Source organism: Pedobacter nutrimenti (assembly GCF_003208655.1).
Taxonomy (GTDB): domain Bacteria; phylum Bacteroidota; class Bacteroidia; order Sphingobacteriales; family Sphingobacteriaceae; genus Pedobacter; species Pedobacter nutrimenti.
In genome coordinates, this window is record NZ_QKLU01000003.1 from 674102 (window position 1) to 759966 (window position 85865).

Annotated in this window: 62 protein-coding genes and 1 riboswitch (1 of these 63 cut by a window edge); of the genes, 45 read left to right on the forward strand and 17 right to left on the reverse strand. The window is 43.8% G+C overall.

What is annotated here, in order from left to right:
• A protein-coding gene (locus B0O44_RS11080; protein ID WP_110830235.1) for a hypothetical protein crosses the window boundary here: on the forward strand, window positions 1-500 show its 3' portion. Its footprint begins 7 nt before the window's first position; only the last 500 of its 507 coding nucleotides appear in the window; the start codon falls outside the window, past its left edge; the stop codon is at window positions 498-500.
• An 11-nt stretch (window positions 501-511) separates the two neighbouring features.
• On the opposite strand, the gene B0O44_RS11085 is transcribed toward B0O44_RS11080, so the two are convergent.
• Window positions 512-1150 carry an IPT/TIG domain-containing protein gene (locus tag B0O44_RS11085; RefSeq protein ID WP_110830237.1) on the reverse strand — a complete coding sequence of 213 codons (639 nt, stop codon included), beginning with the start codon at window positions 1148-1150 and terminating at the stop codon, window positions 512-514.
• Between the two features lie 156 nt (window positions 1151-1306).
• Here B0O44_RS11085 and B0O44_RS11090 point away from each other — a divergent pair, with 156 nt between their 5' ends.
• Window positions 1307-1639 (forward strand): hypothetical protein, encoded by a 333-nt coding sequence (locus tag B0O44_RS11090; protein WP_110830240.1) that lies wholly within the window; start codon window positions 1307-1309, stop codon window positions 1637-1639.
• A 66-nt stretch (window positions 1640-1705) separates the two neighbouring features.
• On the opposite strand, the gene B0O44_RS11095 is transcribed toward B0O44_RS11090, so the two are convergent.
• Together B0O44_RS11095 and B0O44_RS11100 are read right to left on the reverse strand one after the other, a co-directional pair.
• The gene (locus tag B0O44_RS11095; protein WP_110830242.1) at window positions 1706-2341 is read right to left on the reverse strand and encodes an IPT/TIG domain-containing protein; all 636 of its coding nucleotides are present in this window, start codon (window positions 2339-2341) and stop codon (window positions 1706-1708) included.
• Window positions 2342-2427: 86 nt separating this feature from the next.
• Entirely contained in the window at window positions 2428-3267 is an 840-nt protein-coding gene (locus B0O44_RS11100) for a helix-turn-helix domain-containing protein (RefSeq protein ID WP_110830245.1), read from the reverse strand.
• Window positions 3268-3360: 93 nt separating this feature from the next.
• Here B0O44_RS11100 and B0O44_RS11105 point away from each other — a divergent pair, with 93 nt between their 5' ends.
• Window positions 3361-4296, forward strand: a complete 936-nt coding sequence (locus B0O44_RS11105; protein ID WP_110830248.1) for an NADP-dependent oxidoreductase — start codon at window positions 3361-3363, stop codon at window positions 4294-4296.
• Window positions 4297-4498: 202 nt separating this feature from the next.
• Here the strand turns inward: B0O44_RS11105 and B0O44_RS11110 are convergent, their stop codons facing one another.
• The gene (locus B0O44_RS11110; protein WP_146229811.1) at window positions 4499-8524 is read right to left on the reverse strand and encodes a hybrid sensor histidine kinase/response regulator transcription factor; all 4026 of its coding nucleotides are present in this window, start codon (window positions 8522-8524) and stop codon (window positions 4499-4501) included.
• A gap of 268 nt (window positions 8525-8792) precedes the next feature.
• Between B0O44_RS11110 and B0O44_RS11115 the strand changes: the two genes are divergently transcribed.
• The 11 genes from B0O44_RS11115 to B0O44_RS11160 are packed head-to-tail and all read left to right on the forward strand — an operon-like array spanning window position 8793 to window position 27994.
• Window positions 8793-11777 (forward strand): SusC/RagA family TonB-linked outer membrane protein, encoded by a 2985-nt coding sequence (locus tag B0O44_RS11115; protein ID WP_394340868.1) that lies wholly within the window; start codon window positions 8793-8795, stop codon window positions 11775-11777.
• Between the two features lie 4 nt (window positions 11778-11781).
• Window positions 11782-13443, forward strand: coding sequence for a RagB/SusD family nutrient uptake outer membrane protein (locus B0O44_RS11120; RefSeq protein ID WP_110830255.1), 1662 nt, complete (start codon window positions 11782-11784; stop codon window positions 13441-13443).
• A gap of 40 nt (window positions 13444-13483) precedes the next feature.
• Complete coding sequence (locus B0O44_RS11125; protein ID WP_110830258.1) at window positions 13484-16570, forward strand: SusC/RagA family TonB-linked outer membrane protein; 3087 nt, start codon at window positions 13484-13486, stop codon at window positions 16568-16570.
• 19 nt (window positions 16571-16589) lie between these two features.
• Window positions 16590-18332, forward strand: a complete 1743-nt coding sequence (locus B0O44_RS11130; protein WP_110830260.1) for a RagB/SusD family nutrient uptake outer membrane protein — start codon at window positions 16590-16592, stop codon at window positions 18330-18332.
• A 30-nt stretch (window positions 18333-18362) separates the two neighbouring features.
• A complete protein-coding gene (locus B0O44_RS11135; RefSeq protein WP_170123315.1) occupies window positions 18363-19784 on the forward strand; it encodes a right-handed parallel beta-helix repeat-containing protein in 1422 nt (473 codons plus the stop codon).
• A 31-nt stretch (window positions 19785-19815) separates the two neighbouring features.
• The gene (locus tag B0O44_RS11140; protein WP_110830265.1) at window positions 19816-21414 is read left to right on the forward strand and encodes a discoidin domain-containing protein; all 1599 of its coding nucleotides are present in this window, start codon (window positions 19816-19818) and stop codon (window positions 21412-21414) included.
• A gap of 3 nt (window positions 21415-21417) precedes the next feature.
• Window positions 21418-23466 carry a glycoside hydrolase family 2 protein gene (locus tag B0O44_RS11145; RefSeq protein ID WP_110830268.1) on the forward strand — a complete coding sequence of 683 codons (2049 nt, stop codon included), beginning with the start codon at window positions 21418-21420 and terminating at the stop codon, window positions 23464-23466.
• A 15-nt stretch (window positions 23467-23481) separates the two neighbouring features.
• Entirely contained in the window at window positions 23482-23619 is a 138-nt protein-coding gene (locus B0O44_RS24985) for a hypothetical protein (RefSeq protein WP_170123316.1), read from the forward strand.
• A 13-nt stretch (window positions 23620-23632) separates the two neighbouring features.
• Entirely contained in the window at window positions 23633-25513 is a 1881-nt protein-coding gene (locus tag B0O44_RS11150) for a heparinase II/III domain-containing protein (RefSeq protein WP_110830271.1), read from the forward strand.
• A 23-nt stretch (window positions 25514-25536) separates the two neighbouring features.
• Window positions 25537-26772 (forward strand): glycoside hydrolase family 88 protein, encoded by a 1236-nt coding sequence (locus tag B0O44_RS11155; RefSeq protein WP_110830274.1) that lies wholly within the window; start codon window positions 25537-25539, stop codon window positions 26770-26772.
• A gap of 40 nt (window positions 26773-26812) precedes the next feature.
• Window positions 26813-27994: a DUF2264 domain-containing protein gene (locus tag B0O44_RS11160; protein ID WP_245943641.1), complete on the forward strand. Its 1182-nt coding sequence runs from the start codon at window positions 26813-26815 to the stop codon at window positions 27992-27994.
• A gap of 63 nt (window positions 27995-28057) precedes the next feature.
• Here the strand turns inward: B0O44_RS11160 and B0O44_RS11165 are convergent, their stop codons facing one another.
• The gene (locus B0O44_RS11165; protein WP_110830278.1) at window positions 28058-28993 is read right to left on the reverse strand and encodes a DUF6268 family outer membrane beta-barrel protein; all 936 of its coding nucleotides are present in this window, start codon (window positions 28991-28993) and stop codon (window positions 28058-28060) included.
• A gap of 179 nt (window positions 28994-29172) precedes the next feature.
• Here B0O44_RS11165 and B0O44_RS11170 point away from each other — a divergent pair, with 179 nt between their 5' ends.
• From B0O44_RS11170 to B0O44_RS11180, 3 genes are all read left to right on the forward strand, one after another.
• Window positions 29173-30321, forward strand: coding sequence for a helix-turn-helix domain-containing protein (locus B0O44_RS11170; RefSeq protein ID WP_110830281.1), 1149 nt, complete (start codon window positions 29173-29175; stop codon window positions 30319-30321).
• A 135-nt stretch (window positions 30322-30456) separates the two neighbouring features.
• Entirely contained in the window at window positions 30457-32847 is a 2391-nt protein-coding gene (locus tag B0O44_RS11175) for an outer membrane beta-barrel family protein (RefSeq protein WP_110830283.1), read from the forward strand.
• A gap of 50 nt (window positions 32848-32897) precedes the next feature.
• Window positions 32898-34910 carry a M3 family metallopeptidase gene (locus tag B0O44_RS11180; protein WP_110830285.1) on the forward strand — a complete coding sequence of 671 codons (2013 nt, stop codon included), beginning with the start codon at window positions 32898-32900 and terminating at the stop codon, window positions 34908-34910.
• 62 nt (window positions 34911-34972) lie between these two features.
• On the opposite strand, the gene metQ is transcribed toward B0O44_RS11180, so the two are convergent.
• The 3 genes from metQ to metN are packed head-to-tail and all read right to left on the reverse strand — an operon-like array spanning window position 34973 to window position 37499.
• Window positions 34973-35794 (reverse strand): methionine ABC transporter substrate-binding lipoprotein MetQ, encoded by an 822-nt coding sequence (gene metQ / locus B0O44_RS11185; RefSeq protein ID WP_110830287.1) that lies wholly within the window; start codon window positions 35792-35794, stop codon window positions 34973-34975.
• A gap of 24 nt (window positions 35795-35818) precedes the next feature.
• Window positions 35819-36475 (reverse strand): methionine ABC transporter permease MetI, encoded by a 657-nt coding sequence (gene metI / locus B0O44_RS11190; protein ID WP_110830289.1) that lies wholly within the window; start codon window positions 36473-36475, stop codon window positions 35819-35821.
• Window positions 36468-37499: a methionine ABC transporter ATP-binding protein MetN gene (gene metN, locus B0O44_RS11195; protein WP_110830291.1), complete on the reverse strand. Its 1032-nt coding sequence runs from the start codon at window positions 37497-37499 to the stop codon at window positions 36468-36470. The genes metI and metN overlap by 8 nt, the downstream gene beginning before the upstream one ends.
• Before the next feature lie 194 nt (window positions 37500-37693).
• A riboswitch (SAM riboswitch) is annotated at window positions 37694-37793 on the reverse strand.
• A 201-nt stretch (window positions 37794-37994) separates the two neighbouring features.
• Here metN and B0O44_RS11200 point away from each other — a divergent pair.
• The 4 genes from B0O44_RS11200 (at window position 37995) to B0O44_RS11220 (ending at window position 40676) form a co-directional block, all read left to right on the forward strand.
• Entirely contained in the window at window positions 37995-38840 is an 846-nt protein-coding gene (locus B0O44_RS11200; RefSeq protein WP_317047144.1) for an endonuclease/exonuclease/phosphatase family protein, read from the forward strand.
• A gap of 216 nt (window positions 38841-39056) precedes the next feature.
• Window positions 39057-39626 carry a hypothetical protein gene (locus B0O44_RS11210; protein WP_146229812.1) on the forward strand — a complete coding sequence of 190 codons (570 nt, stop codon included), beginning with the start codon at window positions 39057-39059 and terminating at the stop codon, window positions 39624-39626.
• Between the two features lie 124 nt (window positions 39627-39750).
• Window positions 39751-40224, forward strand: coding sequence for a hypothetical protein (locus B0O44_RS11215; protein WP_110830298.1), 474 nt, complete (start codon window positions 39751-39753; stop codon window positions 40222-40224).
• A gap of 185 nt (window positions 40225-40409) precedes the next feature.
• A complete protein-coding gene (locus B0O44_RS11220) occupies window positions 40410-40676 on the forward strand; it encodes a hypothetical protein (protein WP_211321363.1) in 267 nt (88 codons plus the stop codon).
• A gap of 1 nt (window position 40677) precedes the next feature.
• Here the strand turns inward: B0O44_RS11220 and B0O44_RS11225 are convergent, their stop codons facing one another.
• Complete coding sequence (locus B0O44_RS11225; RefSeq protein WP_110830301.1) at window positions 40678-41130, reverse strand: RNA polymerase sigma factor; 453 nt, start codon at window positions 41128-41130, stop codon at window positions 40678-40680.
• A gap of 431 nt (window positions 41131-41561) precedes the next feature.
• Between B0O44_RS11225 and B0O44_RS11230 the strand changes: the two genes are divergently transcribed.
• From B0O44_RS11230 to B0O44_RS11265, 8 genes are all read left to right on the forward strand, one after another.
• Window positions 41562-43919 carry a TonB-dependent receptor gene (locus tag B0O44_RS11230; RefSeq protein WP_110830303.1) on the forward strand — a complete coding sequence of 786 codons (2358 nt, stop codon included), beginning with the start codon at window positions 41562-41564 and terminating at the stop codon, window positions 43917-43919.
• 152 nt (window positions 43920-44071) lie between these two features.
• On the forward strand, window positions 44072-45460 hold the full coding sequence (locus B0O44_RS11235) for a S41 family peptidase (protein WP_110830306.1): 1389 nt from the start codon (window positions 44072-44074) through the stop codon (window positions 45458-45460).
• Window positions 45461-45527: 67 nt separating this feature from the next.
• Window positions 45528-46085, forward strand: coding sequence for an RNA polymerase sigma factor (locus B0O44_RS11240; protein WP_110830309.1), 558 nt, complete (start codon window positions 45528-45530; stop codon window positions 46083-46085).
• 125 nt (window positions 46086-46210) lie between these two features.
• Complete coding sequence (locus B0O44_RS11245; RefSeq protein ID WP_110830312.1) at window positions 46211-47194, forward strand: FecR family protein; 984 nt, start codon at window positions 46211-46213, stop codon at window positions 47192-47194.
• Between the two features lie 214 nt (window positions 47195-47408).
• Entirely contained in the window at window positions 47409-50636 is a 3228-nt protein-coding gene (locus B0O44_RS11250; RefSeq protein WP_170123317.1) for a TonB-dependent receptor, read from the forward strand.
• 291 nt (window positions 50637-50927) lie between these two features.
• The gene (locus B0O44_RS11255; protein WP_110830317.1) at window positions 50928-52340 is read left to right on the forward strand and encodes a hypothetical protein; all 1413 of its coding nucleotides are present in this window, start codon (window positions 50928-50930) and stop codon (window positions 52338-52340) included.
• Window positions 52341-52500: 160 nt separating this feature from the next.
• Window positions 52501-53166, forward strand: coding sequence for a hypothetical protein (locus tag B0O44_RS11260; RefSeq protein ID WP_146229813.1), 666 nt, complete (start codon window positions 52501-52503; stop codon window positions 53164-53166).
• 79 nt (window positions 53167-53245) lie between these two features.
• Window positions 53246-54397, forward strand: coding sequence for an alpha/beta hydrolase-fold protein (locus B0O44_RS11265; protein WP_110830322.1), 1152 nt, complete (start codon window positions 53246-53248; stop codon window positions 54395-54397).
• On the opposite strand, the gene B0O44_RS11270 is transcribed toward B0O44_RS11265, so the two are convergent.
• The 4 genes from B0O44_RS11270 to B0O44_RS11285 are packed head-to-tail and all read right to left on the reverse strand — an operon-like array spanning window position 54381 to window position 57172.
• Window positions 54381-55373, reverse strand: coding sequence for a DUF5777 family beta-barrel protein (locus tag B0O44_RS11270; RefSeq protein ID WP_146229814.1), 993 nt, complete (start codon window positions 55371-55373; stop codon window positions 54381-54383). The two genes, B0O44_RS11265 and B0O44_RS11270, sit on opposite strands and share 17 nt — an antisense overlap.
• Window positions 55370-55915 carry a YceI family protein gene (locus B0O44_RS11275; protein ID WP_110830326.1) on the reverse strand — a complete coding sequence of 182 codons (546 nt, stop codon included), beginning with the start codon at window positions 55913-55915 and terminating at the stop codon, window positions 55370-55372. The genes B0O44_RS11270 and B0O44_RS11275 overlap by 4 nt, the downstream gene beginning before the upstream one ends.
• Before the next feature lie 5 nt (window positions 55916-55920).
• Window positions 55921-56286 (reverse strand): cytochrome c, encoded by a 366-nt coding sequence (locus tag B0O44_RS11280; protein ID WP_110830329.1) that lies wholly within the window; start codon window positions 56284-56286, stop codon window positions 55921-55923.
• 7 nt (window positions 56287-56293) lie between these two features.
• Entirely contained in the window at window positions 56294-57172 is an 879-nt protein-coding gene (locus tag B0O44_RS11285) for a hypothetical protein (protein ID WP_110830331.1), read from the reverse strand.
• A gap of 228 nt (window positions 57173-57400) precedes the next feature.
• Between B0O44_RS11285 and B0O44_RS11290 the strand changes: the two genes are divergently transcribed.
• Window positions 57401-57970, forward strand: a complete 570-nt coding sequence (locus B0O44_RS11290) for an RNA polymerase sigma factor (RefSeq protein ID WP_245943642.1) — start codon at window positions 57401-57403, stop codon at window positions 57968-57970.
• On the forward strand, window positions 57957-59198 hold the full coding sequence (locus tag B0O44_RS11295; protein ID WP_110830335.1) for a porin family protein: 1242 nt from the start codon (window positions 57957-57959) through the stop codon (window positions 59196-59198). Before B0O44_RS11290 ends, B0O44_RS11295 begins: the two co-directional genes overlap by 14 nt.
• Window positions 59199-59297: 99 nt before the next feature.
• On the opposite strand, the gene B0O44_RS11300 is transcribed toward B0O44_RS11295, so the two are convergent.
• The gene (locus B0O44_RS11300) at window positions 59298-62198 is read right to left on the reverse strand and encodes an alpha/beta hydrolase family protein (protein ID WP_110830337.1); all 2901 of its coding nucleotides are present in this window, start codon (window positions 62196-62198) and stop codon (window positions 59298-59300) included.
• A gap of 202 nt (window positions 62199-62400) precedes the next feature.
• Here B0O44_RS11300 and B0O44_RS11305 point away from each other — a divergent pair, with 202 nt between their 5' ends.
• From B0O44_RS11305 to B0O44_RS11315, 3 genes are read left to right on the forward strand one after another with little or no spacing between them, the layout of a single operon-like run.
• Window positions 62401-63060 carry a FadR/GntR family transcriptional regulator gene (locus B0O44_RS11305; protein WP_110830339.1) on the forward strand — a complete coding sequence of 220 codons (660 nt, stop codon included), beginning with the start codon at window positions 62401-62403 and terminating at the stop codon, window positions 63058-63060.
• Window positions 63061-63062: 2 nt separating this feature from the next.
• Window positions 63063-63896, forward strand: coding sequence for a sulfite exporter TauE/SafE family protein (locus B0O44_RS11310; RefSeq protein WP_110830341.1), 834 nt, complete (start codon window positions 63063-63065; stop codon window positions 63894-63896).
• Between the two features lie 10 nt (window positions 63897-63906).
• Window positions 63907-64308: a DUF1634 domain-containing protein gene (locus tag B0O44_RS11315; protein WP_110830478.1), complete on the forward strand. Its 402-nt coding sequence runs from the start codon at window positions 63907-63909 to the stop codon at window positions 64306-64308.
• Here the strand turns inward: B0O44_RS11315 and B0O44_RS11320 are convergent.
• The 3 genes from B0O44_RS11320 to B0O44_RS11330 form a co-directional block, all read right to left on the reverse strand.
• Window positions 64298-65212, reverse strand: coding sequence for a cation diffusion facilitator family transporter (locus tag B0O44_RS11320; protein ID WP_110830343.1), 915 nt, complete (start codon window positions 65210-65212; stop codon window positions 64298-64300). The two genes, B0O44_RS11315 and B0O44_RS11320, sit on opposite strands and share 11 nt — an antisense overlap.
• Window positions 65213-65300: 88 nt before the next feature.
• Window positions 65301-66704: a sugar MFS transporter gene (locus B0O44_RS11325; protein ID WP_110830345.1), complete on the reverse strand. Its 1404-nt coding sequence runs from the start codon at window positions 66702-66704 to the stop codon at window positions 65301-65303.
• A 105-nt stretch (window positions 66705-66809) separates the two neighbouring features.
• Window positions 66810-67685 (reverse strand): NAD(P)-dependent oxidoreductase, encoded by an 876-nt coding sequence (locus tag B0O44_RS11330; protein ID WP_262512045.1) that lies wholly within the window; start codon window positions 67683-67685, stop codon window positions 66810-66812.
• 144 nt (window positions 67686-67829) lie between these two features.
• On the opposite strand from B0O44_RS11330, the gene B0O44_RS11335 reads away from it, so the two are divergent.
• From B0O44_RS11335 to B0O44_RS11385, 11 genes are all read left to right on the forward strand, one after another.
• The gene (locus tag B0O44_RS11335; RefSeq protein ID WP_245943643.1) at window positions 67830-70562 is read left to right on the forward strand and encodes a M14 family metallopeptidase; all 2733 of its coding nucleotides are present in this window, start codon (window positions 67830-67832) and stop codon (window positions 70560-70562) included.
• 83 nt (window positions 70563-70645) lie between these two features.
• Complete coding sequence (locus B0O44_RS11340; protein ID WP_110830349.1) at window positions 70646-71560, forward strand: alpha/beta hydrolase; 915 nt, start codon at window positions 70646-70648, stop codon at window positions 71558-71560.
• Between the two features lie 107 nt (window positions 71561-71667).
• Window positions 71668-72264 carry an RNA polymerase sigma-70 factor gene (locus B0O44_RS11345; RefSeq protein ID WP_110830351.1) on the forward strand — a complete coding sequence of 199 codons (597 nt, stop codon included), beginning with the start codon at window positions 71668-71670 and terminating at the stop codon, window positions 72262-72264.
• A gap of 79 nt (window positions 72265-72343) precedes the next feature.
• Window positions 72344-73369: a FecR family protein gene (locus B0O44_RS11350; RefSeq protein ID WP_110830353.1), complete on the forward strand. Its 1026-nt coding sequence runs from the start codon at window positions 72344-72346 to the stop codon at window positions 73367-73369.
• A gap of 223 nt (window positions 73370-73592) precedes the next feature.
• Entirely contained in the window at window positions 73593-77018 is a 3426-nt protein-coding gene (locus B0O44_RS11355) for a TonB-dependent receptor (protein ID WP_245943644.1), read from the forward strand.
• Window positions 77019-77020: 2 nt separating this feature from the next.
• Window positions 77021-78742 carry a DUF4397 domain-containing protein gene (locus B0O44_RS11360; RefSeq protein ID WP_110830357.1) on the forward strand — a complete coding sequence of 574 codons (1722 nt, stop codon included), beginning with the start codon at window positions 77021-77023 and terminating at the stop codon, window positions 78740-78742.
• Window positions 78743-78747: 5 nt separating this feature from the next.
• Window positions 78748-79956: a hypothetical protein gene (locus B0O44_RS11365; RefSeq protein ID WP_245943645.1), complete on the forward strand. Its 1209-nt coding sequence runs from the start codon at window positions 78748-78750 to the stop codon at window positions 79954-79956.
• A 24-nt stretch (window positions 79957-79980) separates the two neighbouring features.
• Window positions 79981-81054: a fasciclin domain-containing protein gene (locus B0O44_RS11370; RefSeq protein WP_110830361.1), complete on the forward strand. Its 1074-nt coding sequence runs from the start codon at window positions 79981-79983 to the stop codon at window positions 81052-81054.
• Between the two features lie 23 nt (window positions 81055-81077).
• Complete coding sequence (locus B0O44_RS11375) at window positions 81078-82343, forward strand: fasciclin domain-containing protein (protein ID WP_110830363.1); 1266 nt, start codon at window positions 81078-81080, stop codon at window positions 82341-82343.
• Between the two features lie 20 nt (window positions 82344-82363).
• Window positions 82364-83347 (forward strand): fasciclin domain-containing protein, encoded by a 984-nt coding sequence (locus B0O44_RS11380; protein ID WP_245943646.1) that lies wholly within the window; start codon window positions 82364-82366, stop codon window positions 83345-83347.
• Window positions 83348-83361: 14 nt separating this feature from the next.
• Window positions 83362-85865: TonB-dependent receptor (locus B0O44_RS11385; RefSeq protein WP_110830482.1), on the forward strand; the 2504-nt coding region annotated here is incomplete at its 3' end.

Consider the following 85865-nt stretch of genomic DNA (forward strand, 5'->3'; position numbering starts at 1 on the left):
CGAGCATTTATCTGGATAAATTTGAAGCACTGGCCGGGCAATTGACAAGGGAATTGCCCGGCCAGGGGCAGCTGCAATGTAAAGCAGGAATGTGGTTAAACTCGGCAGTTTTAAAAATCCAGCGTACTTCCTGGCTTAACCCTTCTGCGGGGGTAAAACCTTTTGAGGAATCCATTTTTTTCTCACTTTGGATAAGTGAAGCATCCTTAAAAGAAAACAGATTGTATTACAATATTCATGCACTCAAACTCAGGGAACTATCGGCCTATGTGATTAAAAGCCGGGAGTTTGCGGAAGCATTTCGCAAAGCCTTTAAAGCTTTTGAAAAAAGATGGCCAAATGTGCGAACCGATTTTGGTCCTCTGACCTTAATGGAAGGCTGGATAAAAATACCGGAAAAAACTTTTGAAAAAGACGTGCTGGCCTTGGCCCGTCAGTTTTTGGATATAGAGTTTATCATAAACGGTTTGTTGGAAGAGAGAAGAAAGGTTAAGGGTTAACTGAAGGAGGCTTACATAATAGTAATCTTTTTTGGTGCATCTATTAAAATGTGTTTATAGCTGCGATTGGGACGGGGAACCAGGATCATAAAATATTCTGAAATTGATTTTTCGGGCACAATAGCCTTAATGGTCTGCGTATCAATGTAAGTGATGTTCGCGCGTAATCCTGCACCACCTGCTGCCATAAAATATACAATCGTTTTGTCTGGGTCCGGGATGAAATTTAGCCCTTTAATGGTCAATATTTCACCTATGTGTATTTTTTCAGGGCTAAAGGATAAAATTCTGGGGTAAGCAGGTGCATAAATTACACTCAAATCCTCACGCCCATGGCTTGCAATTTTTACCTCTGCGCTTAAATAATTGGTGTCAAATGTTTTTGGTGGAATACGTACTTTTATTATGTCTTCTGTTATTAAAGTACCAGGAGATTCTACGTCCCGGATTGTAATTCTGTTTTCGGTGGCAATCTTATTAAAATTTTTTCCGTACAAAAGGATATCTGATCCATTATCTGCATAACCAGGCAGAATAGAATCAATAAGCGGCTGGCCAATATACACCGACGTTTTTTTTGTGCAGGCTGTTGTTAAAAAGAGCATGCACAAAACCATAAAAAAGTCGCACCAGCTTTTGATAATTTTCATTTATATTATTGAATATTAATCGATTAATCTATTTTATATACAATTGACGGCGGTTCAAGGACTAGTCCGGTTGTTCTTTTTATCCATTAGGATTCCCCGATTAATTATCTGATATTTAATTAAATAATTCTTTTTATTAACGCTTAAACCTTTTTTATGAAAAAAGTACTTTTCATGCTTACGGCCGTTCTGGCTTGTAGCTCTTTTACACTTGTATCGGCGACCAGTGAAAACCGCACTGAAATCTCTAAATCTTTTATTGATCCTATTGGCGTTTTCAGGGGCAGTGCATATGTGAGTTATAACGGTGTACAGACCCGCGTTCGTTTTTATGCCTGGGACGACAGCACCACAGAAATACTGGGTACTGCAATTGGTGAAGATTTTTGGGTAACAGATGGCTATTTTTATACCGTTAATGGTGTTCAATACATTAACGCAACCATTTATACCACTGGCCAGACATTAACCTATAATGGGCCAATTTAGGTTTTAAACGAATTAAAAAGCCCGTATTTTTTAATAACGGGCTTTTTGATTCGTTTATTCTAAAAATTAAAGGACCGTAATTTTCTTATCGGGAAGCAGGACCAGAACCGAACTCGGGCCATCGGCAAGTTTTATCAGCATATAAAGGGTTCCTGAAGCTGCATTTTCGGGGACCTTAACCTGCACCTTTTCAGCATCTATGTAAATGATTTCGGCGGTTATACTCGAACCTGCCAGCCTTTCAAAAAAAACCTCTGTCTTGTTTTTGTCGGCAACAAAATTGAGTCCCTTGATCGTCAGAATTTGTCCGGGAGATACTTTTTCCGGGCTAAAGGATAAAATTCTTGGACATAAAACGGAGTACACAAAAGCAGTTGCTGTTTGACCACTGCTGTTCAGCTTTACTTCAGCACTTAAACGGTCCAGGGTAAAAGTACCAGGTGGAACAGTTGTTTTTAATATGCCTGCACCCATTTGGCTGACATTCACCTCAACACCTCCTACACTTACTTTATTTTCTGAGCCCGGACTGTTGAGATTTTTTACATACAGATAGATATCCTTACCATTTTCGGTGTATTTTGGTTGTATGGAATCTATCACCGGAGTACCAACCGGGGTTCCGTTGTCTTTACTGCAAGCGCTATATAAAAGGAGTAGGGAAAGTACAACCAGGCCATATTTTGTTTGAATACCTTTCATTGTTGAATTTACTATATAGTATAGTACAACTGTGAATCTGAAATGGACTAGTCGTTTAAAGAAAAAATAAATAATTTTATAGAAAATTAGTCCTGTTGCAGCTTCCTATAAGCTTTAGGGCTATGGCCTCTTTGTTTGCGAAAATATTTGTTCAAATGGCTTTCATCGGTGAAGCCAAATTCATTTGCAATCTCATTCATCCGCTTATCGCTAAACTGTAAACGGTGTTCAATTAATCTGGTTTTGTAGTTTGCGATATACTGCTGCATGGTTTCATTGGTATGTCTTTTAAAATACCTGCCCAGGTAACTGTTTGATATGCCAAAATTTTGACTAAGGTGCTCTGCCTTTAATTTTTCAGGATAATAGATATTTGTCTGGATATATTCCAGAATGTTCATTGCTTTTTCTTCATTTCCCATATTTACCTGTCCGGGAAGGTATTTGGCAATGTTTCTTGCCACCAGAATAACAAGGGTATTGATCAGCTGTTCTGTAAGCTCTCTGTTGTACAGGTCCTTGTCTTCACTTTCTCTTATAATGGCTTCGATGATCGACTTGACAAGGGCTTTGTCTGTGGGATTTTTAAGGATGCAACCTGGCTGGTGATTGGCATTTTGTAAAATGTATTCCAGTCTATGGATGTTTTCTGCCAGTAATCCACTGTTTTTGATGTAAATGTTGTTGAATTTCAAAAAAAAGAAAGAGGTGCGGTCTTCAATTTCAAAAGAATGGCAATCATCGGGGGTAATCAAAAATATATGCCCCGCATGATAATCGAATTTGCTTTTGTTGATGCACTGTTTACCGGAACCCGAAATAATATAAATCAGTTCAAAAAAACTATGCTGGTGCGCCAGTTTAGGACAATGGTCCAGTGTTTTATAAGCAATACAATAAGGCTGGTGCAGATTTTCGCTTAGCATGCGACAAAGATACCAAATTATAGAAAAATTGTACCTTTTTTTTAGTTAAATTATGGTATAATTTTGTCTTATTCAAAAATAAAGAAAATTAAAATGAAAGCAATAGTCATTACAGCAACAGGAGACAAAGATCAGTTGAAGTTTGTGGAAATACCCCTTCCCGAAATTAAGGACGGTGAGGTTTTGATACAGGTTAAAGCCTTTAGCATTAATCCTGTCGACATTAAAACCAGAAAAGGGAATGCGATATACGAAAAAATAGCTGCCGATGGCCCTGTTATTTTGGGCTGGGACGTTTCGGGGGTGGTGACCCGTTCGGCATCTGATCTGTTTAAAACCGGAGATGAAGTGTTTGGTATGGTCAATTTTCCAGGGCATGGAAAAGCTTATGCCGAGTATGTAGCTGCCCCTGCAGATCAGCTGGCCCTAAAACCGGCAAACATAAGCCATAAGGAAGCAGCCGCGGCAACTCTGGCTGCCCTTACGGCCTGGCAGGCCCTGGTGAGTAATGCAGGGGTTAAAACAGGCGATCGTGTACTTATTCAAGCCGCAGCCGGTGGGGTAGGTCATTATGCTGTTCAGATTGCCAAACATTTAGGTGCGTTTGTAATTGGAACATCTTCTGCCCAGAACAAAGAATTTGTATTGTCGCTGGGTACAGACCAGCACCTGGACTATAAAGCGCAGGCTTTTGAAACTGTACTTAAAGACCTTGATTTGGTATTGGATGCGATGGGAGGCGATTACATTGACCGTTCCCTGGAAGTGATCAGGCCAGGTGGTACATTAATTACCCTGCCTTCAGGCTTAAGTGAAGGTATTGCTAAAAAATCAGAAGCCAAAAAAATAAATGGCTATCACATTATGGTTAAATCTAATGGTAAAGACATGCAGTCCCTGGCGGATTTGCTGGAAAAAGGCATTATAAAATCACATGTCTCCCAAAGCTTTTCTTTTGAGGAAATCAAACAAGCCCATGAGCAAATCGAAAGTGGCAGGACGATAGGAAAAATTGTAGTGGAGTTTTAAGGAGGAACACCATTTCATTTGTAAATATGGCACAGCGGTCCTGCTGTGCCATTTACATTACTAACCAAGTAATTCAAACCTTCTGGAAGCATACCCAAAAAGGATCTTCCTGTCCAAAGCGGTGGAATAAGGAAGACCATCAAATATAAACAGGAACCCGCCAGGCCGGGGGTGAAAATCTAATCTGAATGGGGTTGAAATCTTACTGAATATAATCGGTCGGGGTTTTTCCAAACTGTTTTTTAAATTCCTTGCTAAAGTATTTCCGGTCAGAAAACCCCACCATATAACCCACTTCATACACCGTATATTTTTTTTGCAACAGCAGTTGCGCCGCCTTTTTTAAACGAATGGTCTTTGAAAAATCATTAACAGATAAACCTGTCAGAGCTTTGAGCTTTTTATACAGTACCGGTAAACTCATACCGGTTTTTTCGGCCAGCATTTCTACCCCGAAATCTTCATCTTCCATATGTTGTTCAATAAGAAGTACCATTCTGGAAAGAAATTGTTCCCCGGCCTGGTCTGGTTCCAGCGGATTAGGCTCTGGTATAAAGCCCTTACTGTATTTACGGCGTAGCTTTTCCCGGGCTTGCATTAAGTTATGCACCTGCAATTGCAATACTTTAACGCTAAATGGCTTGGTCAGATAAACATCTGCACCCCGGCTCAGGCCTGTGATCTGGTCATTTTGCTCAGTCTTTGCGGTCAAAAGCAGTACAGGGATATGATCAGTCCTTTCATCCTTTTTTAGCTGGTCACATAATGTAAAACCATCCATTTCCGGCATCATCACATCACTGATAATCAAATCCGGAATTTCATTCACCGCCATGTCCCAACCCTGCTTTCCATTTGAAGACAGCAAAATATGGTAATCCTGCTCCAGTGATTCCCGGATCAACTGCTGCAGTCCGGTATGGTCTTCTACAATCTGAATGGTGTAGTTTTTTGGGGTTTTAGGAGCAATTTCTGGATCAGATGCCGGCTCACTTTCTATTAAGGGAATTATATATGGCTTTAGCGGATGGGGCTGTGTGCGTAACTGGTCTTCGCTAAAATGTTGTTTTCCAGATCTTAGGCAAATATTAAAACAGGTATGACCATGCTGCTGGCCCCTGGCAGTTTCGCTTTTCACTTCAATTTTTCCTTTATGCAATTCGATAATGTGCCTGGAAAGGGCCAGTCCAATCCCATAACCGGTATTCTGGATGCTGTGGTCATCAACCTGGAAATAATTCACAAACAACTGGTCCAGGTATTCTGGCGAAATGCCCCTGCCGGTATCGACAATATGGATCTGTACTTCTTCGGCCTGTTGATAAACAACAATCGTTATTTTCCCATGGTCGGGTGTAAACTTAAAGGCATTGGACAACAGGTTAAAGAATACCTTTTCAAGTTGCTCGCTGTCAAAGTAAAGCAAAACTGGCTGCCCGGGGTGTTCAAAAGTAAAGCCAATCTGTTTTTTAACCGACAATTCTTTAAAGGAGTTGTAAATATCCTGTATAAATGGGACCAGGTCATACCGGGCAACTTTTAGTTTTAAATTTTTAGTATCCGCCTTTCTAAAGTCCATCAGTTCACTGACCAGCTTTAAAAGTCTGTCTGCGTTGTTTTTGATGCCTTTTAGCTGCTCTATGGCTTTCGGGTCTTTTTGGTTGTCCATTAATTTCTCCACGGGGGCCATAATCAAGGTCAGGTGTGTCCGGATCTCATGTGAAATGTTGGTGAAAAAATTGAGTTTGATCTGGTGCAGTTCCTCATCCTTTCGAAGCAGGCCCCGGAGGTAAAAAAAACGGGTAATAAAAAAGATCACCACCGCCAATAAAACAGCGTAAAGGCCGTAAGCCCACCAGGTTTTCCATAAAGGGGGTGAAATTTCTATTTGCATTTGTATAGGGCTGCTCCAGACCCCGTCGTTATTGGCCCCTTTAACCAAAAAAGTATAAGAACCCGCCGGCAAATTGGTATAGGTAGCAGCCGGGGTATGACTTTCTATCCATTCTTCATTAATGCCTTCCAGTTTATAGGCATACTTGTTTTTACCCGCTTTAATATAGTTCAGCAAGGCAAATTCAATACTAAAAATATTCTGATCATGTTTAAAAACCAGTTTTTTGGTAAAACCAATATCACGGTCCAGCAACTGTTCCCGGGACCGGATTCCAATGGGTTCATTAAAAAGCCTCAGGCCGGTGAAAACCATTGGGGCTTTGAAACTGTTTTTTCCAATTTCTTCGGGCTGGAAATAGGTAAGCCCGTTAAAGCCACCAAAATACATGGTCCCGTCTGTGGCTTTAAAAAAAGAGTTATAATTGAATTCATCGCTGGACAATCCGTCACTGGTAGTGTAGGTCTGGAAAACATGGCGTTGAGGATCGAATTTGGAAAGGCCATTTGAAGTGCTGATCCACAATTGCTGTTGGCCATCTTCCAGAATACCCAGTACATTATTATTAGCGAGTCCGTCTTTTACGGTATAGGGTTTACGAAAGGTTTTAAATTGCAACTCATATTTACTCAGGCCGCCATAGTATAAGCCCACCCATATATTGCCTTTGGAATCTTCCTGAATGCAATTAATGTAGTTTGCATTGTTGTTGACGCTGTTACTGCCCTGGGACAATTTAAAATACAACAGGGAAGCAGCGCCTGGTATATATTGGTACAATCCTGCAGTAGTGGCAATCCATATGTTTTTCCTGCTGTCTTCAAAGAGTACTTTTATGTTTTTCGAAGACAGGTTTTTTACTGCAGGAATTTGGGGGGAAGGGCTCAGTTCAGCACCCGATTTTTTAAATATTTTTAAACCGGTCTGGCTGCCTACCCATAAAGCACCTTTATGATCTTCCAATAGGGCAACAATCTCTGACCGGGTGGAACTGCCTTTTTCTCCTTGCGTACGGTAATGTACAAAATGCTGGTTGGCAGGGTTAAAAAGGTTCAGGTCACCGCCATGGGTACCAATCCATAAATGATTTTCCTTGTCCCTGTACAGGATTTTAACCAGATTGGAGCCCAGGCTGCCTGCATCGCCGTGACTATAATTATAGGCCCTGAAAGCTTTTGTGTTTTTGTTAAAATGGCTTAAGCCACCACCTTCGGTACCTATCCATAAATTATCATCCTGATCGCTGACAATAGAGCTGATTACATTGTGATTTAACCCGGGTTGCTTTTCATCATACTGCCAGGTCTTAAAATTGGTGGCAAAGGCATAGCGGACATTCACCCCACCATAATAAGTCCCAATCCATACAGAACCGTTCCGGTCTTCATATAAACTATAAATGGAATTTTGATTGAGGCTTTGATTGTTGGCTTTTCTATGCTGGAAAGAACGGAAAGTACGGCTTTGGGGTTGTAAAATACTCAGGCCTTCCTGGGTGCCGATCCAGAGTTCTCCGTGTCGATCTATAATCATTTTCCGGATGGCGTTATGGACAATTCCACCACCTGTTCCTTCGGTATGCTGGAAGCGGGTAAACGACTGGTCCTTTTTTTGGAATAGGTTTAAGCCACCTGTTTCGGTTCCAAACCAGAGGTTTTGCTGTTTGTCCTGAACAATGGCCGTAACAGCGTTATCACTGATGCTGTTGTTGTTGTTATTGCTGGTAAACAGTTTTACAGCACCACGGTTTTTAGCGATACAAGCCAGGCCTTTATTGGTGCCTATCCACAACTGACCCTGGTCATCTTCAAAAAGGCTTAGAATTTCTGTAGCAGTGATGTTTCCGGGAATGCCTGTTTTCCAGGCCGGAACAAATACATTATGGTCTCGGTCCCTGAGCTGGTAAAGTCCTTTGGAACTTCCTGCCCAGAGTTTTCCGCTTTTGTCCTGGTAAATACAGGTGATGGCATGAACACCACCCGGCAAATAAATCCTTTCAAAGGAATTTAAAATGGGATTAAATTTATTAAGGCCGTTAGAGGTGCCCACCCATAAAGTCTTTTGTGCATCACAATAAATAGAAAGGATATAATCATCCGAAAGGGTGGTGCTGTCCGAGGCAATGCTTTTATACAAACGGAAACCATGCCCGTCATAGCGGTTCAGGCCAAAGCGCGAACCATACCACATAAAACCCCGGCTGTCCTGTGCAATTGCAAAAATTGAATTTTGCGAAAGCCCGTTCCTGGTCATCAGTTGATTGAAGCGCAATTCCTGGGCCCTGCTTGTCCAATGCAGAAACAGGAACGCGATAAAAAAAACAATTCTTTTCATCTTGCCTGAAGAGGTAATATTTGGTTGTCTGGTTTTAAGGTTTGTCGGGGAGCGTTGATCTAAAATACAATTTGTATTCGGTTTAAAAGGCCTAAATAAGATTTTCACCCCATTTAGTCCTGATTTTCACCCTTCTATTTTTTCAAATCCCTTCAACTTTACCCTTAGCCAAATAACACCTAAACCAAACCACATGAATAAACTTTACTTCAATGTAAAGGGAAAGCATTTGTATTTAAAATCCCTGTCCAGGGGATTATGCATGGTCATGCTTGTTCCTTTTTTTGCCACCGCCCAGAAAAAGCCGGGCAGTAAGAAAACCAAAGACCAGGTCGAAATTGCCGGAATAACCAGGGGGCAGCTGAGCAACATTTACGGCGAACCGCTTTTTGGGGTGAGTATTCTGAACAAGGCCACCAACCTTACTGCACTATCGGATAAAAAAGGAAATTATTCCCTGATGGCCGACTCGGGGACAGTACTGATGTTTTCTTTAAAAGGATACCTGACCCAGGAAACCAAAGCCACAGGCCGGGCGCTCAACCTGGTGTTTACGGAAACTGAAAAACCGCAGGCCAGTGTTTACCGACTGTACGATGATCAGAAAAAAACAACGAGCATCCTGTCTTCAGAAAGTATTTACACCAGGGACCTGACCAGCTCACCGGTAACAGCCATTAACAATGCGTTGAGTGGCCGGATTTCGGGGCTCAATACACTTCAAACCACAGGTATACCGGGTCTGGACGGGGCGGGGATATCTTTAAGGGGACAAAATCCGACTGTTTTAATCAACGGCGTGCCAAGGGATCTGTCTTCCATAGACCCCGAAGAAATTGAATCGGTTACCGTGCTGAAAGATGCACTGGCCACAGCTATGCTCGGGCAGCGGGGATCGGGTGGCGCCATTCTGATCCGCACCAGGAAAGGAGAGGTCGGGAAGCAGAAAATTTCTTTTACAGCACAGACCGGTCTGCAAACACCCATCCGCCTGCCAAAACCACTCGATGCTTTTAATTATGCCACTTTATACAATGAGGCTTTGGCCAATGACGGGAAGCCCCCCGTATATACTGCGGCAGACCTGGAGGCCTACCGGACCGGATCAGATCCGGTAGGGCACCCCAATGTGGACTGGTACAAAGAAATCCTTAAAAGTAATGCACCATTTACACGTTACAACCTGAATACTTCAGGAGGTGGCAATAATGCCCGCTACTTTGTGGCTGTCGATTACCTGGACCAGGGCGGCCTTTTAAAAACGGCAGATAAAAATGTGTATAACACCAATGCTGATTTTAAACGTTATATCGTCCGGACCAATATAGATGTCGACCTGACAAAAAATTTACTCCTGAACTTAAACCTTTTCGGAAGGATTGAGAACGGAAATTCGCCCGGAGGGAGTTTGATCAGCGGTTCTGCAAATTTAGGCGTCAACCGCATCCTGAATGCCCTGGCAGCCACAGCAAACAATGCCTATCCCATGCTTAATCCCGATGGTTCCCTTGGTGGAAACAAAGATTTTCAAAACAACATCTACGGATTAAGTACCCAGAGTGGTTACACCCTTAGTTATACCCGGGATATGTCTGCCGATATTTCCCTGAAAAGAACGCTCGACGATGTACTTAAAGGACTTTGGCTAAAAGCAATGGCCAGTTTTAACACCAATCTTTCAGAGGTGACCCCAAGAGGAAAAACCTTTGCGGTTTACCAGGCCCAGAACGGACCGTCGGGATTGACCTATCAGCGTTTTGGTACTGATGGTACCATAGCAGCAGGGAGCAGCACCAATACTGCCCAGTATAAAAATTTCTATTCGGAGCTCTCTGCAGGTTTCGACCGGACTTTTAAGGACCATCATATTAACATTCTGGCCAATGCCAGCAGCCAGAACATTTCCATTTATAGTGACCTTCCTTTAAGTTACAATACCCTTGCCGGTACGGTATCCTACGATTATAAAGGAAAATACCTGGCCGAAGCTGCAATGAGTTACAGTGGCTTAAACCGTTACCGGGATGATAAGCGCTATGGCTTTTTCCCTGCGGCAGGCCTGGGCTGGAACATCGCCAAAGAAGACTTTATGAAAGGTACATCGGCCTGGCTGAACACCCTGAAATTAAGAGCTTCTTATGGCCGGACAGGGAATGCCAATATCGGTTACTTTGTTTACAACCAGTATTTTGCCGATGGACCAGGTTACTATTTTGGGGCGGGCTCCGGTACTTTTGTGTATTCGGCGGCAGAACAGCAACTGGCCAATCCAAATGCAACCTGGGAAAAGGCCGACAAGCTGAACCTGGGACTAGATGGAGGGTTGTTTAACAATAAGCTGAGTTTTTCTGTAGAATATTACAACAATAAATATTTCGACCTCATGCAAACCCGGGGCAGGAACACGGCCATTATTGGTAATTCCTATCCTTTGGAAAACATTGGGATCAGCAGGTATAAAGGCATAGATGCAACTGCAAGTTACCGCAATAACCTCAATAATTTCAATTACTTCGTTTCGGGTAACATTACTTCCAACAATAAGATCGTGGAGTACCAGGATGAGGTTTTCAGGCCATACGACTGGATGAAAAGAACCGGACAGCGTACCGATCAGATTTTCGGTTACATCGCCGATGGTTTTTATAAAGACGCTGCGGATATTGCGGCCAGCCCTAAAACAGAAGGCTATAACCCTGTTCCGGGAGACATTAAGTACAAGGATCTGAACAATGACGGGGTAATCAACCAGTTCGATCAGAAGGCGCTGAAAAACAACCGTCCGATGATCTATTATGGTTTATCCTTCGGTTTTGAATATAAAGGTTTTGATTTTAGTGCTTTACTGCAGGGTGCAGCAAACCGGAGCATTTATGTCAGCGGCTCAACCCAATGGGAGTTCCAGGATGATGGAAAAGGACAGGCCTATGCACAGCACCTGGACAGATGGACCCCGGCAACGGCCGCAACGGCTACCTATCCGCGTCTTTCTATAGGCAGTAACCCGAATAACCAGGCAAGTTCTTCGTTCTGGCTGCAGTCGGGCAATTACATGAGGCTAAAGAACATGGAAGTTGGCTACACCCTGCCACAAAGGCTGGTGTCGAAAATTAAACTGGCTTCGGTAAGGGTATTTGCAAATGGAATGAACCTTTTTACCCTTTCAGCAAATAAGCAAATCGACCCGGAAACCTTCGGAAATGGTTATCCGGCGCAAAGGATTGTAAACGCTGGTGTCAACATTAAACTTTAATCGTATGAAAAGTATACTATATACCTTACTTGGTGTGCTGCTGTGCCTGAGCGCCTGTAAGAAAAACAATATTGAACAGGTCCCGCTGGAAAAATGGACAGATGGGATCATTTTTGATCCTTCTGATTCCCTGGGTAATTATGCCAAAAACTTCCTGAATGATATTTATACAGGACTGCCAACTGGTTATAACCGCATTGGAAACCTTTTTGGGACCACCACTACCTACGATGTGCTGGATGCGGCAAGTGACGATGCCATTGCTTCCAAAACCTCCAGTACCATTGAGGCTTTTACCAATGGAAGAATCAGTAGTTCCAATGTGGTGGACGACGCCTGGGCCAAAAACTATTCGGGCATCCGGAAAGTAAATATTTTTTTGGCCAACGTAGGAAAAGTGCCCTTTAAGCAATCTATGATCACGGAAAAAAATTACTGGATCGCTGAAAGCAGGTTTTTAAGGGCCATGTTTTATTTTGAACTGATCAAACGCTACAGGGGCGTACCCTTGCTGGGCGACCGGATCCTGACCATAGATGATGACCTTTCCCTAAAAAGAAATACGCTGGAAGAATGCGTACAATATGTTCTGTCGGAAATTGAAGCGGTGAAGGACCAGCTGAGGCCAAATCCGCTACAGGATGCCGATATAGGCAGGGCATCCAAAGCCGCTGCTCTGGCCTTAAAATCCCGTTTGCTTTTGTATATGGCCAGTCCATTGTACAACATGGGCAATGACCCAGGCAAATGGCTGCTGGCAGCGAATGCAGCAAAAGACCTGATGAACCTCAGCAGCAGCATAGGCCTGGAAAGTGTGTACCTCAACGTGTTTACCACCCGCAAAAACAAAGAGGTGATCCTGGCTTTTCAGAAGACGGTAAACCAGGGGGTGGAAAAAGACAATGCACCGGTAGGTTATACCGATGCAGTGGCCAGTAATGGCTTAACCAGTCCGACCCAGGAACTGGTGGATGCTTTTGAAATGAAAAACGGAAAAGCCATTACAGATCCTTCTTCGGGTTATAGTGCAGGCAATCCTTATGTGAACCGTGATCCCCGTTTTTACAATACCATATTTCATAACGGGATGATGTGGGTCAAACGGGCCGTCCAGACTTTTGAGGGCGGTTTGGATAAGCCGGGCGGCATTGTAACCCAAACGCGTACTGGCTATTACATGCGTAAATTTATGGCCGATTTTTCTACCGCCACCACCTATAGCAACCAGACCCATAACCCCGTCATTTTTCGCTATGCAGAAACCTTGCTAAATTTTGCGGAAGCACAAAATGAATACGCCGGGCCAACAGCAGAAGTTAAAAAAGCAATAGAAGACATCCGTCAGCGGGCCGGGCTGGTCCCTTTTGCCCTGTCGGCAGCTTTAAGCAAAGAGCAGATGAGGGATGTGATCCGGCATGAAAGAAGGGTGGAAATGGCTTTTGAAGAACAGCGTTTCTGGGACATCAGAAGATGGAAAATTGCAGAAAATGTATTGAACGGAAAATTGCATGGGATGCGCATTACGCAAACCAGCCCGGGCGTATTCAGTTATGCACCTTATGAGGCCAATACGGTTTCTTTTGATGCGGCTAAAATGTACAGTTATCCCATCCCTTATTCCGAGATCACAAAAAACACAAACTTAACCCAAAATCAGGGCTGGTAAATACTGCCGCTCCATTTTTGAAACAAACAAAACTCAGGTTATGCAAAGAATACGATATATAATAGCTGTACTGTTTTTTCTGGCACCAGGATATCTTCTGGCCCAGCAAAATAAAGTGATCAGGGGACTGGTCCGTGAAAGTGGCGGGGTATTGCCCGGAGCTACGGTCACCGAAAAGGACCTGCCCAGTAACGGTACCCTGACTGCAGCCGACGGTACATTTAAACTCAGCTTAAAAGGAAACTCTAAAATAATTGTGGTCCGCAGCATTGGTTTTATTTCCCAGGAAGTGAATGTGGGCAATAAGCAAGACATTACCATAAGCCTGGCTGTAGATGCAAAAGGTTTGGAAGAAGTACTGGTGGTTGGTTTTGGTAAACAGAAAAAGATTACCAATACCGGGGCCGTAAGTTCCATTAATGCCTCAGAGATCAGGCAAAATCCAACTGCCAGTGTGCAAAATACCCTGGCCGGCCGTTTGCCAGGTTTCTTTTCCCAGCAAAGGAGCGGACAGCCTGGTAAAGATGGTGCTGACTTTTTTATCCGTGGGGTAAGCAGTTATACGTCCGGACAAAGGCCTTTGATTATTGTAGATGATATTGAATACAGCTATTCGGATGTAGCCCAGCTGGACCCGAACGAGATCGAAAATATTTCAATTTTAAAAGATGCCTCTACCACTGCCATTTATGGGGTAAAAGGGGCCAATGGCGTAATGGTCATTACCACCAGACGGGGGCAATCCGGTACCCCGGTTATTAATTTTAAAACAGAATTGGGTTTACAGCAGAAAACCTTTACGCCAAAATTCCTGGGTGCATACGATGCGGCTGTGCTCACCAACCAGGCATTGGTAAACAGCGATCAGACCAAGCGTTTTACCGATCGTGACCTGGAATTGTTTAAAAACGGGACTGATCCTTACGGTCATCCCGATGTCGATTGGTACAATACCCTGATGAACCGGACGGCTTTAATTTCCAGGACCAATCTGGACATTTCAGGCGGGACCGAAAGCGTAAAATATTTTGTTTCTCTGGGCTATTTATGGCAAAATGGTGCGTTAAAAGATTTTAGTGCCAAAAATGAGGTCAACAATACCCATTATTATAAACGTTATAATTTTCGTTCTAATTTAGACATACAGGCCACCAAAACCCTGAACCTCCGTTTGGACATGACCGGCCGTTTTGGTGAAACCAACGAACCCATTACCAACAGTCCAAACAGCAACGGCCTGATCGGGGAAATTTACAGTTATAATTTTCTGCCGCCGTTTGCTTATCCGATATACAATCCCGACGGTACGTATGGAACCAATGCGGCTTTAAGTTCAACCAATGTGGTGGGCCGGTTGGCCACACAAGGGTACAACAGAAGTTTTGACAACGACCTGAACATTACTTTTGGCGGAACCCAGAAACTGGATATGCTGACAGAAGGTTTGTCGGCAAAAGCGCTGATCTCCTATGCCAGTTCCCAGACCAATACCAGGGGCCTGAGCAGGACAAGTACTTATTTTCCGCAGTACTATTACAATCCGGATAACAATACCTATACCCCTAAAGATGCCACTGTTTACCGTTTGCCCGCTTATGTCTTAACCCGTACTGCGGGCGGGGTTTCCAGAACGACCAATATCCAGGCTTCCTTAAATTACGACCATACTTTTGGTGCACACCGGGCTTACGGCTTGGCTTTGTATAACCAGAACAGTTACATCCAGAACGACAATGGGGTAGCAGGATCCAGTATTCCTGCAAATTTCAGGGGCATTACCCTAAGGACAGGTTATGATTTTAAACAGAAATACCTCTTCGAATTTAATGCCGCCTATAACGGGACCGATAAATTTGTTGGACAGAAACGTTATGGCTGGTTCCCGGCCCTGTCTGCGGGATGGAACATTGCCGAAGAATCCTTTTTCAAAAAGAACATCCCGGTGGTCAACTTATTTAAAATCCGGGGATCTTACGGGCTTGTTGGATCGGATAATATTGGCGACTCTAAATTTGTGTACGATCAGGTGTATACCAATGACGGCAGTTATTCTTTTGGACAACAGCACAACAACTACAATGGAATAAAAGAAGGCGCACTGGGAAATGACAACATTACCTGGGAAAAAGAAAAGAAAGCCGATGTAGGATTGGACGTATCCATGTTTGGAGGTAAGCTCTCTTTTACCGTCGATTATTTTAACAATAACCGTTACGACATCTTAACCGCAAGGGCAAGTGTACCTCTAATTGTAGGTATTGGTTTGCCTCCGGTGAACCTTGGAAAAGTAAACAACAGGGGATGGGACGGGGAAATCAATTACCGCAGCAACATTAAGGATTTCCAGTATTTTTTAAGGGGGACTTTTTCTTATGCAAAAAACAAAATTATATTCAGGGATGAGGCCAATCCGCGTTATCCATGGCTGGCCCGTACCGGACAATCTATTGGTCAGGGCTTTGGATACATTTTTGACGGTTTTTATCAGGATGCGGCAGATATTGCAAACAGTGCCAAACCCACCACAAGCATTAAACCCGGTGACATTAAATACAAAGACCTGAACGGCGACGGGATTATAGATGCCCTTGACCAAAGGGCCATTGGGCACCCGAACCTGCCCAGCACCACCCTTGGACTAACACTTGGTTTCAGTTATAAAGGATTTAGTTTCAGCATGCTGATGCAGGGGTCATTTGGATACAGCATGTATTTTGCTTCGGAAGCGATAGAGGCTTTGAGTGCTAATTTTCAACCCATTCACCTGCAGGCCTGGACACCTGAACTGGGCAATAACGCGAAATTTCCGTTACTGGGCACCAACAGCACCATCAGCAGGGCCAATGTTTCTCCTTCGGATTTCTGGTTGATAGATGCCAAATACCTGCGCCTGAAAACCATGGAGGTGGGCTACCAGTTGCCTTCCCGATGGATCAAAAAAATCGGTCTGAAGGGGGTCAGGGTATATGCCAATGGTTATAACCTGCTCACCTGGACCAATGTCGATAAATTTTACCAGGCGGATCCCGAATCTGTAAATGCTTCAGGAGGTATTATCAATACCGGGGCCATTACTGCCTATCCGAACCAGCGCATTTACAATTTTGGAGCATCATTTTCATTATAACATTTAAAATTTTCAGCTCATGAAGATAAAAACGATATACCTGCTTATGGCCGTCCTGCTGATCTCTGCAGGGGCCTGCAAAAAAGGAGGTTTCCTGGATGCAAAGCAACCCAGTGACCTGAATGAACAAACTACTTTTACAGATAGTGTAAGGACCATTGCTTTCCTGACCAGGATCTATACAGAGGTGGGTTTTAATTTTGATGCCAACAGGTGGGAAGGTGGTGGTCATCCGGTCCTGGCCGATGAGGCCATTCCAGTGCGTTACACTGGTCCACAGAACGATGCCATTTTAATGGCCAGCGGGGCCCTTTCGGCCTCCAGTACCAATGTGAGCAAACAAGTGCAAGTCCTCAACAACTGGAAAACACCCTGGGAAAACATCCGCAGGGCCAATGTCTTTTTAAAAGATGTAGACAAAAGTCCTTTAAGTGCGGGTTTGAAAAGACAGTTTAAAGCAGAGGCCCGTTTTTTAAGGGCCTGGTATTACTTTCAGCTGGTTAAGGTGTATGGTGGGGTTCCCCTGATTGGAGACGTCACCTATGTCGCTACCGATAACATCGACCTGCCGCGTTCCAGCTATGGCGATTGTGTAAATTATATCGTTAGTGAATGCGATGCGGCGGCAAATGACCTGCCCACTTTTGCCGGTCAGCTGCAGCAGGATTATGGCAGGGTAACCAAGGGCGCCTGCATGGGACTAAAATCAAGAATGTTGCTGTATGCGGCCAGCCCCTTGTTTAATGGTGGCGGAATTGCGACAGATGGAAACCTGAAAAATATCACCGGCTACCCCAGTGCCGATCCTGAGCGATGGAACAAAGCTGCGCAGGCTGCAAAAGACATCATCAGTTCGGGCAGCTACAGTTTGCTGGAAGACAATTCCACCCGTATGGGCTATGGTTTTTACAGTGTTTTCCTAAAGCGTTACAACAATGAATATTTGTTTGCGGCCATGAAAGCGCCCAACCGGGAATATGAAAACAACCTGTTGCCAACTTCCAGGACCAGTGCCGGAAAATCCAGCGTACCTACCCAGGGTATGGTAGATGCTTTTGGAATGGAAAATGGTTTGCCGATTACCGACCCTGCTTCAGGTTATAACCCGAATGATCCTTATGTAAAAAGGGACCCGCGATTTGGCAATAGTGTCATTTACAATGGCTCTAAATTCTTTTTATCCAGCAGTAATGCCATGGTTGCGGTCAACACCTATGTAGGGGCAAGTCCGGACGGTCCGGCAGCTACAGGCCCGATTGCCATTTCGGGCTATTACTGGAGAAAAATGATGATTGAAGATGGGGGCGGCAATACAGACCGCTGTTATCCTTTAATCCGCTACGCTGAAATTCTGCTGAATTATGCAGAGGCACTCAACGAATACCAGGGACCGGTCAGTGAAGTGTACAATGCACTGGTGCAAATCAGAAGAAGGGCAGGTATTTTAGCAGGAACTTCCGGTAATTATGGTTTAAAGCCCGGAATGAGTAAGGAAGACATGCGTTTGCTGATTCAAAACGAACGCCGTGTGGAACTTGCCCTGGAAGAGCACCGTTTATGGGACGTAAGAAGATGGAAAATTGCAGAAGTTACAGATAATGCCATGTCAAGGGGAATGAAAATCACTAAAAATGGGAATAACTTCAGTTATGAAGTGATTGACCTGAAACCTCATGCTTTCCGGCCAGCGTTTTATCTTTTCCCGATACCAGAATCGGAAATTGCCAAATCACCTAAACTGATGCAGAACCCGGGCTGGTAAATGACTATGTTTAAATAAATAAAAATGAACATGAATAAATCTATAAGTGCCGGGCTGTTGGTTTTGGGAATGCTTTGCCTGTCTGCAAACCAACTTCGGGCGCAAAACAAATATTATGTGGATAACGGACTGGGCAATGATGCCTGGTCCGGAACATCCGAAAAACAAGCCTGGAAATCATTGGACAAGGTCAATTCGGTCGTTTTTAAAGCCGGTGACCAGATCTACTTTAAAAGAGGCGGCCAGTGGACAGGGCAGCTTTTGCCCAGCGGTTCGGGGACAAAGGAAAATCCCATTCTGTTTAGTGCCTATGGTAAAGGCAATCTGCCTGCCATTTCAGCTCAGGGAAAATTTAAGGATGTGGTGCTGATTAAAAACAGCAGTAATATTGCCCTGGAATATTTTGATTTATCGAACAAAGACAGTCTGGTCAATGAGCAGAAAACAGGCCCTGTGGGGGTACGCATTCTTTCAGAAAATATTGGGACCATTTCCAACATCCGTTTATCGAACCTTTACATTCACGATATTAACGGCGACAATAAAAAAGGCAGCAACGAAGGAAACGGAATTTTCTGGGATTGTCAGGGCCCCAAACCAAGTAATATTGAAAACCTGCTGATTGAAAACTGCAGGCTGCTGCGGGTAGACCGCAACGGCATCAGGGGCAACGGGACTTTCGGTTTCAGGACCAATTGGTTTCCCAATAAAAACCTGGTGATTCGCGGTTGTACCCTGGAAGATATAGGAGGGGACGGGATTGTCATCAAAGCCTTTGATGGCTCGCTTGTGGAACACAACAAACTATTCTACACACGGACCAGGGCAAAGGACAATGCAGTGGGCATCTGGCCGCACAGCAGTGACAATACGCTGATCCAGTTTAATGAAGTCGCCTTCACCAAAAACATAAATTTTGCCAATGACGGGCAGTCTTTTGACATAGATGGCAATTGCAGCAATACCATTATCCAGAACAATTACAGTCACGACAATGAAGGTGGTTTTATGCTGGTAATTTCCGATGCGATCAATGAGAAAAGTAAAATGACCACCAATAGCATTATTCGCAATAACCTGAGTATCAATGACGGAAACAACCGCCGCCGGCTATTCAATTTTGCACTGGTCACCGACAGCACACAGGTATATGGTAATGTGTTTTACAACAATTCAAAAGATCCAAAAAAAATAGAACTGTTGGATATTGAGCATGGTATTGCCAAAAACATTGTTTTTGAAAACAACGAGTTTGACTATAGAAACGGCACCCGGGGTGTTTTCACTAAGTCAGCAAAACAGTACGAGGCAGTCCGCTGGATTGGAAATTCCTTTAAAGGAAATATTGAGGGGCGCGAAAGACTGCTAGGCAAGAGCGAAGGAAAAAATGAAGGGCTAAAGAAAAACCGCAAAGAATTTCCCTGGAAATTCCTGAAAGAAAACGGGCTATAAAACAACATCATCACCCTATAAAAAGAACCCTATGATCACTAAATTTTTAACCATCACTTTGCTGGCGGGAGCCAGTTTAATGTCTTGTAAAAAAGCCGATCTGCAAAGCAACGCCAAACTGGAGGCCCTTGCCCTGGCAGATGCAGCAAGCGATACGGTATACACCAGCCCCCAGGCCCGCAACCTGAACCTCATTTATTTTGTACCCAATGACCTGGATACCCTTACCGGCTATCAGAAACGTTTAAGTGAGCTGATGCTCTGGACAAGGGATTTCTTTAAGTCCGAAATGAACCGGAACGGATATGGCGACAAAACCTTTGGTTTGTACACCAACGGAACCGGGAGCCGGGTAAAAATTATAACCATCAGGGGCACCAAAGCAAAAACGGAATATTCTTATTCCAGTGGTGCGGGCAATGTACAGGCCGAAGTGAACGCTTATTTTGCAGCCCATCCCGGAGAAAAAACCAGCGAGCATACGCTGGTCATTTTGCCTCGCTATTCTTTTAAAGCTGATGGTACCCCAAGTGGCGGGCCTTTTTTTGGTTTGGGCAAATGGTGTTTTGCGCTGGACTACGAAGGGATGGACATCAAAAACCTGGGCAAAAGTGATACCGAGGGCAATCGTTTCAGTGTATGGTTCGGAGGCATGGTGCATGAACTTGGCCATGGTTTAAACCTGCCGCACAATTGTCAGAAAGTCTCTGAAAATGTGACCTTGGGCATGGCTTTAATGTGGGCCGGAAACGGAACGCTCGGAAAATCAAAAACTTTTCTGACCGCTACCGATTGCGCCATTTTGAACGTAAACCAGATTTTTAACAATGACAGTAAAACTTATTACGGAACCGTTAATGCCCGGTTGACCAAAATTCATGCAGATTACGATGCAAATAAGGCGGCAATAGTCCTCTCGGGAAGGTTCAGCACAGATACCAAAGTAACCAGTGTGGTTTACTACAATGATCCGAACGTAAATAACGAAGGTACCGGGGTCAACCACGACTATAATGCCACCACCTGGGAGTCCAAGGCCATTGGCCTGGACAGTTTTTATGTAGAAATGCCCATTTCCGAGTTTAAGTATAAAGACGCAAGCCCTTACGAACTTCGGCTAAAGCTGGTCCATGAAAATGGCAATGTAACCCAGGCCACTTATAATTATAAATTTGTCAATGCTTTACCGGTGCTGGAGTTCAGTTCTAAAAACGAAATCAGTAAAAGTACCTGGAGCATTGCCGCATACAGTTCTCAGCAAACGACCTCGCCGGCCATGAATGTGATTGACAACAACCTGTCTACCGGATGGCACAGCCAATGGTCGGTGGCACCAGCGGCAAGTTATCCCCATTTCATTACCATTGATATTGGCCTGCAGCAAAGCCTGGATGGATTTACGATTCTGAATGCCGACCGAAGGGCCATTAAAGATGCAGATATCCTGTACAGCAATGATGGAATCAATTTCAGTCTTGCAGCCAGTTATCAGATCCCTAAACTGGGTTCGGTTCAGAATTTTGCTTTTCCTTCTACGCTGACCTTCCGCTACATTAAACTACTGGCCAAATCGAGCTGGGACGGAGAGCAGTTCGCCCAATTTGCAGAAATAGGCCTTTACAAAAACTAATTTATGTATCCTCAGAAAAATATTTTTATCCTTCTTCTTTTCTTTTTTTTTCAGTTCGGCAGCAAGGCGGCAAAGCCTGCTGCATTTGCTCCTGATGGAAGACAAAACATTTCGTTGAACCAGGACTGGCAGTTTTACTTCAGTTATAATTTTGAACAGGGTATAAAAAAACAACCCGTGAACCTGCCCCATACCTGGAATGCTGCAGAAGTTTTGGAAGGCGTTGCCGATTACAAAAGAACTTCGGCTGTTTATGAAAAAAACATTGAGGTTAAAAAGGAATGGGCTGGTAAGCGCCTGTTCCTTTATTTTGAAGGCGTGAACAATGTGGCCGCTATTTTTGTCAACCGGAAAATGCTGGCCGAGCATAAAGGGGGCTATACCGGCTTTGCAGTAGAAATTACCGATGCGGTCAAAGCTGGTCAGAACTCCATTATGGTACAGGTCAGTAATGCCTACCGTTTAGATGTGATCCCCCTGCATGGTGATTTTAACAGTTATGGTGGCATCCATCGTCCGGTTTCTCTGCTGGTTACAGCACAAAACTGCATCACTCCGCTGGATTATGGTTCACCAGGAGTTTACCTCCGGCAAAAAGAAGTATCCGGGCAAATGGCAAAAATTGAAGTTTTCAGTAAACTGTCGTTAAAAACGACTGCAGGTTTACAGCTGAAAACCACCATTTATGATGCCGCAAAACAGGAAATCATCAGCAGCCTCAGCCCGGTAAAGGAAGCAGAAGTACTGCAAAACCTGCAGGTTGAAAAACCGCACCTATGGAACGCAAAGGCCGACCCTTACCTGTACCAGGTGCAGGTCCAGTTGCTGCAGGATCAAAAAGTCATCGATGAAGTCTGGCAACCCCTTGGCCTGCGTTATTTTAGCGTAGACCCCAATAAAGGGTTTTTTCTGAACGGAAAATACCTGGACCTTTATGGGGTCGGGCGGCATGAAGATGTTTCAGGAAAGGGTTCTGCGTTAAGCGATCAGGACCAGGAACTCGACATGACACTGATCCGGGAATTGGGGGCAACGGCGGTAAGGTTAACCCACTATCCGCACAGCAAACGTTTTTATGAGCTTTGCGACCAGAACGGTCTGATTTTATGGTCCGAAATTCCTTTTGTAGGTCCGGGTGGTTATACCGGGGCAGGTTATGTGAGGGATGCGGAGCTGGAAAACAACATCCGCCAGTCCTTAACTGAATTGATCCGGCAAAACTACAACCACCCTTCGGTTTGTTTCTGGGGATTATTCAATGAGTTGAATTTCAAATACGACGATCCTGTTCCATTTATTGCCAGCTTAAATGAACTGGCCAAAAAGGAAGATCCTGGACGTCTGACCACCCTGGCCTCTAATCTTGGAACCCATGAGTTTACCACCTTGACCGACCTGATGGCCTGGAATAAATATATGGGCTGGTATGGCGGGGATTTTCAGCAAATTGGAAGTTGGGCCGACCAGGTCCATCAGGCCTTGCCATTAAAACCCATTGCCATTAGTGAATACGGGGCAGGGGCCAGTCCTTTTAAACATACCGAAGAATTGACAGCCCCAGTGGCCAAAGGACCATTCCACCCCGAAGAATGGCAAACGGCTTTCCACGAAAAGCACTGGTCCGAACTAAAAAAACGCCCTTTTATATGGGGTAAATTTATCTGGGTCCTGGCCGATTTCGGCTCTTCCATCCGCACTGAAGGCGATGAGAAAGGAATGAACGATAAAGGGCTGGTTACTTATGACAGGAAGATTAAAAAAGATGCTTTTTATTTTTACAAAGCCAACTGGAACCCTCAGCCTATGCTGTACATCGCAGAGCGAAGGAATACCGAACGCAAAAAAAACTTATGCAATATAAAAGTATTCAGCAACCTGAAAAATGTAATGTTATGGGTCAATGGGAAGCCCATTGGAAAACAAAATCCAGATGAAATGAACACCCTGCACTGGAACAATATTTTGCTGGGCAAAGGCCACAACAAGATCCTGGTCAAAGGAACTGTCGATGGAAAAACCCTCACCGATTCCTGTACCTGGGCCCTTAAATAAATCAATGACCAGGCCATGAAACATCAAAAAAAAGATCAGCTAAAAGTTCTGTATATTGCTTTACCGGCAGCAGCCGGTACAAAGTATGGCAGCACGGTTGGGTATCCCTTGTATTGCGGGGCGCCCGGTGGCAGAAAATTGGAACAAATCTGAAAATAGATAGACGATGAAAACGATCAGTTTTTTTAAAACCCTCAGTTTGCTGATGCTTCTGAGCATAGGCTGGGTCAGTGCACAGGTGGTTTTGCCTAAGGGCACAGAAAAATTACCTGCACACCCCAGATTGCTATGCCTTGCAGGCCAGGAAAAAGAAATCCTAGCCAATATTGATACGGACCCTTCCTGGAAAAAAATCCATGAGTCTATTTTAAAAGATTGTCAGGCGATGCTGGACCGTCCGCCAATGCAAAAGGTAAAAATTGGAAGAAGGTTGCTGAGCGTTTCCAGGGAATGTCTCCGCCGTATATTTTATCTTTCTTATGCGTACAGGACAACAAAAGATGAAAAATACCTGCAAAGGGCGGGGCAGGAAATGTTGGCTGTGGCTGCTTTTGACGACTGGAACCCAAGTCATTTTTTGGATGTTGCGGAAATGACCCTGGCCATGTCCATCGGCTACGATTGGCTTTACAACGGCTTGCCAGAAAGTTCTCGGAAGGTCATCAGGGAAGCCATTTTAAAAAAAGGAATGGAACCTTCCCTGGAAAAAAACTACAGCAGCTGGCTTAGAAATACCAATAACTGGAACCAGGTTTGTAATGCAGGGATGCTTTACGGGGCTCTTGCTACTTATGAAGATCACCCGGATTTATCCCAGAATATAATTAACCGCGCTATACAGAGCGTGGACCTGCCCATGAAACAATATGCCCCCGATGGGGCTTACCCCGAAGGCTATAGCTACTGGGAGTACGGAACAACTTTTAATGTAATGCTCATCAGTGCTCTGGAAAGCAATTATGGTAAAGATTTTGGTTTAACCGAAAAACCTGGTTTTCTGAAAACGGCAGCTTACCTGGAAAATATGACCGGACCCAGTGGCAAACCCTATAATTATTCAGACAGCGGTACCAACCCTGAATTTAATCCGGCCATGTTCTGGTTTACCGGAAAAACAAAACAGTCTTCGCTGCTTTGGGCATCCATGCAGCAGCTGGCCGCCGACATGCCTTTAAAAAACCGGCTTCTGCCGGCAGTGATGGTTTGGGGCAGGGCGGAAAAGCTATCCAAAATCCCTCCGCCACAACAAAAGGTTTGGTTGGGAACAGGCCCCAATCCGGTGGCTTTAATGCGCAGTTCCTGGACAGACCCTCAGGCCATATTTGTAGGTTTCAAAGGCGGATCACCATCATTAAGCCATGCCCATATGGATGCAGGTTCCTTTGTAATGGAAGCAGATGGGGTACGCTGGGCGGCAGATCTGGGCATGCAGGATTATGAATCCCTGGAATCCAAGGGTGTTGATTTGTGGAACTATGCCCAGAACTCCCAGCGCTGGCAGATTTTCAGGTACACCAATTATGCCCACAATACCCTGATTGTTAATGATGGTTTGCAAAATGCAAAAGGTTCAGCGGTGCTGGTGAGCCACAGCGCAAAAACAGATTTTAAAAATGCAGTGGCAGAACTGGGCAGTCTTTATAGTCCGGCCTTGTCCGGCCTGAAAAGGGGTATTGCCATTGTTGATGACAGTTATGTTGTGGTTAGGGACGAACTGGCAACGGCTACCGATAGTGTTACGGTGCGCTGGTCTATGATGACTGCAGCCCAGGTGCAAATTACGGGAAAAAATACGGCCGAGCTGAGCAAAGACGGCAAAACCTTAACCTTGCAGGTTGCAGAGCCTTTTCATCCCTTAATGAAAACCTGGTCGGCAGACGCGAAAAAAGACTTTGATGCCCCAAACCCCGGAATGCGCATGGTCGGTTTTGAACTGAAACTGCCCCCAGGCTCCAGGCAGGCATTAACGGTTTTACTTATCCCGGGAAAAACCGACAGAAAAAAAATTAAATTACCTATACCAGCGCTTTCAAAATGGCCTGAATAGGCCTAAGATCAGAAAAATTTCACATGAAGATATCCTTAAAATTAAAGTCTTTTTTTATACTGGCAGCTTTGCTGCTGCCATTGAAACCGGTGTTTGGCCAGCCCCTGACCCATAAAGGTTATGCACTGGCCCAGCTGCAGTATACGCAGCTGCTGGAGCAGGCCCGTGACCTGAGTAAATATCCGCGTACCACTGCAAAAGACGGGCGCTTAAAATATGTAAGTATTCTGGATTGGACCGGTGGTTTCTGGCCGGGAAACCTATGGTACCTCTATGAATACACCAAAAAGCCGTTATGGAAAAAAAAGGCGATGGAATGGACGGCCTCACTGGAAAAAAACCAGTTTAATACCAGCAACCACGACCTGGGTTTTATGATGTACTGCAGCTATGGTAATGGCCTGCGTTTAACAGGAAAGCCGGAATACAAAGATGTACTGATAGAATCGGCCCGTTCCCTTTCCAAACGCTACAATCCGATAGTAGGCAGCATCAGGTCCTGGAACCAGCGATTATCCTGGGACGGGAAAACCATGTGGCATTATCCGGTCATTATTGACAATATGATGAACCTGGAACTGCTTTTTGCAGCAACAAAATTAAGCGGTGACAGCAGTTACCGGAAAATTGCCATTAAACATGCAGAAAACACCATGAGGGACCACATCAGGCCCGATTACAGTACTTACCATGTGATCAACTACGATGAACATACCGGAAAGGTGCTGAACCGCCAGACCTGTCAGGGTTATGCCGACAATTCCACCTGGGCCAGGGGACAGGCCTGGGCCATTTATGGTTTTACCATGGTGTACAGGGAAACCAAAGACGAGCGTTTTTTGAAAACCGCCATGAAACTGGCCGATTTTTTTCTGGGACATCCAAATCTTCCTGCAGATAAAATTCCTTACTGGGATTTTAACGTCAATGAGAAGGGCTATCAGCCCGACTGGGCCTATCGTCCGGCAGATGATGCGGTGCCGCCCAGAGATGCCTCGGCAGCGGCTATTGTCAGTTCTGCCTTGCTGGAGCTCAGTACCTATGCAGGTAAAAAGAAGGAATTCTATAAACAAAACGCCATACAAATGCTTCAGGCGCTCAGCAGTCCGGTATACCTGGCAAAAGCAGGCAGCAACAACCATTTCCTGATCCGTCATTGTACAGGGAGTTTCCCCCACGGAGAAGAAATAGATGTTCCCCTGATTTATGCCGATTACTATTACCTGGAGGCTTTGTTAAGGCTGAAAAATTATAAATAACATGAATGTTAAAAGAGCAATAGGGTGTTTTGCGTTGGCGATGTTAACATGCCAAGGTTTAAAAGCCCAGTCTGATGGAGAAAAAGAACGGGCTTATATGGTACAAGCCATGTTGCGCATTGCAGATCCTGTGTTGAATTCCTTAAGCCGCAACGAGCTGAAAAAGCAAATGCCGGTGGAAGCAAAAGACCCTGAAGAACGAAAAAAAAGTACACACCTGGAAGCTTTTGGACGATTGATTGCAGGTATGGCACCCTGGCTGGAGCTTGGACCGGATGACAGTGACGAAGGCCGGCTCCGGGAAAAATATATTCTCCTGGTTTTAAAAGGTATAGACCATGCCACCAATCCTGCAGCTGCGGATTATATGAATTTTAATCAGGGGAGCCAGCCTTTGGTAGACGCTGCTTTTTTTGCACAGGCTTTGCTCCGTGCCCCGGTACAGCTGTGGGGCCGGCTCGATGCAGGCACCAGGGCCAATGTCCTGACAGCACTGAAATCCTCAAGGGTCATTAAAGCACATCAGAACAACTGGCTGCTTTTTAGTGCCGAGGTCGAGGCCGCCATTATGCATTTTGAAGGGACCGCTGATACCAAACCGATTGACGTTGCCCTCAAACAGCACTTGGGTCCGTGGTATAAAGGAGATGGCGCTTACGGAGACGGCGCGGATTTTCATTGGGACTATTACAATAGTTTTGTGATCCAGCCCATGTTACTGGAGGTCACAAAGGTTTTGTCCCAGGGGGATACACTGCAAAAGAAAAGTCATCAACTTGTTTTAAAGCGGGCCAAACGTTATGCGGCGGTCCAGGAAAGAATGATTTCACCCGAAGGCACTTATCCGCCACTGGGACGTTCGCTGGCCTACCGTTTCGGGGCTTTTCAGCTCCTGGCCCAGGTGAGCCTGATGCGGCAGTTGCCCAAGGGAATTGCCCCGGCCCAGGTTCGCAGTGCCTTGTATACGGTGGTGAAAAAACAGCTAGAAATGCCCGGGACTTTTGACCGGCAGGGCTGGCTGCAAATTGGAATGGCCGGGCACCAGCCCGGACTGGGCGAAAGCTATATTTCGACCGGAAGCCTTTATCTGTGTTCAGAAGTGTTTTTGGTGCTGGGATTACCGGCTTCGGACCCTTTCTGGCAGGGCAGGGACGAAGATTGGACGGCTAAAAAGTTATGGAAAGGAATGGCTGTGGATATTGACCATTCCATTTCAGATTAGATATACAAACCCCTCCAGGGACCGGCCTGCACCCCCGATAGTGCGGCCAGTCTCCTTTTAGGGTTATTTTTTGGGCAACTGCAGTTTATACCGGATACCGGCATTGAAAAATACATTGCCGCCTAAGCTGTTGTTTGGTGCTGATTTAAAGGCATTTTTTAAACCGTTTTCTTTAAGCTGGAAACTTCTGAGGAACATATAACCACCACCAAGCATCAGGTCAAAATGTTTGCCCTTTAACTTGGTTTCCAGGCCAAGTGGCAACTCCCAGTAGGTGAGTGAGCGTCTTTTGGGTTCATTTAGGTTTTCAATATCGTAATTCAGATTTCTTGGACGAAAGGCTAGCTTTAATTCGACCTTTTTACTCATGTCATAGGCGGCACTGACTTCAAAAGGTGGGTTGATGTAAAACTTAAGCTTGTCTTCTGTTTGCCATTGCATAATGATTCCTGGCATAATGAGCGGACTGTTGAGCGCATTGGATACGAACACCCCAAATCCCCAGGAAAATTGAGGGCTTTTGGTCTTGACAAAGAAAACCCCGCCATTGACAAAAAGATCATGAACATCTACTTTCTCCAGATCAGAATTGATCCCTGCCGAAAGGATACTCAGCATACCCCATTTGCCTTTCATGGAGCGGTAATAACTAATGCCAAATTCCGAATTGAGCAAACGATTGGGCATCAGGTCTTTTTCGTCAGTTTTACTGCTCATTTTGGTATACCCGGCATTGATCATACCCGTCCAGCGGCTCATTTTTTTTGTAGCTGTATCTAGTTTCTGGGAAATCAAAAAAGTATAACCCAGGTTTATCCGCTGCTGTGTTTTCCTGGTGTTCTGGACTGCTCCGTCCGCCTGTTTGTATTTGCTGTCTGGAATGTAAATGGCATTTACATCGATAGTATTGAGCGGTGTGATCTGGGAAAAAGCAAAATTCCCTGAAAGAAGGAACAGAAAAAACAACGATTTCTGTAAGGTTGAAATGGTTTTTGACATATTTTTATCCTATTGGGGTGAGCAGGTGCAGAACATTTTTTTTGATGTTCTAGGTGGAGACAACCTGAAAGGCATCTACCCCTATGCCATTTGATTTTTTTTATTTTAAAGAGAAAGGGCGCTCTGCCCTGCAAAAAGCCCGGAAATATTTACATTAGCGGTTTAAGCAGTTATATCATATGGATAAAAGTAATTTGGTCAGTATTATAGGTTTTGTAACTTGTTTTGTATCTCTGCTGCTGGCTTCTTTTTTACTCACTGTGAAAACAAAAAATAAGTTGAGCAACATGCTTTTTGCTTCTTTTTTGATTTTTAGTGCGGTTGACATCAGTGGTTTTTTTATTTTTTACTTTATTTCCGATTATCCGGCACTGGAGGTTTTCAGGGAACAGACTGCTTTGTTGATTATGCCGCTTTTTTACCTCTACGCCTTATCGGCCTGTTATTCTGATTTTAAATTGAGGCCGGTTCACTTGCTGCACCTGCTGCCATTTTTGGTTGCAAACCTGGTAGTTACGCCCGGTTTTTATCTGGCCGATGATGCAGCAAGGACTTTTTTCTTCGAGAATTTTAGCATGATGCCCGAAAACATCTTTATCCGGGTTTTTACAGACCTGCAATTTGCGTTTTATATTGTGGCTGTGCTGCTGGTGTTAAAAAAGTTCAAAAGGATCTATCTGGAAAATTATACCAACTCCAGCACTGTAACCTATAAGTGGTTGTTCAGGTTAACGATGCTCTCTGTTGCGGCACATCTGATTGCAACTGTTAAAAATCTTTTAAAATATACAGACGATGCAGGCCTTAGTCTCTGGGCACATTTGCTGGTTGCATTAATTGCCCTTTTTGTGTTGTGCTGGTTTGTTTTAAATGCCCTGCACCATCCCGAACTTTTCAGGGGAGTAGATTCCAAACTCAAACTGGTACGGGATATTTTACCAGAGGAACAAAAAAATCAAAACCAGGTCCCTGTAGAACAAAATGAAGAGGTTCAGGGCCGCATCCTGAACTTGAAAGACTATATGACGGCAGAAGAACCTTTTCTGGAGCCTTCTTTAACTGTACAGGACCTGGCCAATCAGATGAACATGCAGGTGCGGGAGCTTTCTATTCTCATCAACCATCATCTGGATCAGCACTTTTTCGATTTTATCAACGAATATCGCATCAGCAAAGCGATGAAACTTTTAAAAGATACCCGAAAAGCCGAGCTGACCGTTTTGGAAATCCTGTACCAGGTCGGTTTTAATTCCAAATCTTCTTTTAATACAGCCTTTAAAAAACACACGGGTTTAACCCCTTCGGTTTATAGAAATAACTCATTATAAGGGTTTTGTAAAAAGTCATACTAGAGCCCAATAAAGTCGAACCAATTTCATCAAAGAAAAAGGGTTCGACTTTTTTATGTCGGACGTTTATGCTGCTCCGGGGAGGCAACTTTGTCTCCACAAACCAAAGGAATCATGAACAGAATAATCTTATTTGCCTTTTTAACAATCGCATTACCACTATGGGCAAAGGCACAGTTACAATTAAAAGGAAACGTAAAAAACAACAATGAGCCGGTCGTTTGGGCCAACGTAATTTTAAGCGGGCCCGATGGCAAAACGGTCACAGGTGCATTAACAAAAGACGACGGCTCTTTTGAACTGAAAGTAAAAAGCGGAAGCTATAAACTTAAAATCAGCTTTGTCGGGTTTACAGAATGGGCAAAAGAAATATTGCTGGATAAAGACACGGACCTGGGTACGGTCTTGTTGAAAGAAGAAGGTGGTAACCTGAAAGAAGTATCTATTGTTTATAAAAAGAAAATGGTTGAATACAAGGCCGACCGCCTGGTGTTTAATGTAGAAAACAGTGTAGTCGCTACAGGAGGAACAGCGGTCAACGCCATTAGTGCCGCCCCAGGTGTTATGGTACAAAACAATTCCATCAGTATGCTGGGTAAAGGTGCTTCCAGGGTAATGATTGATGGCCGCATGATTGAACTGACTGGACAGGAATTGATCAATTATCTGGCCTCTATTCCGGCAGAGGATATTAAAAGTATAGAAGTGATGACCAATCCACCGGCAAAATATGAAGCCAGGGGAGAAGGCGGACTGATTAACATTATTCTGAAGAAAGGACAAATGGATTCCTGGAGAAATTCCACCAGTTTAACTTATGATCAGGCTACCTATGGTTTTGCAACTTTAAGGAACAGCTTTTTGTACAATAAAAATAAGCTGAAGTTTTCTGCATCAGCCGGCGGCCGGCTGGGCAACCAGTGGGTAAGTGAAGGACTGGATACCTATTATCCAAAAGGTCTCTGGGAATTGCGCACAGCAGGAAAACAAAAGCAAAACAATGCTTCAGGGGCTTTGAACTTCGACTATGACCTCTCGGCCCGTACTACTGTTGGTGTTCAGTACCTGGGCAATTACAACAGACCAGACCGCAACGATTTTACCCATACCAATATCCGCAATACTACAAACGGAATAGACTCTATCCTAAAAAATACAGGGGTAAATGCCCTGCATGCCAATAGCAATTCTTACAATGCACATAGTATCTTCAAGCTGGATACCCTTGGCCGCAAACTTTCTTTTGACATGGATTTTTTTACCTATGGTTCAGGAGTTGATAATAACTTTGCCGCAAAAACTTATTTGCCAGGCGGAAAATACCTCAACACGGTCCAGTCTGCCCGTAATATTTCCAGTCAGGATGTCCGCAATACGAGTATAAAAGTAGATATGGAGCATCCTTTAAAAGCCATAAACTTATCTTACGGTGCCAAAATAAGCTTTATCAACAGCACGGCAGCTATTCAATACCTGAATACCATTAATGGAAACCAGGTGCCGGATCCTTCTCGCTCTAATGCTTTTGATTACAAGGAACGCAATCAGGCAGTTTATCTAAACGGCACAAAAAACATCAATGAACAACTTAGCCTTCAATTTGGCCTGAGACTGGAAAACACTCAAACCGAAGGGATGTCCCAAACTTTAAATCAAAAAAACACCAACAATTACCTTAAACTCTTCCCTACATTTTACCTTTCCTGGAAACAAAATGAAAACAACAGTTTCCTTTTTAATTACGGAAGAAGGATCAACAGGCCCAGCTTCGAAAATTTAAACCCTTTTCGCTCTTACATCAACAGCAGCAGTTATTCAGAAGGAAACCCATTTTTAAAGCCTTCGTTTAATGATAATTTTGATTTTACTTATGCCTGGAAAGGGAACCTGAGGACCAATGTGTTCTTCAATGTTACCACAGATGGTTTTGGGGTCGTATTTACTTCCGATCCGGCGGCCAACCAACAGATCATCAGCAGGCAAAACTACTTCAGGGAATATTTTTATGGCATCGGAGAAAATTATACGCTAAACATCGGCTCCTGGCTGCAAAGTCAGAATCTGGTCTATCTGCTGGGCTCAAAAAGTAAATTCACCAATGGCATCGATGCCACACCACACAACAATGTGCAATTGTACATGACCAGCAATAATACCTTCTCTTTAAGCGCATCTACCAAATTACAGGCCGATTTTTTCTATACCTCTGCAGTAAAAAGAGGGTTGTTTGAATTAGGGGCCAGGAGTGGCCTGAACCTTGGGATCAAACAAAGTCTGATGAACAACAAACTGCAGTTGTCGGCCCTGGTGAATGATGTATTTAACAGCGCTTATCTGAAAGATTATGCCTCAGTGGTCAATGGGATCAAACAGGTTTACAGTCAAAACAACAGCAGCAGGTATTTCAGAATTTCACTGACTTTTAATTTTGGAAACGACAAGATCAGCGTAAAAGACCGTGCTTTCGGAAATGAAGAAGAAAGGAAAAGGACAAGTGGCAAATAGCAGATGCCAATTATTTGTTATATTTAACCATAACTAACTTAATCCCAACTATGAATAAAATATCCTGTCTGCCGCTGCTTGTTTTACTTGCAGTGACCAGCTCCTGTAACAACAACAATCAGCAAAGTTCAGTGCTTTCTGCTTCAAACCCATTTTTAAGTGCAAGCAAGCTTCCTTTTGAAGCACCTGCTTTTGATAAAATCAAAGACGCAGATTTTAAACCCGCGATAGAAGAAGGAATGAAACAGCAGCTTGCCGAAATTCAGAAGATCACTGGCAGCACTGAAGCTCCGACATTTGAAAATACCATTTTGGCTATGGAAAAAAGCGGACAGCTTTTAGGTCGTGTGAGCCGTGTATTTGCTTTGTTTACCGGCGCCAATACCAATCCGGACCTTCAAAAGGTACAGGAAGAAGAGGCCCCAAAGCTGACCGCAAATACAGATGCGATTTATCTGGATGCTAAGCTGTTCAAAAGGGTCGAAACTTTATACAACCAGCGTGCCCAGCTGAAACTCGATGCAGAATCCCAGCGTCTGCTGGCCTATTACTACCAGAAATTTGAACTGGCCGGGGCAAAATTATCTGATGCAGATAAAGCAAAACTGAAAGAACTGAATAAGGAAGAGGCTTCCCTAAGTACAAAATTCAGTAACCAGTTGCTTGCTGCGGGCAAAGACCTGATGAACACCACCCAACAACCGGCGTTGCAAACCATGACCGACCGGGCAGCACGTCAGAAATTGTTTGAAGCTTCCTGGAACCGCGCTGAAAAGGGCGATGCCAATGATACCCGCAAGGTGATATCCAGAATTGCACAGATCCGTGCTGCCCAGGCGCAGCTTTTAGGTTTTAAAAACTATGCAGCCTGGAAGCTGCAGGACCAGATGGCCAAAACACCGGAGGCAGTGGAGAATTTCCTTTCTCAGGTGGTCCCGGCTTCGACAGCAAGGGCCAAAGCAGAGGCCAAAGATATTCAGGCGGTGATAGACCAGCAAAAAGGTGGTTTTAAATTACAGCCATGGGACTGGAATTTTTATGCAGAACAGGTTCGTAAAGCAAAATACAATTTGGATGACAATGAAATAAAACCCTATTTTGAACTGAATAAAGTACTGGAAAAAGGGGTTTTTTATGCAGCCGGTCAATTGTATGGCATTACTTTTAAAGAACGTAAAGACCTGCCGGTTTACCAGGAAGATGTCCGCGTATTTGATGTGATGGATAAAGATGGTTCACAAATTGGTTTGTTCTATTGTGACTATTTTAAAAGGGACAACAAAAATGGTGGTGCCTGGATGGACAACCTGGTGCCCCAGTCTAAATTGTTTGGCATGAAACCGGTGGTATACAATGTCTGTAATTTTGCCAAACCTAAAAAAGGGGAGCCGGCACTGATCAGTTTTGATGATGTGACCACCATGTTCCATGAATTTGGACATGCCCTGCATGGACTGTTCGGAAACCAGCAATATGCCAGTCTTTCCGGTGCCAGTGTGGCCAGGGATTATGTGGAATTCCCATCTCAGTTTAACGAGCACTGGGCTTCTGATCCTAAAGTGCTCAAAAATTATGCACTTCATTATAAAACAGGAGCGGCGATGCCACAGGCTTTGCTGGATAAAATCAAAAAAGCCAGTTCGTTTAACCAGGGATATGCTTTTACCGAAGCTTTAGCTGCTGCGGCCCTGGACATGCAATGGCATACCCTGGCACCAAATGCGCCTTTGCAGGACGTAGATAAATTTGAAGCTGATGCATTGAAAAAAACGCACCTGGATTTATCGGAGGTTCCCCCACGTTACCGGTCCAGTTATTTCCTGCACATCTGGAGCAATGGTTATGCTGCCGGTTATTATGCTTATAGCTGGACTTCTATGCTGGAAAACGATGCTTTCTCCTGGTTCCAGGAGCATGGTGGCCTTTCCAGGGAGAACGGTCAGCGTTTCAGGGACATGATCCTATCTAAAGGCAATACAGAAGACTACAATAAAATGTTCCAGGATTTCCGCGGACATCAGCCAGACATTAAGCCCATGCTAAAGAAAAGGGGCTTGTTGTAAAGCAAATAAAAGGGCCGGTTGTCAAAAACAACCGGCCCTTTTATTGTAAAGCACTACGGTTTTTACCAGCCTTTAATGGCACTGCCTTTAAATTCTTTTTCCGCCGCCTGGGCAACTTCTTTCGACTGATAGGCTTTGACGAATTTTTTTACTTTTTCGGTATCCTTATTGTCTTCACGGGTAACAATCAGGTTTACATAAGGTGATTCTTTTTCCTCGATAAAAAGACCATCACGTGGTCCAATTAAACCTATAGGCGTAGCAAAAGTATTGTTGATGATGGCAATGGTTACGTTTTTATCATCCAGCGCACGTGGCAATTGCGGGGCTTCGAGTTCCAGGATTTTAAGCTGTTTTGGGTTTCCAGCAATATCATTTGCGGTTGGCAACAGGCCTACACCATCTTTTAATTTCAGCAGGCCGGCTTTTTGCAGCAGGAGCAGGGACCTTCCCAGGTTGGTTGGGTCATTCGGAATAATAACTGTACTGCCATCTTTCAGCTCCGAAATGCTTTTGATCTTTTTAGAATAACCGGCAAGGGGATAAACAAAGGTATTGCCCACAATGGCAAATTTGTATCCGCGTTGCTTGGCCTGCACATCCAGGTAAGGTTTGTTCTGGAAAACATTGGCATCAATATCGCCCTGGTTTAAAGCCTCATTGGGCATTACATAGTCATTAAATTTAACCAGTTCTACGTCCAGGCCATATTGTTCCTTAGCCACTTTTTGTGCAGCTTCTGCCACTACATATTCAGGGCCCGATTCTACCCCAACCTTAATGGCATTGGGATTGTCATTTTTTTTACCACGGTTCCCGCAACCCAGCAGCAAGGCTGATGCGATCAGTGCAAAGGCGAATTGTATTTTAAAATTTTTGTTCATGCGAATTGGGAATATATAAATGAGTTATTTTCTATGATCTACACGGCGGGCAATAAAATCGCCCAAAAATTGTATAATAAACACCAGGGCAACCAGGGAAAGCAATACGGTGTTCATCACGACTACATCATAACCAACATAGCCATACTGATAGCCGATTTGTCCCAATCCTCCAGCACCCACTGCACCACCCATGGCCGAATAGCCCACCAGGGTAATCAGGGTAATCGAAGCGGTATTGACCAGGGAAGGCAAAGCTTCTGGGAGCAATACTTTACGCACAATTTGCATAGGTGTGGCACCCATAGCCCTTGCGGCCTCAATGAGCCCGTGCGGGACTTCGAGTAAACTGTTTTCTACCATTCTGGCAATAAAGGGTGCTGCTCCTATGCTTAAAGGAACCAGTGCGGCCTCCACGCCGATGGAGGTACCCACCAGCAACCGGGTAAAAGGGATCATCCAGACAATCAGGATAATGAAAGGAATGGAACGGAAAATATTCACCAGAACGGCCAGTACCCGGTTAAAAGTGGGATGTTCCAACACCTGGCCTTTGCGGGTCAGAAAAAGGAGTATTCCACCAGGAAGCCCAAGAACAAAGCCAAAAAAACCTGCGGCAAAAGTCATAAAAACAGTTTCTGCTGCACCTTTAAGCAGCATCACAATCATCTGATCAGACATAACCAAGCACCTCCACACCTATATTTTTACTTTGATAATAGGCAATGGCCTGCTCATGTGCTTCCGGACTTCCGGAAACCTCTATGACCATTGCTCCGAATTTAACCTGCCCGGCATGTTCAATCTGGGCAAAAATAATGTTGTTGTCCAGTTTAAACAGGCGGCTGACCTCAGACAAAACCGGATCATCTACCGATTGCCCGGTAAACTCAAGTTTAACCAGGGGATTTTTGCCGGTTTGGGCTGTTGCAGTTAACCTGTCCTGGTAACTGGCCGGAATATTTACTTTCAGGGAAGAGGCAATAAATTCCCGGGTAATCGCTGTTTTGGGATGGGCGAAAATTTCACTGACACTGCCTTGCTCAATCAGCTTTCCTTCACTGATCACCGCCACCTGGTCACAAATGCTTTTAACGACATCCATTTCGTGGGTAATGAGCAGAATGGTGATGTCCAGGCGCTGGTTAATGTCTTTTAACAAAGCCAGTATAGAACCCGTTGTCGCCGGATCAAGGGCACTGGTGGCCTCATCACAAAGCAATACCTTAGGGTTGCTGGCCAGGGTGCGCGCTATGGCTACCCTTTGTTTCTGCCCCCCGGATAAACTGGCCGGATAGTCAGCAGCTTTATCTTCCAGTCCAACAAGCTGAAGCAGGTCTTTAACCCTTTTGCTGATTTCTGCCGTAGGGGTATTGTCCAGTTGTAAAGGAAAAGCGATGTTCTGAAAAACAGTTTTAGATGAAAGGAGGTTAAAATGCTGGAAAATCATTCCGATTTGTCTTCTTTGAAGGGCCAGTGCCCTGGAAGAAAGATCCATCAGGTTTAACCCGTCTACGATCACTTCACCGGAATCTGGTCTTTCGAGCAGGTTGACGCAACGGATCAGCGTACTTTTTCCAGCTCCTGAGGAGCCGATTACCCCAAATATTTTGCCTTTGGGCACCTGGAGCGAAACCCCCGATAAAGCGGTAATGCGCTTGTTTTTCTGAAGAAATTCTTTAGTTATATTTTTTAATTCGATCATTAATCTGGTGTGGAATAACCAGGGCTTTGTTTCCTGGTCCTATTGGTTTAAACAAATGTAATAAGGAAAGATAAGAATATTATCTGGCCGGACAGCAGCAAACATACAGACAACAGGAAAATGATTTTGCAGGAACAGCCATGCTAAATTTGTTTAAATATTTGGAAAGATCAATAGGGGCAGGAGATACAATTCACTTATCTTTTCCGTTTTAAAGGATAGGATTTAGCACCTTGATGTGTACAGGTTGCTAAGACATCACCGGGCCTTTCCCTAAGTCTTTCTTTATAAGTCAGTTTTTAAATGAACAATTGTGCGGCAAAGATATAAATAATCTTATAAATACTACTGTTTAAGTCGTTTTTATTTAAGAATGACATTTGGTAGACTTTAAAGCCGCTGGAGATACTAAAATGGCAAAGAATGCTTTTTTGACTTAACATGCTGTTTATATTGCATCCATAATTTTGAACACTTGATTTACACAACAACTATATGATGAATATCAAACACCTGATGATTATTGCTTTTTTTATGCTGGCAGCCTTTTCTGTCCGGGGCCAGGAGTATATTGTGGGTTCTTTTAACTTGCGTTATGACAATGCCGGGGACAAAGGCAACAGATGGGAAGTCCGCGGTCCTGTAGCAGCCAATTTACTTCGTTTTCACCAGTTCGATATTTTTGGCACCCAGGAGGGGCTCAAAAATCAATTGGATGACCTGGACAAATGGCTTCCGGAATACACCCATTATGGACTGGGAAGAGACGATGGCAAAGACAAGGGAGAACATTCTGCCATTTTTTACCGTAAAGATAAGTTTAAACTGTTGGAAAAAGGTGATTTCTGGCTGTCTGAAACACCAGACAAACCCGGGCTGGGCTGGGATGCCACCTGCTGTAACCGGATTTGCAGCTGGGTGAAACTACAGGACCTGGCCAGTGGCAAAACATTCTATTATTTTAATGCACATTTTGACCATCAGGGCAAAGTAGCCCGAATCGAAAGCGGAAAACTGATTGTCAGAAAAATCAGGGAAATTGCCGATGGCAGTCCTGCAATTTTTTCGGGGGACTTAAATGGAGGGCAGCAAAGTGACTGGTACCAGACCCTTGCGGCTTCTGGTTTACTCACTGATACCTATAGCCAGGTCAAATATCCTTATGTAAATAATTCTTCTTTTAATGGCTGGGGAAAAGATAATGACGGGTACCAGATCATTGACCATGTTTTTGTAACCGAAGGCTTCATGGCTAGCCGTTGGGGTATTTTGACCGATACTTATCACGGTAAATTTGTTTCGGATCATTTTCCGGTACTGGTCCAGGTGAAACTGCATTAAATTTTTCTTGAAACCAGGTTGAAAAAAAGAAATCAAACCGGAGTTTTTTTACTTTCTAACCGGACCCATTTTAAAGGGAATTTCCAGAATGACTTCTTTTGTTTTTTTGAAAAAAGAAGTGCTTTGAAAAAAAATAAAACGCAATTGTATTGCATTTGTATTCGGATGGATATCTTTGCGGAAAGCTTTAAGCGCAGCTGCAATAAAAAATACAAAATGAAATTCCCTTTTCTCTTTCTGTTTCCCTTGTTTTGCAGCATTCAAATGGTCTGTGCTCAGCAAAATCATAAGGAGAATGAGCTGGACGAGGAACCCTATTTCGTAAGGCACCAGGCGCACGCTGCCGATTCACTGTTTGTTCGTGATGTACAAATTTTAAAACGTTACGGGAAATTTGAGGGGTTGGATACCGCCTTGCTCAAAGCACCTGTGCTGGCCGCTGTGATGGTGCAAGAGGTGAGGGCAGGGAAAAAGGCCTCTTACAGGACCCTGATTGATTATTTTTTGGTTTTCCGGCAAAGCGAAGCTTATGCTGAATTTATAAAAGGACTTTCCCTATATAAGGAACTGGAAAGTAAAAAGGTCGATTCTGCTACATGGGAAAAAGATAAATTGCTTTTTGTGAGAATGGGTTTTACCGAAAGTGACCTGGAGGATTTCAAAGCCTATATTTCCGAGACCGCCCACCAGAACATGACTTACAAAGAAGCCTATACCGCTTACATGAAAGAGATTGAAGCCTTGGACACCGGGAAGAAGGGTAGAGGTAAAGTTAAGGGAAAATGAAATTCCTTTTCCTAAAAGAGGTAGAAAGGGGAGTCTGGTTAAATATTGGTTTTTATGGTAAAAAAAAGCCGTATGGTATCAAATTTGATTGTTTGGAACTTAATGACCATTTACCCCATGACCTATGATCTTATCTAAAGACGTCGAAAGCCAAATCGGGCAGCTCCTCTCCAAAAACAAAAAAATTGAAGCCATAAAATTGGTTATAGACACTACAAAATGTGGGCTGAAAGAAGCCAAAGATTTTATAGATCACTATGCGGCCGGTTGGTCAGCAGACAATGCGCCGGTCAATACCGATCAGGAAATATTAAGTCTTTTGGCGCAGGGCAGAAAACTGGAGGCTGTGAAACTGTATAAAGAGAGTAGTCGCGCCGGACTGGCAGAAAGTAAAGACTATGTCGAGGCCTTATGGGAACAGCATCAAAGCAGCGCTGGATCAGCTGTGTCCAAAAGCCGGGATACACAGATCGATCAGTTGGTCCTTAACCAGCAGGGGACCCGGCCGGTAAAACGCATTTCCAATAAAGTGATCCTGGCCATTATTGCTATTCTGGCCATTTTGCTGCTGGTATACATCATCTCTTCGGCCGGCTAATTTTTTGTTGAACTTATTTTTTTGAAAATTTATAAACGGTTGTTTTAGAATTGTTTAAATAAAATTTGCTCTTCTATTGTTGGGCGAATGTGATTTTCTTTTCACAGAATTGTAACTCTTTTATTCTTTTATTGCGATTTAAACAGAATAGACGCATATTTAGTAAACGAATTAGCCAATATATTATGTTAGGGGAATTAATAGAAAAAGAAGCAATAGATGTTACCGAGATCATACCAGCTGATCAGAACCATACAGAAGAACTAAGAGACAGATTGAATGCGGCCCAGCGATTGGGAAATGAATTTAAATCTAAAGCAGAAATCACTTTTAACACCAAATTCGGACCAAAAACAGTAAGTACAACGGTTTGGTCCGTGACAAAAGAATACCTGCAATTGAAAAGCGGGATCCATATTCCACTGAGCAGCCTGATTGATGTCGATTTTTAGATTAGAGCCCTTTTAGCATAGAATTCACCAAAACACCCATTACCGGAGCAGAAACCAGCTCTGGGTAGAGGTTTTGCGAACGTGTTTTGAGGAAGGCACGCTCTTCAATGCGGTTGTACTTTTCCAGACCTGCACGGATGAGTTGTGCTTTAAACTGTTCATCAGCAACTGCCTTACCATAGTAATCCTGGATCAGGTTGCGGCTCACAACAGAAAGATACATGCGAAAAGACTTTTCGGGATCAATGTGTTTTCTGTTGTCCCAAATTCCAAAAAAAAACTGCTCCAATACTTCTTTGACCAGTTGGTCGGATTTAAGAAGGGCCATCAGATTGCTGGCCAGGCGTGGCTTATATTTATTATACAGCAGGGCACAAGCTTTTGCTTTGTCTTGTTTCAACAGAACCAGGAGTTCTTTTTCTGCATATAAAGCCTCGGGGCTTTGAGCGTACATGGATTTAACGATTATTTTGGGATGATCGGTTAATAAATACAGTTACAATATTACATAATATTTCAGAAAATTAACAAAATAGTAAACATTTATTGTTCCATTGTGGACATATTTCTGTCTCCTAGGTTGATTTCAAAGGAATTTTAGGCTTTTAAGTGGCTTTAGGCAACTAATTAGTGTGTTTTTTTTAAAAAATATAACTTATGTATCAATTGAGATACTTTGGGAATGTACCGGTCAATATGTTGGTCAATAGGTGCTTAGCTAAAATGTCGCCTTGCTGGTTTTAGCTTTTGATTTCTGCCATATAAGGGATATTTATACCCATAAAGCAATATTAATCAAAAAGAAAGTCTCCTGGTTTTAATGTTTATTTAGATTTATTCCAATTAGCCGCTCTTTTTCTATCTTTGCCCAAATTTATAAGATAGATGAAAAGAATTTTACCCCTGTTTTTCTTTTTGGCAACTGCATTTTTAAAGTTGAATGCCCAAAATATTAAAATACAAGGTTTTGTTGCAGATCAAAACTCAAAGTTACCTTACGTAACCATTTCAGTTAAAGAATCGCAGAAAACCGTTAGTGATGCCAACGGTCATTATAGTTTATTTGTGCCTAAAGGGAGTCCGGTTAACCTTAAAGCTTATGCGGTAGGGTATAAGGTGCAAAATATTACACTCAACGGCCTGGACCGGGATACGCTGCTGAACTTGATTTTGCAACCTGAAGCCAATACTCTGGATAATGTAGTGATATCCGCAACCCGTCGTCCGGAAGATATCCGGAACATTGCCGCCTCGGTAACCATAGTTCCCCGGAAAAAACTCGAAATGGAAATGGCTATTAATCCCGATCTGAGCACCATTCTGGCCAATCAGGTTCCTGGTTTTGCCCCTTCAGCCCAAACAGGCAATAACGTTGGACAGAACCTTCGGGGACGGCCAATGCTGGTGATGATTGATGGGGTAAGTCAATCTTCTCCGCTTCGTAATGCAGAAGTTGACCTGCGTTCTGTAGACCCATCTGTATTGCAGCAAATAGAGGTCGTTAAAGGCGCTACAGCAATTTACGGAAACGGAGCTGCTGGTGGTCTGGTCAATTATGTGACGCTGGTACCTGATACCGCTGCCCGTTTTGCTGGTAAAACCCAGGTGAGTTTAAATGGATCACTGGTCAAACCTAAAAATTCAGTCGGTGGTCGCATCAGCCAGATGTTTTATGGAAAAGTTGGAAAATTCGATTATGTCGCAAGCGGAACTTACGAACAGACCGGTGAATACAAGGATGCCAAAGGAGATGTGGTCGGGCCTAATTACAGTCTTGGGGAAACAGATACTTACAACGCTTTTGCCAAAATCGGTTACCAGCCTGCAAAGAACCAGCGTATACAACTGATGTATAACTTATTCAGTAGTTTACAGAACAGCAATTTTACCCTGGTGAATGGCAACCTGAGTACTGGGCAAAAAGCAACAGGTGTTTTGGGCAAGCCGCTGGGCAAACCTACAGGGGTCGATTATAACCACAACCTCCACCTTTCCTATAAAATTGACAGCATTTTTCTGAATACCAGTTTAACTGCCGATGCTTATTATGAAAAGCGTCAGGATGTCTTTTATGTATCTTTAGGCCGTTTTGATGGCGGAGATGGTCAATCACTGGCCAATAATGATAAAAAAGGCGCACGTTTGTTCCTGCAGACCCCGCTGCTTGAAAATGAGTTTGTAAAAGCCAACCTGTCTTATGGACTGGATTTTTTAAGGGATAAAACTTCACAGCCCCTGGTGGATGGCCGGGTATGGGTACCGGAAATGGACATGAGCAATCTGGCCCCTTTTGCCCAGGCAGATGTCCGGATCCTGAAAGACCTGATTTTTAAAACGGGCCTGCGCTATGAGCGGGTAAACATTAAAGTGGCAGATTACCGGACCTTGCGCATTTCTGGTGCGGGAGGGACGACCATTACGCCTTCTTTTGATGTAAAGGGTGGTAACCTTAAATACGGTACTTACCTGTTTAATGCGGGTTTAAAATATAATAAACTGGCCTTGTTTAGCCCTTTTGTGAGTTTTTCTCAAGGATTTTCTGTGATGGACATTGGCCTTGCCCTGCGTGATGCCAAAGTAAACAGCATCGATAAAATCAATACCGATGCTGTTTTGGTGAACAACTATGAAGCTGGGTTTGAAACCCGTTACCAGGACCTGACTTTTACCGCCTCGGCTTATACGAGCACTTCCAAACTTGGAATAGAAGTCGTTTATGATCCGGCTACAGATTTGTTCAACACGGCCAGAAGTCCGGAAAAAATTTATGGTTTTGAACTGACGGCCGCCTATAACCTTATGCCTTCTCTGCAACTGGGTGCCAGTTATAGTTATACCGAGGGTAAAAGGGACATCAACAACAATGGTAAATACAATGATCCGGAAGATATGTACCTCAATGGAAGAAGGATTGCCGCACCAAAAGTGACCGGTACGGTAACCTATAGCCCCTTGAAAGTACTGGACCTGACCCTGAATTATACAGGAATTGGCTCCCGTAATCGTTTCCAGAAAAATGCAAATGGCATTTACAATGGGAATGAAGGCGCAGTTAAGGCGTATAACTTATTTAGTTTTGCCGGCAGTTACCAGATTCAGAAAGGAACCCGCATCACCCTGGGGGTAGATAACATTTTTAACGAAGATTATTTTCCGGCAAGGGCACAATGGTTTATGCAGCCAGGCTTTTATTCCAAAGGCCGGGGAACATCTGTAAATCTGGGCATATCTTTAAGTTACTAGATCGTTGTGTAAAAACGCATAAAAAAAGGGCCTTATGGCCCTTTTTTTATAGATAAGCATTTGATTTAATGATCTTGCTGTCAATTTATTTAACGCAAACTTAATCATAGGGCTATAACAGTTTGATAGATTAGGGACTTAATCCCTTTAAAATGCGCTCTGTAACCCTTGTTCCCGGAAATTTTAGACTTTACATCACTTTTGTCTTCTGTGTGCTTTTTGGCTGCAGAAAAGACGATTATAAACCGGATTTTCCTTCAGGAAGCAATGAATTTATCAATTCCTGGGTGCTGGACAGTATGAAAGTTTATTATTACTGGAACAGCAGTTTGCCCTCCAGGCCTAACTTTAATCAGCTGCCAATCTATTTCTTTAATGGGATTAAAAATCCGTCTGATCGTTTTTCCCGCCTGATCAACCCGGCGGTTCCGGAAAGTTATTATCCTTCGCTGTTGCACAATTTTGGCTTTGACCTGGCGGTATATCAATCAGGGACGGAGATCCGTACAGTGATTACCCTGGTTGTTCCCGGCACCCAGGCACAAAAAGAAGGCCTGAAAAGGGGCGACATCATTAAGCAGATGAACGGACAGCAGCCTGGCGCGCAGAATGCCGCCGCTTTGATTGAAAGCAGCATCAAGGCACGTAAAATTGTTCTGGACCTGGAAGGAAAGGGCAACCTGAACCTGGGGGCTGCCCTGATTTCCGAAAACCCTGTATACAATTACCGGATGCTGGATGTTCCCGGAAAAAAAATAGCTTATCTGTTCCTGAATTCTTTTGAAGGCAGGTCCAAGTATGACCTCCAAAAGGCCTTTGCTTATTTTAACCAGGAGCAGGCTACTGAACTGATTGCAGACCTGCGTTATAACCCGGGCGGAGATATCGGAATGGCTGCGGTTTTAGGTGCTGCTGTTGCTGCGGTCGCCCCCAGCGATGTTTTTGTAGAGTACAGGGGCAATGCCAATGCTGGTAACAGAAAGAGCAGCTTTCAAAGTACAATTGCAGCGGTGGCTGCTGGTTATACCTTTAGTTTTTCTGAAGTACAGTCCTGGCGACTTCCTTTAAAAAGGGTATTTATCCTGACAGGAAACCATACCGCCTCTGCGGCCGAATTTCTGATAAAAGGGCTAAGGCCCTGGATAGAGGTCGTACAGGTTGGCAGCCAGACACTGGGTAAAGACATGGCCTCTTTTGTAATCCGTGAAAAAGACAATCCTGCAAAGGTGGGCAACTGGTCTATCGAGCCTATGATTTTTAAGCTGTACAACAGCCAGGGCAGCGGAGACTATCCTTCGGGCCTGGTGCCCGATGTGTCGGCAGATGAATTTGCCTTGCCATTACTGGAGCCTGGAAATGTAAATGATCCTCTTATTGCTGCGGCGTTAAACAGAATGGGCGGCATTTCTTCTTCCAGGATCAGTTCCATCGGAGCGGTGCAGCGCTCATCCGGGCCTTCTAAATTGCTCTTCCCCGACAGAAACTACCTGGACCAGAGTACATCCTCCAGCGGGGTCCGGGTTAAGTTAACACAGAGATAATCCTGCGGTAACTTAAATACACAACCGGCCAAATAGTTTTGTATAAATCACCTTATGACGATCTCCAATGGAAAAACTTGGGCAAGAAATAGTTGAACGATTTATTAATGGCGATGAAAGCTCCTTTTCCAGAATTTTTGATGTGTTCAGCACCAGGATCTGGACCTATTTCTATAAAAATACCCGCTCCCGTGAAGTGACAGAAGAACTGGTCAACGATGCTTTTATGCGTTTATGGGAATATCGGGCAAATATAGATCCCCGGCAGGGCATACGTAATTATCTCTATAGTATTGCCAAAAATCTATTGTATAGCTGGCTTCGTCAGGCTTCCCGCGATGTAAAAAAGAAGGCAGAACTGGAACAGGCCTGCCGCTCTGAGCTGGAAACAGCCGACCGTTCAGCAGCATTAAATGCCTCCATTGACCTGAAAAATTTGCTTCAGAAAACAGAAGAGCTGCTTCCTGAAAAACGCAGAAAGGTTTTTGCCATGTCCAAATTGCTGGGCCTGTCTTATGCCGAAATCGCTGTCCGGTTATCCATCAGCAAAGAGACCGTTAAAGACCACCTCTCCAAGGCCTCTCAAAGTTTGTCTTCCCTGAACGAATCCGGAGATTATATTTAGATTTTTATTTTACTGATAATGAATGTCTTATTTGTTTTTTTAAAAAAAACTGAACAATAGGACCCCCCGTTTTCCTGCCAGCTGCTGTATATGTTCCTGTACCCGCAATTTAAGGGTGGAACTAAATGAATCAGGAAAGAAAAAAGGAGTTACTCGGAAAATTCGCAGACCGGAGCCTGAGCCCGGCAGAGCAGGAAGAATTCTGGGAAATGATGCAGCTGGAACAGCAGGATGATCTGGATCTGGAATTCGGATTTTCAGAATTGGAGGTTGACCCCCAGGAGCAGCAGGATTCTATCGCTGCAGTAAAAAACCGGTTGACCGGACAGATCGGCAAAAAGAAAAGATCCTATAAATTTTTATATAAAGGCATTGCAGCCATTGCGGCTGTATTGCTCCTGATCACAGGATTTAAGGTGTATCAGGATTATAAATATGTTAAAAATACAAATACCTTCATTACCGTAAGGGTTCCGGTAGGTAAAATGCAACGGGTATTCCTATCGGACAGTTCTGTGGTGACTGTTTCTTCGGGTTCTGTGTTTAAATACCCCAAAGCTTTTGCTAAAAACAGCAGAGTAGTTTACCTGAGTTCTGGTAAAGCTTTTTTTGAGGTGGCAAAGGACCGCTCCAGGCCATTTAGTGTCCGCTCGGGAGAATTGTCTACCACTGCGTTGGGAACCTCCTTTACCGTGCAGTATAATGCGGCTTATGGCTGGGAGAAGGTAAACTTATATACCGGAAAGGTTGTCATCAGCAGAAGGGTTAATGGTGGTCAGGCCAAACCAGTGTACCTGACCCCTGGTAAGGCTTATGAATACATCGCAGGTCAGGGAAATGTATTTGGCTTTGATCCATCGCACCAGCAGCCTTTAACAGAACGTAATGCCCTTCATTTTGCGCATACCCCTTTCAGTGAGGCCATTTACCAGATTTCCAGTTATTACAATATCCATATTCACTTCAATCCTGTACAAACCCGTCATTATACGGTCAATGGTGATTTTGCCGGTCAGAGTGCAGAGGAAACTTTACAGTCACTGGTTTTTATTCACCAGCTTAAATTCACCAGATCCGACAGCTTAAACTATAGCATTATGAAAAAATAGATACTAAAAATCAAATGAGGTACAAAAAGAAAGTGCCGTTCGGTAAAACGGCACTTTACAATGTGGGTCCTAGCCACTACTAAAAATCAAATTTAATACAAATCAGTAAAAAATTTCCTGCAAAAATATGCATTGTAACTTTCATATCCTAACGGATAAATTGATAAAAATTAATTGTAATACTCAGAAAATCATTCTTTTATTCTTCTTTATATTGTTTGCCAAATCTTTGGCTGCCCAGAGTTACCGGGACATTAAAACCCCTGTCAGTATCCGATTTAACGAAGTCAATGCTTCGGTCTTGTTCAAAGAACTGGACAAACAAACGGGATATAAATTCAATTTCGATGATGTGTTGCAGGGGGTCATTTTAAAAAACATCAGCTATAACAGGGCACCTCTTGGTAAAATTCTCAGCGACATTACCCATGCAGGATTAAGTTTTTCTTTAGTTAACCGGTCCATTTCGGTCAATTATGTCAAGCCCGATCCGGTCCGTCGGGTACAGCCCGGAAAAATTGGCGGAAAGATCGTGGATGAAAAGGGAGAGGGCATGCCTGGTGCCAGTATTAAAATACTGGAACAAAACCAGGGCATACAGAGCAGTGTAGACGGGTCCTACGTTTTAAATGCAGTACCGGGTACTTACACCCTTGAAATTAGCTATATCAGTTATCAGACAAAAAGGATCACTGGTGTAGGCGTTAAAGAAGGGCAGCTGACTTCTTTAAATGTCGAAATGCGCCCTGCAGCCGGGGCATTAAAAGAGGTTGTGGTTACAGGAAATTATAAAAAAGAGTCTGTTGCCGGCTTGTATGCACAGCAGAAAAATAGCGCTTCTGTTACGGACGGGATCTCGGCAGAACAAATTGCCAAAACACCTGATAACAATGTGGCTTCTGTATTAAAAAGAGTCAATGGAATTACAATGCTTGATAATAAGTATGTGGTGGTGAGGGGTTTGACCGAGCGCTACAATCAGGCCATGATTGATGGACTTACTGTGCCCAATACAGACATGAACCGCAGAAATTTTTCATTTGATCTGATTCCTACCGAACTGGTGAGCAGTGTGGTGGTCAATAAAACTGCAACACCGGATGTACCCTCGGAATTTGTGGGTGGACAGGTCATTGTAAATACACTGGCCATTCCCGAGCAGAACTTTATGACCCTGAACGTAGGGGCTGCCTACAACAGCCAGAGTACGGGTAAGGATTTTCTTTCGGCAGGGGGCAGGGGAAACAAAGACTTTTTCGGATTTGACGACGGAAGAAGAAAAATGCCCGATAACCTGGTGTCCTGGACACCTACCCAGGGACAGGATGACCCACGGGTAGAGGGCACTACAGTTGGTGGTTACAAAACAGGTTATGCCGGGGCGATAGAACAGAGTAAACGTTTCAACAGTGAATCTTTTCGTTTGTACAATTACAAAGCGAGCCCAAATCAAAACTATCGTTTTACCATTGGAAGGGTATACGACCTGAAGGGGCAACAAGGACTTAGAATTGGCTTTACAGGGGGGCTAACCTACAGAAATACCCAGCAGATCAATACTTTTGAAACGGTAAGGGACTGGGAAGTGCTGCACGATTACATCGATAAGCCCGATACTGCCGGAAAAGGAAAAGCCTATGTGTTTAACAGCAATTTTGGTGTGGTTTTAAATGGAGGGATTCAGGGAGAGCGTTTTAAGGTAAACCTCAGAAATTTATATACCCAGACTTTTAATGAAGATTTTTATCAGACCACTGTGTTTAACCGGGACCTTGGCTTAAAGGCCCAGAACAATTTTGTAGACCCGATGTACAGCCGTATACAACAGCATAAAATAGATGGAGAAAACAGCATCGGGAAAAAGGGAATGAAACTCAACTGGAGCGGCGCCTTTACCAGAATGAACCAGGACCACCGGGATACCCGGAAATTTAATTATGCTGCGCTAAGCAATACTTTCGGAACTTTTTATCAGCGCCCGAATGTGGTTACAGCTGCAGATGTACCTGGAAATTACATGTGGGATTACCGCTTATGGACGGCCATTAAAGAAAGGGACTACAACTGGTCTGTGAGCTTAAGCCAGCCTTTTAATTTTTTGCAGGATAAAAGTTTGGTTAAAGTGGGCTATACGGGTTGGTATAAGAAAAGAAGTCAGGACATTACCATGGCCCAGGTCTTTGCGCAAAGAAACCCGAACCATAATTTCACGGATCCCTACGAAACATTGCTTACACCCGACCGCGTGGGTTATGGTTTAAATAAAGCATATTACTTTCTTGACAATACCAATGGCGGACTTTTTAATGCCGATTCCAAATACCACGCAGCTTACCTGATGCTCGATCAGCGCTTTTTTCAAAAGCTGAGGGTGGTGTATGGTCTGCGTGCTGAAAACTTTAATTTAAAGAACAGGCAGGAAGATGAAATCAGAAGAAGGATGATTGAACAGATGAAAAGGCCCGGACAAACTTTTATCAGTGATGTGCCAATCCTTACCGGAGAAAAAAACTGGAACTTTTTGCCTTCGGTGAACCTGACCTATAGCTTCAATTCAAAAATGAACCTTCGGGCGGCTTATACCAAAACAATGATCAGGCCCGACTTCAGGGAGACCTCTACTTTTACTTTTCCTGACCCCCTTCTGGAAGCTGGTATAAAGGGGGGTAACTTAAGCAGTACCAAAATACAAAACGTCGACCTCAGGTATGAATTTTACCCAAATCCGGATGAGATTTTCTCTGTATCAGGGTTTTATAAATACATTGATCGCCCGGTTGAGCTGATCAATGAAAATCCGGGGACCAATACCGTAATCCTGGAGTATAAAAACCAGCATTCTGCAAAAAACATGGGACTTGAAATAGAGTGGCGTAAATCACTGGGTTTCATTAACCCCGCTTTACAAAACTTTAATCTTTTTGGAAATGCAGCATGGATCTGGTCAGAGGTCAAGACTCTTATAAAAATCAGCAACCCCAATTATGATCCTAAGAACCCTGGAAAGGAACCGAAGGAAATAACGGCCATTCAGCCCCTGAAAAGACCATTGATCGGTCAGTCGCCCTATATTATTAATGCCGGGTTGAGCTATCAGTCGAGGTTTGCAGGGGCAACTTTGTCTTTTAACCGGTCGGGATACCGCTCTTACCTGATTGCGGTAAACCCTGCCAATACTGAATTTCAAAGCCCAAGGAGTTTGATGGACCTTCAGTTGAGTGCAAGGGTTTTAAAACAAAAAGGTGAAATTAAATTCAACGTCAGCAACTTACTCAATACGCAGGATGTGTATTACAACAACGCGAATTCCTGGAAATCAGAAGCCCAGTCTTATGAAAGAATTAAAGGGACGGACAAATATGAACCTGAATTTGGTGATAACATCCGTTACCGGATGAAGTATGGAAGAACTTACAATCTATCTTTTACCTATAATTTTTAAATCTTTAAAATGAATTAACATGCTCACGAAAATTAAAAACCTTTTCCATTTAACCCAGGTCCGGCGATAGCATTGTTTGCTTTCGGATTGCAGCATCCGTACTATTTATTTTTCATTAAACGGGGCAGGGCCAGGCTTTAAAAGCCGGGGCCAGGGGAATGTTTTTGTTATGTATTTTTTATTTAACTAATCTTTATAAGTAACTGTTTATTAACTAAATAAAAATATAAAATAATATTAAATTAACATAAGGTCCTGTAAATTAGCAATACTAAAAATCACATCAATAAAATGGTAAAACAATTAACAAAAGCAAGTCTGATGGCTATAGTAGCCGCAGCAGCCATTACAGTATCTAGCTGTAAAAAAGATCAGAACGACGGAAGCGGTAACTTCAATCGTTCTTTATCAGCTGGTTTTTCCAACCCGACTCAAAACATTCCTGTGGATGCCGATGGTGTGATCCAGGATACTTTTGATGGAAATCCATCTGATAACATTATTAACTTAACCAGCGACAAAGTTTGGTTACTGGATGGGGTTAGTTTTGTGCAAAGCGGTAAAACGTTGAAAATTGCTGCAGGTACAGTAATTTCTTCAGGAGCGTTCAAATCTTACACTGCAACTGAAGACGGTGTAACGGTAACAAAAGACATCCGTGGTGTACTTGTTATTGTGAAAGGGGCTAAAATTGATGCTGTTGGAACGGAATCTGCTCCAATTGTATTTACTTCAGACAAAGCGCCAGGAAGTCGTGTAGCTGGTGATTTTGGAGGGGTAATCTTATTGGGTAAAGCACCAATCAACCAACCTTACACTACTGTAATTGAAGGTTTACCAAAACCATCAGCTGCGGTTGACATTACCTATGGTGGAACAGAAAGTACTGACAATTCTGGAACACTTCAGTATGTACGTATAGAGTATGCTGGTTTTCAATTGTTCAAAGACAATGAAATCAATGGTTTAACCCTTGGTGGCGTTGGTAACGGAACAACTTTAGAGCATATTCAGGTTACTTATTCTGCTGATGACAGTTTTGAGTTCTTTGGTGGTACTGTAAATGCAAAATGGCTGGTTGCAGCAGGTGGTGATGATGACGATTTCGATTTCGATTTCGGTTATTCAGGAACCATTCAGTATGCGGTTGGTGTAAAAGCAGTGAATTCTACACACAGTACTTCTGGTGGTGCATCTGATGCAAACGGAATTGAATCAGATAACAATAAAGCCGGTGATGGTGCAATCCCAAGAACAAATCCTGTATTGAAAAACTTAACAATTTTGGGTACTAACGTAAACAACACTGCTTTAAGAGCAGGTAACCGTTGGAGAAGAAATTCTGGTTTGGATATCCAGAATTCAATTGTTGCAGGATTTCCTTCAGGAGTAGCCTATGAAGGCGGTGCTTCAGGTACTTTCAGCAATAACCTGGTTCATGCTTTTACAACAACTGGTTCAGTAACACCTAACAGTACAGCTGCAAATGCCAATGGTTATCTGCGTCTTGGAACTGGTACAGCTGCTTCTTTTTATACCAGTGATGCAATTGGCCTAAATGTTAACTTGTTGATCCCTGTTACCACTTCTCCTGCAAATGGTATCGGTGGTACCTATGCAGGTGCGATTGCACCAGGAACTGCAACAGGTACAACCTGGTTGAAAAACTGGACTGAATTTGCTACTCAAAATAAAGTTTATTAATCGTCTCAATTCTAAATAATACGCTCCGGAGTAACTCCCTATTGGGAGTTACTCTTCTTCATAAAAAAACATTAAGCTAATGATTCAAAAATATACCAGACTAAACTTTCTATTGTTCTTGTTGCTTCTATTTGTTGTTGCCTGTAAAAAGGACCTGGCCATGGAAGAAACAAGATTTGGCTTTCTGAATGTTAACAATCAGACAACTTATAAGGATTTGAACATCAGTTATAACGATGTGCCTAAGAGTCCTCAGGGGCCTACCTATAATCAAAATATAAAAATTCCTGCAGGGACAGGAAAATTATCGTTTAAAGACCCTGCGGGGAAAACAGTGCTGGAGACGGCTTTTAGTATTGAGGCAGACAAAACCAAAGAATTGATTTTATTCCAGCCTGTCGCTGACCTGAAGCCTGTTGTTCTGGAAAACAACCAGAAAGAGGAACCCAAACCCCAAAAAGGCTATCTGAAAATTAAAGCCGCCAACTTTGCCATTCATGCTTTTAAAAAAAGTATAGATCTGATTTTATATTATGACGATCCTTTAACCGGAGACAGGGTTGAATTTGCAAACCTGAAAAATGTTTCCCCTGAATTTAAAGACTACCAGACTTTTAGGTATCCGGGCGATTTATCGGCAGATATGCAGTTTAGTGTGATGATTGTTGATTCTCAAAGCCAGGAGCCGCTGCTGGATTGGTATACCTCTGTAACGGCGACCCTCAATAAAAGCGTATATACGATGTACATTAAGGAAAACACAGAAGGAGCAGCTGTTTTGGGTACACCCTATTTTGTTACCGTGGAAAGCCTGTTTGCGGATTAGGCTTTTTAAGCTATAACCTTTGTTAAACCACTTAAGATGAATCCTTGAGTGGTTTTATTTTTTTAGCTTATCTTAGAACATGGATAAATTAAGGTTGTTTTGTGCCAGAGGCTTAATACTGCTGCTGTGTGGCGGCCCGCTTTTTCTAAATGCCCAGGTTAAACTGGAGGTGCGGCTGACAGTAGTTTCTAAAACGAATGAGGGGATTTACCTGGCTGGTGATTTTAACAACTGGAATCCAGGGTCAGCAATTTTTCGCTTTCAGCAGGCTGGTACATTAAATTATAAGCTCCTGCTGAACATTCCCCCTGGAAAACATGAATTTAAAGTAACCAGGGGCAGCTGGGACAAAGCAGAAGTTTTGGCAGGGGGGAAACAACCGGCACCAAACCGTTTGATTGACCTTAAAAGAGATACGGTGATCCACATGACCATCGCTAACTGGGCAGATGAATTTAAACAGCAGCCAGCCCAGCATACTTTTTCTAAAAATGTCCGCATTCTGGATACCGCTTTCCAAATGCCCCAGCTTGGAAAAAAACGCAGGATCTGGATCTATCTTCCCGCTGGTTATCAGGCTTCCAAAAAAAACTTCCCGGTATTGTATATGCATGATGGACAGAATCTTTTTGATAAAGTAACTTCAGGGTATGGGGAATGGGGGGTAGATGAGGTGCTGGACAGTTTGAGTAAAAACAGCGGTAAGCAAATGATTGTGGTTGGAATTGATCATGGCGGAAAGGACCGGATAACGGAATACAATCCTTATGACAGTCAATATGGTAAAGGAGAGGGGAAGGCATATGTTGATTTTCTGGTGAAGACCTTGAAGCCCTATATCGATGCGACATTCCGGACTTTAAAAGATCCCGGGCATACGGCTATCGCCGGTAGCTCTATGGGCGGCCTGATTTCTATGTATGCCATAGCCAGATACCCGGAAGTTTTTGGCAATGCGGGGATTTTTTCTCCGGCTTTTTGGCTTGCACCTGATCTGTATGGTGAGGTTTCCCGCTTGTTGCCCAATCCTGGGGAGCAACGTATTTATTTTGTAGCTGGGGCACTTGAAACCAAAACGATGCTCCCTGATCTGGAAAAAATGTACCATCAACTGGACCCTTCCGGAGGGAACGCTAAGATCCGCTTAAAAGAAGCCAGTGATGGTAAACATAGTGAATGGTTTTGGCACCGGGAGTTTCCGGCTTTTGCGACTTTTATTTTTCCGAACTAGCTTTCGGTTTGTCGGCCATTTTTTTCTTCTTGTCAAAGGAAAACCTTCTGGAAATGCTAAATCCCCAACGGTACTGTCCTTTTAGCCAGGAGCTGGTGGTTTGCGGAATGAACTGCATTTCTTCAATGGCGGTGGCATTGGTAAAATTAAGGTGAAAAATATGTCCTCCTGTTTCTATTTCCAATCCGGCACCTAAAGGGTTATAAAATTTAACCCCGCTGTTTTGTTCCAGATAGGCCTTATCACTTTTATTCCGAAAAGGCATAAAATAATCAACAACCAGGGCCATTCTTTTGCTGAGTTTAAGCCTGCCGCCAGCCCCGATGGCAAAAAGGTCGTTCTGATCTCTGAATGCGGTAAAATTGCGGTGCACATAACTCGGTGTGATGCTGAAAGAAAAACTGGAATTGAATTTTCTTGCCAGAATAATCTGACTGACATAGTTTTGCCGGTCCCTGAAGTTACCGTACGCGGTGGCATCGGAAGGATTGGTGCTGGCTTGTACGCCGGTTAGGGTATTGCTGGCAAACAGGGTAATTGCAACAGGAATGTAATCGTCAATTGTTTGTTCCAGCAGACGGTATTTAAGGCTGCCTTCGTACAATTGCCGCACAGCTGTCGCTCCTTTTGCACGGGCAAGGCCAACGCTCAGCCGGTCTGTAATTCCATATTCGAAACCAATGCGGATATCTGTGGAATTGTCCAGTCCAAAGAACTGTTTGATCCCGCCGTTATTGCCGGCAATATCCCCGAAGCGGTGGTCCACTTTAAAGTCGAGCTCATTTTTATAAATGGTTTCATTGCTATGCCCGTTGATGAGTTTTGTCGATTTGAATGTGGCACTTACTTTTTCGTGGCGGAGAGGTGCGGCAGGCAGTTCTTTTTCAAGGTCCTGTTGTGCAGCGCTGTCTAGGGCATACAGGACCAGGGGGATCAGGCCCATGGTTTTAAAAATGGTTAAGGTTTGTTTCATCATGTTTTTTTGGCTTGGAATACAGCTGCAGCACGTACTTCTACAGATTCTGCAATGTTTTTGAATACGATAGAGGGGATTTTAATCTGATGGTCGGAGAGCTTTACCCTGAAAACCGTTTTCGCGCTGATCAGTCCTTTGTCTATGGAAATATTGATCTTAACCTGGTAGGCTTTGCTAACCCCATGGATGTCGAGGTTTCCATCCGCAGTCAGGACATAATTCCCATTTTTAGCGGGGTCGATGATTTCACGGATTTTTCCTTTGAATGTAGACCAGGGATATTTATCACTTTCCATATAATTTTCATTAAAATGCTCCTGCATGAGTTTCTTTTTAAACTGGAAAGAGGTGTTGCTTACCTTGAAGAGAAAATTTCCTGTTTTGACATCCAGTACTGCAGTTGCGGCATTACTGCCGGCCTCAATGTCTTCCAGCGCTGTACTGGAAAAAAAGGAAAGGCTGGTGTTTTTTCCGATATAAATATCCTGCCCAAGTGCAGAAAGGGAGTAGGTACAGAGTAAAAGAAATAGGAGTGTTTTCATGGTGATTATGGTTTCATGCCCTGGTCAAACCAGTCCTGTAAAGTTTTTAATTCTGCTGCGCTGAGGCTTCCGCCAATTGGCATGCTTTTATTGATCAGTACGGCCTGTTTAATGCGGTCTGCATTGGTTGTAATGCTGGTGTAGCCATTAAAGTTCCATACAGAAGAAGCCTGTCTCCCGCTGGAGTGGCAACCCGAGCAGCGGGTTTGAAAAAGGTTTTGGACATCTGCATAGACTACTGCCACAGCACCAGGTTGTCCTGGTGCTGTGGCAGTATCCGGCCTGATTTCTGTAGCCTGTTTTTTACTACAGGCAGCAAACAAAAGGTAAAGGGTGCAAATGGCGGTCGTGAGGAGTTGTTTTTTGTTCATCCTGCGCTTATTGGGTTAGTGCTGCGGTGGTTAAGGTCAAAACAGGCCATACACCAGGGGTTGGTACACTTACCCCTTTGGTATCCCCGCGTTTTACATCAGAGCTATAATAATAAAGCGGGTGGCCTTTGTAGGTGAGCTGTTTTTTTCCTGCTGAGGTAATCTGAAACATCATTTCTTTTTTCAGCACAGAAGGAACATTGAGTACATCCGATTCATAAATGGGCCATATTGGATTATTACTTAAGTCGGCTTTGGTAAAGGTGTTCAGGTTAAAGGTATCCGGAGCATAAGCATACAGGGTCCTTCCGGCAGCATCTGTTAAGTATTGCGTGATGCCAGTACCTTCCTGGGAATTGGCCAGATAGTTTTTGGTGTCCTTGCCAACCAGTTGATTATTGGCCAGCATCACGGAATAATCTGGCTTTGCTACAAACCAGGTGCCTCCGGAGCCGTCTCCGTTAACATCCGCTTTATTGCTGTCTCCGGAATAATAATACAAAGGCCACCCTTTGTAAGTGGTTTGTTTTTTACCATCTGCGCGGGTAATGGTGGCAATATCTGATGCTACAAGTCCGGCAGGTGCAGTTTCATTTCCTGCATAATAAACAGGCCAGGCCAGTTCACAACCTCCGGTACAACCGGAACTGCCATTGGCATCAATAGCAAAGAAATAAAGTGTTTTTCCGTTGCCATCAGTTAAAATATTTCCGAATTTGGTGTTGCTGCCCAACTGCAAACTGGAGTTTCCTGCTGGTGGGTTTACAACAGGCGGGTTTCCATAAGGATCTGTTGAAGAGGCAGGGTCGTTTTTAGAGCAAGAGGCAAGCAGGACCATTGTGGCCAGGCCAAAAAGGGAGATCCTCTTTTTTAAAGTTGTTTTCATCTTTTATCCGATTAAATGTTAAAGGTTTTGTATTGCTCTGATTACGGAAAGCTTGGGTAAAAGGTTGTCTGTGAAAACCAAAAAAAAGAGTATTTAAAAAATAATTGGCTGTAGTACAGGTTTTTGTAAAATAAAATATTTTTTTTATTTAGGTTTGGCAACCTTTTCTGCAATTGCTTCGTATAAGGTTAAAAATGGCTCGGGTTAAATTAGAAGAACAATACATAGGTGCAGGGAATTATTAACGGATGTATCAGAAAAGACAGGTCCAGTCAGTATTTACTCTATAAGGAATTTTACAGCTATTGCATGGCCATATGCAGGCGATATGCCATCAATGATTTTGATGCAGCCGATGTATTGAACAATGGCTTCCTGAAAGTTTTTACGCATATCGAAAAATATGATCCTTCCAGACCTTTTAAGTCCTGGATTGGCCGGATCATGTCCAATACTGCCATTGACCACTACAGGACAAGCCTGAAGTTTTCCGATCATGAGGATGTTGCAGAACATCAGGAAATTGGAAATGGTGCTGCTGTGTACGACCAGTTGGCCTATAAGGATTTATTGCAGCTGATCCAGGGGCTTTCTCCGGCATATCGTACGGTATTTAACCTGTACGCCATAGACGGGTATGCACATGAAGAAATCGCCGAACTTTTAAATATATCTGTGGGAACTTCAAAATCCAATTTATTTAAAGCAAGGCAAAAATTACAGGAAAAGCTGAACATGTCAGACAGGGGCGTGGAAATACCAGCTAAACTTAATATAGATACTGATGGAAAGAGATAATGATATAGATCAGTTATTTAAACAAGGGTTGAAGGATCCGGAGATCCCGTTTAATGAACTGGACTGGCAAAAAATGGAGCAGAAACTGGATGCGCAGCAGAAAAGAAGGATGGTTCCTTTTTGGTTGATGAGCGTGGCAGGTGTGGCTGCTGCATTGTTGCTGGTTTTATTCTGGATTTTTTCCGGATCTGAGCAGCTTCCTGTACAAACAGGAGGAAATCAAACAAGTTCTGCCGGCAAAACAGCTGCGCCTGAAAATATACCCACTCAAGATAAAACCAGGCCATCCGGTCCCGAAATAAAAAATAAACCTGCAGGGCCTGTAACCCAGACAGTAAAACTGCAACCTGTTCCTGTAATTTTTGTACCCGGTCCAAGGGTTAAAAAAGATACCGCCCAGCAGCAGGAATTGATGGTGGCCCGGCAGCCCCTAAAGTCTTCTGATCTTTTACCTAAAATCGTTGAAAAACAAGACAGTACCAGCACTATTGTTCAAACTGCTCCTGTACAGGATCAACAAAGCAGCCTGGCAGTTGAAAAAACCAACCCGGCAGAAATCCTGAAAAATGTACGAAAAAAAATGGAGGCAGAATTTGCAGATAAACGCCCTGGACTGGTATTGAGTGTACTGGCGGCACCTGATATTTCTACAGCACAGTCGAGCAAAGCCTCTAAACTGAGCTCAAATTTTGGGGTTATGGCTACCTATGAGCTGAGCCGTAAATTTAGTGTGAGTTCGGGTGCGGTCTATTCCCGGAAAATTTACAATTCCGGAGGTACCGGACCTGCGGTGAATGGTTATGGTGCCCCATGGGAGGTTAATGCCGATTGTAATGTATTAGACGTTCCGGTAAACCTGAACTATAAACTGCTCAGTAAAAGTAATTTTTCCATTAGTGCACAGACCGGGCTGTCCAGTTATTTTATGCTGAAGGAAAACTATAGGTTTGTCCGGACCGATGCCAATGCCAACCAAAAAATTACCAATGTAGAAATCAATAACCAGAACCAGCACCTGTTTGGAATTGCAAATTTCTCTTTGAGTGTAGAACGTAAAATCAGTCCGGCGTTGAGTATTGCGGTACAGCCATTTGTTAAACTCCCTCTTACCGGTATCGGTTACTGGGACGCAAATTTAAAGTCCACAGGCGTATCTTTTTCCCTTAATATAGGTCTTTTTCCAGCTAAAAAATCCGGAAAATATGCCTCAACCTATTCAAAAAAATAAGAGCCTGATCAGGCGCATCCCAGAAGCGGATCTTCGGATTTTTTTAACAAAAAAGGCTGTCTTAAAAAGACAGCCTTTAAATAACATAACCGAAATGGATTAATTTTCAGCAGCTTCAAAAGCCCTGTTTTCCAGGTGTTTTTCCATATCTAAACGGTTTACCCCTTTAGACCACCATTCCGGTGCAGCTTTATCTTTCAGCATATAATCAAAATACTCCATCATTCTTACTGCATAATCTTTACGGTTAGGTAGTTTTGCAATGCCATGGTTTTCACCGCGGTAAGTGATCATCACTACCGGTTTATTAAGCCTTCTTAAACCGTTATAATACTCAATACCTTGCGTATAATCCACTGCACCATCCTTATCGTTGTGCAGCAAAAGCAAAGGTGTTTGCACCTTTTTAATGTGGTAAATAGGAGAGTTGCGCGTAAAGGCCTCCCAGTTGTCCCAGTATCCAGGTGTTAAACGGCCCTGACTGGCTTCAAAAATAGCCTGGTTGGTACCTCCGCTGTTCCAGTAAATCAAACTGTACATACTGATCATATTGGTTAAAGGTGCGCCGGCAGCGGCAGCTTTAAAAATATTGGTTTGCGTAATCAGGAAAGAAGTCTGATAACCACCCCAGGAGTGGCCATGAATAGCGACCCTTTTTTCATCTACAATACCAGTGGCAATGGCTGCCTTAACCGCAGGTACCACGCAAGCTACAGCAGACATCCCCGGATCATTCAGTTTGTATTTAATATCAGGCATTAATACCGCATAGCCGTTACTGGTGTACATAGATTTGTTGAAACCACCGCCTGGAAAAGCAGGCATGGCATAGGTATTTAAACCATCGGTAAGTCTTTCATAAATATAAGTAATGGTTGGATAACTTTTTCCCTGAACATAATTGGCTGGCAGGTAAAGGGCAGCCTGAAGTGTATCACCATTGGTACTTACATAACTGATCAGTTTTACGCCCGATGACCAGGCATATTTATCCTGATCTGGCGTGTTTTTGGTGATTTGTTTTGGACTGCTCAGTGTAGTTGCAGAAGAAACAAACATTTCAGGAGATTTCTCGTTGTTCTGGCGGCTGTAAACAAATACATTGCCATCAGTGGCCTTACCAAAACCATCATAATAATTGTCGTCCAGGAATAAGGTTTTAAGGCTGTTTTTACCTGCTTCCAGAATTGCAATTCCCGATTTTTTGTCTATACTGCTAAATACACCATAATATTGGTTTTTGCCAAAATCGGTGGCTTTGTCATCCGGGTAGATATTGAAACGTCTGCTAACCTGCAGGCCTTTCTTTTTCCAGTCGCTGCTCAGGGCAGTTACACTTTTACCGTCGGCGCTGATTTTCCACAGATCGTAATTGTCCCTGATCAGAATGTATTTCGAATCTTCAGACCAGCCAAAGGCAGGGGTGGAAGGTTTGGATACATTATGGTCATCTAGTTCATCAACAAAAGATGATTTAATTTTAGAAGTCAGGTTGTATTTTTCCCCGTTTTCCAGGTTAATGCTGTAAAAGGCACCATCCTGGTTGTAAAAGGCCCATTTTCCATTTGGTGAAGTCGATAGATATCCACGTCCGGCCTGGTAGTATTTCTGCATCAGCAGTTTCTTTTTACCGGTTTTAAGATCGATAAGATACACGTCAGTATAACTTTGCCCGTCCAGGTTTGCCATCAGTTCGTAAGCAGAATTGTCGTAACCTATCGCATACAATTGTTTCTGGGCAACATCCACAGCTTTCATATTGCTGTCTGCCAGCTGGCTAAACTTTTGGTCTGCCAGACGGTAAACACTTAAGTAACTGTAGTTCTTATCCCTGCTTTCCTGAACCTGTTGTGCAGATTGCAGGCGTTTGTCCTGCCAGTTCCAGATGATCATGTCTGGTTTTTCAGCTTCGTTTTTTGCAGGGGCTTTTGCTGCTGGTTTTCCTTTGGCCAGTGTATCTGTTTTGGCACCAGGTTTTACCTTTGCCAGACTGTCTGCTTTGGAAACAGGTGTTTTGTCTTTTTTTGTACTGTCAGCACCTTTGCTGTCTTTTTTTTCAAGCAAACTGATTCCAAAAAACAGGCTTCCCTGATCATCAGACCAGTAAGGGTTGGTGTTGGGGCTAATGCCCATGTTTTTCGGGAAATCTTTTAGCCCTGCACCGGTGTAAGCCGTTTTTGCGGTCAGGTCTCCGTTAATTTTGTTGAAACCCAGTACGGTAACCAGTTCGGTTTTGTACTTGTCGTCTTTTACCGTTTTCAGAACAGCAAATGCATTTCCTTCTTCGTTCCATCTAATGTTTTTGTATACGGCCTTATCATTTTCCAAGGCCGTAATTACACCGGTTTTCATGTCGCGGATAAATACCCCGTTTCCGTTTTGTCCATTGGCATCAATGGTATAAGCCAGTAGATTACCTGCTTTGTTGAAAGCATATTCCGAAACATTTCCAAGGTTAAAGCTCTTTTTGGTTTGGAGCTGGTAAAGCAGTAAATCTGTTCCTTTAGGCGCATCTTTATCTTTAGAAGCATTTTCTGCAGGGCTAAACTGAATGGCCAGCCAGTCCGGGGAATCCTTGGAAAAGCTAAAGTTTTTTACTTTTTCAAAAGTTACTTTATCTTTTCCGGCCAGAGCAACCACCAGGAGCTGATCGTAAACAGGTTTCATGGTTTTTAGCGCAGCTTTGGCTTCTGCATCCTTAACAGAAACTTTAAAAGCAGCATATTTTGAATCCTTGGAAAAACTTGCTGAAGAGGCCGTGGCGCCGATGGGGTAAACCAGGCTGGTCGTATCAGAAGTTTTACGGATTTCCATTTGAAGGTCTCCTTCAGTTGGTCCCTTTGCCCAGGACATCCATTGTCCATTAGGAGATAAAGCGTAGGTGTAAGAGCGAATGGAATTCCATTTAGACACTTCCTTCCAGGTCAGGGCTGGTTTTTGCTGCGCGAAAATACTTCCTGAAAACAACAGGAAGAGCAGCGACAGTGTTGTTCTTTTCATGTTTTAAGTTTGATTGGTCTGGCTAAAATATTGATTTAAGTTCAGAATATTAATTATTAATAGAATAATATTGCAACAATGTTGCGATTTTAATGCGTAATTCTCTTTTTTATTCGTCTGATTTTTGTAATAATTTAAATTTAAACATCTGATGTTTGTTTAATACATCGTATGTTTGATGCGTCCAATCAGGATAAGAATTATGAATCATTCAGGAAAACTTTCTGACAAAGTCAGTGAACAAATCAGGCAGGATATTAAAATCGGAAAATATAAGCCCGCTGAAAAAATACCGGCCGAGCCCGAACTGATGGAATTATATGGTGTTGGCAGATCAACCATAAGGGAGGCGGTTAAATCGCTGGCGATGTCTGGTGTATTGAAAGTACAGCAAGGCTCGGGGACCTTTGTAAATGATGGAGCCATTATGGAAAAGGAGAGTATTGACCAGCGTTTAAAACGTGCCGATTTTGAAGAAATCAACAGTGTGAGACGGTTAATGGAAACTGAGCTGGTGAAGCTGGCGGCTTTACATCATCAACAGAACCATATTCTGGAAATTGAAAATCGCTTGGCACAAAGAAAACAAGCCATACATACTGAACAGCAGCAGGAATGTATTGATGCTGATATTGCTTTTCACAAAGCCATTGCAGCGGCCTCCGGTAATGGGGTGCTGGCCGATTTATATGACAGTTTTACCCGCATCATCCGTCAGTTTTTCTCTGAAAGGGAAAAATCGGGGATCAGCCATTTTGCCATGAGCCATCATTTGCATGAACAACTTTTTAAAACGATTAAGGCTGGAAAACCTAAACAGGCCCAGCAAATACTTGAACAGATTTTAGATAAAAATTACTAATCATGACCATTTTAACATTTACATTGATCCTGCTTGCAGGTGCCTACCTGGCTGGTCTGCTCGGATCACTCACCGGTTTGGGCGGTGGGGTAGTTGTCATCCCTTTATTGACCCTGGTTTTTCATGTAGACATCCGATATGCCATTGGGGCAGCGTTGCTGGCTTCTATTGCAACTTCATCGGGTGCGGCCAGTGCCTATGTGAAAGAAGGCATTACCAACATCCGCCTGGGCATGTTTTTAGAAATTGCAACCACCATTGGAGCAGTAATGGGCGCGCTCATTGCAGTTTATACCCCAACCAATACCATCGCAATGCTTTTTGGGGGAATACTGATTTTTTCTGCTGCAATGACCCTGAGGAAGAAAAATGAAGTCGCCTTAACACAGGGCAGCAGGTTATCCGCATTGCTCAAACTGGATAATAACTATCCTGTAAATGGGGTAAAGGTCGATTACAAATTAAAAAATGTACTTGGCGGGTTTTCCATGATGACCGTGGCAGGTGTGGTTTCCGGTCTTCTGGGAATAGGTTCAGGGGCTTTAAAGGTCCTTGCTATGGATACCACCATGAAAATTCCTTTTAAAGTGAGTACCACGACCAGTAATTTCATGATTGGGGTTACTGCTGCTGCAAGTGCGGTGGTGTACCTGCAAAGAGGTTATATGGATCCGGGAATTGCTTTTCCGGTAATTTTAGGGGTGCTGGGCGGAGCTTTTACAGGTTCAAAATTACTCACCAGAATGAACCCCAAAGTACTCCGGATCATATTTTGTGTAGCCATCACTTTTGTGGCTATTGAAATGATTTACAATGGTTATCAGCATAAATTTTAATAGACAGAACATGAAAAAGATATTTTCCAAAGTTTTCTGGGCAGATAAAGATGTAGAGCAATTGGTAGGACAAATGCTCATAACAGGCGTACTTACTGCCAGTATTGTTGTATTGTCTGGCGGGGCATTATATCTGTGGCAACACGGAAAGGGCGGTGTACCGGATTACCGGGTATTTGCGGGTGAAGGTGTAGGTTTTACAACTTTCAGTGGCATTTTTAAAGGGGCTTTTAAATTTAATACCAGGGAGATTATACAACTTGGTGTACTGGTGCTCATTGCAACACCGATCCTAAGGGTCGCCTGTTCTCTTTTTGCGTTTATACTGGAAAGAGACAAGTTGTATATTTTTATCACGATGATTGTATTGTGCATTATCCTGTTTAGCATATTTGGGGGCATCAAGGGTTAGGGGTTGTATAGGCCTTGGGCTGGATAATGACAAATTCCACCAGTTTGTACTCTGCTTTAATAGCTGCTCTGATCCGTTCTATGGCATCCGTAATGTCGGCAGTATCCAGATCTTGTTTAAAATAAATGATCAGCATGAGCATAATTTCTTCCGGTGCCTGGTAAGTAGACAATATATTGGCAACTTTTATAACAGCCTGATCTTTTTCGGCAAGGGCAATGATTTTTTTCTGGGTTTCAGGGGCAATGCCTTCGCCCATTAACAAACTTCTGCTTTCCCTGGCCAGAATCATGGAAACACAAACCAGTAGCAATCCCACCAAAACGGAAGCCACACCATCCAGGACTGGCATCTGGTAGGCATGGTTAAGCTGCATCATAATAAAAACAATGCTTAGGCCCAGTACAGCGGCCCCGTCTTCAAACAAGACCAGGAAACTGGTGGGGTCTTTGCTGTTGACCACACTTTCCCAAAATGCTGCACCTTTGCGGCCCCGGTTAAATTCCCGGATGGCAATAATCAGGGAGGTGCCTTCAAAAAGAAAGGAAAATCCCAGTACAATATAATTCCAGGTCGGGTCACCCGGTAGCTCTGGTTCAATGATATGAAGTATACCCTGGTAAATAGACAAACCGCCACCCAAACCGAAAATTAAAATAGATACAATAAATGACCAGAAATATAACTCTTTACCGTATCCAAAAGGCCTTAATTTATCGGGGGGCTTCCTGCTTTTCTTTAAACCATACAGCAGTAAAATCTCATTAACAGTATCAACTGTGGAATGTATTCCTTCTGAAATCATGGAAGAACTCTTGGTACTGGCCCCTGCAATAAATTTGAGGGCAGCGATGAGCAGGTTTGCCAGCAAGGCACTGTAAATAGAGTTCCGGTTTTTTGTCATGCTTTGCTAAGAACAGCAGAGCTAAAGGAAGTGTTTTGCCGTACCTGTAAAAAAGAAGGCCACATGTTAAATGTGGCCTTCTTTTTTATTAATGATTGGAGCGGTGTCGCTGCCCGGCCTCGACCTGAACTTTTTTAATGCAAAAAAGCCCATAAGCCAGAATATAAGTATAACAGATCACAGGTATAAAAAAAGAATGTTGTATGCCTATAGAATCTGCAAGTCCTCCCTGAACCAGTGGAAGTAAAGCCCCGCCCAGAATGGCCATAACCAGTAAGGAAGATCCCTGGCTGACATATTTTCCAAGACCCGAAATGGCAAGGGTATAAATATTTGAAAACATAATGGAATTGAACAGGCCTATGCCTAAAATAGGGTATAAGGCCATACTTCCCTTGCTGAAAATAGAAATGAGCAGCAATAGGATATTAATCGCTGCAAACAGGACCAGTGTACGCGCAGGCGCAGACTTTCCAATTACAAAGGCAATAATGTTCAATACGACAAAAACAATAAAGAAACTGCTTTGCGCGAACGTGAGGTCTATGATTCCAAATACAACAAGACAAACCGCCAGGGCGGCCAGAACCATGTAAAGGAGTTTTTTACTTTGAGGCAGTTCACTCAGGGAAATGGCCCCTAAAAACCTTCCGATCATGGCCCCTCCCCAGTACAGGGCCAGGTAATTTTTACTGACCACCTCGGCCAGGCCCATAATGTCCTTTTGAGCCATAAATGCAATCAGCAGACTGCCAATACCTACCTCGGCACCCACATAAAAGAAAATACCAAAAATGCCCAGTTTCAATTGAGGGAATTTTAACGCGCCAAGCCCTTTTTCTGCAGATTCTTCCGAAGTGAAAGAAGGTAATTTTACCCGGCTGATGACCAGAGCGAGCAGAATAAGAATTCCTGCAAAAATAAGATAAGGAATGCGTGTGGAATCGGCCGTGAGCTGGCCATTTTCCAGAAAAAGGCTAAAAATCAGGTGACCGCCCAATATAGGGGCAATCGTTGTCCCAAAGGAATTGAAAGCTTGCGTAAGGTTTAAACGGCTGGATGCACTTTCTTCAGGGCCCAGCAGGGTAACATAAGCATTGGCTGTAATCTGAAGAATGGTGAAACCCAAGCCCAGAACAAACAATGCAGAAAGAAAAATTCCATAAACAGAAAAGGTAGCTGCCGGATAAAACAGACAGCAGCCGATGGCCGAGAGGATAATTCCTGCAATAATGCCTTTTTTATAGCCGACCTTGTTAACGGGGTCGCCGTAATAATGAGAGACGAGAAAATAAATCAGGGAGCCGATAAAATAGGCCCCAAAAAATGCAAACTGCACCAGCATGGACTGTAAAAAAGACAAGCTGAACAATTCCTTTAAATGCGGAATTAAAATATCGTTCATACAGGTAATGAAGCCCCACATAAAGAACAGGGCAGTCATGGTAATGAGCGGAACAAGAGAGCTGGTTTTTTTTACAGTACTTTCCATTGGCTAAAGCGATCTGATTGTAATTGAGTTTAAAAAGGCAAAACTACTCAATAATGCAGGCGAATTGTGCATTTAAAGCTTAAAATCGCATATTTTAACTTAACTCTATGATCTTAAGTGTTTAATCACCGCCATGAGGTCTTCATCGCCAAGACCTTCGGCCTGGGCATCACTAAAACTTTTCAATAGCGGTACAGATAAAGGTGATTTTAAACCGGCTCCCTGCGCCAGTTTTAAGTCCTTCACAATATATTTTAAGGCGAAGGCAGCCGGATATTCATCCTTTAATATAGACTGCGTTTTTAACTTGATAATGCCGTTTCCGCAAGCCCCCTCATTAATAATGGTCAGCATATCTTCTTTACTGATGCCATTACTTTCTGCAAAAAGAACGGTTTCAGCCACCGCCTGAATATTGACCGCCAGAAGATAATTGATGGCCACTTTAGCGGAACTTCCGGCTCCGGCAGGGCCGAGAAACAGGGACAATTTGCCCAGGACATCAAAAAATGGCTCGGCCTTTTGGTAATCTTCTTTTTCTCCAGCGGCAAGGATAATCAATGTCCCGTCCTGTGCAGGTTTCACACTTCCTGAAACCGGCGCCTCCAGAAAACGGGCCTGTTTTTCATGGGCCAGTGCAGCTAAATAACGGGATGTTTCCGGTGCTACGGTACTCATATCGATCAGCAATTTGCCAGGGGCAGAATTGGTCAATAAATCCTGGTAAACTTCTTTTACAGCATGGTCATCCGACAACATGCTGAACACCACGTCACAGGTGCTGGTCAGGTCCTGCAGGTTTGCCGCAGAACTCGCGCCCAAAGCGATCAACTCTTGTTCCTTTTCACGGTTCCTGTTAAATACTGTAAGCTCGTAACCAGCTTTTAGTAAATTTTCGGCCATTGCCTTGCCCATATTGCCAAGACCGGCCCAGCCTAATTTTGCTTTGTTCATATATTGAATATTGAGGTGATTCTGTATCCAAAATTAAGTTTTAAAATAGAATTAAAGCATCCTTTTAAACTTTAAAACTGGCTGCGAATTTTAGCTGTAAAGGAATTTTTACGCATTAAACTAGCAAATGAATGGCTATAAGCCTAATTTGTGCGGACCAAACAACTCAACATGAATTTTAGAAACCTAATGGCTGCGCTGGTCTTTGCAGCAGTAGCAGGTGTAGGACCTGTTTCTGCACAGCTAAGCCTGCCAAGCCCTAAAGAACATTTCGGCTTTAACATTGGAGACGATTATAAGCTTGCCAATTACTCCCAGACGGAGGCTTATTTTAAAAAACTGGCAAAAATTTCGGACCGTGTGCTGATGAAAGAAATCGGGACAACAGAAGAAGGCCGGAAACAATATGTAATGGTGGTTTCTTCACCAGCCAATCTAAAAAAAATAGAACGCTATAAAGAAATTTCGCAGAAACTGGCCAGGGCGGAAGACCTGACCGACCAGGAGGCTGCAAAACTGGCTAAGGAAGGTAAAGCCATTGTATGGATAGACGGTGGTTTGCATTCTACCGAAATGGTGGCCACGCAACAACTGATTGAAATTTATTATCGTTTGCTGAACCAGAATGATCCCGAAACCTTAAGGATACTGGATGATGTGGTGATTTTAATTTCGCAGGTCAACCCAGATGGACAGGAACTGGTGGCAGACTGGTACATGCAGGAAAAGGACCCCACCAAACGGAATATGAATGTACCCCGATTGTATCAGAAGTATATAGGTCACGACAATAACCGCGACTTCTATATGATGAACATGAAAGAGAGCAGTAATATTGCCAGGCAGCAGTACATAGAATGGATGCCGCAGATCATTTATAACCATCACCAGGCCGCTCCGGCCGGGGCAGTTATTGCCGGGCCGCCTTACCGTGACCCCTTTAATTTTGTGTATGACCCCTCATTGATAACCGGAATTGATGGCGTGGCGGCAGCAATGATCAACAGATTAAACACTGAGGGCAAACCAGGTTATACCCGCCTGAGTGGTTCGGTATATTCTACCTGGTGGAACGGAGGTTTAAGAACAACACCCTATTTTCACAATATGATCGGTATCCTTACAGAAATTGTAGGAAACCCAACGCCTTCAGAAATTCCCCTGGTACCAGAAAGGCTAATCCCGAATAATGCAACCCCATTTCCGGTGCTTCCGCAAAAATGGAAATTCCAGCAGTCAATTGACTACTCAGTTTCTTTGAATTACGGAATTCTGGATTATGCGAGCAGACAAAAAGACGAGTTGTTGTATAATATTTATGTAATGGGCAGAAATGCCATTAAAAAGGGGAACCAGGACAACTGGACCTTACAACCTAAATACATTGCCGCCATTACTTCTGCTTATGAAAAGGATAAAAAAGCAGGCTTGATTCCTAAAGACAGCAGTGGCAGGTCTTCTGGAATCCCGATGAAATATTATGATGCGGTATTAAGGAACCCCGCTTTCAGGGACGCAAGGGCTTACATTGTTCCGGCCAATCAGGCAGATTTTCCAACAGCTGTTAAATTTATCAATACGCTGATCAAATCGGGAATCAGGGTAGAGCGCGCTGCAAACCCTTTTACAGCCGAAGGGAAATCCTATCCGGCAGGCTCTTACATTGTAAAAACCAATCAGGCTTTCCGTCCACATGTGCTGGATATGTTTGAACCACAAGACCATCCAAATGATTTTCAATATCCGGGAGGGCCACCAGTGCGCCCTTACGATGCTGCAGGGTGGACCTTGGCTTTCCAGATGGGCGTTCAATTTGACCGGATATTAAGTCCTTTGGAGACGCCGTTTGAAACCATATCGTACGGGCAGTTGCAATCGCCGCCTAAACAAACACCAGTGCGTTCATCTACAGGTTATGTATTGAGTGCTGCAGTAAATAATTCCTTTATTGCTGTAAATGATCTGCTTAAAGCGGGGATCGAGGTATTCCGTTTAAGCAATGCAGAAGGCGATTTTCCCGCTGGTTCGTTTTTTATCCCGGCAAAAGGATTTGAGCAGCTGCAGAAATCTGCGGCAGATCTGGGGATTCAGGCAGTAGCTGTAAAATCAAAGCCATCAGGAATGATTAAAATTAAGCCGGGAAGAATTGCTTTGTTTGATCAGTATGGAGGTTCTATTCCCTCAGGTTGGGTAAGATGGATGCTGGAACAGTTCCATTATACTTTCCAGGTGATTTATCCGCAAGACATAGATAAAGGGGACCTGAATGTAAAGTACGATGTAATCCTGTTTATCAATGGAGGAATCCCGGCTTTAAGCAGGGCAGGGGGACCAAGACCCAGAGCTGCTAAAACAGAAGAAGTACCAGAGGCTTTCCGCTCCTGGACAGGCAGCATCACGGCCGAGAAGTCAATTCCTCAACTAAAAACTTTTATGGAAAAAGGAGGTAACGTTGTTACGGTAGGCAGCAGCACCAATCTGGCCTATCACCTGGGGCTTCCAGTGAAAAATGCTTTAACCGAATCTAAAACCGAAGGTAAGGAAACCGTCCTTCCTGCAGATAAATTTTATATTCCGGGAAGTATTTTAAGGGTAAACCTGGACCTTTCCCAACCGGCAAACTGGGGCATGAACAAAGAAGCAGATGTTGTTTTTAACAACAGTCAGGTTTTTAAACTTAATGCAGACGCAAAAGACATACAGCCACTGGCTTCATTTGATCAGAAAGATGCTTTAAGAAGCGGATGGGCATGGGGACAGTCCTATATCAAAGATGGTGTGGCTGCTTTTGTTGCCCCTGTCGGAAAAGGAAAACTCTATGCTTTTGGTCCTGAAATTACCTTTAGGGCACAATCACACAGCACTTTTAAAATGTTGTTTAACGAGTTGTACCTGATGAAGTAAAAAGATTAAAAAATAACAATATAAAAGGAGGCCTTTAGGCCTCCTTTTATATTTATTAAAAGTATTTTTGATTAAAAAAATACATGAAATTTCTCAAGTCTTTTGCGTTATTGTTTTTTTGTTTTTCCGGACTTTCTTTAAATGCTCAGCAGGTCATTCCCTTGTACAACGGGCAAATTCCCGGTAACCTGTCTTGTGGTGTCACCGAGCGTGTTCCTGTAAAAGGAGAGGTGGCCGGAGTGACTGTGCCTACATTAACTGTTTTTGTGGCAGAAAAAACCGATCCTTTAAAAGGGGCAGTGTTGATTATCCCCGGTGGTGGTTACGACCACCTGGCCATGACCCATGAAGGTTTTGACGTTGCCAAAGCCTATAATGCAAAAGGCATTACTGCTTTTGTACTCAAGTACCGTCTGCCTTCAGAAAGCCAGTGCTTTGCCGATAAAAAACTGGTGCCTTTAATGGATGCACAGCAAGCCATGGTCATCATCCGTTCGCGGGCCAAAGAATGGAATATTGATCCCCAGAATGTTGGAGTAAACGGCTTTTCAGCAGGTGGACATTTAGCGGCGACCTTATTGACCAGGTACAACATGAACCTGACAGCTGATAAAAATGCCAACCTGAAACCCAACTGGGGTGTTTTGGGATATCCGGTGATCAGTATGGCCGATAGCCTGGGGAAATCCGGGACCAAAAAGAACCTCATCGGTATGGAAGCCAGTGCAACTGAAAAAGAATATTTTTCTGCCGAACGGCATGTTGATGCGGCTACCCCTTTCTGTTTTATTTTTCAGGCCCAGGACGATCGTACCGTTTCTGTACAGCATAGTTTGTTGTTTTATCAGGCTTTGTTAAAAAACAAGGTACCTTCAGAATTGCATATTTTTCCAAAAGGCGGACATGGTTTTGGCCTGCACAATAAAAGTACTTCCGAAAGCTGGTTTGAGCAGATGATACAATGGTTGTTGTCGAATCAGTGCATTACAAAATCCTAGACCAGTTTTTTTGTGTGTTCTAAATTGTTATTACATTTAACATTGCCTTAATATACTCAAGGATTTCGCCTGTTACTTTTGCCATCAGGAGTTTCTTTGGTTAGAGCATGGCGAAAACAATTGAGGATTTATCAGATCGTTTATTACTGGAAAAATACAGCCAGGGCAATACCTCAGCGTATAATGTCTTGTTCAAAAGGTATTACGATTCACTTTACCGTTTTGCCCTAAAAAATGTAAAAGATAGTTTCGCTGCCGAAGAACTGACTATGGATGTGATGCTAGGGCTCTGGAAAAAGAAAGGTGATATTTTTGTAGAAGACGACCTGAAAGCCTATCTGTTCCGCTCGGTTAAAAATGCAGTCTATAACCATTACCGTAAAAAATTATTGCCTACAGTTCCCTTGGAAATTGTTCGTGACGAACAGCTGCTATCGGGTAAAGCGGCGGACCATGAATTGCAAAGCCGGGAACTGGAAAGTGTTTACCGCCAGAAACTGGAGCAGTTGAGCCCTCAGCGGCGCAGGGTTTATGAACTGAGTAGGGAACAAAACATGAGTTATGCAGAAATTGCAAAAGACATGGACCTTTCGGTAAATACTGTAGAAAACTATATGGTTGCTTCCCTTAGTTTTTTTAGAAAACAACTCAAAGAACACGCAGATTATACCCTGATTTTTGCGTTCAGCCTCTTTTTTCTATAATTCTGTATTTTTTTTTCTTTTCCATAGGTGGTCGGTCTTAAAACTGGTGTTTTATCAGTTGTAGGACAATTTATAAACATTGGAAAATAAACACAAAAGCCTGATCCGAAAATATATTCATCAGGAATGTACAAAGGAAGAAATTGAAGAGGTAAAGAAATTAATGCTGCATGCGGGTACGCAGCAACTTTTTGATGAAGTATTGTCCGAAAACTGGAATGGTCCCCAGCCGGCAGAAAATACAAATCTGCCACATTTGAATGAGCGGTTGCAGCAGTTTTATAAAAAACTGGCCGCAGAAGAAGAAAACAGTCTGGAAAAAAACACCAGGGAACAAGTTCAGGTCCGCAAATTAAAGAAAAGGAAGTATTGGTCTTATGCGGCTGTTTGGGCTTTTGTGGTTTTGGCTGCCGGAACTTATGGTATACTGCAATTTAAAAAAACTCCTGTTCAGGAGCAATTGGCTGTTCGTGAAGTAAACAATCCATTGGGACAGCGTTCCAGGGTGGTGCTGCCCGACAGCTCTGAAGTTTTTCTGGGAGCAGGCAGTAAGCTCCGTTTTCCGGAGCGTTTTGCAGCTAAAACCAGGGAAATTAGCTTAGAGGGGGAAGCTTTTTTCCAGGTCACCAAAAATCCGGATAAACCTTTTATCATTCATACCGGAACTGTACAGACCCGGGTGCTGGGGACCTCTTTCCACATAGAGGCTTTTAAAGACTTTCCTTTAACGGTATCGGTTGCAACCGGAAAAGTAAGGGTAGATGACTATGCAGGTCATGTATTAAAATCACTTGCCGTATTGCTTCCGGGACAAAAAGTATCCTACGCTTTTAATAAAGCAATGCAGAGCGAAGTGAATATCGATGAAGTAAAAGACTGGAAAGATGGAAGGCTGGTTTTTCACAGGTCCAGTCTGAAAGAAATTACCACGACCCTGGAACGCTGGTATAATGTGAAAATCGATTACCGTAGCAGCAGTAAATCAAAAGAAGAAATCAGTGTCGTGCTGCAGGGAAAAGAACCGCTCTCTAAAATAATGAAAATATTGGCGGCCACCGGCCATTTCAAATACCAGATCAATTCAAATCATGTCAGGATCAATTAATCTTTTAAATACAGAAAGGATGAATATGTAGGAATTGTTTACCAAACAAACATTCCCTGCCAAAAGGCAGGGAACGAATTTTAATGTCATAAACCGTGTGATTTCGACGTCCTCCGGTTTATAAATCAATTTTTAACAGATCACTCGCTTCGCAGCGAATTAACCAGTAATGTTCAAAAATATGCAAAAAGGATTAAAACCATATCCTTCAATTCGATTTATTATGAAATGCTCTTTAATCCTCATTGCGGCCCAGCTTACTTTTATCAGTATGCTGCTGGCCAGCAATGTGAAGAGTCAGGATCTCGATCATAAAATAGACCTGCGACTGGAAAATGTAAGTGTTGCCCAGGGCCTTAATGCCCTTGGAAAACAAGGCAATATCCATTTCTCCCTCAGAGAACAATCCCTGCAGGCCGTGAAAAAGAATGTTACCCTTATTGCCAGCCAAATCAGTATCCGTGAAGCCATTCAGAAAATACTGGCCAATACCAATTTACAGTATAAATTGGTAGAAGGTTATGTGGTGGTGGACAGTAAACCTGTGCCTGTTATCGTTACAGGGACAGTTGTTGACGAAAAGAATAAAGAAACACTGATTGGGGTGGGGGTTAAAATTAAAGGAACCAATACAGCCGTATCTACAGATGTAAACGGAAAATTCCGCATTAGCATTCCTGAGGGCGGCGCAACTTTGGTCTTTTCTTACATCGGTTACCAAAGCCATGAAATTAGGGTAGATGCCAGTACCAAAGATTTACATATTGCCCTAAAATCTTCTTCTTTTCAACTGGGAGAGGTAACCGTTCAGGCCAGAAGAAAAACCAATACAGAAGCTGCCGTACTGGATGAACGAAAAAAATCGGCCATTGTACAGGACGCCATTTCTGCAGCCCAGATAGAACGCACGGCCAGTATTACCACAACCCAGGCACTACAAAAGGTTTCCGGTGTAACCGTTACAGATGATAAATATGTGGCCATACGTGGCTTGGGAGACCGGAGCGTAATTGGGCAACTTAACGGGGTGCGCCTGGCTTCTTCAGATCCCGACCGGAGTTCTATTCCTTTAGATCTGGTACCGGCCTCTCTATTAGATAACATTACCATTTACAAAACTGTTACACCAGATAAACCAGCTGATGCTGCTGCAGGTATTGTAGAGCTGAAAACAAGATCGGTCCCTGACAGCATGGTATTGAATGTCATTATTCAATCGGGATTCAATTCCAATATCGGAATCGGTGGACAATACAACAGTTTCTTTAACAGTGATATGGGTGTTTTTGGTGCAAAGATCAATCAGAAAAACCTATCCCCGGATTTTCTGAACCTGGCCACCCAATATAAAGGTGGATTAAATCAGATCCAGAACATGATTTCCAACAGTGGGTACAGCCCTGCGGTAAAACAGGAAGTTAACCGCATCAATAATATTATGCAGGGTTTTGATCCTGTGTTGACCACCAGATATAAACAAGCACCTTTAAATCAGCTTTATTCTGCAACTTTTGGGAACAGCTATACCTTGTTTAAAAAACATAAGCTTGGCGTTATAGCCGGAGGAAATTATTATCGCCGGACCACCGATATCGCGGGTGGGGACATTCAACAGTACAGTATTTACCAGGGTGTGGTGACCGGAAATCCACAGGTGAGCAGCCCCCGGAATATTCCAAACTACATTACGCCAAATAACCTTTACATGGGGCGGTACCAGACCTATAAAGAGAATACAGGTACCGAAACACTGAATTATGGTGTACTGGCGGGTTTAACGTATCGTTTTGATCCGCGCAATGAAATCAGCATGCAGTATCTGGGAAGCTGGGGCGGAGAGACCCAGGCCACCAATATGTACGGGGGGTATGAATATACCGGACTTCCCGGTGAAGTAAAAAGTACGGTGTATTCCTTAAAACAGTCCTACCGTAAACTAAATACCTTTAACCTTCAGGGTGAGCATAAATTTCTGGCTTCGGAATACTCGCCGAAACTAAGTTATAACATTGCCAGTTCAAAAGCCGGGCAGAATGATCCCGATTACCGTTTTGTGACGCTTGCCGATTATACACCCAAAGGTGGGGCTTATTATTATCAGCCATCTACCGGTGCTCAGAATGGAACAGAAATGGTATTTACAAAGCATTTGTACGCACTGTCTTCAGGTTATGTAAACGGGTTTGGGGCTTATGGTATTATACAGGCTGAACCCAATGGCCGCCGGTACAGGAACCTGAAGGAAACCAATTACAACTACAAAGCAGATTTATCTGTTCCCTTTAAGTTTCTTGGCCAGAAACAAGAACTAAAAGTTGGAGCGAATTATCTGAACCGCGACCGGGTTTTTACCGAAAACGTTTTGTTCCTGCCAGGTTCTAACTTTTCAACCAATAAAGCGATCCCTCTCTATATGGTATCGGGTAACCTGGACCGCCTGGTGGGACCAGAAATCATTGGTATACGGGCACCTGCCGCAGGTATGGGCGAAGGCGCTTCTCCAGTTGGAGGATTTTTATACAACAGTCAGAAATCGCCAAATAATTATACCGGTTTTTTTGAAACCAAGGCAGGTTATGCCATGCTGGACCTGAAACTGACCAGGGACTTAAGGGTAACTGGCGGGGTCCGTTTTGAATCGACCAACATCCAGTCGGCGGTAGATACTTCAGGTGTATTTCTCGATCCGGCCTTAACTGCTCCGGGCACCAATATCCCATTGACGCTGATCAGTCCGAACTCGGTATACAAAGAAAAATTTAAACCCTATTACTCCTTAAATGCAACCTATAACTTCAGGGAAAAGATGAATTTCAGGGCTGGTTACAATACCACGCTGGCCAGACCAGAGCTCCGTGAAATTACCAATGTATTTGAGTTTGATGCTTTTCAAATGGGATTGGTGGTTGGTAACCCGAACCTGGTGAACCAGTATACCCAAAATCTGGATTTCAGGTGGGAATGGTTTCCCAATAATGGTGAAGTTGTTGCAGTTTCCTTGTTTGGCAAAAGGATTAAAAACCAGCTTTACAAAGTATTTAGTTTGCAGACCAGTGGTTTAGCCGCTACGTATCCGGAATATCCGACCATCAGGTTTGAGAACGACCCCAACATCGGTAAGGTTTGGGGGGTAGAAGTGGAAATTGTCAAGGACTTGGGCCGGACCTGGTACCCGATGCGTAACTTTTTCATTGGTGCCAATTTAATGCTGGCCCAAAGTAACATCAAAAAATCACCGGAAAGACTGGAAGCCAACCGTTCCCTGGACAGGCACACGCCGGAAAACAGCCCTCTGTTTGAGCAGGCACCTTATTCTCTGAACGGCTGGCTGAACTACGACAATAAAAAATCAGGGACCAGCTTAACCGGAACCTTCAATATGGTAGGAGAGCGATTGGTACAGATCAATTTAACAGGTGAACCGGACCTGTATACCCGCCCGGTACCTGTGCTGGACTTTGTATTCAGTCAACGCTTGTCTAGACGGATCATTTTTAAGGGTTATGCTAAAAATATCCTGAATCCATCTATTCAAACGGTGTACGCCAATCCCGGTACGGGAGGCAAGTGGTATGGTAACCAGTACCTGAACCGCAGTTATAAAAGGGGAGCAGAATTTATGATGGGGTTCACTTATAATTTGTATTAACGATGAAGAAATTAAAGAGATTTATAACGTATTTACCCTTAAATCTTGGGTTTTGTGTGCTGCTGGCATTCAGCGCCTGTAAAAAAGACAAGCAGGATTTTAGCTATGATAACCGGGATGTGACCGATGCACGGAAAAATTCATTGGTAAGGGTAATCAACCTGGGCTCATTTAACCAAGTGGTAATGGGTAATGATACCCTGACCAATTATGTAGTGCGCACCACCACAGAACCTTTAAAGATTTATCCTGGAACCAAATATTTTCCTTCTTCTGGCCGGTTAGGGAGCACATGGAACATTCCTCAGGAGTTATTGAAAAGTGGGAAAACACGGTTTATGACTGAAGATATCTCCCAGTACGGTGTGTTGGACAGGCTCAGTTTTGATATCCAGGAAGATGTGGGACAACCGTTGGATTATTATGCACTGATTTCCGACCGGAATGGAGCAGCTCCTGTCCAGAAATTTATCAAAATACCAAGATCTATTGCCTCACCTTCTGATCCGGCCAAATTTAAGATCAGGATACTGAACCTTTCCTCTACTGTGGCAAAAAATGCAATGGAGAATCTGGTGGGACCAATGAGCCTGACCTGGGCAGACGGTACACCGGTAAGTGATAAAACCAGTAACATCCAACCAGGGCAGTTTTCCGATTACGTAGAATTGTCTTATACCACAGCGCAGTTTAAAGTACTGACGGCCTCCGGGATACAGGTTCCGGGTGTGTTTTCAGACCTGATTTTACCGGCAAGTTCTACATTGCCAGGAGGTAGCAGCTGGCCGCCGGTAAATACGAACCTAACGTATACGCCATTTAAAACATATATGCCCGGAGGAGTTTATACCATTGTGATTTCTCCATATTATTTCAGGGTACCGATGCTGAACTCGAACCCTGGTGACGAAACCAAAGACTATCAGAATGGTGTCAGGATCATTAATGACATCAGTGAACCCCTTAATATGACCTATGCAAGGGTACAGGCCGTAAATGCGCTTCCTGCACAAGGAGCAATCCAGGTTACCATGAATGGAAAGCCTCTGGGTGCTGCACTGGAGTATGCCAGCCATACAGATTACCAGGAATACATTGTGGGTACTTATGATGTTGAGGCAAAAGATGCTAAGGGAAATGTGCTGGCCGGTACCAGGCTGAAACTGGATCCGAATAACAACTTCACTTTATGGCTGTATCCGGATGCGGATGGCAAGGCAAAAATTGTTGCTGTACCCAATGATTTAAGCAATATGATCCCGCGTACCGATGCAACTGATGATGGTACCTTTTCAAGATATAAACTGGATTATCCTTTTGGTTTGCGTTTTCTGAACCTGTGTCCGGATATACCTTATGCAACATTTACAAAGGATAACGGACAAGTTTTTTTAGATAGATACAATACAAATCCTAATGCAGTCAATAACCTCAGGCCAGGGATTTTTCCGGTCGAATATCCTTATATCCAGATTCTGCAGGATGAAGTGCCGTACAAAATCATGACCTACCGTTCTGCACCTGCAATCGTTCCGGGAAGCTGGGCAAGTGACGTTCCTGTATTGACAGGGAAAGACCTGATTGCACGACCTGAGTTGTATGTACGCGGAGGCTTACCTAATCATGAACCTGGCATTTATACGATTGCCCTTATAGGGACCACCAAAACTTCGGCACCTGCGGGTCAGAAAGCAAAAATGATTATTGTGAAACATACCAAATAAAACAGATGATGTTAAACCTAAAAATTAAAAACACCCTGTTGTCCGCCTCAGCAGCCCTGTTGTTCTTTGTAACGGGCTGTTCGAAAGTAGAGTATAAAAAAATTGATGATCCGGCTTATCTAAGGGTTTTTAATAACCTCAATTATAAAATAGGAACTGACAATAAAGATGAAATGTTGCCTTTTTTGACTATGCTGATCGATCCGGAAATGGGTCAGGACGGCATTCCGCTAAATGCATCAGTTAAAGGTGATTTTCTGGACCAGCGTGAGCCCTATGCTCCACCTTATCCTTCACATGTAGGTAGCGGTACAACGAAGAACAATCCGGAGTACCCGGGCCGGGAAAATGTATTGGTTGGTCCTGTGCTAAATGGTTACGACCTGAGCAGCTGGGCTCAGATCCCGTCCGGAAAACACCGTATTGTGTTTATGTTCCGTCCAAAAAACCAGGTTCCTTTCTTTGATCTGGAAACCAAACTTAAAAAGAATGTACTAATCGATACGACAATTGTACTGGACAGTAAAGAGGTTTACACTTTGCATGTACTGCAGAAAGATTACCGGACCAAAAAAAACGGTATCTATCTTAGAAAGGAGAATTTCCAGAAACTTCCGCTTTCCGACTCCTTGGTTTATGTAAATTTTTACAACATGAGTTCCAAGGGCTACTGGCAGGCAGATAATGATGCTAAAGGTGCTTCCGCTTTTGGCATGGGCGCTCTTGGTGGCGGACTAAGAGATGAAATGAACATTTTTTTATCCCTATATAAAAATGCCTCTCCGCTGCCATCCGGAAGAATTCCAGGTTATGGGGGAAAGTACCTGACAACACTAAAGCGCAATTCCGAAGTCCTTGAAGTCAGCCCATATTTTAGTTTCCCCTTATTTGCTGACGGGAGTTCAAATGGGATCCGGACAGAAATGTGGCAGCGCTTTGATTTTTTTGCACCCGGAATGGACCTGACCAATAACCCTTATGGTATGAACTCCCCAAACACGGATAACAACTGGGCATCTTTAAATTGTTTTATGGCAGGAAAGACCCCACAGCCCGGAATGGAAAACACGGTTAACTTGCCCAATATGGTAGTGAACATTCATTCAGGCATATATAATCCGCGTTCCTTCGCTACGGTAAACACCATTGAAATTGTTAACGGCCGCGCCTATCTCACAACGATCCAGAGAAAGTATGCCCCACCGGTTTATTAAGGATTTAATTAAAAGAGCAAACAAATGAACATCAAAAAAACAGGTAATACATTACTTTTTCTGCTACCCATATTGCTGGTACTGGGTTTAAGCTCCTGTAAACACACCGACCTGGAAATAGATAAGCCAAATGAGAATTTCAGGCCTGCAGGTGATTTTGTGAAGAACAATTACGACCTGAGTCTTTTTTCGGCTGCCATGGAAAAAGCAGGTTTTACCCAAAAATTAAATGGTACCGGACCTTTTACTATACTGGCGCCTAGTAATGAGGCTTTTAACCTGATCGGGATCACGAGACCTTCCGATTTTGATAAGATGAACCCCGATTCCTTGAAGTTCCTGGTAGGAAGTCACATTCTGGACCGCAGGCTACTGAGCCAGGACATTCCTGTGAACGGTATTGATATCCGATACCATACACTTGCTGAAACAGAAGTGTACACTTCTGTTTTTAGTGGAGCTGAGGACCCTATGATCTTTTTTAACGGTTCCTATGTCAGCAGATTGAATGTGAAGATTGCCAACGGCAACCTGTTCGTACTCAAAAGAGTGATGAAATCGAGTGCAAAAACAACAGTTCAAAGTTGGCTGGCAGCACGTCCCCAATACAGCATTTTTGTGAGTGCCTTAAAAAAATTCGGATACTGGGATGAGCTGACATCGGAGGGACCCTATACCATTTTTGCTCCTAAAAATGAGGTGTTTGAAGCAAATGGGCTTACCGCAGAAGTGATCGCGGGATTGAAGCCCGACCGCTACATCAGGTCCCGCCTGGTTGGCTGCTATGTATTCCGTAAAAAACACTTTTTTGTTTCAGATTTTTATGTCCTTACCCAAATCAATAACGACGGAGGCTATGGAGGTTTTATTGAGGACGATACCTATTTCATGACCATTGGAGCCAACGCAGGTCTTTACTACAAGGGCAACAGTTCCTATTCCATATATGTCAGGACGGCAAAAAACTATCCATATGACCCCGTAGGCAGCGCCGGGTGCGATGTTCCTGCCGGCATAGACAATTTAACTGATAACGGTATTGTACAGGACCTGAAGGGCTTGCTGGTCTTGCCCGAACAAGCATATAAAAATAATTAACCAGACCTAATTGCATTAAAAAGATGAATTTAAAATTATATCAAACAGGGAATGCGTTAAAATTACTGGCCATTTGCCTGTTGCTGCTATCTATGTTTTCCTGCCGGAAAAAAGAATTTCAGCCGGAGGTAGAAGGCGCAAAGATCCCAACCCAGGACATTAACATCACATTGAAGGAAGCACTGGAAACTTCTGCGTTTACCTTGTTTAAGGCCGCATGGAAAAAGAGTAACATGAGCAGTATTCTGGAGAAAAAAGGAAATAAAACGCCTTTTACTTTGCTGGTGCCTACAGATGCTGCATGTGTTGCAGGTGGGCTTACACAAGAGTTTATCAATAAAACAGCACCTGAACTGCTGGATAGTATATTACTGTACCACACACTGATCGGTGCAACGGATGCAAAGACGTTGAGCGGCAGGGGCGAAAATACCATCGGCATGAGTTTGCTGACCAATAAATACCTGAGGGTATACGGATACGAAAACCTGTACCGGACAGATATTTATACCTACAGGCAATATCTGAATGTTGTTGGCCCTGATCTGTTCATTAACAATAAAAAAGCAAGCAGTGCGGTACCGGTACAGACTAAAGATGGTACGTTGTGGCCCATAGACCGGCTTTTGATAAAACCCACCAAAACCATTTACGAGGTTTTAAAAGAGGACGGCCGTTTTGGAATGTACATCAGTATTATGGAAAAGACCGATGAACTCTGGGACGAGATTATGCAAGGGATGGGTGAACGGCCTAAATTCAAACAGGGATTATCTGTTTATTCCACTTCAGATGGCAACCCCAATATTGGGTTTACCTCTATTTTTGCACCAACAGATGCAGCTTTTCGTCTTGCCGGCTTTAAGGATGTAGATGATCTGATGAATTTAAACAATCGGGCCACGCTTCCTTATTTTGATTGGGATACATATACTCCCGTAGGAAATTTTGTAACAGACTCCTTGCTGACCATGCACCGCTGGGGAAAGTTGTTTCAGCCTTACAATCCCAATTCAGGTTCCGGAAATCCAACCCCGGATATTTTTTATGCAAATGACCTGAATAACCGTTTGCTGGCAAATTATACGCTGGTCACTTCCAGAGACGGCAGTTTACCGGTATACACCATGCCATTGGATTTTGGCTTGGATGCCGGCAAACGGGTAACGGTTAAAGCCAAGCAATCGCCTCATCCGGCAGCTACTGTGGTGGAACAGGATATTAATACGCTGATGGGCCCAATCCATGTGGTGGATCGTTTGATCCCGCCAAAGGATTTTAAATATTAACCGCGTAATTTTTAAGAAGAATGATGAAAAATTTTAAATATACATTCCTGCTGCTGGCGATTGCCGCATCTGCTTGTAAAAAGGATAAGGTGGATCAGTTGAAGGACAATAATAAGATTAGTGCAATTGTGGCGGATAATTTTAACCTGTCCATCTACAACACCGCTTTGGTCCGGACAGGCCTGGCAAAACAGGTGGATCAGGAAGGGCCTTTTACAGCCATTGCACCTTCAGATGATGCTTTTGGTCTCGCTGGTTTCAAAACAACTACTGATATTTTATCTGCCGCCCCGGCAAGGATTTCGGCCATTATGAATTATCATATTCTAAATGGAAGATATGAGTTCAATAAACTTCCTTTTTTATTTAACCAGGAAATCAAATCGGCCAACGGGGGTAAACTTTTTGTCACGCATTGGGTTAAGGGACCGGATACCATATTGACGATCAACGGATCAAAAATCTTATCGAAGAATGTTAAGGCCTCCAACGGGCTCATCCAAGTGATTGACCGGGTGCTGGAACCCTATGCTTATAATTATGTAAGTGATGCCATTGCATCCGACCGGAACCTGACCTTGTTTTATCAGGCCTTGCAGCGTGCAGGGTTGCTGGAAACTTTAAATGGAAAAGGGCCTTATACTGTATTTGCCCCAGATAATGCAGCGATGACTGCTTTTGGTTTAAACTCGGTGGAAAGTATTAATCAAATGGACCCGGCTGTACTGCTGCGTTTAATGCGTTACCATATTATTGCTGACCGGAGGTTTATATATGATTATATCCTGAGTACCGGGATCTCGGGGAAAAGTGAGCAATCTATGCTGGATGGTAATTCTGTACAGATAAAGCTCAAGCCGGATCCACAGATTCCTGGTGCGTTTACAAGTATTGAGCTTTTGGGAACAGGAAATACGGCCATGGTACAATTGGGCAGAAGGGACCAGCTCACGGGAAATGGTGTGGTGCATACCATTACCAGCATGTTGAAAATTACACAGTAGTTAAGATTTTAGAAATGATGTTAAAAAATATACTTCACAACATATTTTTGTTTCTGGTGTTGCTGCTTCCTCTAGCAGGCATAGCCCAGGAAACGAGCGGGACGTTAAATGGTACCGTATTTGATGCTTCGGGTCAGCCCTTACCCGGGGCCTCGGTGATCGCAGTCCACCAGCCCTCGGGCACGCGTTATGCGACTTCAGCAGACGGGAAGGGGCGTTATTACCTGCCCAACCTACGCATCGGTGGCCCCTACAGTGTAGAGGCCGCGATGATCAGCATGAACAGCGAAAAGAAAGAAGGGATTACCATCCGTTTGGGAGCCTCTATAGTCTTAAATTTTGCCTTAAAAGACCAGGCGCAGCAGCTGTCCGAGGTGAGCATTAAGGCGACCAAACAAGGCGCCCGTGCCAGTACCTTTGGATCGGGTAAAAACATCAGTGCCGATCAGGTAAAAAACATGGCGACCGTGTCGCGGAGCATCACCGACATCACGCGTCTGGTTCCCCAGGCCACTAAAGACAACAGCTTTGGGGGGACCAACTTCCGCTACAACAACGTGACCATAGACGGGGCGATCAACAACGATGCGATCGGTTTCAGCCCTTCATTGGGCGGCCAGTCGGGAACTTCTGGTATGGCGGGCAGCTCGACGCGGACCAATCCGATATCCCTGGATGCGATTGAGGACATGCAGGTTTACCTGGCGCCCTACGATGTGAAGATCGGAAACTTTACCGGGGGTTCGGTAAATGCGGTGACCCGGAGCGGGACCAATAGCCTGAGCGGTTCGGTATACGGCTTTGGGCGCAATGCCACCTTAACAGGCAAAGACCGTGTAGGCACACTGGGGAAAATGAACAGTGACTTTTACGATTACCAGGCTGGTTTCCGGGTGGGGTTCCCTTTGATCAAAGACAAACTGTTCTTTTTCAGCAATGAGGAAATCACCAAAAGACAAGACCCCGCGCAGCTGAAAGCAGGGCAGAGCGAGACGGCCCAAATCCTGAGCTTGTCGGATGCAAATGCGATCAGCGCTTCTAATCTGATGGCCGCCGGCACTGCAGGGGATTTCAATACCTATTCCAAATCCCATAAGTTTTTTAACCGCTTGGACTGGAACATCAATGAGCACCACCAGCTGGCGGTTCGAAACAATACGATCATCTCTGAGGCAACCCACATGGACCGAGACCAGCAGGACTTCCGTTTCAGCAGCATGGGCTTTTTACAAAAGAACAACCAGAGCTCTACGGTTGCCGAGCTGAAAAGCCGGTTTGAACATGGGCTATCGGGCAATTTGCTGGTGGGTTATACGCGTGTGAACGATTCCAGGGACCCTTTGGGCGACCCGAGCTTGCCACAGGTGCAGATTGCCGGCCGTACGCCCGGTACGACGATTTACCTGGGCACGGACCGTGAGGCGAGTATTTTCAGGATGAAACAACGGACCCTGGAGCTGACGGGGAACCTGAGCTGGAACCTGGGCAAGCATACCCTGACCCTTGGTACCCACAATGAGCTGTATAAGATCAATTACGGATTTGTGAATGCCTGGAACGGCCGGGTAGACTACCTGAGCATAGAAGACTATTTAAACAACAACCCTTACCGGGTACGTGGCGCTTATAGTTACAGCAACAACAACCGGGAGTACATTCTGTCCAATCCCGGGGCCGTGTTCCATGTGAACATGTACAGTGCCTATATCCAGGACGAAATCCGGGTATCCGACCAGCTGAAAGTGATCCCAGGCTTAAGGGCCGATATGACCGACTTGCCGACCAAACCGGACTTGAGCGATAAAGTACAAAATGCCCTGTCTGATCCTTATTTCGGGACAACGTATAGCTATACCCCTTTAAGCCGGATCGGGAACAAGTATTTGAACAAAGTACAGCTGTCGCCCCGGATTGGCTTCCGTTACGACTGGTTTGGGGACCAGCGGCTGATTGTCAGGGGTGGAGCCGGTCTGTTCACCGGGCGGATCCCGATGGCCTGGATAGCCTATGCGTTTTACAACACCGGAGACAGCTTTGGAGGCTTTGACCAGAAAGCGGACCAGAAACCTTTTGTACCGGGGAGTAACCCCCTTAAGGGCGGGGCCAATGGGATCGGGGACTTCATTGCGGCCAATGGCGCAGTGACAGGCAACCGCAACAGCGGGAAAACGCAGGCGGACCTGATTGACAATGGCTTTGTGATGCCGCAGGTGCTTCGGACCAGTTTAGGGGTTGACTATACCACTGCCAGTCAGTGGAAATTCACCCTGGAAGGGATCTACACCAAAAACATCAAAGATGTACTTTTCCAGCAGCTGAACGTGCAGGACAACCCAACCTATTATGCTTATGACACCAAGCATCAGCAACCGGTGTACAGCGGAACGGTAGACCCTCGTTTTTCCAATACCTATCTGTTGAGCAATACGAGCAAAGGTTACCGCTACAGTCTGACCGGAAGCATCAGCAAAAGCATAGCCGATGTGTTGCAGGCTTCGGTTTCCTATACCTATGGAGC

What these genes read in the sequence shown, in the direction of transcription:
- B0O44_RS11085 (WP_110830237.1), bottom strand. Translation starts at nt 1,150, where the DNA reads ATGAAAATTATCAAAAGCTGGTGCGACTTTTTTATGGTTTTGTGCATG.
- B0O44_RS11090 (WP_110830240.1), top strand. Translation starts at nt 1,307, where the DNA reads ATGAAAAAAGTACTTTTCATGCTTACGGCCGTTCTGGCTTGTAGCTCT.
- B0O44_RS11095 (WP_110830242.1), bottom strand. Translation starts at nt 2,341, where the DNA reads ATGAAAGGTATTCAAACAAAATATGGCCTGGTTGTACTTTCCCTACTC.
- B0O44_RS11100 (WP_110830245.1), bottom strand. Translation starts at nt 3,267, where the DNA reads ATGCTAAGCGAAAATCTGCACCAGCCTTATTGTATTGCTTATAAAACA.
- B0O44_RS11105 (WP_110830248.1), top strand. Translation starts at nt 3,361, where the DNA reads ATGAAAGCAATAGTCATTACAGCAACAGGAGACAAAGATCAGTTGAAG.
- B0O44_RS11110 (WP_146229811.1), bottom strand. Translation starts at nt 8,524, where the DNA reads ATGAAAAGAATTGTTTTTTTTATCGCGTTCCTGTTTCTGCATTGGACA.
- B0O44_RS11115 (WP_394340868.1), top strand. Translation starts at nt 8,793, where the DNA reads ATGCTTGTTCCTTTTTTTGCCACCGCCCAGAAAAAGCCGGGCAGTAAG.
- B0O44_RS11120 (WP_110830255.1), top strand. Translation starts at nt 11,782, where the DNA reads ATGAAAAGTATACTATATACCTTACTTGGTGTGCTGCTGTGCCTGAGC.
- B0O44_RS11125 (WP_110830258.1), top strand. Translation starts at nt 13,484, where the DNA reads ATGCAAAGAATACGATATATAATAGCTGTACTGTTTTTTCTGGCACCA.
- B0O44_RS11130 (WP_110830260.1), top strand. Translation starts at nt 16,590, where the DNA reads ATGAAGATAAAAACGATATACCTGCTTATGGCCGTCCTGCTGATCTCT.
- B0O44_RS11135 (WP_170123315.1), top strand. Translation starts at nt 18,363, where the DNA reads ATGAATAAATCTATAAGTGCCGGGCTGTTGGTTTTGGGAATGCTTTGC.
- B0O44_RS11140 (WP_110830265.1), top strand. Translation starts at nt 19,816, where the DNA reads ATGATCACTAAATTTTTAACCATCACTTTGCTGGCGGGAGCCAGTTTA.
- B0O44_RS11145 (WP_110830268.1), top strand. Translation starts at nt 21,418, where the DNA reads ATGTATCCTCAGAAAAATATTTTTATCCTTCTTCTTTTCTTTTTTTTT.
- B0O44_RS24985 (WP_170123316.1), top strand. Translation starts at nt 23,482, where the DNA reads ATGAAACATCAAAAAAAAGATCAGCTAAAAGTTCTGTATATTGCTTTA.
- B0O44_RS11150 (WP_110830271.1), top strand. Translation starts at nt 23,633, where the DNA reads ATGAAAACGATCAGTTTTTTTAAAACCCTCAGTTTGCTGATGCTTCTG.
- B0O44_RS11155 (WP_110830274.1), top strand. Translation starts at nt 25,537, where the DNA reads ATGAAGATATCCTTAAAATTAAAGTCTTTTTTTATACTGGCAGCTTTG.
- B0O44_RS11160 (WP_245943641.1), top strand. Translation starts at nt 26,813, where the DNA reads ATGTTAACATGCCAAGGTTTAAAAGCCCAGTCTGATGGAGAAAAAGAA.
- B0O44_RS11165 (WP_110830278.1), bottom strand. Translation starts at nt 28,993, where the DNA reads ATGTCAAAAACCATTTCAACCTTACAGAAATCGTTGTTTTTTCTGTTC.
- B0O44_RS11170 (WP_110830281.1), top strand. Translation starts at nt 29,173, where the DNA reads ATGGATAAAAGTAATTTGGTCAGTATTATAGGTTTTGTAACTTGTTTT.
- B0O44_RS11175 (WP_110830283.1), top strand. Translation starts at nt 30,457, where the DNA reads ATGAACAGAATAATCTTATTTGCCTTTTTAACAATCGCATTACCACTA.
- B0O44_RS11180 (WP_110830285.1), top strand. Translation starts at nt 32,898, where the DNA reads ATGAATAAAATATCCTGTCTGCCGCTGCTTGTTTTACTTGCAGTGACC.
- metQ (WP_110830287.1), bottom strand. Translation starts at nt 35,794, where the DNA reads ATGAACAAAAATTTTAAAATACAATTCGCCTTTGCACTGATCGCATCA.
- metI (WP_110830289.1), bottom strand. Translation starts at nt 36,475, where the DNA reads ATGTCTGATCAGATGATTGTGATGCTGCTTAAAGGTGCAGCAGAAACT.
- metN (WP_110830291.1), bottom strand. Translation starts at nt 37,499, where the DNA reads ATGATCGAATTAAAAAATATAACTAAAGAATTTCTTCAGAAAAACAAG.
- B0O44_RS11200 (WP_317047144.1), top strand. Translation starts at nt 37,995, where the DNA reads ATGATGAATATCAAACACCTGATGATTATTGCTTTTTTTATGCTGGCA.
- B0O44_RS11210 (WP_146229812.1), top strand. Translation starts at nt 39,057, where the DNA reads ATGAAATTCCCTTTTCTCTTTCTGTTTCCCTTGTTTTGCAGCATTCAA.
- B0O44_RS11215 (WP_110830298.1), top strand. Translation starts at nt 39,751, where the DNA reads ATGATCTTATCTAAAGACGTCGAAAGCCAAATCGGGCAGCTCCTCTCC.
- B0O44_RS11220 (WP_211321363.1), top strand. Translation starts at nt 40,410, where the DNA reads ATGTTAGGGGAATTAATAGAAAAAGAAGCAATAGATGTTACCGAGATC.
- B0O44_RS11225 (WP_110830301.1), bottom strand. Translation starts at nt 41,130, where the DNA reads ATGTACGCTCAAAGCCCCGAGGCTTTATATGCAGAAAAAGAACTCCTG.
- B0O44_RS11230 (WP_110830303.1), top strand. Translation starts at nt 41,562, where the DNA reads ATGAAAAGAATTTTACCCCTGTTTTTCTTTTTGGCAACTGCATTTTTA.
- B0O44_RS11235 (WP_110830306.1), top strand. Translation starts at nt 44,072, where the DNA reads ATGCGCTCTGTAACCCTTGTTCCCGGAAATTTTAGACTTTACATCACT.
- B0O44_RS11240 (WP_110830309.1), top strand. Translation starts at nt 45,528, where the DNA reads ATGGAAAAACTTGGGCAAGAAATAGTTGAACGATTTATTAATGGCGAT.
- B0O44_RS11245 (WP_110830312.1), top strand. Translation starts at nt 46,211, where the DNA reads ATGAATCAGGAAAGAAAAAAGGAGTTACTCGGAAAATTCGCAGACCGG.
- B0O44_RS11255 (WP_110830317.1), top strand. Translation starts at nt 50,928, where the DNA reads ATGGTAAAACAATTAACAAAAGCAAGTCTGATGGCTATAGTAGCCGCA.
- B0O44_RS11260 (WP_146229813.1), top strand. Translation starts at nt 52,501, where the DNA reads ATGGAAGAAACAAGATTTGGCTTTCTGAATGTTAACAATCAGACAACT.
- B0O44_RS11265 (WP_110830322.1), top strand. Translation starts at nt 53,246, where the DNA reads ATGGATAAATTAAGGTTGTTTTGTGCCAGAGGCTTAATACTGCTGCTG.
- B0O44_RS11270 (WP_146229814.1), bottom strand. Translation starts at nt 55,373, where the DNA reads ATGATGAAACAAACCTTAACCATTTTTAAAACCATGGGCCTGATCCCC.
- B0O44_RS11275 (WP_110830326.1), bottom strand. Translation starts at nt 55,915, where the DNA reads ATGAAAACACTCCTATTTCTTTTACTCTGTACCTACTCCCTTTCTGCA.
- B0O44_RS11280 (WP_110830329.1), bottom strand. Translation starts at nt 56,286, where the DNA reads ATGAACAAAAAACAACTCCTCACGACCGCCATTTGCACCCTTTACCTT.
- B0O44_RS11285 (WP_110830331.1), bottom strand. Translation starts at nt 57,172, where the DNA reads ATGAAAACAACTTTAAAAAAGAGGATCTCCCTTTTTGGCCTGGCCACA.
- B0O44_RS11295 (WP_110830335.1), top strand. Translation starts at nt 57,957, where the DNA reads ATGGAAAGAGATAATGATATAGATCAGTTATTTAAACAAGGGTTGAAG.
- B0O44_RS11300 (WP_110830337.1), bottom strand. Translation starts at nt 62,198, where the DNA reads ATGAAAAGAACAACACTGTCGCTGCTCTTCCTGTTGTTTTCAGGAAGT.
- B0O44_RS11305 (WP_110830339.1), top strand. Translation starts at nt 62,401, where the DNA reads ATGAATCATTCAGGAAAACTTTCTGACAAAGTCAGTGAACAAATCAGG.
- B0O44_RS11310 (WP_110830341.1), top strand. Translation starts at nt 63,063, where the DNA reads ATGACCATTTTAACATTTACATTGATCCTGCTTGCAGGTGCCTACCTG.
- B0O44_RS11315 (WP_110830478.1), top strand. Translation starts at nt 63,907, where the DNA reads ATGAAAAAGATATTTTCCAAAGTTTTCTGGGCAGATAAAGATGTAGAG.
- B0O44_RS11320 (WP_110830343.1), bottom strand. Translation starts at nt 65,212, where the DNA reads ATGACAAAAAACCGGAACTCTATTTACAGTGCCTTGCTGGCAAACCTG.
- B0O44_RS11325 (WP_110830345.1), bottom strand. Translation starts at nt 66,704, where the DNA reads ATGGAAAGTACTGTAAAAAAAACCAGCTCTCTTGTTCCGCTCATTACC.
- B0O44_RS11335 (WP_245943643.1), top strand. Translation starts at nt 67,830, where the DNA reads ATGAATTTTAGAAACCTAATGGCTGCGCTGGTCTTTGCAGCAGTAGCA.
- B0O44_RS11340 (WP_110830349.1), top strand. Translation starts at nt 70,646, where the DNA reads ATGAAATTTCTCAAGTCTTTTGCGTTATTGTTTTTTTGTTTTTCCGGA.
- B0O44_RS11345 (WP_110830351.1), top strand. Translation starts at nt 71,668, where the DNA reads ATGGCGAAAACAATTGAGGATTTATCAGATCGTTTATTACTGGAAAAA.
- B0O44_RS11355 (WP_245943644.1), top strand. Translation starts at nt 73,593, where the DNA reads ATGAAATGCTCTTTAATCCTCATTGCGGCCCAGCTTACTTTTATCAGT.
- B0O44_RS11360 (WP_110830357.1), top strand. Translation starts at nt 77,021, where the DNA reads ATGAAGAAATTAAAGAGATTTATAACGTATTTACCCTTAAATCTTGGG.
- B0O44_RS11365 (WP_245943645.1), top strand. Translation starts at nt 78,748, where the DNA reads ATGATGTTAAACCTAAAAATTAAAAACACCCTGTTGTCCGCCTCAGCA.
- B0O44_RS11370 (WP_110830361.1), top strand. Translation starts at nt 79,981, where the DNA reads ATGAACATCAAAAAAACAGGTAATACATTACTTTTTCTGCTACCCATA.
- B0O44_RS11375 (WP_110830363.1), top strand. Translation starts at nt 81,078, where the DNA reads ATGAATTTAAAATTATATCAAACAGGGAATGCGTTAAAATTACTGGCC.
- B0O44_RS11380 (WP_245943646.1), top strand. Translation starts at nt 82,364, where the DNA reads ATGATGAAAAATTTTAAATATACATTCCTGCTGCTGGCGATTGCCGCA.